The 115,343-nt window shown below is 55.9% G+C and carries 106 protein-coding genes, 1 tRNA gene and 2 pseudogenes (1 of these 109 running past the window's edge); 20 read left to right on the top strand and 89 right to left on the bottom strand.

The window, feature by feature from the left end:
* The 8 genes from eno to C7459_RS10620 form a co-directional block, all read right to left on the bottom strand.
* Window positions 1–943, bottom strand: partial view of a phosphopyruvate hydratase gene (gene eno / locus C7459_RS10655; RefSeq protein ID WP_109689062.1) — the 5' portion only. The gene continues 344 nt to the left of window position 1, outside the view; 943 of the gene's 1,287 nt are visible here — the first part of the coding sequence; its start codon is at window positions 941–943; its stop codon lies beyond the left edge, outside the window.
* A 32-nt stretch (window positions 944–975) separates the two neighbouring features.
* Window positions 976–2,514, bottom strand: coding sequence for a 2,3-bisphosphoglycerate-independent phosphoglycerate mutase (gene gpmI, locus C7459_RS10650; RefSeq protein ID WP_109689060.1), 1,539 nt, complete (start codon window positions 2,512–2,514; stop codon window positions 976–978).
* A gap of 96 nt (window positions 2,515–2,610) precedes the next feature.
* On the bottom strand, window positions 2,611–3,375 hold the full coding sequence (gene tpiA, locus C7459_RS10645; protein ID WP_109689058.1) for a triose-phosphate isomerase: 765 nt from the start codon (window positions 3,373–3,375) through the stop codon (window positions 2,611–2,613).
* A 15-nt stretch (window positions 3,376–3,390) separates the two neighbouring features.
* On the bottom strand, window positions 3,391–4,578 hold the full coding sequence (locus C7459_RS10640) for a phosphoglycerate kinase (protein ID WP_109689056.1): 1,188 nt from the start codon (window positions 4,576–4,578) through the stop codon (window positions 3,391–3,393).
* Window positions 4,579–4,760: 182 nt separating this feature from the next.
* A complete protein-coding gene (gap, locus tag C7459_RS10635; protein WP_109689054.1) occupies window positions 4,761–5,768 on the bottom strand; it encodes a type I glyceraldehyde-3-phosphate dehydrogenase in 1,008 nt (335 codons plus the stop codon).
* 24 nt (window positions 5,769–5,792) lie between these two features.
* The gene (locus tag C7459_RS10630) at window positions 5,793–6,830 is read right to left on the bottom strand and encodes a sugar-binding transcriptional regulator (RefSeq protein ID WP_245884493.1); all 1,038 of its coding nucleotides are present in this window, start codon (window positions 6,828–6,830) and stop codon (window positions 5,793–5,795) included.
* 156 nt (window positions 6,831–6,986) lie between these two features.
* Entirely contained in the window at window positions 6,987–8,354 is a 1,368-nt protein-coding gene (rpoN, locus tag C7459_RS10625; RefSeq protein WP_109689052.1) for an RNA polymerase factor sigma-54, read from the bottom strand.
* Between the two features lie 77 nt (window positions 8,355–8,431).
* A complete protein-coding gene (locus tag C7459_RS10620) occupies window positions 8,432–8,623 on the bottom strand; it encodes a YetF domain-containing protein (RefSeq protein ID WP_170119411.1) in 192 nt (63 codons plus the stop codon).
* A gap of 137 nt (window positions 8,624–8,760) precedes the next feature.
* Between C7459_RS10620 and comER the strand changes: the two genes are divergently transcribed.
* Window positions 8,761–9,606 carry a late competence protein ComER gene (gene comER / locus C7459_RS10615; RefSeq protein ID WP_109689048.1) on the top strand — a complete coding sequence of 282 codons (846 nt, stop codon included), beginning with the start codon at window positions 8,761–8,763 and terminating at the stop codon, window positions 9,604–9,606.
* 77 nt (window positions 9,607–9,683) lie between these two features.
* Here comER and C7459_RS10610 read toward each other — a convergent pair whose 3' ends face one another.
* From C7459_RS10610 to thiD, 3 genes are all read right to left on the bottom strand, one after another.
* Window positions 9,684–10,352 carry a hypothetical protein gene (locus C7459_RS10610; RefSeq protein ID WP_109689046.1) on the bottom strand — a complete coding sequence of 223 codons (669 nt, stop codon included), beginning with the start codon at window positions 10,350–10,352 and terminating at the stop codon, window positions 9,684–9,686.
* A 15-nt stretch (window positions 10,353–10,367) separates the two neighbouring features.
* The gene (locus C7459_RS10605) at window positions 10,368–10,946 is read right to left on the bottom strand and encodes a matrixin family metalloprotease (RefSeq protein ID WP_109689044.1); all 579 of its coding nucleotides are present in this window, start codon (window positions 10,944–10,946) and stop codon (window positions 10,368–10,370) included.
* Window positions 10,947–11,233: 287 nt separating this feature from the next.
* Window positions 11,234–12,046, bottom strand: coding sequence for a bifunctional hydroxymethylpyrimidine kinase/phosphomethylpyrimidine kinase (gene thiD, locus C7459_RS10600; RefSeq protein WP_109689042.1), 813 nt, complete (start codon window positions 12,044–12,046; stop codon window positions 11,234–11,236).
* A 129-nt stretch (window positions 12,047–12,175) separates the two neighbouring features.
* Between thiD and C7459_RS10595 the strand changes: the two genes are divergently transcribed.
* A tRNA-Arg gene (locus C7459_RS10595) sits at window positions 12,176–12,250 on the top strand.
* Window positions 12,251–12,548: 298 nt separating this feature from the next.
* Here C7459_RS10595 and C7459_RS10590 read toward each other — a convergent pair.
* The 4 genes from C7459_RS10590 to C7459_RS10575 form a co-directional block, all read right to left on the bottom strand.
* Entirely contained in the window at window positions 12,549–13,568 is a 1,020-nt protein-coding gene (locus C7459_RS10590) for an LLM class flavin-dependent oxidoreductase (RefSeq protein ID WP_109689040.1), read from the bottom strand.
* Between the two features lie 178 nt (window positions 13,569–13,746).
* Window positions 13,747–15,021 (bottom strand): UTP--glucose-1-phosphate uridylyltransferase, encoded by a 1,275-nt coding sequence (locus tag C7459_RS10585; RefSeq protein WP_109689038.1) that lies wholly within the window; start codon window positions 15,019–15,021, stop codon window positions 13,747–13,749.
* Window positions 15,022–15,048: 27 nt separating this feature from the next.
* Window positions 15,049–16,743, bottom strand: a complete 1,695-nt coding sequence (locus C7459_RS10580; protein WP_109689036.1) for an ATP-binding cassette domain-containing protein — start codon at window positions 16,741–16,743, stop codon at window positions 15,049–15,051.
* The gene (locus tag C7459_RS10575; protein WP_245884491.1) at window positions 16,740–17,591 is read right to left on the bottom strand and encodes an ATP-binding cassette domain-containing protein; all 852 of its coding nucleotides are present in this window, start codon (window positions 17,589–17,591) and stop codon (window positions 16,740–16,742) included. Before C7459_RS10575 ends, C7459_RS10580 begins: the two co-directional genes overlap by 4 nt.
* A gap of 96 nt (window positions 17,592–17,687) precedes the next feature.
* Here C7459_RS10575 and C7459_RS10570 point away from each other — a divergent pair, with 96 nt between their 5' ends.
* Window positions 17,688–18,281 carry a biotin transporter BioY gene (locus tag C7459_RS10570; protein WP_109689033.1) on the top strand — a complete coding sequence of 198 codons (594 nt, stop codon included), beginning with the start codon at window positions 17,688–17,690 and terminating at the stop codon, window positions 18,279–18,281.
* Window positions 18,282–18,331: 50 nt separating this feature from the next.
* Here C7459_RS10570 and leuD read toward each other — a convergent pair whose 3' ends face one another.
* The 11 genes and pseudogenes from leuD to C7459_RS10515 all read right to left on the bottom strand — a co-directional run bounded on the left by leuD (window position 18,332) and on the right by C7459_RS10515 (window position 30,460).
* Window positions 18,332–18,916: a 3-isopropylmalate dehydratase small subunit gene (gene leuD / locus C7459_RS10565; RefSeq protein WP_109689031.1), complete on the bottom strand. Its 585-nt coding sequence runs from the start codon at window positions 18,914–18,916 to the stop codon at window positions 18,332–18,334.
* On the bottom strand, window positions 18,901–20,334 hold the full coding sequence (gene leuC / locus C7459_RS10560) for a 3-isopropylmalate dehydratase large subunit (RefSeq protein WP_109689029.1): 1,434 nt from the start codon (window positions 20,332–20,334) through the stop codon (window positions 18,901–18,903). The genes leuD and leuC overlap by 16 nt, the downstream gene beginning before the upstream one ends.
* A complete protein-coding gene (gene leuB / locus C7459_RS10555; RefSeq protein WP_109689027.1) occupies window positions 20,312–21,421 on the bottom strand; it encodes a 3-isopropylmalate dehydrogenase in 1,110 nt (369 codons plus the stop codon). The genes leuC and leuB overlap by 23 nt, the downstream gene beginning before the upstream one ends.
* Window positions 21,422–21,435: 14 nt before the next feature.
* Window positions 21,436–22,575: pseudogene (locus C7459_RS10550) on the bottom strand (2-isopropylmalate synthase); the annotation flags it as partial.
* Window positions 22,576–22,606: 31 nt separating this feature from the next.
* Window positions 22,607–23,593, bottom strand: a complete 987-nt coding sequence (locus C7459_RS10545) for a ketol-acid reductoisomerase (RefSeq protein WP_109689024.1) — start codon at window positions 23,591–23,593, stop codon at window positions 22,607–22,609.
* Window positions 23,594–23,768: 175 nt separating this feature from the next.
* A pseudogene (gene ilvN / locus C7459_RS23835) lies at window positions 23,769–23,987 on the bottom strand (acetolactate synthase small subunit); the annotation flags it as partial.
* Complete coding sequence (ilvB, locus tag C7459_RS10535; protein WP_109689020.1) at window positions 23,984–25,708, bottom strand: biosynthetic-type acetolactate synthase large subunit; 1,725 nt, start codon at window positions 25,706–25,708, stop codon at window positions 23,984–23,986. The gene ilvB and the pseudogene ilvN, both read right to left, overlap by 4 nt.
* Before the next feature lies 1 nt (window position 25,709).
* Window positions 25,710–25,988 (bottom strand): hypothetical protein, encoded by a 279-nt coding sequence (locus C7459_RS10530; RefSeq protein WP_109689019.1) that lies wholly within the window; start codon window positions 25,986–25,988, stop codon window positions 25,710–25,712.
* A gap of 36 nt (window positions 25,989–26,024) precedes the next feature.
* Window positions 26,025–26,924: a branched-chain-amino-acid transaminase gene (gene ilvE, locus C7459_RS10525; RefSeq protein ID WP_109689017.1), complete on the bottom strand. Its 900-nt coding sequence runs from the start codon at window positions 26,922–26,924 to the stop codon at window positions 26,025–26,027.
* 779 nt (window positions 26,925–27,703) lie between these two features.
* Window positions 27,704–29,365 (bottom strand): dihydroxy-acid dehydratase, encoded by a 1,662-nt coding sequence (ilvD, locus tag C7459_RS10520; RefSeq protein WP_109689014.1) that lies wholly within the window; start codon window positions 29,363–29,365, stop codon window positions 27,704–27,706.
* Window positions 29,366–29,479: 114 nt separating this feature from the next.
* Window positions 29,480–30,460: an aldo/keto reductase gene (locus C7459_RS10515; protein WP_109689012.1), complete on the bottom strand. Its 981-nt coding sequence runs from the start codon at window positions 30,458–30,460 to the stop codon at window positions 29,480–29,482.
* 168 nt (window positions 30,461–30,628) lie between these two features.
* On the opposite strand from C7459_RS10515, the gene C7459_RS23990 reads away from it, so the two are divergent.
* The gene (locus C7459_RS23990) at window positions 30,629–31,291 is read left to right on the top strand and encodes a TetR/AcrR family transcriptional regulator (protein WP_109689010.1); all 663 of its coding nucleotides are present in this window, start codon (window positions 30,629–30,631) and stop codon (window positions 31,289–31,291) included.
* Between the two features lie 138 nt (window positions 31,292–31,429).
* On the opposite strand, the gene C7459_RS10505 is transcribed toward C7459_RS23990, so the two are convergent.
* Window positions 31,430–32,311 (bottom strand): aldo/keto reductase, encoded by an 882-nt coding sequence (locus tag C7459_RS10505; RefSeq protein ID WP_109689008.1) that lies wholly within the window; start codon window positions 32,309–32,311, stop codon window positions 31,430–31,432.
* A gap of 102 nt (window positions 32,312–32,413) precedes the next feature.
* On the opposite strand from C7459_RS10505, the gene C7459_RS23305 reads away from it, so the two are divergent.
* On the top strand, window positions 32,414–32,572 hold the full coding sequence (locus C7459_RS23305; protein WP_170119409.1) for a hypothetical protein: 159 nt from the start codon (window positions 32,414–32,416) through the stop codon (window positions 32,570–32,572).
* Window positions 32,573–32,620: 48 nt separating this feature from the next.
* On the opposite strand, the gene C7459_RS10500 is transcribed toward C7459_RS23305, so the two are convergent.
* From C7459_RS10500 to C7459_RS10465, 8 genes are all read right to left on the bottom strand, one after another.
* A complete protein-coding gene (locus C7459_RS10500; RefSeq protein WP_109689006.1) occupies window positions 32,621–33,481 on the bottom strand; it encodes a metallophosphoesterase in 861 nt (286 codons plus the stop codon).
* A 58-nt stretch (window positions 33,482–33,539) separates the two neighbouring features.
* A complete protein-coding gene (locus C7459_RS10495; protein WP_109689004.1) occupies window positions 33,540–35,627 on the bottom strand; it encodes a sensor domain-containing protein in 2,088 nt (695 codons plus the stop codon).
* Window positions 35,628–35,734: 107 nt separating this feature from the next.
* Window positions 35,735–36,133 (bottom strand): hypothetical protein, encoded by a 399-nt coding sequence (locus C7459_RS10490; RefSeq protein ID WP_109689001.1) that lies wholly within the window; start codon window positions 36,131–36,133, stop codon window positions 35,735–35,737.
* Between the two features lie 55 nt (window positions 36,134–36,188).
* Window positions 36,189–36,869 (bottom strand): MBL fold metallo-hydrolase, encoded by a 681-nt coding sequence (locus tag C7459_RS10485; RefSeq protein WP_109688999.1) that lies wholly within the window; start codon window positions 36,867–36,869, stop codon window positions 36,189–36,191.
* 69 nt (window positions 36,870–36,938) lie between these two features.
* On the bottom strand, window positions 36,939–37,706 hold the full coding sequence (locus C7459_RS10480) for a 4'-phosphopantetheinyl transferase family protein (protein ID WP_170119408.1): 768 nt from the start codon (window positions 37,704–37,706) through the stop codon (window positions 36,939–36,941).
* Between the two features lie 170 nt (window positions 37,707–37,876).
* On the bottom strand, window positions 37,877–38,494 hold the full coding sequence (locus C7459_RS10475) for a trimeric intracellular cation channel family protein (protein ID WP_109688995.1): 618 nt from the start codon (window positions 38,492–38,494) through the stop codon (window positions 37,877–37,879).
* A gap of 32 nt (window positions 38,495–38,526) precedes the next feature.
* Complete coding sequence (locus C7459_RS10470; RefSeq protein WP_109688993.1) at window positions 38,527–39,108, bottom strand: hypothetical protein; 582 nt, start codon at window positions 39,106–39,108, stop codon at window positions 38,527–38,529.
* Window positions 39,109–39,144: 36 nt separating this feature from the next.
* Window positions 39,145–39,699 carry a hypothetical protein gene (locus tag C7459_RS10465; protein WP_109688991.1) on the bottom strand — a complete coding sequence of 185 codons (555 nt, stop codon included), beginning with the start codon at window positions 39,697–39,699 and terminating at the stop codon, window positions 39,145–39,147.
* Window positions 39,700–39,877: 178 nt separating this feature from the next.
* Here C7459_RS10465 and C7459_RS10460 point away from each other — a divergent pair, with 178 nt between their 5' ends.
* Window positions 39,878–41,323, top strand: coding sequence for an ATP-binding protein (locus tag C7459_RS10460; protein WP_109688989.1), 1,446 nt, complete (start codon window positions 39,878–39,880; stop codon window positions 41,321–41,323).
* 297 nt (window positions 41,324–41,620) lie between these two features.
* Window positions 41,621–42,187, top strand: coding sequence for a DUF4367 domain-containing protein (locus tag C7459_RS10455; protein WP_170119407.1), 567 nt, complete (start codon window positions 41,621–41,623; stop codon window positions 42,185–42,187).
* A 139-nt stretch (window positions 42,188–42,326) separates the two neighbouring features.
* Here the strand turns inward: C7459_RS10455 and C7459_RS10450 are convergent, their stop codons facing one another.
* The 7 genes from C7459_RS10450 to C7459_RS10420 form a co-directional block, all read right to left on the bottom strand.
* Window positions 42,327–43,166: an SDR family oxidoreductase gene (locus tag C7459_RS10450; RefSeq protein ID WP_245884489.1), complete on the bottom strand. Its 840-nt coding sequence runs from the start codon at window positions 43,164–43,166 to the stop codon at window positions 42,327–42,329.
* Between the two features lies 1 nt (window position 43,167).
* The gene (gene nadE / locus C7459_RS10445) at window positions 43,168–44,001 is read right to left on the bottom strand and encodes an ammonia-dependent NAD(+) synthetase (protein WP_109688983.1); all 834 of its coding nucleotides are present in this window, start codon (window positions 43,999–44,001) and stop codon (window positions 43,168–43,170) included.
* A gap of 55 nt (window positions 44,002–44,056) precedes the next feature.
* Window positions 44,057–45,517, bottom strand: a complete 1,461-nt coding sequence (locus C7459_RS10440; RefSeq protein WP_109688981.1) for a nicotinate phosphoribosyltransferase — start codon at window positions 45,515–45,517, stop codon at window positions 44,057–44,059.
* The gene (locus C7459_RS10435; protein WP_109688979.1) at window positions 45,514–46,059 is read right to left on the bottom strand and encodes a cysteine hydrolase family protein; all 546 of its coding nucleotides are present in this window, start codon (window positions 46,057–46,059) and stop codon (window positions 45,514–45,516) included. Before C7459_RS10435 ends, C7459_RS10440 begins: the two co-directional genes overlap by 4 nt.
* A 29-nt stretch (window positions 46,060–46,088) precedes the next feature.
* Entirely contained in the window at window positions 46,089–46,862 is a 774-nt protein-coding gene (locus C7459_RS10430) for an NUDIX domain-containing protein (protein WP_109688977.1), read from the bottom strand.
* A 139-nt stretch (window positions 46,863–47,001) separates the two neighbouring features.
* Complete coding sequence (locus C7459_RS10425; protein ID WP_109688975.1) at window positions 47,002–47,682, bottom strand: uracil-DNA glycosylase; 681 nt, start codon at window positions 47,680–47,682, stop codon at window positions 47,002–47,004.
* Window positions 47,683–47,732: 50 nt separating this feature from the next.
* Window positions 47,733–49,874 carry a bifunctional diguanylate cyclase/phosphodiesterase gene (locus tag C7459_RS10420; protein ID WP_170119406.1) on the bottom strand — a complete coding sequence of 714 codons (2,142 nt, stop codon included), beginning with the start codon at window positions 49,872–49,874 and terminating at the stop codon, window positions 47,733–47,735.
* A gap of 137 nt (window positions 49,875–50,011) precedes the next feature.
* Here C7459_RS10420 and fadH point away from each other — a divergent pair, with 137 nt between their 5' ends.
* Both fadH and C7459_RS10410 read left to right on the top strand, forming a co-directional pair.
* On the top strand, window positions 50,012–50,779 hold the full coding sequence (gene fadH / locus C7459_RS10415) for a 2,4-dienoyl-CoA reductase (protein WP_109688971.1): 768 nt from the start codon (window positions 50,012–50,014) through the stop codon (window positions 50,777–50,779).
* A gap of 75 nt (window positions 50,780–50,854) precedes the next feature.
* Window positions 50,855–51,535: a hypothetical protein gene (locus tag C7459_RS10410; protein ID WP_109688969.1), complete on the top strand. Its 681-nt coding sequence runs from the start codon at window positions 50,855–50,857 to the stop codon at window positions 51,533–51,535.
* Window positions 51,536–51,580: 45 nt separating this feature from the next.
* Here the strand turns inward: C7459_RS10410 and C7459_RS10405 are convergent, their stop codons facing one another.
* The 8 genes from C7459_RS10405 to C7459_RS10370 all read right to left on the bottom strand — a co-directional run bounded on the left by C7459_RS10405 (window position 51,581) and on the right by C7459_RS10370 (window position 59,560).
* Complete coding sequence (locus C7459_RS10405; RefSeq protein WP_109688968.1) at window positions 51,581–51,838, bottom strand: HPr family phosphocarrier protein; 258 nt, start codon at window positions 51,836–51,838, stop codon at window positions 51,581–51,583.
* Between the two features lie 71 nt (window positions 51,839–51,909).
* Window positions 51,910–52,848: a DNA-binding protein WhiA gene (whiA, locus tag C7459_RS10400; protein WP_109688966.1), complete on the bottom strand. Its 939-nt coding sequence runs from the start codon at window positions 52,846–52,848 to the stop codon at window positions 51,910–51,912.
* A 30-nt stretch (window positions 52,849–52,878) separates the two neighbouring features.
* Window positions 52,879–53,865, bottom strand: a complete 987-nt coding sequence (locus C7459_RS10395; RefSeq protein ID WP_245884502.1) for a gluconeogenesis factor YvcK family protein — start codon at window positions 53,863–53,865, stop codon at window positions 52,879–52,881.
* A gap of 193 nt (window positions 53,866–54,058) precedes the next feature.
* Window positions 54,059–54,925 carry an RNase adapter RapZ gene (gene rapZ, locus C7459_RS10390; protein WP_109688962.1) on the bottom strand — a complete coding sequence of 289 codons (867 nt, stop codon included), beginning with the start codon at window positions 54,923–54,925 and terminating at the stop codon, window positions 54,059–54,061.
* A 135-nt stretch (window positions 54,926–55,060) separates the two neighbouring features.
* Complete coding sequence (locus C7459_RS10385) at window positions 55,061–57,301, bottom strand: methyl-accepting chemotaxis protein (RefSeq protein ID WP_109688960.1); 2,241 nt, start codon at window positions 57,299–57,301, stop codon at window positions 55,061–55,063.
* Window positions 57,302–57,444: 143 nt separating this feature from the next.
* A complete protein-coding gene (locus C7459_RS10380; protein WP_109688958.1) occupies window positions 57,445–57,906 on the bottom strand; it encodes an NUDIX hydrolase in 462 nt (153 codons plus the stop codon).
* Window positions 57,907–58,183: 277 nt separating this feature from the next.
* Window positions 58,184–58,816 carry an FMN-dependent NADH-azoreductase gene (locus C7459_RS10375; RefSeq protein WP_109688956.1) on the bottom strand — a complete coding sequence of 211 codons (633 nt, stop codon included), beginning with the start codon at window positions 58,814–58,816 and terminating at the stop codon, window positions 58,184–58,186.
* Window positions 58,817–58,858: 42 nt separating this feature from the next.
* On the bottom strand, window positions 58,859–59,560 hold the full coding sequence (locus C7459_RS10370; RefSeq protein ID WP_109688954.1) for a pirin family protein: 702 nt from the start codon (window positions 59,558–59,560) through the stop codon (window positions 58,859–58,861).
* 160 nt (window positions 59,561–59,720) lie between these two features.
* On the opposite strand from C7459_RS10370, the gene C7459_RS10365 reads away from it, so the two are divergent.
* Window positions 59,721–60,035: a winged helix-turn-helix transcriptional regulator gene (locus C7459_RS10365; protein WP_109688952.1), complete on the top strand. Its 315-nt coding sequence runs from the start codon at window positions 59,721–59,723 to the stop codon at window positions 60,033–60,035.
* A gap of 59 nt (window positions 60,036–60,094) precedes the next feature.
* On the opposite strand, the gene selB is transcribed toward C7459_RS10365, so the two are convergent.
* The 4 genes from selB to C7459_RS10345 all read right to left on the bottom strand — a co-directional run bounded on the left by selB (window position 60,095) and on the right by C7459_RS10345 (window position 65,802).
* Entirely contained in the window at window positions 60,095–61,993 is a 1,899-nt protein-coding gene (gene selB / locus C7459_RS10360; protein WP_170119405.1) for a selenocysteine-specific translation elongation factor, read from the bottom strand.
* Entirely contained in the window at window positions 61,990–62,931 is a 942-nt protein-coding gene (trxB, locus tag C7459_RS10355) for a thioredoxin-disulfide reductase (RefSeq protein WP_109688948.1), read from the bottom strand. Before trxB ends, selB begins: the two co-directional genes overlap by 4 nt.
* A gap of 126 nt (window positions 62,932–63,057) precedes the next feature.
* Window positions 63,058–64,770, bottom strand: a complete 1,713-nt coding sequence (locus tag C7459_RS10350) for a tetratricopeptide repeat protein (RefSeq protein WP_109688946.1) — start codon at window positions 64,768–64,770, stop codon at window positions 63,058–63,060.
* Window positions 64,771–64,818: 48 nt separating this feature from the next.
* Window positions 64,819–65,802 (bottom strand): ribose-phosphate diphosphokinase, encoded by a 984-nt coding sequence (locus tag C7459_RS10345; protein WP_109688944.1) that lies wholly within the window; start codon window positions 65,800–65,802, stop codon window positions 64,819–64,821.
* Window positions 65,803–65,924: 122 nt separating this feature from the next.
* Between C7459_RS10345 and C7459_RS10340 the strand changes: the two genes are divergently transcribed.
* Window positions 65,925–66,353: a rubrerythrin family protein gene (locus tag C7459_RS10340; RefSeq protein ID WP_109688942.1), complete on the top strand. Its 429-nt coding sequence runs from the start codon at window positions 65,925–65,927 to the stop codon at window positions 66,351–66,353.
* 83 nt (window positions 66,354–66,436) lie between these two features.
* Window positions 66,437–67,024: a DUF3501 family protein gene (locus C7459_RS10335; protein WP_170119404.1), complete on the top strand. Its 588-nt coding sequence runs from the start codon at window positions 66,437–66,439 to the stop codon at window positions 67,022–67,024.
* Window positions 67,025–67,080: 56 nt separating this feature from the next.
* Here the strand turns inward: C7459_RS10335 and C7459_RS10330 are convergent, their stop codons facing one another.
* Window positions 67,081–68,706, bottom strand: a complete 1,626-nt coding sequence (locus C7459_RS10330; protein ID WP_109688937.1) for a M20/M25/M40 family metallo-hydrolase — start codon at window positions 68,704–68,706, stop codon at window positions 67,081–67,083.
* A 242-nt stretch (window positions 68,707–68,948) separates the two neighbouring features.
* On the opposite strand from C7459_RS10330, the gene C7459_RS10325 reads away from it, so the two are divergent.
* Window positions 68,949–70,400 (top strand): hypothetical protein, encoded by a 1,452-nt coding sequence (locus C7459_RS10325; protein WP_109688935.1) that lies wholly within the window; start codon window positions 68,949–68,951, stop codon window positions 70,398–70,400.
* Window positions 70,401–70,599: 199 nt separating this feature from the next.
* On the opposite strand, the gene C7459_RS10320 is transcribed toward C7459_RS10325, so the two are convergent.
* Window positions 70,600–71,391 (bottom strand): histidinol-phosphatase HisJ family protein, encoded by a 792-nt coding sequence (locus tag C7459_RS10320; RefSeq protein ID WP_245884501.1) that lies wholly within the window; start codon window positions 71,389–71,391, stop codon window positions 70,600–70,602.
* A gap of 165 nt (window positions 71,392–71,556) precedes the next feature.
* Here C7459_RS10320 and C7459_RS10315 point away from each other — a divergent pair, with 165 nt between their 5' ends.
* Window positions 71,557–71,850, top strand: coding sequence for an SAV0927 family protein (locus C7459_RS10315; protein WP_170119403.1), 294 nt, complete (start codon window positions 71,557–71,559; stop codon window positions 71,848–71,850).
* Window positions 71,851–71,877: 27 nt separating this feature from the next.
* On the opposite strand, the gene C7459_RS10310 is transcribed toward C7459_RS10315, so the two are convergent.
* Together C7459_RS10310 and C7459_RS10305 are read right to left on the bottom strand one after the other, a co-directional pair.
* Window positions 71,878–73,092 (bottom strand): ArnT family glycosyltransferase, encoded by a 1,215-nt coding sequence (locus C7459_RS10310; protein WP_109688932.1) that lies wholly within the window; start codon window positions 73,090–73,092, stop codon window positions 71,878–71,880.
* A 260-nt stretch (window positions 73,093–73,352) separates the two neighbouring features.
* On the bottom strand, window positions 73,353–74,006 hold the full coding sequence (locus tag C7459_RS10305; RefSeq protein ID WP_109688930.1) for a FusB/FusC family EF-G-binding protein: 654 nt from the start codon (window positions 74,004–74,006) through the stop codon (window positions 73,353–73,355).
* Between the two features lie 260 nt (window positions 74,007–74,266).
* Between C7459_RS10305 and C7459_RS10300 the strand changes: the two genes are divergently transcribed.
* Window positions 74,267–75,082 carry an alpha/beta fold hydrolase gene (locus C7459_RS10300; protein WP_170119402.1) on the top strand — a complete coding sequence of 272 codons (816 nt, stop codon included), beginning with the start codon at window positions 74,267–74,269 and terminating at the stop codon, window positions 75,080–75,082.
* Between the two features lie 114 nt (window positions 75,083–75,196).
* Window positions 75,197–75,523, top strand: a complete 327-nt coding sequence (locus C7459_RS10295) for a hypothetical protein (protein ID WP_109688926.1) — start codon at window positions 75,197–75,199, stop codon at window positions 75,521–75,523.
* A 49-nt stretch (window positions 75,524–75,572) separates the two neighbouring features.
* Here C7459_RS10295 and C7459_RS23300 read toward each other — a convergent pair whose 3' ends face one another.
* Window positions 75,573–75,740 (bottom strand): hypothetical protein, encoded by a 168-nt coding sequence (locus tag C7459_RS23300; protein ID WP_170119401.1) that lies wholly within the window; start codon window positions 75,738–75,740, stop codon window positions 75,573–75,575.
* A gap of 334 nt (window positions 75,741–76,074) precedes the next feature.
* Between C7459_RS23300 and C7459_RS10290 the strand changes: the two genes are divergently transcribed.
* A complete protein-coding gene (locus C7459_RS10290; protein ID WP_170119400.1) occupies window positions 76,075–82,287 on the top strand; it encodes a DNRLRE domain-containing protein in 6,213 nt (2,070 codons plus the stop codon).
* 18 nt (window positions 82,288–82,305) lie between these two features.
* A complete protein-coding gene (locus tag C7459_RS10285; RefSeq protein WP_109688922.1) occupies window positions 82,306–82,734 on the top strand; it encodes a hypothetical protein in 429 nt (142 codons plus the stop codon).
* A gap of 44 nt (window positions 82,735–82,778) precedes the next feature.
* On the opposite strand, the gene hisIE is transcribed toward C7459_RS10285, so the two are convergent.
* Genes hisIE through hisZ form a run of 8 tightly spaced genes read right to left on the bottom strand, consistent with a single transcriptional unit; the run spans window position 82,779 to window position 89,382 of the window.
* Entirely contained in the window at window positions 82,779–83,441 is a 663-nt protein-coding gene (gene hisIE / locus C7459_RS10280; RefSeq protein WP_109688920.1) for a bifunctional phosphoribosyl-AMP cyclohydrolase/phosphoribosyl-ATP diphosphatase HisIE, read from the bottom strand.
* Window positions 83,438–84,199 carry an imidazole glycerol phosphate synthase subunit HisF gene (gene hisF / locus C7459_RS10275; protein ID WP_109688918.1) on the bottom strand — a complete coding sequence of 254 codons (762 nt, stop codon included), beginning with the start codon at window positions 84,197–84,199 and terminating at the stop codon, window positions 83,438–83,440. The genes hisIE and hisF overlap by 4 nt, the downstream gene beginning before the upstream one ends.
* A gap of 1 nt (window position 84,200) precedes the next feature.
* Complete coding sequence (gene hisA, locus C7459_RS10270) at window positions 84,201–84,983, bottom strand: 1-(5-phosphoribosyl)-5-[(5-phosphoribosylamino)methylideneamino]imidazole-4-carboxamide isomerase (RefSeq protein WP_109688916.1); 783 nt, start codon at window positions 84,981–84,983, stop codon at window positions 84,201–84,203.
* Entirely contained in the window at window positions 84,980–85,600 is a 621-nt protein-coding gene (hisH, locus tag C7459_RS10265) for an imidazole glycerol phosphate synthase subunit HisH (protein ID WP_109688914.1), read from the bottom strand. The genes hisA and hisH overlap by 4 nt, the downstream gene beginning before the upstream one ends.
* Before the next feature lie 3 nt (window positions 85,601–85,603).
* Window positions 85,604–86,194: an imidazoleglycerol-phosphate dehydratase HisB gene (gene hisB, locus C7459_RS10260; protein ID WP_109688912.1), complete on the bottom strand. Its 591-nt coding sequence runs from the start codon at window positions 86,192–86,194 to the stop codon at window positions 85,604–85,606.
* Window positions 86,195–86,199: 5 nt separating this feature from the next.
* On the bottom strand, window positions 86,200–87,477 hold the full coding sequence (hisD, locus tag C7459_RS10255; RefSeq protein WP_109689227.1) for a histidinol dehydrogenase: 1,278 nt from the start codon (window positions 87,475–87,477) through the stop codon (window positions 86,200–86,202).
* Window positions 87,477–88,127 (bottom strand): ATP phosphoribosyltransferase, encoded by a 651-nt coding sequence (hisG, locus tag C7459_RS10250; RefSeq protein ID WP_109688911.1) that lies wholly within the window; start codon window positions 88,125–88,127, stop codon window positions 87,477–87,479. The genes hisD and hisG overlap by 1 nt, the downstream gene beginning before the upstream one ends.
* A 13-nt stretch (window positions 88,128–88,140) precedes the next feature.
* Window positions 88,141–89,382: an ATP phosphoribosyltransferase regulatory subunit gene (hisZ, locus tag C7459_RS10245; protein WP_109688909.1), complete on the bottom strand. Its 1,242-nt coding sequence runs from the start codon at window positions 89,380–89,382 to the stop codon at window positions 88,141–88,143.
* 478 nt (window positions 89,383–89,860) lie between these two features.
* Between hisZ and C7459_RS10240 the strand changes: the two genes are divergently transcribed.
* The gene (locus tag C7459_RS10240) at window positions 89,861–90,565 is read left to right on the top strand and encodes a C39 family peptidase (RefSeq protein WP_109688907.1); all 705 of its coding nucleotides are present in this window, start codon (window positions 89,861–89,863) and stop codon (window positions 90,563–90,565) included.
* A gap of 43 nt (window positions 90,566–90,608) precedes the next feature.
* On the opposite strand, the gene C7459_RS10235 is transcribed toward C7459_RS10240, so the two are convergent.
* From C7459_RS10235 to C7459_RS10195, 9 genes are all read right to left on the bottom strand, one after another.
* Window positions 90,609–91,172 carry an acyltransferase gene (locus C7459_RS10235; RefSeq protein WP_109688905.1) on the bottom strand — a complete coding sequence of 188 codons (564 nt, stop codon included), beginning with the start codon at window positions 91,170–91,172 and terminating at the stop codon, window positions 90,609–90,611.
* Between the two features lie 20 nt (window positions 91,173–91,192).
* Window positions 91,193–91,834 (bottom strand): pyrophosphatase PpaX, encoded by a 642-nt coding sequence (gene ppaX / locus C7459_RS10230; RefSeq protein ID WP_109688904.1) that lies wholly within the window; start codon window positions 91,832–91,834, stop codon window positions 91,193–91,195.
* Window positions 91,835–91,847: 13 nt separating this feature from the next.
* Entirely contained in the window at window positions 91,848–92,822 is a 975-nt protein-coding gene (locus C7459_RS10225; RefSeq protein ID WP_109688902.1) for a nucleoside recognition domain-containing protein, read from the bottom strand.
* Between the two features lie 99 nt (window positions 92,823–92,921).
* On the bottom strand, window positions 92,922–94,391 hold the full coding sequence (locus C7459_RS10220; RefSeq protein WP_109688900.1) for a M23 family metallopeptidase: 1,470 nt from the start codon (window positions 94,389–94,391) through the stop codon (window positions 92,922–92,924).
* A gap of 144 nt (window positions 94,392–94,535) precedes the next feature.
* Window positions 94,536–95,495, bottom strand: coding sequence for an HPr(Ser) kinase/phosphatase (hprK, locus tag C7459_RS10215; RefSeq protein WP_109688897.1), 960 nt, complete (start codon window positions 95,493–95,495; stop codon window positions 94,536–94,538).
* Entirely contained in the window at window positions 95,476–96,408 is a 933-nt protein-coding gene (locus C7459_RS10210; protein ID WP_109688895.1) for an NAD-dependent epimerase/dehydratase family protein, read from the bottom strand. Before C7459_RS10210 ends, hprK begins: the two co-directional genes overlap by 20 nt.
* 140 nt (window positions 96,409–96,548) lie before the next feature.
* Window positions 96,549–96,887, bottom strand: coding sequence for a phage holin family protein (locus tag C7459_RS10205; RefSeq protein WP_109688893.1), 339 nt, complete (start codon window positions 96,885–96,887; stop codon window positions 96,549–96,551).
* An 87-nt stretch (window positions 96,888–96,974) separates the two neighbouring features.
* A complete protein-coding gene (locus C7459_RS10200) occupies window positions 96,975–98,192 on the bottom strand; it encodes an NAD(P)/FAD-dependent oxidoreductase (protein WP_109688891.1) in 1,218 nt (405 codons plus the stop codon).
* A gap of 147 nt (window positions 98,193–98,339) precedes the next feature.
* The gene (locus C7459_RS10195; RefSeq protein ID WP_109688889.1) at window positions 98,340–98,957 is read right to left on the bottom strand and encodes a hypothetical protein; all 618 of its coding nucleotides are present in this window, start codon (window positions 98,955–98,957) and stop codon (window positions 98,340–98,342) included.
* Window positions 98,958–99,088: 131 nt separating this feature from the next.
* Here C7459_RS10195 and C7459_RS10190 point away from each other — a divergent pair, with 131 nt between their 5' ends.
* On the top strand, window positions 99,089–99,559 hold the full coding sequence (locus C7459_RS10190; protein ID WP_109688887.1) for a hypothetical protein: 471 nt from the start codon (window positions 99,089–99,091) through the stop codon (window positions 99,557–99,559).
* Between the two features lie 67 nt (window positions 99,560–99,626).
* On the opposite strand, the gene uvrA is transcribed toward C7459_RS10190, so the two are convergent.
* From uvrA to C7459_RS24155, 13 genes are all read right to left on the bottom strand, one after another.
* Window positions 99,627–102,518, bottom strand: a complete 2,892-nt coding sequence (uvrA, locus tag C7459_RS10185; protein WP_109688885.1) for an excinuclease ABC subunit UvrA — start codon at window positions 102,516–102,518, stop codon at window positions 99,627–99,629.
* Window positions 102,519–102,795: 277 nt separating this feature from the next.
* Window positions 102,796–104,784, bottom strand: a complete 1,989-nt coding sequence (uvrB, locus tag C7459_RS10180; protein ID WP_425450723.1) for an excinuclease ABC subunit UvrB — start codon at window positions 104,782–104,784, stop codon at window positions 102,796–102,798.
* Between the two features lie 146 nt (window positions 104,785–104,930).
* A complete protein-coding gene (locus C7459_RS10175; RefSeq protein WP_109688884.1) occupies window positions 104,931–105,716 on the bottom strand; it encodes a flagellar motor protein MotB in 786 nt (261 codons plus the stop codon).
* Window positions 105,700–106,494, bottom strand: coding sequence for a flagellar motor protein (locus C7459_RS10170; RefSeq protein ID WP_109688882.1), 795 nt, complete (start codon window positions 106,492–106,494; stop codon window positions 105,700–105,702). Before C7459_RS10170 ends, C7459_RS10175 begins: the two co-directional genes overlap by 17 nt.
* Window positions 106,495–106,532: 38 nt before the next feature.
* A complete protein-coding gene (locus C7459_RS10165; RefSeq protein WP_109688880.1) occupies window positions 106,533–107,828 on the bottom strand; it encodes a PDZ domain-containing protein in 1,296 nt (431 codons plus the stop codon).
* A gap of 123 nt (window positions 107,829–107,951) precedes the next feature.
* Entirely contained in the window at window positions 107,952–109,382 is a 1,431-nt protein-coding gene (locus C7459_RS10160; protein ID WP_109688878.1) for a S41 family peptidase, read from the bottom strand.
* Between the two features lie 53 nt (window positions 109,383–109,435).
* Window positions 109,436–110,644, bottom strand: a complete 1,209-nt coding sequence (locus tag C7459_RS10155; protein ID WP_109688876.1) for a murein hydrolase activator EnvC family protein — start codon at window positions 110,642–110,644, stop codon at window positions 109,436–109,438.
* Window positions 110,645–110,678: 34 nt separating this feature from the next.
* Entirely contained in the window at window positions 110,679–111,560 is an 882-nt protein-coding gene (gene ftsX / locus C7459_RS10150; RefSeq protein WP_109688874.1) for a permease-like cell division protein FtsX, read from the bottom strand.
* The gene (gene ftsE / locus C7459_RS10145; RefSeq protein WP_109688872.1) at window positions 111,550–112,236 is read right to left on the bottom strand and encodes a cell division ATP-binding protein FtsE; all 687 of its coding nucleotides are present in this window, start codon (window positions 112,234–112,236) and stop codon (window positions 111,550–111,552) included. Before ftsE ends, ftsX begins: the two co-directional genes overlap by 11 nt.
* Before the next feature lie 204 nt (window positions 112,237–112,440).
* Entirely contained in the window at window positions 112,441–113,307 is an 867-nt protein-coding gene (locus C7459_RS10140) for a metal ABC transporter permease (RefSeq protein WP_245884484.1), read from the bottom strand.
* Window positions 113,308–114,087 carry a metal ABC transporter ATP-binding protein gene (locus tag C7459_RS10135; RefSeq protein ID WP_109688870.1) on the bottom strand — a complete coding sequence of 260 codons (780 nt, stop codon included), beginning with the start codon at window positions 114,085–114,087 and terminating at the stop codon, window positions 113,308–113,310.
* A 17-nt stretch (window positions 114,088–114,104) separates the two neighbouring features.
* A complete protein-coding gene (locus tag C7459_RS10130; protein ID WP_109688868.1) occupies window positions 114,105–115,058 on the bottom strand; it encodes a metal ABC transporter substrate-binding protein in 954 nt (317 codons plus the stop codon).
* 182 nt (window positions 115,059–115,240) lie between these two features.
* The coding region (locus C7459_RS24155) for an IS3 family transposase (protein ID WP_146200985.1) at window positions 115,241–115,343 on the bottom strand (103 nt) is incomplete at its 5' end.

Here is a 115,343-nt window from a genome sequence, read left to right as displayed (position 1 = left end):
ACAGGTCATCGCCGACGAGTTGGACTTTTTCGCCGAGGCGCTCGGTCAGCAGTTTCCAGCCATCCCAGTCGTCTTCGGAGAGACCGTCCTCGATCGAGATGATCGGGTACTTGGAGACGAGGTCTTCGTACATGGCGACCATTTCAGCGGAGGTTTTCTTGATGCCTTCGCCTTCGAGGTCGTATTGACCGTCTTTGAACATTTCGGTCGCAGCGACGTCCAGTGCGAGCATGACGTCCTCGCCCGGCTTGTAGCCTGCTTTTTCAATCGCGGAGACGATCAGTTTCAGCGCGTCTTCGTTGGATGCGAGGTTCGGGGCAAAACCGCCTTCGTCGCCCACTGCGGTGTTCAAGCCTTGCGCCTTGAGTACCGATTTCAGGGAGTGGAAAATCTCTGCGCCCATGCGCAGCGCTTCACGGAAGGACTCAGCGCCGACCGGCATGACCATGAACTCTTGGAAGTCGACGGTGTTGTCCGCATGCTGACCGCCATTGAGGATGTTCATCATCGGGACCGGCAGGGTTTTCGCGTTGAAGCCGCCGAGGTAGGTGTAGAGCGGCAGACCGAGGTGGTTTGCCGATGCGTGTGCGACAGCCATCGAGATGCCGAGGATCGCGTTCGCGCCGAATTTGGCTTTGTTGTCCGTTCCGTCGAGTTCGATCATGAACTTGTCGATGCCGACTTGGTCGAGCGAGTCCATGCCGATGATTTCCGGCGCGAGGTGTTCGTTGACGTTCTCCATCGCTTTCAGAACGCCCTTGCCATTGTAGCGAGACTTGTCGTTGTCACGAAGTTCTACGGCTTCGTAAGCACCGGTGGAAGCGCCGGACGGAACGATCGCACGGCCGATGGTGCCGTCTTCGAGTTCTACTTCTACTTCGATGGTCGGGTTGCCACGGGAATCGAGCACTTCACGAGCGCGGATGTCATAAATGATGGACATTAGAAAAACACTCCTCATATGTAGTCGTTTTTTTAGTTTTGGAGCAAGGACTTGCCGGTCATCTCGACAGGTTGCTGCACGCCGAGCAGTTGCAGGACTGTCGGGGCGAGATCGGCAAGCACGCCGCCTTCACGGAGTTCGACGCCCTGTTGGGTGATGATGAACGGAACCGGGTTGGTGGTGTGCGTGGTACACGCCTCACCCGTCGGCATGATCATCATGTCTGCATTGCCGTGGTCAGCGGTGATCAGCGCAACGCCGCCGACAGAGAGAATTTTCTCCACGATTTGGCCGAGGCATTCATCGACGACTTCCACCGCCTTGATCGTGGCTTCCAGAGAGCCGGTGTGACCGACCATGTCCGGGTTCGCGAAGTTCAGGACGATGAAGTCTAGATGTCCCTCGTCCAGTTTCGCCAGACAAGCTTCGGTGATGCCGTGGGCGCTCATCTCCGGCTGCAAGTCGTACGTCGCGACTCTTGGCGACGGGATCAGCACGCGCTCCTCCCCTTCAAATTCCGCCTCACGACCCCCAGAGAAAAAGTAGGTGACATGCGGGAATTTTTCGGTCTCCGCGATGCGCAGTTGCTTCATGTTGTTCTGGGTCAGCACTTCGCCCAACGTATTGTCAAGGTTGGTCGGTTTGTAGGCGACGAATCCGCCGACCGACTCGGAGAAGCGGGTGAGCGTAACGTAGTACAGGTCACGCGGGAACTTCGGGCCACGGTCGAAGCCACGGAAGTCTTCGTTGGTGAAGACTTGCGAGATCTGGATCGCACGGTCCGGGCGGAAGTTGAACATGATCACGCCATCGTTGTCCTTCATCAGCCCAACCGGGGTTCCATCCTCGTGCGTGATGACGGTCGGCAGGACGAATTCGTCCATGACGGAGGCATGGTAGGAGTCTTTTAGCGCTTGGATTGGATCGGTTGAGGTCGGGCCGTCACCGTAGACCATCGCACGGTAGGCTTTCTCCGTGCGCTCCCATCGCTTGTCGCGGTCCATCGCGTAGTAGCGGCCTTGGACGGTGGCGATCTGGCCGACGCTGAGTTCCTGCATTTTCGCTTGGAGGCGCTCGATGTAGGAGGTTGCCGTACCTGGGATCACGTCGCGTCCATCGAGGAAGGCGTGGACGTAGACGTTTTGGAAGTTCTGGCTGTGGCACAGTTCCAGCAGCGCGATCAAGTGGTTGATGTGCGCATGCACACCGCCGTCTGAGACGAGGCCGTAGAGGTGCAGGTTGGTGCCTTTTTCCTTGCAGTGGTTGATCGCGTTGAGGAAGGTTTCGTTTTGGAAAAAATCTCCCTCGCGGATCGATTTGGAGACGCGGGTCAGCTCTTGGTAGACGACGCGGCCGGCACCGATGTTGGTGTGACCGACTTCAGAGTTGCCCATCTGCCCTTCCGGCAGGCCGACCGCTTCGCCTGATGCTTGCAGGTGGGTGGTCGGGTAGGTGTTCCAGTAGCGGTCAAAAACAGGCTTCTTCGCCAGATACACGGCGTTGCCGGTGGTCTCCTGACGACAGCCGAAGCCGTCGAGGATGATCAGCGCGACCGGTTTAGGATGTGCCATAGAGGGTACCTCCTTTGGTAGATACACGAACTGCGTTCGCTTGCAGGTTTTTTAGTGAAAAGACCTCTTTTTAAGAGATTCTTTGACAGAGCCTCTTTACAGTGCCTCTTTTACGAGTTTTGAGAAGGAGCCTGGGTCGAGGGAAGCACCGCCGACGAGCGCCCCGTCAATGTCGGATTGGGACATCAGTTCTGCGATGTTGTCCGGTTTGACAGAGCCGCCGTATTGGATGCGGATCTGGTCTGCTGCTGCCTTGCCGTACAGGTCGGACAGGACCGTCCGGATGTGCGCGCAGACTGCATTGGCGTCCTGTGCAGTTGCGGTCATCCCGGTGCCGATCGCCCAGATCGGTTCATAGGCCACGACGCAACGGGTCACGTCCTCCACCGAAACCGCGCTGAACGCAGCCCGAACTTGCGACTCAACCAAGGTGTTGGTCACGCCTTGGTTCCGTTGATCGAGGTCTTCACCGACACAGACGATCGGCAACAGGCCGTGCTTGAGCGCTTGCTGCGTCTTCGCATTGACCGACTCGTCCGTTTCGCCAAAGTACTGACGGCGCTCGGAGTGGCCGATGATCACGTAGTTCGCCCCTGCGTCCTTCAACATGATCGCTGAGGATTCCCCCGTGTAGGCCCCCTCCTCCGCTTGGTGTACGTTTTGCGCACCCAGCTTGATACGGGAACCCTCCAATTGGTTGTGGAGCGGGTACAGCGACGTTGCAGGTGCGCAGATGACAACATCTGCAGCTTCTACACCTTGAATTTCTGCGAGCAGCCCTTCGAGATGTTCAACATAGGACAGCGCTTGGCTGACCGTCTTGAACATTTTCCAGTTGCCTGCGAGGATCGGTTTACGCATCGGGAAGTTCCTCCTCTATTTGTCCTTCAGTGCGACAACGCCCGGCAATGCTTTGCCTTCGAGGAATTCGAGGGACGCGCCGCCACCGGTGGAGACGTGAGTCATTTTTTCCGCCAATCCAGCCTTCTCAACCGCTGCGACCGAATCGCCGCCACCGACGATCGTCGTACCTTGACACTTGGCAACCGATTCCGCTACGGAATTGGTGCCTTTTGCAAAGGCTTCCATCTCGAACACGCCCATCGGGCCGTTCCAGATCACGGTGTTGGAGCGAGCGATGACCAGTCCGAAGGTTTTCATCGACTTCGGCCCGATATCGAGCGCCATCCAGCCCTCCGGCACGCCTTCCGTTTCCGCATCAACTACTTTGGTTTCCGCATCTGCCTTGAAGGCGGACGCCGCGACGAGGTCCTCTGGCAGGAAGATCATCACGCCTTCCTTCTCCGCACGGTCGAGCAGTTCCTTGGCAAGCGGTAGTTTGTCTTCCTCGACCAACGAATTGCCGAGGTTGTAACCCATCGCTTTCAGGAACGTGTTCGCCATGCCGCCACCGATGATCAGTTGGTCGACTTTGGCGAGCAGGTTTTCCAGCACGGTGATCTTGTCCGAGACTTTCGCGCCGCCGATGATCGCCGTGAACGGGCGGTTCGGGTCTTCCAGCGCGCGGCCCATGATGTCGATCTCCTTCTCCATCAGGAACCCAGCAACCGCCGGGAGGTAGTCTGCGATGCCAGCGGTAGACGCGTGTGCCCGATGCGCTGTGCCGAATGCATCATTGACAAAAACGTCGGCGAGCGACGCGAACGCTTTTGCCAGTTCCGGGTCGTTTTTCTCCTCGCCTTTGTGGAAACGGACGTTTTCCAGCAGGAGCACATCACCGTCTGCGAGCAGCGAGACGCGTTCTTGTACGGCCGGACCGATGGAATCGGCCGCTTTTTCCACGGGCTTGCCCAACAGTTCGGAGAGGCGTTTCGCGACAGGATCGAGGCTGTACTTCGCATTGACTTCACCCTTCGGACGACCGAAGTGCGAGGCGAGGATCACGCGGGCTCCGTTGTCGATCAGAAACCGAATCGTCGGCAAGGCTGCGACGATCCGGGTGTCGTCGGTGATCGTCTCGCCGTCGAGCGGCACATTGAAATCACAGCGTACCAAGACGCGCTGGCCACGCACGTCAATGTCTTTGACCGTTTGTTTGTTCATTTGGCGTACCTCCGGTATGTATGAGGATGACTTCCGATCATAGCAAATGAGGAGAATGAACCGAAATCCCATCCTCCTCATCATGCGTACTCGTTATGATTTTACCAAATGTTGCTTCCGAGGGAAACCAAATTCGGTCAATCTGTCATACTTTTTCAGTTGTACAGGCAATTATGTTATACTTACAGACCTTTTTCCTTCATGTACAGGCAGAGGTCGACGACGCGGTTCGAGTAGCCCCACTCGTTGTCATACCAGGAGACGACTTTGACCATCGTGCCATCGATAACCATCGTGGATAGCGCGTCGATCGTCGAGGAATTCGGGTTGCCGTTGTAGTCGATGGAGACCAGCGGCAGGTCGGAGTAGCCGAGGATGCCTTGGAGGTCACCGTTGGCTGCTTCTTGGAGCATTGCGTTGACTTCCTCAGCGGTGGTTGCTTTTTCGACTTCAACGTTCAGGTCGACGACGGAGACGTTCGGAGTCGGGACGCGCATCGCGAAACCGTTCAGCTTGCCTTTCAGTTCCGGCAGTACCAGCGAGACGGCCTTGGCCGCACCGGTCGAGGTCGGGATGATCGACATCGCAGCTGCACGGGAACGGCGCAGGTCTTTGTGCGGCAGGTCGAGGATCATCTGGTCGTTGGTGTACGAGTGAACCGTGGTCATCAGGCCATGCTTGATGCCCAGTTTCTCGTTGAGGATCTTCGCAAACGGTGCCAGACAGTTGGTCGTACAGGACGCGTTGGAGATGATGTGGTGGTTCGCCGGATCGTATTTGTCTTCGTTGACGCCCATGACCACGGTGAGGTCTTCGTTGGATGCCGGTGCGGAGATGATGACTTTTTTCGCGCCGCCTTCAATGTGAGCTTTGGCCTTGCCTGCATCGGTGAAGCGACCGGTAGATTCGACGACGATGTCGACTCCGAGTTGGCCCCACGGAAGTTGAGCCGGGTCTCTCTCAGCGAGCACTTGGATCGCTTTGCCGTTGACGATCAGGGTGTTGCCTTCTGCTACCACTTCGCCTTCGAAGATGCCGTGAATGGAATCGTACTGGAGCATGTGCGCGAGGGTTGCTGCGTCGGTCAGGTCGTTGACCGCCACGATTTCGACACCTTCACGGCCGAAAGCTGCGCGGAACACGTTACGGCCGATACGGCCAAATCCATTGATACCAATTTTGATCGTCATATGAAAATCTCCTCCTTGGTTCTCCTATCGATTCGGTTCTTCTCGTCTGTTTTCTAATATGGCATCTGCCACTGCCTCGTCTGTGACCAAGACGTTGATCGGACAGCCGTGGGCAACGGCAGAGATTGCTTCCGCCTTGGACTTGCCACCAGCGACGGCGACGATGCGCTCGATGTGCTTGAGGTCACTGAGCCTCAACCCCACCGTATTCATCGCGTGTACGATGTTGCCGCTACGGTCAAAATAATACCCGAACGCTTCTGCGATCGCGCCCTGTCCGGCTAGTTGATCGATTTTGGCTTCTGGCAGATTGCGCCGTCTGGCCATAGGAATAGCTTGCCCGATCCCATGAACGACCATCCGAGCACGTCGGATGCGCTGTAGCGTCTCTTGCACATGCGGCTCTGAGATGAACGACTGCAAAGCCTCGTCGCTCATCAGGTCTGGCGCGTGCAACAGCCGGTACGTCCCGCCAAGTTGTGCGGCGAGCCGGGATGCGATCGTGTTCGCTTGAAACTCCATGTTCTCGCCGATGCCACCTCGGGCTGGAGCGACTTCGATGCCGAGTTGCGTCTTGGGCATCTGCTCCGCGAGCGTGGCAACGGTGGTGCCACCGGTGACCGCGAGGATGTCTCCTGCACGCAGGATGCTGCGCACATAATCGGCGGCGGCGTGGCCGAGCGCCTTTTTCACCAAGGGGTCAAGGTCGGCGTCACCCGGTACGATACAGACTTTCTGCAGGCCGAGGAAGTCCGCCAGACGGCGTTCCTTTTTGCCGAGGCCTTCGATCTCGTGAATCACGTCGGCCAGCTCATCGAGGAGCGTCTTGCCCGCGTCGGTGAGATGCATGCCGACCGTTTCGATCGTCAGCAGGCCCTGTTCCTTGAGGAAGTCCACTTCGGCGCGCAGGATTCGTTCCGTTGTCTGAAGCTGCTGGGCCAGAGCGCGTCGTCCGATCGGTTGTGTGAGAAACAGATGATGCAGGATGCGGTAGCGCTTCTTCATCATCGTCAGAAGATCAGGCACTAGTTGTTGTTGAAGCGCCAGCAGTTCGTTTTGCAACTGGGAAGTCCTCCCTTCGTGGGTCACGCAATGTCCCGCATATGCATATTATGTCCCACTTGCTCCGAAAAAAGTGCAGACATTCCGTCTGCTCAAGTTCATCATATCCAACTCTTGGAGAGAACGCAACCCTTACATCATGAATTGGAGGTATTCTTATTCTTCATAGCGCTTGCGTTGCGAGGAGGACGGCAAGCCTTCTTCCTCTCGGTATTTGGCTACGGTGCGGCGGGCGATCTCGATGCCTTGCGCCTGTAGCAAGTCTGTAAGTTTTTGGTCGCTGAGCGGCTTTTTGGGGTCTTCCGCTTGGATCAGACGACGAATTTCCGCCTTGAGGCTTTCGGCGGAGGCACCATCGCCAGACGAGGTTTGGACACCGGAGTTGAAAAAGTATTTGAGTTCAAAAACGCCGCGCGGCGTCTGCGCGTATTTGCCGGTCGTCGCCCGCGAAATCGTCGATTCGTGCAGGCCGACCTGTTCGGCCACTTGGCGCAGGGTAAGCGGTTTCATCGCAGAAACGCCTACATCAAAAAAGCCACGTTGCATCTCCACGATCTTGCTCGTGACGTTGTAGATCGTCTGGCGGCGCTGTTCGAGCGATTTCAACAGCCAGAGCGCTCCGCTGAGTTTGCCGTTGATGTACTCGCGAGTTTCCTTGTGCGAGGGGTCGTTGGTGTTCAGCATGTTGCGGTAAAAATCGTTGATGTGCAACTTGGGATACGCCCGGTCATTGACGACAACCACATAGTCCTGCCCGACCTTCTCCACGTTCACATCGGGGATGATGTAATGCGGAATCTCCGTGGAAAACAGGCGGCCCGGTTTGGGGTCGAGGGTTTTGATCAAATCGACCATGCGCTGGACATCCGCAGGAGAGACACCCAGTGAGGAGGCGACGCGAGTGATGCGACCTTGGGCGACTTCCTCTAGATAGTGGTCGATCAGCGGGTAGATTTCGCGAGGGATCTTGACCTGTCGCGCCCGGTCGTTCTCCAGTTCCGCAAGTTGCAAGCGCAGGCATTCGCTGAGGTCTCGTGCTCCGACGCCGGTCGGTTCGAAGGTTTGGATTGTTTTCAAAACCGCTTCGGCGGCTTCGAGATGGACACGTAGCGTCATCGCGCACTCGGGCAAACTCATCGTCAGGTAACCGTTGTCATCGATGTTCCCGATCAGATAGCGCCCGATGCGCAGATCCTCTGGGGAGAGTTTTTGCAGACGCAATTGGTCTTGCAGGTGTTCGTGCAGTGACTTGCTCTGGGAGACGTTGGCGGTGGGATCGTAGTCCTCGCCTGCTGTCACGGGCGCGGTGTTACGAACACCTGACGAATCGCGTTGCATCCGCGCGAGTTCCGACCAGTCGATGCGCGGGTCGGACTCAATCACCGGGTTGACGGCGAGTTCGCCTTCTAGGAATTCCAGCAGTTCCAGCGATGAAAATTGCAACACCGTGATCGCTTGGCGCAACTCAGGCGTCATCACCAAACGCTGCGACTGTTCCTGCCACAAACCGTACCCCATCTGCATCGCTCGTGTCCCCCCTTTTTCCGAAAAAGCATCATTACCGTATAGTGTAGCAGAACGGCAGACGTTTGGCGACGCGCTTAGGCGTAGAGGACGTGGACGTCGCCGCTCGGATCGAGCAAGGCGTAGCGAACGTCGCGCAGATCGTAAATTTGCAGTTGGGAGAGCGTTTCGCGCAGCCACGGCTCGGTGACGCCCGCCTTCATCAAGTTGTCGTAGATCATCTTGCCCTGTTGGATCAGCGGGACGGGTTTCTCCAGATGTGTGCCCATGCGGCCGACCTCCTTTTTTGGATGCTCGTCTGTACAGCATGTGCTTGTGGGGAGGAAAACATTCATAGGCATAGAAACAAGGGGATGCCGCATAGTCTGTGAGAGCAAGTGAATTTTTTGTATAGGGGGAGACTGCCTTGCGGATTGGATTCATTGGAACCGGGAGTATGGGAAGCATGTTGATCCGCGCATTTGTCACATCGACGCTTTCCTCGGAAATCCAGGTAGTCGCCTGCAACCGCAGCCCGGAAAAGTTGGCACAGCTCCAGACTCGGTACCCGCACTTGCAAGTCTGCGCCACTGCGGAAGAAACCGTGTCGGCGTCTGACGTCGTCTTTTTGTGTGTAAAACCGGGCGATGCACCCGATGTGATAAACCGCGTCCTGCCGTATCTGCGTGATGACCACACGTTCATCTCGATCAACTCGGCCATTTTGTTGGAGGAGATGGAAGCGATCCTCCCCTGCCGTGTACACAAAGTGATTCCGTCGATCACACAGGTGGCGCTGGCTGGTGTTTCCTTGGTGATGCATGGATCGCGCACGACGCATCGGGAGCGGCATGATCTGGAATCGTTGTTGGGTGCGATCTCGAAGCCGACTGTGGTCGAGGAAGCGGACTTGCGGGTATGTTCCGACTTGAGTTCGTGTGGCCCGGCGTTTTTGGCGACGTTGTTGCAGGAATTTGCGATGGCGGCGGTGCGTCAGGGCGGGATTCCACGCGACTTGGCGGATACGCTGGTCAAGGACATGACGTCGGGACTCGGCAAGTTGCTGACAGAGGAAGGGTTTGAGTTTGGCGATGTCATCCGCAGGGTGGCGGTTCCGGGCGGGATCACGGCGGAGGGGATCAAAGTGCTCCAGCCGTCGATGTCGGGGATTTTTGACCAGCTGTTGGTGACGACGAGGTCGAAAGCGCACAGTCATGGGAAAAAAGTGGCGGAAGCGGCGGTGAAGGTGGAGATCTCGGAGTTTGAGGACTGATACTTACGGTCGCGGATGGAAAAAAGCGCAATGCCGCCGGGGGCGGGGTTGCGCTTTTTTGGTGGGAAATAGGAGGTCTAGATATTTCCTTGCGGTTTAGCAGGCTTCGGTAACTTTTTGTAGGCTTCTTCCTCTGTGGCAATCTCGTCAGCTAGTTGAGTGGGGTCGATCGCTTCCTTTTCATTGTGTAGTTGCTTGTCCTCTGGATGTTTTGGATCGTGGGCGAATTTGCCTTGTAGCATTCCTGTGAGGACGTAGTAGCTCTCTTGTGGGACGGCGACATCACGATGGTCTTGGCACAGAAAGAGAACGACCTCTTCTCCTGGCGTAAAGTCTGGATAGCCTTCAGAAACCCACGTCGTATTGCCGACCTTTCCTTTTTCAATGCGCACGGCGATGTCTTTCGCGTAAGGCTCACCTTTGAAGGTTTTGCCCACATGGACGACTACATCTGTTTGGATGACGTTTCGTACATCTTGACCGCGCTCCCCGTTGGGATTGCTCCACGCACTCGGGAGAAGTTCTTTTACTTTTCCGTGTATGATTACGTCCGATTCGCCTACTAGTTCCGTTTTGGATTTGGCCGCGATAACGCCTTTGACCACGATTGTATTAGGTTGGGATGTTTGAACTTCAGGTACAGGAGCAGATGTAGTTGTGATTGCTGTGTTCGAAGACATCGAGTAGTAACCAAAAACCCCTATGCAAATAGATGCACCGAAGAGGATAGCGGTGGCCTTTTTCATATATAGATGCTCCCCCTATTTGTAGAGGAACAGGATGCCGTTTTTATCATCTTGTTCAATCGTTCGCTTTTTAGTCTCGCCCATCTGACTGCTACTGTACATGGTAGCCTCTGTGTCGGTGGTATGTTCTAATCCTAGCAGATGGCCTATCTCATGGGTGATGTTACCCCCAATATCATAGTTTCCGCTCGAACCATCGTTGGCGAATGGGTATGAGACATTGATATCGAGATCCGCCTCTACAATTTTATTGGTCGTGGAATTGACCAAGGTCGAAGTGATCATCAAATAATTGGGTGTGCCACGAAATCCGCGAGTGATGTCGTTCGAATTGTTTTGCACAGGGGAATTAGTCAATGAATGTTCGAAAGAACTTTGGTAGACCAAGTTACCTGCACCTGCATTATTCCATTGAGAACAAGCCGTGCTGATTGCTTGCTTCGTTTCAGCTGAGAATCCATTATAAGCATGGACATAAGCAGGTACTGGGCTATACCCTCTGGAGTTAAGCGACCAGGCATGGGCAGCTCCAACGCCAAGCGATGTGCCCATTATGATTGTTAAAATGCCCATCCCCCATTTTTTAACTTGCATCTCGCCGCCTCCTTACTAACTTTTAATAACTAGAATTTTTATATCATAAAACAGTTAGACACTCAAGTTGAATTTTCGTATTTGCACTTAAAGAGCATATACGAAAGGTGATGGACATTTAGATGACGCAAAAAAAACCTCAACGATTCTCATGAGGTTTTTTCCTTGTGCTGTGCTTGTACATTTGTGGCCAAGTGTTCTATTGAGAAAAGACGCCAAATTCTAGAGGCATTAAAAAAGGATGTCCTCTTGAGACCTACGATGTTTCCGTGAGGTGTTCAATGGTGCTACTTGTTGCGATTGCTGTATGCCCAGTGATTTGTCGGGCCGTGACCAGTACCGAGGCCGAGGGTGTCGCGGATCGCGCAGGTGATGAATTCTTTGGCGATGGCGACGGCTTCGCGGATCGGTGTGCCTTTGGCGAGTTCGGCGGTGATTGCCGCCGAGAAGGTGCAACCGGTGCCGTGTGTATGCTTGGTTTCGTGGCGCGGGGAGACGAATTGTTCGAAGGTCTGACCATCAAAGAGGATGTCGAGTGCATCGCCACCTTCGAGGTGCCCACCTTTTACCACGACATACTTCGCGCCAAAGTTATGGATACGGCGGGCAGCTTCCTTCATATCCTGTATCGTCTTCACTTCGCGGTTGGTGAGAACTTCCGCCTCTGGGAGGTTGGGTGTGACGACGGTGGCAAGTGGAAGCAGCCATTCAATCATGGCTTGCTGAGAGTCGTTTTCGAGGAGCTTCGCCCCGCCCTTCGCGACCATGACGGGATCGACGACGAGGTTGGGGATGTTGTGTTGCTTGATTTTTCGAGCGACCGTTTCGATGATCGGGACTTGGGAAAGCATGCCGGTTTTGACGGCGTCGATGCCAAGGTCGGTGGCGACAGCGTCTATTTGTTGTTCAATGGCTTCAAGCGGCAGGTTGTAAATGCCGTGGACGCCCAGTGTATTTTGCGCCGTGATGGCGGTCAATGCGCTCATGCCATACGCACCGAGCACGGTAAAGGTTTTGAGATCGGCCTGAATCCCGGCTCCTCCGCCGGAATCACTGCCTGCTATGGTCAACGCACGAGCGATTGTTCGAGGCTCTGCCATGTTGGTTCCCCCTCTAGGTGAATTGCTAGAGTTATTGTAACAGAATCTGGGGAGTTGCAAAATGGCAAGAGTTCGTGTAGTATAGCAAGTGTTCTCGTTTGAGGGCACACACAACTGGATACAGCGCATGCACCCGTTGTCCAACGGATAGGACGCAGCCCTCCGAAGGCTGAGGTCGGGGTTCGATTCCCTGCGGGTGCGCCAAAGGTAAAAGACTTCCACACTAGGTGGAAGTCTTTTTTTACAAGCAGGTCATTAAGCATCTTGTTCCAAACTTTCCAGTGCTTGATCCCAAAGTCTTGCCTTTTCCAAATACCAAAAGGAATGCAACGCATCTACAAATTGGTCATTGGCGGTTTCACAATTTCTCGATCCCTTCAGTTCGAATTTTACATCTGTATTATTCATTATCGAAATTTTCAAATTTATGCAGTTTTAAGTTCCACTGATAAAAAAAGACCCTCGAAAACATTGAGGGTCTTTTTCTACCATTAAGGCTACTCTACTCCCGACCGCTCACCTGCGACACGATCTCATACGAATGCAACCGCTTCGCATGGTCAAAAATCTGCGCATTCACGATGATCTCATCCGCTTGCGTCTGGTCCAGAAACGCTTGCATCTTCATCCGCACCGTCTCCGGGCTTCCGATGATCGTGCTGCTTTGGCGCTCTTCCAACGCCGCTTTTTCAGCATCGGTCCATAGCCCCTCCATACTTTCCACCGGGGGGTTCAACTGACCAGGACGTCCGCGGATCAGGCCCAAGAATTGTTGTTGCATCGAGGTCGCTAACCAATGCGCTTCCTCATCGGTCTCCGCTGCGATGACATTGACCCCAACCATCGCATAGGGCGCCTCCAGAACTTCGGAAGGCTGGAAATAATGACGATAGGTCGCCAACGCCGGCAACGTGAAGTTCGGTGAGAAGTGACTTGCAAATCCAAATGGCAACCCCAACTGACCCGCCATCCGCGCACTGAAGTCACTCGATCCCAACAGCCAGATCGGGATGTTCAACCCTTCACCGGGAACGGCTCGCACCCGACGGGTATTCGGTTCCTCTGCGGGTTCCAGAAAAGCTCGCAACTCCGCCACTGATTCCGGAAAATCCTCGCCATATCGTTCCGGCCCTCGACGCAAGGCTTGGGCGGTGACCTGATCGGTGCCCGGTGCACGTCCCAGCCCGAGGTCGATCCGGCCCGGATACAGCGATTCCAAGGTGCCGAACTGTTCAGCGATGACCAACGGCGCATGGTTCGGCAACATGATGCCGCCTGAACCCACGCGGATCGTCGATGTCCCGCCCGCGATGTACCCGATGACGACAGATGTCGCTGAACTCGCGATCCCCGTCATGTTGTGATGCTCGGCAAGCCAATATCGATTGAAGCCCCATCGCTCGGCATGACGCGCCAGATCCAAACTGTTGCGCAGCGCAACGGCTGGCGTGCTGCCCACAACGATCGGAGCTAGGTCTAAGACTGAAATCGGTATGTCACGAAGACGCTTGGTTGTAGACATTGGTGTGCTCCTCCTTTGGTTCCACTCCCCTCTAGTTTGGACTTTCGAGAGGTAGAAAAATGTGAAGATCATCACAAAAAAACCAGCGAACCGTTCTCGCTGGTTTTTCGCTTGGGTAGAGCAATGCCGTCGCGTCGCGAAAAAACCCCTCTACTAGCATCCAGTAGAGGGGTTATCCTTATCGCTTCAAGCCTTCCCCTGCATAGGAGACTAGCGGGGAGATCTCCCCGGCTTCTTCCGCTGCTCGCCCTGCCTTGTGCATCCATTCACGGTGCAGGTTGAGCACCAACGCTCTGGCCGTCTCCGGGCTGTCTGCGCCGGTCGCGTTTTTCAGCGGAGCGAACTCCTCCTCGCGCTTCGCCATCACGACGCTCATGTTGTCGGCAAAGGGGAAGGTGTCAAAGAAAAACAGCTCGTACTTGTAGGCATCCACTTTCCCGTGTACGGTCTGGATGGTTTTTCTCGCCACTTGGTAAGGGAGGCTCGCCTCAGACATCTCTTCCACGAAATCGAGGCGGAAGAGGTGGATTGAGATGTTCGCATTGCGGTACATCAAGGCACCGCTCTCGTCGCGAGCGTTTTTCAGGGAATCGGGCAACTCGGTGTACTCGATGACGGCGGGACGTCCGTTTTTCAGGCCGAGCACGCCGACTTTTTCCTCCGGGTTGGTGCGCTCGATGACTTTGCTGGCTACCGGATGGTTGAAATGGCTCGCGAAGCCGACAAAGTCTGGATCGGCCGGTTTGATCAGTGCGTTGTCTACATTGTAATAGAACAGCCACTCGACACCGCGCTTTTTCAGATCGGCCAACCCACCTGCTCGACGCAAGGCAGAGAAGCAACCGCCGTTGCCGTTGGGTACCATGCAGACGGTGGATGGGGTTTTCAACAACACTTTGCCATCCAAGTCCACAGCTGGGATCACGTCCTGTTGGAAGAACGTCAACTCGCTCTCCGGGTACCCGAAAAACGCATGCTGCTCAAAAAACGCCACCGTGTCCTCGTGGTTATCCGGGCTCGTCATGATGTACCACGGGATCGTCGTGCCTGCGCGCTGGGAGAGGTTCAGCAGGCGTTCCGCTTGCAATTGGAACAGCGATTTGTGTGAAGGGAGCCCGATGTCAAAGGTGCCCTTCGGACCTTCGTGGCCCAAACGACTGCCTTGTCCACCGGCGACCACCAAGACGCCGACTTTGCCTGCGCGCAGGAGTTCCATGCCTTGCTTGTGGAAGTCCTCGCGTTGTGCGTCCGTGTACTCCTCCCAACGGTTCGCTTGCAAAGGCTCCAAGGAGAGGCTTTTTTGTTCGTTGTGCATGTTCTGGTAGATCGTGGCGAGCGCTTCGAAATCGATGCCCTCGATCTGTTTTGTCAACGCCGCTTGTTCCGTGGCGGTGAGTGTGTCGTAAAATTCCACGAGTTGCTGTTGGCCATACTTGTTCAAAACTTCCTGCATCCGTTACATCTCCTTCTCTCTCGACTCTTAGTGCCAGTATATATCAAAAACAGTGAGGGCTAGTAGCAAGAGCAACCCGAGCAACATCGTCCAGAGATCCGCGAGACGCAGTTTCAGGTGCATGCTGGACGTTCGGCGGTTGCCGAAACTGCCGTAGCCTCGCGCTTCCATCGCCATCGAGAGGTCTTCGCCAAGTTGCAAGACGGAGAGCAGGAGCGGGATGACCAGCACGGGAATGTCTCGCACGCGCAATCCGCCAAGTGCAGCGTTGGAACGTCCTCGTGCGCGAGTGATCCGGGAGAATCGCTGCAGTTCGCGCAGGATCACCGGGATGAAACGCAACATGAGCGAGACGGCGAGTGCGAAGGCTTCCACAGGTAGTCTCAGCCGCGTCAGTGGAGCGAGGGCTTGTTCGAGCGCTCGTTTCATCCGCAGTTGGCCCGTCGTGGCGGAGAGCAGGACGCCGAGGATCAGGACGAGCAGAACTTGATAGACCTGTGCAAATGTATAGGCGGCCGATTCTAGGTTGAATCCGATTCCCCCGCTGAATTGAAGTCCTGAGAGCAGAACGGAGAAGATCAGGAAGTAGAGAAAGGGCTTCGTGACGCGCAGCAGTTCCGGATACGAGGCTTGCGAGACGAGCAGGACGGCGAGTGTTAGCAACGTTCCGATGAACAAGCCAAGCCATGTGGACTGCATGAGCAGACCGATGGACAATGCGACATAAAACACCCACTTGCCACGCGGGTCGAGCCGGTAGATCAAGGGTGCGGGGGCAGGTTCGGCGGGAGGCGTAGAGTCCTGCGGATAGTTATCTGGCCCACTTTCCACAACTTCCGTTGCATTCGTAGCTTCCACAGCAGAAACTACCCTTCTGACTCCGACCTCCCCACTCACTTCGCGCTGCTCCAACTGCCCCACGATCACATCGGCCAACGCCTCCGCAGACAGCACACCCTGTGGAAGTTCGAACCCTGCCCCGCGCAAACTTGCCGCCGCTTGCAAACTCGCGGGAAGCCCAATTCCCGCTCGCACCAACATCTCCGGCCTCGCACACAGCTCCTCTGGGGTGGTCTGTGCCAGCAATCTCCCGCCGCGCAGGACCAACACCCGATCGGCGATCGGGAAAAACGCATCCAAGTCATGCGTCACAATCACCAACCCACCATCCGTCCGCCGCTCAGCCCAAGACTTGCACCATTCCACCAGACGTTCCGTGCTCTGCGGGTCAAGCCCGGCAGTCGGCTCGTCGAGAAAAAGCCAGCGCGGGTCCACCGCCAACGTCGTCCCGAGCGCCACCCGGCGCTTTTGCCCTCCACTTAGTACCAACGGCGATTGCGGCAAAATCTCCTCAGACAATCCCATCTCCACCAACGCTTGCCGTGTCCGCCGTGCCACTTCCGCACGCGGCAACCGCAACGGTTTCAGCGAATACGCAAACTCCGCCTCCACCGTCCGCGCAAACAACTGCTGCTCCGGCGATTGAAACACCACGCCGATCGAGTTCTGCAACTCCCGGTTCATCCGTTTCCCGTCCCAGAGTTGCACACCCTCGTACTCCACCTGACCCGACGTCGGGCTTTGCAACCCGGTGAGCAAGTCCAACAGCGTGGACTTTCCAGCGCCGGTCTGCCCGATCAGCAGCGTGATGCCACCGCCGATCTCACACGACACCTCCTGCAGGATGCTCTGCAACTGCACCTCACGCACTCGAATCGTCATCGCACCACAGCTCCCAACTGCGCGGGCAAAAGCGGCCGTGTCCGCAACGCGACCCCGCGCCGCTCCAACGCCCGCGCCACCTGTACGACATAAGGAGGCGCGAAACCTAACACCTCACACGGAGTCCTTTTTTCCAAAACAGAATCCTCCGCTCGACTCGCTCCAACGCTGTCACTCGCTCCCTCCACCCCGCCGTCATAGAAAAACGCCTCCGGCGTCCCGTCAAAAACCACCCGGCCCGCCTCCAGCGCCACGACACGCTCCGCATGCGCTACCTCATCCATCCACTGCGTAATCCACAGCACCGTCCGCCCGGCCCGATGCAACGCCTCGGCAACTTGCAAAAGCCGCGCTCGCGATTCTGGATCGAGCATCGACGTCGCTTCATCGAATACCAACGTCTCTGCCTCCATCGCCAAACACCCTGCAACTGCCAGCAGTTGCTTTTGCCCGCCAGAGAGCGTCGTCACTTCCGCGTCCTTTTTAGGAAGCAACCCCACCAGTCCCAACGCCGACTCGACCCGTTTCGGCATCTCCTCCGGCGGCACCGCCAAGTTTTCCAACCCAAAACAGACATCCTCCCACACCGTCTCGCCCACAATCTGTGCATCCGGGTTCTGAAACACCAACTGCACCCGACCATCCGCACGCTCCACCGTCCCCCGCGATACGGGCAACAATCCCGCCAAGACCCGGCCCAACGTGCTCTTGCCACTCCCGTTGCGCCCGACGAGCGAAACCCACTCTCCACGGGCAATCTCCAGATCCAACTCCTGCAAAACGGGATGAATCCCTTCTGCTCCCGTAAACGCGACGGAGACCTCCGCCAACCGCAAGATCGCACCCATCGCCATCCCTCCTCTTTTCACATACCTTCCAATATGGTAGAATCCGATTGTCAATCTTATATCCTATCAAGTTAACATTAGAACGGAGGAACTGCAATGAATTCAAAACTGACCGTGCGCGGCCTGGTCTTTAGCGCGTTGTTTGCGGCACTCATCGTCGTCTTTAGCAATGTGAACATCCATCTCGGCTTCACCCCAGTTCCGATCACGCTTGGCAATATGGTCGTCATGCTCGCGGGCGTCCTGCTCGGTGCAGGCTACGGATTTTTCTCGATGCTGCTCGTGATCCTCTTGACCCTGCTCGGCCTGCCGATGCTCCACGGCACAGGCGGCCTCGCCGTCCTCGCCGGCCCGACTGGCGGCTACGTGATGGTCTACCCGATCTGCGCGATGCTCGTCGGGATGGTGGCTTCCATGATCAAGGGGAACGGTCTCATCTCGGGCCTCTCGCTCGCTGTCGTCGTATTTGTCCTCGGGGCGCTGCCGTGCTACGTCGGGGGTGTCGCGTGGTTGATGCACGTCACGGGCATGACGTTGGAAAAAGCGCTCGTCGCAGGCTGCTACCCGTTCCTGCTCGGAGATGGCATCAAGGCAATCGCCACCGCCTTGATCTGCCTGCCGATCCGCCACCTCTATCCGGTGTCCCGCTTGGTCGGCACCAGCACTTCTAAAGTCGCAAACCTTCGCTAGTTGAGCCAAAAGCCCCGGATCTGCACAGGCAGATCCGGGGCTTTTTTGGACTACGCGCGCTGTCGTTCGTACTGGTCGATCGCGTCCGTATGCTGCAACGTCACGCCGATGTCATCCAGTCCAGCGAGCAGCAGGTGGCGCCGGTAAGGATCGACGGTGAAGGGAATTTCCCAGCCCGCGTCATCGCCAATCACTTGCCGTTGCAGGTCGACGGTGAGCGTCAGGGTGTGCGCAGCGCTTTTGGCAAACAGCTCGTCGACGACGGTCTCGGGCAGCGGGATCGGGAGGATGCCATTTTTGAAACAGTTATTATAGAAGATATCCGCAAAAGAGGGGGCGAGGATCGCACGGAATCCATAGTCAGCGAGCGCCCACGGCGCATGTTCGCGAGAGGACCCACAGCCGAAGTTGTGGCGGGCGAGCAGGATCGTCGCACCTGCGTTGTGCGGCTGGTTCAGTTCAAAGTCTGGATTCAGGCTTCCGTCCGGCTGGAACCTCCAGTCGTAAAAGAGAAACTGTCCAAATCCCGAACGCTCGACACGCTTCAGAAATTGCTTCGGGATGATCGCATCCGTGTCCACATTGACACGGTCAAGGGCGGCGACGCGCCCGGTGTGAGTTACGAACGGTTCCATACATATGCCTCCTCACGGCTGATGTACGCGGCGACATCGACGAAGTGTCCCGCGATGGCTGCCGCAGCAGCAGTCGCCGGAGACACGAGATGTGTACGCGCCCCACGCCCTTGACGACCTTCAAAGTTGCGATTGGATGTGGACGCGCAGCGCTCGCCTTCGGGGATCACATCCGGATTCATCGCGAGACAGGAGCTACACCCCGGTTCCCGCCACTCAAACCCGGCTGAGCGAAAGACTTCATGCAGACCTTCGGCCTCCGCTTGACGCTTGACCGCTTTCGAGCCTGGCACCACCATCGCCCGCACACTCGCCGCGACCTGTCGTCCGCGCACGATCGAGGCGGCGAGGCGGAGATCCTCGATCCGCGAGTTGGTACAAGAACCGATGAAGACATGCTGGACGGCGATCTCCGTGATCGGGGTGCCCGGTTGCAAGCCCATGTAGGCGAGGGCTTGCAATGCACCGCGGCGCTCTGTCTCGCTCTCCAAAAGTTCTGGGTCGGGGACGACGCCGTCCACGCCGACACCTTGGGCCGGATTGGTCCCCCATGTGACTTGTGGGGATAAGTCGGTGATGTCAAAAGCAAGCGTGGAGTCGTACACCGCATCAGGATCGGAGGCGAGGGCTTTCCATCGCTCGACGGCCTGCTCGAACGCCTCGCCTCGTGGTGCGTAGCGACGCCCGCGCAGGTACTCGAACGTCGTCTGGTCAGGCTCGATCAATCCAGCGCGTGCCCCCGCTTCAATCGCCATGTTGCAGACGGTCATCCGCTCCTCCATCGACATCGAACGGATGACCTCTCCTGTAAATTCAAGGACGTAGCCGGAACCGAAATCAACACCATAGCGGGCGATCACACCAAGGATGATGTCCTTCGCCGTCACGCCAGGGCGACGAACGCCGGTGAGATGGACGCGCAGCGTATGCGAGCGTTTTTGCCAGAGGCATTGGGTGGCGAGGACATGCTCGACTTCACTGGTCCCGATGCCAAACGCCAGCGCACCGAACGCACCGTGTGTGGAGGTATGGCTATCTCCGCAGACGATGGTTTTGCCAGGGAGCGTCAACCCCAACTCGGGGCCGATGACGTGGACGATCCCTTGGTCCTCCGATTGCAGGTCGGCCAGCGGAACGCCGAACTCGTTGCAGTTTTGCACCAGCGTTTGGATCTGTTTCGCCGCGATCGGGTCGAGCACGGTGAACGGATCGTCTGTCGGGACGTTGTGATCCATCGTCGCGAATGTATGCTCAGGTCGGCGCACGCTGCGGTTGTGGAGGCGCAGACCTTCAAATGCCTGCGGGGACGTTACTTCATGTACCAGATGCAAGTCGATGTAGAGCAGCGTCGGCTTGCCCGCTTCGTCCACCACGACGTGTTGCTCCCAGATCTTCTCATATAGTGACTTGCCAGCCATGCCGAACACCTCCGCGCAATTGGTCTCGTACTTCTGCTCCGATCTCTCGTGTGCCCCAGACTCGCTCTCCCGGTTGGGCGAGGTCGCCTGTGCGAACTCCTTTTTCCAAAACACAGGCGACGGCGCGCTCCACCGCATCGGCTTCCTCGGGGAGACCGAGTGACGTGCGGAGCATCATCGCGACGGAGAGGTAGGTCGCAAGTGGATTGGCTTTGTTCTGCCCGGCGATGTCAGGAGCTGAGCCGTGTACCGGTTCGTACAGCCCGAGCGTCCCCTCCGCTCCAAGTGAACCGGATGGCAACAAGCCGATCGAGCCTGAGATCATCGCCGCCTCATCGCTCAGGATGTCGCCAAAGAGGTTCTCGGTGACCAGCACATCGAACTGCCGTGGATTGCGGACGAGTTGCATCGCCGCGTTGTCGACGAGCAGATGGGTGAGTTCCACGTCTGGGTATTCTGGCGCGAGACGCTCGGCGGTCTCTCGCCAGACGCGGCTGCTCTCCAGCACGTTGGCTTTGTCCACGGAGGTCAGGTGACCGCGACGCGTGCGGGCAAGTTCAAATCCGAGGCGTAGGATGCGCTCAATCTCCGCTTCGGTATAAAAAAGCGTATCGACCACTTCCAGCCCAGTTGGACCCGTCCGCCGTTCACGCGGTGTGCCGAAGTAGAGACCGCCCGTCAACTCGCGGACGATCAGCAGGTCGACACCCTCCAGCACTTCCGGTTTCAGCGTGGACGCGTCGCGCAGGGCCGGGAAGATCTTCACCGGACGCAGATTGGCGTACAAACTCAAGGCTTTGCGCAGTCCCAACAGTCCCGTTTCCGGGCGCAGGTGTGTAGGGCCGCGATCCCACTTTGGACCCCCGACGGCTCCGAGCAGGACGGCGTCGCTTTTGCCACAGAGTTCAACCGTCTCCGCTGGCAAGGCGGTCCCCTCTTCGTCGATCGCGTGACCGCCAATTTTTCCATAGTCGTAGTGGAAGGTGTGGCCGTACAGTTCGGCCACCACATCTAGCAGGGCCAGAGCTTCTCCGACCACTTCCGGGCCGATTCCATCGCCCGGCAGTACGGCAATTCGCTTGTTCATCGCACGATGCTCCTCTCGACGACGAGGGTATGGAGGTCCGCGTCTGTGATTTCTTTTTGGTGCTCGGTCAGGGCTTTGAAGCATCTGAACAGTTCGTTGAGCTCTGCGTCCTCCAGTTGATAGCCGAGGGCGAGGCACTTTTCGCGGAAGGCGTGGCGGCCTGAATGCTTGCCGAGCACCATGACGTTGGAATCCAACCCGACCAGTTCCGGGCGGATGATCTCATAGGTGGAGGCGTGCTTGAGGACACCATCCTGATGGATGCCCGACTCGTGGGCAAAAGCGTTCGCGCCGACCACCGCTTTGTTCGGCGGGACGACCAAGCCGGTCAAGTGGCTGACCAGACGTGAGGTGGCGACCGTCTGCCGCAAGTCGAGGCGAGTACTCGCCCGCAGCACATCGGAGCGAATCTCCAACGCGACGGCGATCTCCTCCAGCGAGGCATTGCCCGCTCGTTCCCCGATCCCGTTGACCGTGCATTCCACTTGGTCCACACCCGCTTCGATAGCAGCTAGCGTGTTGGCGACGGCGAGCCCGAGGTCGTCGTGACAGTGGGCGGACAGTTTGGCGCGGTGCATGTTCGGCACGCGGTTGCGCAAGTAGCGCAACAAGTCTCCGTACTCCTGCGGAGTGGTGTAGCCGACCGTATCCGGGATGTTCACCACGGTGGCTCCGGCGTCGATCACCGCTTCCACCACTTCGACCAAAAACGCCCAGTCACTGCGCGTCGCATCCTCTGCCGACCACTCGATGTTCGAACACCAAGCAGAGGCATACTTGACCGATGCCACCGCGGTCTCGATCACTTGCTCCGGCGTCATGCGCAGCTTATGCACCATGTGGATCGGTGAGGTGGCGAGGAACAGGTGGATGCGCGGGTTTTCCGCACCTCGCAAGGCATCGCGCACCGCGTCGATGTCTTTTTGGTTCGAGCGGGCCAGAGCGGCGACTGTGCTGTGACGTATGACGTTGCCGATGCGTTGTACCGCTTGAAAATCGCCCGGCGATGAGGCGGGAAATCCCGCTTCCATCACATCGACGCCGAGCCGTTCCAGCTGGAGGGCAATCTCCAGCTTTTCCTCTCCATGCAGGTTCACGCCTGCTGACTGTTCGCCATCTCGCAATGTGGTATCAAATATTTCGATCTGCCTCATCTCGTCTCCACGCCTCCTCTCGCTCATCTGTCTACTTGGCGATCCACGTCATCATCTCGCGCAATTGTGCGCCGACTTGCTCGATCGGGTGTTGGGCCTCCTGCCGCTTGATCGCGTTGTAGGTCGGGCGTCCCGCTTGGTTTTCCAAGATCCACTTTTTCGCAAATTCGCCCTGTTGAATTTCGGTCAGGACTTTTTTCATCTCCCGCTTGGTCTCGTCGGTGACGATGCGCGAACCGGTCATGTAGTCACCGAATTCCGCCGTGTCGGAGATCGAGTAGCGCATGCGGGCGAGACCGCCCTCGTACATCAAATCAACGATCAGTTTCAACTCGTGCAAACACTCGAAGTAGGCGATCTCCGGTGAGTACCCCGCCTCGGTCAGCGTTTCAAATCCAGCCTTCACCAGCGCGGTCGCGCCTCCACAGAGCACCGCTTGCTCCCCGAACAGGTCGGTCTCCGTCTCCTCTTGGAACGATGTTTCAAAAACGCCCGCTCGCGTACAGCCGATGCCTTTGGCATACGCCAGCGCCCGTGACTTTGCGGTGCCTGTCGCGTCTTGGTAGACCGCGAGCAGTCCCGGTACACCACCGCCCTGTTCGTACACGCGGCGCACGAGGTGGCCTGGGCTTTTCGGCGCGATCATCGCGACGTCCACATCTGCTGGCGGCACGATCTGCCCGAAGTGGATGTTGAACCCATGCGAGAACAGCAGCATCTGACCTGCGCGCAGGTGCGGCGCGATCTCCTCGCGGTAGACTTGGGCTTGGCGTTCGTCCGGCATGAGAATCTGCACGACCGCTGCACGCTGGGTGGCTTCTGCCACCGATACGACTTCAAAACCGTCCGCTTCCGCTTGCTTCCACGACGGGCCCGGACGCGCCCCGATCAGCACTTGAACCCCGGAGTCGCGCAAGTTCTGCGCTTGGGCGTGTCCTTGTGATCCATAGCCCACCACCGCTACCGTTTTCCCAGCAAGTTCGTTCAGGTTTGCATCGTTCTCATAGAACAGTTTCATCTCTCATCCACTCCTCTGATTTTCTCTGATTTTCTCTGTTTATCTCTAATTTTCTCTAATTTTCTCTATTTGCTAGGTGTGCAAGTGGACCAACGCTTGGCTGCGCACCAGCGCCGTCACCCCGGTGTGGGCGATCTCCAGGGTTGGAGCAGTTCCGCAGCGCGGCAGGCGCGGACACTTTCACCACGTCGACCAGCTTGTAAAGTTGTTTGATGATCTGCTCCAGCGTCCATGCATCGGTGTCGATGGTGATCGTCATCCGCGACAACCCCGCTTCCTCAGCCGGGCCTACGGTCAAGGAGTCGATGTTAAACCCACGGCGGGTGACCAGACCCGCAACGCGCATCAGCACACCGGGTTGGTCGAGGACGAGCGCTGTCAACGTCTGCTTCATTCCTCCCACCCCCGCACCAACATGTCGACATTGCCCTTGCCCGGCGGCACCATCGGGAACACGTTCTCCCCTTCCGCGACTTGGAAATCCACGACGGCTGGCCCTGGATGTGCGAGTGCTTGCGCCATCGCTTCTTCCGCCTCCTGTGCTGTCGTCGCTCGCCAACCGCGCACGCCATACGCTTCGGCAACTTTTACAAAGTCCGGGCTGCCGATGCGCGACTCCGACAAGCGGTTTTCATAAAACATCTCCTGCCACTGCCGCACCATGCCGAGAAAGCCGTTGTTCAGCACGAAGACTTTGACTGGCAAATTGCGTTCGGAGATCGTCTGCAATTCCTGAATGTTCATCTGAAATGACGCATCCCCGGCGATGCAGACCACCGTCGCCTCCGGCTTGGCGATCTGCACGCCCATCGCCGCTGGGAATCCGAAGCCCATCGTGCCGAGCCCGCCTGAGGAGATGAACGAGCGCGGATGGCGTGCCCGGTAAAAATGCGCGGCCCACATCTGATGCTGCCCGACCTCCGTCGTGACCAGCGCCTCTCCGTTGGTCATCCGGCTGAGCAGATCGATGACATACTGCGGCTTCAGCGGGCCTTCGAGGTCTTGCGTGTAACCGAGCGGATATTCGCGGTGCCACGCGGAGACTTGCTCCACCCACGCCGACGCGTCCGGTTCGGGGCAGCGCTCCAACAGCGTGCGGAGCGCTTTTTTCACATCGGCGACCATCGGGAACTCAATCGGCAGGTTCTTGCCGATCTCGGCGGGATCGATGTCGATGTGTACCTTGCGAGAGTGTGGGGAAAAACGCTCCAACTTCCCGGTGACCCGGTCGTCGAATCGCACGCCGAGCGCGATCAGCAGATCGCAGTGGTACGTCGCCATGTTCGCCGCGTAGGTGCCATGCATCCCGAGCATCCCGAAATACAGCGGATGATCGGGGGGAAATGCGCCCAGTCCCATCAGCGTCGAAACCACAGGGATGCCAGCCGTCTCTGCCAATCGCAACGTCTCGCCTGCCGCTTCGGCGCAGATCACACCGCCTCCGATATACAGGAGCGGTCGCTTCGCTTCCGCAATTGCGCAACGGATGCGCTCAAGTTGGAGCGCGTTGGGCTCGGTGTTGGGCTGGTAGCCGCGCAGGGAGATCGGGCCGGGCTCGCGGTACTCCGCTCGCTGTGTGGAGATGTCCTTGGGCAAGTCGATCAACACAGGGCCCGGTCGTCCTGTGGACGCGATGTGGTAGGCTTCGTGCAGGATGCGCGGCAAGTCTTCCGCTCGTCGAACCTGTACGTTGTGCTTCGTGATCGGGAGCGTGATTCCGATCACGTCCGCTTCTTGAAACGCGTCCTTGCCGAGCATCCCAGTCGCCACTTGGCCGGTGAGGATCACCACGGGCACCGAGTCCAGACAGGCATCGGCGATGCCGGTGACGAGGTTGGTGGCACCGGGGCCGGAGGTCGCGATCACCGTGCCGACCTTGCCTGTCGCACGGGCGTATCCTTCGGCGGCATGAATCGCCGCCTGTTCATGACGGGTGAGGATGTGCTCGATGCCGCTCTCGTGCAAGGCATCATACAGCGGGAGAATCGCGCCGCCAGGATAGCCGAACACTGTGTCCACCCCGAGTTTTCGGAAGCACTCCACCACCATCTGCGCTCCGCTCATACTCTGCTCTACTTGACTCACTGTCTCTGGTTTTGCCGCTTGGGGCCTCATCTCAGGAATACACCTCGCAGATCTGCGCCGTCACAAACCACTCTTGCTCCTCCGCCGAAAGATCTTCCACACACACGATGCCTGCCAGTTCCTGCAGAGCGAAAGTCAGCTGGTTTACCGCTGACTCCTCCCCCTGCACCGTCACGTTCAGCTCCGACACCTCGGGCCCGACGGTCATCGTCATCCCTTGCAACGAGACACCCTGCTTTTGAATCTCCCTCGCCACCACTCCCAGCAACTCCGTCGGGTTTTCACAGCAGATATACAGCGCGTGCATCATGCTCCCTCACTCCTTCTCATGTGTTTCTCTCTGTGATTAGACAGCTTCTGGAACCAGACCGGGTACTTTCGTGCCCCGCACATGGGTGTAGGCGCGGAACTCCTCGGTCAGCCTGCGAGTCATCGCACCTGGCTCGCCGTTCCCGATGCCGCGTCCGTCGACGTCGATGACCGGGATCATCTCCGCTGCCGTGCCTGTCAGGAACACTTCATCCGCGACATAGACGTCGTGGCGGGTAAATGGCTTCTCCTCACACGGGATGCCGAGTTTCTCACACATCTCGATGACGATGTTGCGGGTGATGCCTTCCAGCGCGCCGAGGTAGGTCGGCGGTGTGACGACTTTTCCGTTTTTGACGAGAAAAATGTTGTCGCCCGAACCCTCGCACACATAGCCGTCCTGGTTGAGCATCAGGGCTTCATGCACGCCGGCCCGCGCTGCTTCGATTTTGACGAGGATGTTGTTCAGGTAGTTGAGCGATTTGATTTTCGGGTTCAGCGCGTCCGGCACGTTGCGGCGCGTCGGCACGGTGACGATCGCCAGACCGCGCTCGTAGAATTCCGCCGGGAACAGTTTCAACTGTTCCGCGATGATGATCACCGTCGCCCGCTTGCAGTTGCGCGGGTCGAGACCGAGATCGCCCACACCGCGTGAGACGACGAGGCGGATGTAGCCATCTGCCATCTGATTCACCCGCACCGTCTCGACCACCGCGTCCTCCATCTCCTGTGGCGTCATCGGGATGTCGAGCAGGATCGACTTCGCCGATTCGTAGAGCCGGACGATGTGTTCATGCAGGCAGAATACGTTGCCCCCATAACATCGAATCCCTTCGAAAATGCCATCCCCGTACAGGAACCCGTGGTCAAAAACGGACACGACCGCCTCCTGCTTCGGTACAAAATCGCCATCCAGATAGATCATCATCTCGCTCATCTCTCCATCCACTCCTCTTTATGTCTGAAAAATCAGTCAATATTGCATCAAAAAAATTCTCTTCCTCACAATCGACATGTCGTGCCGATTGCTGAGGCGAGAGAATCGCGGTACCACTCAGCTTCTCCACCTCGAAGATCGAGATGGACTCACCGAGTCCAACCCTATACAGGTCGAACTCTGATCTGATAACGGGGATGAACCGTCATCGCCTAGTCGGGGTCTCCACAAAGGGGCGACCCGGTTCAGCGACGAGCTCTGAGGGGAGATTCCAAGGGGCGGAAGGTTGTCATTGCAGCAGTGGGTAGACAACTCTCTGGACATCCGCGGTGACCTTGTACTGGTCCTAATCTACGCTGTGTCGTTGTTTGTTACACGTATTATAGGGATGCCCAATTCGGTCTGTCAACGCACCGGATTTGCATTTTTCTACGATTTCTAACATTTAAAAAGGACTTGCCCGCTTCAAAACAGCTCCATTTTTTCTGACAACTCTGAAAACCAAACGCGCGGTCGAAACCGCCAATTGCGTTGGGATTTTCCTGCTGCGAAAACAAAACGGGCGTTTGGAAGCCTTGCTACAGCAGATGATTTTCGACCCTTGCCTCTAGACGGGCCGGATTCGGCTCGCCTTGGTAAGCTGAACCAATTTTTTTGTAAGCGATTTCCTCTATTGCGCTAAAAATTGAGGTGTTTAACAGTGGACTAGATCTTTTCAAGCCAATATTTTTTACAAAAAAAAAAAACAGGTCGCGCCGAAGCGCTCCCTGTTTTCATCCTTACTCTGACAAAACGGCACCTGTGTTCGCGGATGTCACCAATTTGGCATAGCGACGCAACCACCCCGAACGCACCTTGGGCTCTGGTTCCGTCCAGAGGGAACGACGCCGTTCCAGTTCAGCCGCCTCCACCCGCACGTGGATCAGGCGTTCGTCGACATCGATCACGATCACGTCGCCCTCCTCCAGCAGCGCAATCGGCCCGCCAGCGGCCGCCTCTGGGGAGATGTGCCCGACCGAGATCCCACGGCTCGCTCCAGAAAAGCGTCCATCGGTGATCAAAGCCACGTCTGCGCCCAGACCCATCCCTGCGATCGCGGATGTCGGAGCGAGCATCTCGGGCATGCCCGGTCCGCCCTTGGGACCTTCGGAGCGGATGACGACGACGTCGCCTTTTTTGACCCGCCCGATCATGATGCCCTCCATCGCCTCCTCCTGTGACTCGAAGATCACACACGGACCTTCAAAGCGCTTGACCTCTGTCGCGCCGCTCTTGATGATCGCGCCGTCGGGTGCCAGATTGCCAGACAGCACGCGCAATCCGCCCTGCTCGCTGTGCGGGTTCTCAATCGAATGGATGACCTCTGGGTCACGGATGACCGCGTGGGCAATATTTTCCCGGAGCGTCTGCCCGGTGGCGGTGATGCGGTCGAGGTGGAGGACCCCGTCCTTTTTGCTCATCTCATGCAGGATCGCGCTGATGCCACCGGCGCGGTCGATGTCCTCCATGTGCCAACTTGAAGCGGGCGAGACTTTGCACAGATGCGGCACGCGGCGGGAGATTTCATCGATGCGCCCCATGTCATAGGCAATTCCCGCTTCGTGGGCGATCGCCAGCGTGTGCAGCACGGTATTGGTCGAACCGCCCATCGCCATGTCCAGCGCAAACGCATCGTCGATCGCATCGCGGGTGACGATGTCACGCGGTTTGATGTCGTGCTCGATCAAGTATTTCAATTTCTCCGCGACTTGATCGATCAGCACCTGCCGCTTCGGGTCGGTCGCGAGGATCGAGCCGTTGCCGGGCAGTGCGATCCCGAGCACTTCGCTCAGGCAGTTCATCGAGTTCGCCGTGAACATCCCCGAACAGGAGCCACAGGTCGGGCAGCCGTTGTCCTCGATGTCCTTCAACTCGTCTTGTGTGATCTTGCCCGCTTGGTAGGCGCCGACCCCTTCAAAAACAGAACTCAAGTCGACCACTTGTCCCTTGCTTGTGCGTCCGGCTGCCATCGGACCGCCGGATAACATGACGGTCGGGATGTTCACACGCATCGCGCCCATGATCATTCCTGGTGTGATCTTGTCACAGTTCGGGATGCAGATCATCCCGTCGAACCAGTGCGCGTTGACGACCGTCTCGACCGCATCGGCGATCAACTCGCGGCTCGGCAACGAGTAGCGCATGCCGATATGGCCCATCGCGATCCCATCGTCGACCCCGATTGTATTAAATTCAAAAGGAACCATGCCCGCCGCGCGGACAGCTTCCTTCACCAATTCGCCAAAGCGATTGAGATGGACATGTCCGGGGATGATCTCGACAAACGAATTGCAGATCGCGATAAACGGCTTGTCGAAATCTTCATCCTTGAGCCCGGTTGCCTTTAACAAACTGCGGTGTGGTGCTTTGTCGAATCCTTTTTTGATCATGTCGCTTCTCATGGTAGTCTCTCCTCCAGCTATCTGTTTTTCTATTTTTCAGAAACTTTCAGTCATGGTAACACATGTTAGAATCAAAAAACACCCCTCCAGTTGGAGAGGTGTTGATGAAACCGATTACAGATTGGTAAACTTCATCGCGAATTCGCCGTAGCGCATGCCGGCCGTTTTTTCTGCGATGGCGTTGATGCGCGCCAGCTCGTCGGCGGAGAGGTTGAGGTCGGCCGCATCTGCATTGTCCTTCAAGTTGGCACGCTTGGTCGTGCCTGGGATCGGAACCATGTCCTCACCCTGTGCGAGCACCCATGCCAGCGCGAGTTGTGACGCTTTGACCCCACGCTCCTGTGCGAGACTTTCCAGTTCGCGCACGAGGTCGAGGTTGAGTTGGAAATTCTCGCCTTGGAAGCGCGGCAACCCTTTGCGGAAGTCGTCTGGTGCGAAGTCGTCCGGGCTCTTGATCTGCCCGGTCAGGAAGCCACGGCCCAACGGGCTGTAAGGCACGAGGCCGACGCCCAATTCGCGACAGGTCGGGATCACTTCCACCTCGATATCACGGCTCCACAGCGAGTACTCCGACTGCACAGCTGCGATCGGGTGTACCGCATAGGCGCGGCGCAACGTGGCGGCTGATACTTCGGATAGACCGAGCGCACGGACCTTGCCCGCTTGCACCAGTTCTGCCATCGCGCCGACCGTTTCCTCGATCGGCACCGAAGTGTCGAGGCGATGCATGTAGTAGAGGTCGATGTGATCGACGCCGAGGCGTTGCAAGCTCCGGTCACACTCTTCCTTCAGATAGTCCGGCTTGGCGTTGATACCGATCAGACCCTCTGCTGTCCGGACAAAACCGAACTTCGTCGCCAGCACGACTTCGTTGCGGCGTTCCCGCAGCACGTTGGACAGCAGTTTTTCGTTGTGCCCGCCGCCGTATACGTTCGCCGTGTCCCAGAAATTCACGCCGATATCCAGCGCGTAGTGTAACGTGCGGATCGATTCCGCTTCATCCGCCGCCCCGTAATAATCAGGTGACATGCTCATGCAGCCGAGACCGACTGCCGAAACTTCCAAACCACTTTTGCCCAAATGCCTTTTTTTCAAGTGAACCCGCCCTCTCTAGTGCTCGTTGTCTTCTGAAGTCATCGTATCATTTGATTTGTACAATGTAAACTATTTTGGCGTAATTAGTTTAGATCGTGCTTTTTGTTTACCACAGCTCCGGCAACGGCTATACTGAGAGAAAGGTTAACAGGTGGAGGATTCCGATCGATGTCTCGATATGAAGATCTTGAAAGCAAGCGCAAACTGGTTGGCAAGTTGATCACACACGTGAAAAAGGAAGGGTTCCAACAGCTGCGCACCGACGAGATTGCGAAGATGATGGACATCTCCAAAGCCACCCTCTATAAATACTTCTCGTCCAAGGACGAGATTATCCAACACTTGGTAGACGCTTATGTTGATGTGATTGTGGATGCAGACATGAACATGCGGGCGGATGAACAGGAGGCGTTGGTTGCGCGGTTCCAGCGAGCGTTTCGGCAGACGTTGCTGATCACCACGTATGGTTCGGACGCGTTCCATCACGACCTGCGCGAAGCCTACCCAGAACTGCTGGATCGGGTAAAAAGTGCCACCCATCGGCGCAATGAGCGGCTCAGGCGGCTGTACGAGGAAGGGATGGAGACGGGCGTATTTCCAAACTTGAACGCGACGTTGCTGATCCTGCAGGACGAGTTGGTGTTCCGCAATCTGGTCTCCCCGACGTTTCTGATGGAGCACAACCTGTCCTTTCGCAACGCGCTGTTCGACTATTACGAGTTGAAAAAACACCAACTCTTCTCCCACGACGCCCGCACTGCGCTCGACGACACGGAGATGCACGAACAACTCGAATACCTTGCACAGAAAATCTCGCGCAGTATGGCGTAAACGGTACCAGTACCAGTACCAGTACCAGTACCAGTACCAGTACCAGTACCAGTACCAGTACCAGTACCCACGTAACACGTTGCCCGTTGCCTGAAAAAAGAACCCTTGCCGTATGGCGAGGGTTCTTTTTTTCCCGTATTAAATCTGCCCCACCCATTCCCAATCCTTCGCGGCGAACGCCTCGCGCACTTCGCGTACCACACCGCTTGGCAGGGAGCCTTTTTTCAAGATCTCTGCATTGCGCTTGAGGTTCTCGATCCGTGAGGTCCCCACGATGCAGGTGCTCACACCGGGGAGAAACGCCGTGAAGCGCAGAGCGAACTCATCCCACTCCAACTCGCCAGGCGAGAGTCCCATCTCTTGCAACCGCACCCAGTACTCCTCCGCATACTCTCCCACCGGGCGCTCTGCAAAACGCCACGGGGCGTTGGCCAGCGGGCGTTTGGCGATCACGCCAAGCTCGTGTTCATAGGCGAGTTTCAACCCATTGTCGATCACACGCTGGTCACAGATGTTCACCGAAAACTGCAGGCTGCCAAACGCCCCGGAGTCGATCGCGTATTGCAACGCTTCATTCTCCCCCGAATAGGCGGCGACGCGGATTTTGCCCGCTTCCTCCGCTCGAACCAGCGCTTCCACCACATCGCCCTGCTGTAAAACTTCTAGCGGGCACGAATGCAGGTGAACGATGTCGAGATAGTCGGTGTGCAACGTCTTCAACGCACGGTCGATACCGGCGGTGATCGTCGGGCCGGTCCAGTCTTCGTAGCCTTCGACGCTGTAGCCGACCTTGGTCGAGAGCACGAACTCCTGACGGCGATGTGCGAGGTGACGCCCGATCCGCTCTTCGGAGAGACCATAGCCGCGTGCCGTGTCGATCAACGTGATCCCGAGATCGAGCACCGTATGTAAGATCTGTTCTGCTTCCTGCTCGGTCATCTCCGGGCGACCGATATGTCCCGCACCATAACCCAGTGCCGAAACGGTGAGGCCCGTGTTGCCAAATCTGCGCTGTTCCATCTGTGGGATGCCTCCTTTTTCCCTATATTGTACCAGAAAAGCATATTCATTCGCTTTCGCTCATACTCATGTGGGTACCAACATCCACGAGGAGGGGGCGCGATGTTTGTGGTTCCACATATCATCTTGAAACTTTGTTGGCTCATCATCTTCGCCCGTTCAGGCTACAAGACCTATCAACTGCTCCAACCCCGACGCAAGGACTGGTTCGACATCATCTTTTACCTCGCCATCGCCATCGTAGCGCTCGGCTTCATCTAACGTGAAAAAGTCTCCTGCACCCACACGGGTTCAGGAGACTTTTTCCACTCATCGCACACTCTCCAAAGTGAGCACGGAGATGTCCGGACGGCAGAAAAACCGCACTGGCAACGTCTGGGTGCCGATGCCACGGCTGACATGCAATTGGAATCCGTTGCTGCCAATCGCAAACAAACCCTCCACATACTTTTTGCCCATCGACGGTGTGAGGATCGGTCCATAAAACGGCAGGCGAACTTGCCCGCCATGACTATGCCCCGACAACTGCAGGGCGATCGGGTACTGGGCGATCCGGTCGGCGAGATCCGGTTCATGGACGAGCAGCACGATGCAGCGATCCGGCGGAATGCCGGCAATCGCCTTTTCCACATCGGCCTTGCCCTTCAAAAAATCGTCGAGGCCCGCGATATAGAGCTCCTGCCCTTGCGCTTCGATCACAACCGAACGGTTGACCAACGCCTCAAACCCACCCTCTGTAAACGCTTGAAGCACCTGATCTCGTTGCCGAAAATCATGGTTGCCAAGGATTGCGTACTTGCCATAGCGAGCCTTGCAAGTGCCAAGCGCTCGGGCGATATCGTCCATGCGGTCATATTGATCGTCTACCAAGTCGCCGGTAAAACAGACGACATCCGGATCTAACGCATTGACGCGGTCGATCACGTCCTGTAGATCGCCGGCATCGAAAAATCCGCCCCCGACGTGTGTATCCGTAACATGCACCACGCGCAGGCCATGAAAGGCAGTTGGCAAACTCGGCAGTTGAATTCGCACGCGGCGCAACTCGATCCAGTGCCCCTCAAGCAAAGCATCGGCCCCGGCCAATCCCACTCCCGCGAGCAACGTCCAGTTGCGACCCTTGCGCAAAAACTCGCGTCGGGTCATCGGTGTCTCAATCTCTGGATGCAACTGTCGTCCCTCCTTGTTGTAAAAAAAGCGCCGGCCACACAGGCCCGGTGCTTTTTTGTTAAATTTTCAACGTCCCCGCTACGACCAACCGCTCAAACTCTCGGGCAGGCACAGGTTTGCAGTAATAGAACCCTTGGACTTTGTCACACTCAATCGTGCGCAAGAACTCTAGCTGTTCTATCGTTTCCACACCTTCTACCACCACGTCAAGGTTTAAACTGCGCGCCATCGAGCGAATCGCCGTAACGATCGAGGCATCATCGGGGTCTGTTGTGATGTCTTGGATAAACGAACGATCAATTTTGAGCGTATGGATGGGAAACTTTTTCAGATAGCTCAGCGACGAGAACCCTGTCCCAAAATCATCGATGGAGATGTGGACCCCCAGATGTTCCAACTGGGTGAGCTTCGACACCACGTAGTCAATGTTGTGCATGGCGATGCTCTCCGTGATCTCCAGATCCAAGTATTGCGGATGCAAGCCCGTCTCGCGCAGGATGTCCCGGACCTTGTCCACGAGATTGATCTGCTGGAACTGGCTGGAGGAAAGATTCACAGACACCTTGAAATATTGCGACTTTTCTACCTGCCACTGTCTCGCTTGGCGGCAGGCCTCGCGCAACACCCACTCGCTGATCTGTGCAATCAAGCCGGTCTCCTCGGCGAGCGGGATAAACTGTCCAGGGCTCACCAAGCCACGCTCGGGATGCAACCAGCGCACCAACGCCTCCACGCCAAACACGAGGCCGGTCTGGATGTTGATCTGTGGCTGGTAATAGACGACGAATTGCCGTAGGTCCAACGCTTTGCGCAGGTCATTTTCCAGCTCCATATGTGCGAAGACCTGTTCGTTTTTGCCAGCGCGGTTCCATTGGAAGTTGTTCTTGCCCTGCTCCTTGGCGATGTACATCGCGGTGTCCGCATGCTTCAAGAGCGTGTTCGCATCCACGCCATCATCCGGGTAGAGCGAGATGCCGATGCTCGATGTGATGTGGAATTCATAGCCCGCGATGAGGATCGTCTTTTGAAAAGCTTTGAGGATGCTGTTCGCCGTATCGACCGCGTGGTCAGCATTGCTCAATTTCGGCAGCAGCAACGCGAACTCATCGCCGCCCAATCGCGCAACCGTGTGTTCCGGATCGATACAGGCTTGTAAGCGAATCGCCACTTCCTGTAGGATCTGGTCCCCAATCGCGTGTCCAAGCGACTCGTTGATCACTTTGAAGCGGTCGAGATCGAGCATCATCACCGCGACCAAGTGTCGCTCCTGCTCCGCAACATCCAATGCATACTGCAAGCGGTCGAGGAACATCCGCCGGTTCGGCAAACCGGTCAGCGAGTCATAATAAGCCAGATGGTAAATCATATGCTCGTCGCGCTTGCGCTTGGTGATGTCCTTGGCGATGCCAAATACCCCGACGATGCATTCCTTGTTGATGATCGGCACATTGGTGACGGAGAGGTTGATGCGCTGGCCGGACTTGTTGATCACTGTCATTTCAAAAAACTGCGTTTCCCCCAGAAGCGCTTTTTTCAAATGATGGGTGATGCGTTCGGCGTCCTCCGCGGCAATCAGATGGAGGGTTCGCCCGTGAACGATCAGCTCATCCTCTGTGTAGCCCGTGATCTGCTCCCACGCCGCGTTGCCCCCTGTAAACTTCCCGTTTACATCAAACGAGAACACCGCGTCAACGTTGCGGTCGTACAAGGATCGATACTTCTGCTCGCTCTCTTCGAGTCTCCGCTCTTCTTCCTTGCGCTCTGTGATGTCCCGTCCAACTGTGACAAAGCCGTCGACGTTCCCCTCTTCGTCCAAAACCGGCATGCCACGCTCCTCAAGCAACTTCCAACCCTCTTTACTCTTGAAGCGAATCTCGACCTGCGCCGCTTGTTTCGATTCAAACATATCGGCAAAAACGGCCTCTACCTTCACCAGATCGTCAGGGTGGATGAACTCATAGGAGCTCTTGCCCTCGTAATACTCTGCTTCGTATCCGAGAATGCGCTTGTGTGAAGGTGACGAATACAGGATCATTCCTTGCCTGTCCAGCACGGCGATCAAGTCGTTCACATTCTCCGCGATCAAGCGAAAGCGGTCATCACTAGCCCCGAACACACCATAGCCAAATTTTCGTCCCCCGTCCATAGCGGTACCCCTTTCCCCCTAGTCCAGTCAAAAACTCTGTTACTTCAAATTCTAACACATTGGAATATGAAATGAAATTTACTTCGCATGAAAAAAAGCCCCTTTTTTTACAGGAGCTGTTCCAACGTGTATCCATAGGCCAGATGTGCGGCGAACCACCACCCAAAAGGGGCCAATTGAAAGGGTGACAACAACTCCGGAGCCACCTGTGGCGCGAGGACGAAATAAATCAGCGAAACCACGCCCCCAAAAAGCAGGCCAAACCCGGCTCCACGGAGCTGAAAGCGTCGGGTGAGCGCGGCGTACACAAACGCGAGGATCACGGCGACGACGATATGCAACAGCCATTGGACGAGCAGGTTGTTCACTTTTGATAGACCGGGTAGGTACGAGAGATCGAGCAGGATGCGATCGAGTTGATACCCGCTTGCAAAGCACGCGATCATTAAAAGCACACCGAGCAACATGCCGGTGGTGATCCCTGACCAGAATGTGCGTTTGAACATGTGAAGCACCTCCTTGGGCAGAGCATAACATAGAATCGTTATCTTTGTGAATTCATTATTTAAAGTTCAACGATCCTCTCTGGTTTTTGCGCATGCGAAACTGGACAAAATGCTCCACTTTTTCAAATTGAAAGTAGATATTGCTCGACAGCAGGACCCGCAGCGGTGCTCCCGGCTCTTTGCCGTAGGAATGGCCTGGAAACACGCGCACATGCGGCGCGACCAGACGTCGGATCTTTTGCAGGCTCTCGTACATCTGCACGGGCGAACCGCCGACCGTATCGCAGATCCCGCAGCCCTCGATGAACACCGTATCCCCTGAGAGAAGATCGTCCTCCAGCAGAAAACACGCCCCGCCCGCCGTGTGACCCGCTGTGACCAAGCACGTGATCGGCGTCTCACCGAGCCAGATCATCTCGCCGTCCCCGAACGGAAATAGATTGGCACAGGAAAAACCATAGGTGACGATCTCCTGCTTGGACATATACACCTGTGCCGCCGGGTAGATCTGCAGCAGCGCATCGACCCGGTTGACGTGATCATCATGCGAATGTGTGAGCAGGATCGTGGTCAGTTCCACCCCGAGCGCACGAATTTTGTCGAGAATCACGTCCAAGTCCCATGCAGGATCGACCACCGCGGCCTGCCGACTGGCGTTGTCCACGAGGATGTAGCTGAAATTTCGCGTAAAATTGAGCCCTACTTTGAGGGTATGCAGTTCATAGCCCCTGTTCATATATGCCCACCTCTCCTTGCTTTCCCAATAAAAAAAGAGGAGCAGCTCCTCTCATACACGATGCCTCATTCACTTGTCCATCGCGTATTCGACCTGACTCAGCACATCCCGCACTCGTTCCAAACTCAGCTCCGCACGACGCGAGTACGCCACCGTACACACATGCTCCCCAAACACCCAGCAGGCGACCACATACTGGGGAAAATGCGCGTAGGTGCCGAAAATGGCCGTGCCCTTGCGCTCCAGTTTGGCGATCTCCAAAAACGCAAAGGGAATTGCCAACCCCGTCTTCAAAACTTTCGAGAGGGCTTCCTTGGCCGACCAGAACAGCGTCAACATGACCTCCTCGGCTGCAAGCCCTGAGCGGATGAGTTCAAGTTCCGGTGCGGTCATCTGCGCCGCCAGTGCCGCTTGACGGACAGGGTTGATCCGCTCCACGTCCAGCCCCATCGGCAGCGCTTCTGGAAACACGAGCGCCGCCCCCAACTCGTCACAATGCGTGATGCTCACTTGCAGATTCTGCGCGTGGGGATGCACGACGAGCGGCTGGCGCAGTATCCCCTGATCGATCCAGACCCGTTCCAACTGCTCCTCCCGCACGTAGGCTGCCACGGCATGTTTGGCCGCATAGCGCCCTTTGAGGTAGGAGGTCCGTCGCTGCTCATACTGAAGCGCTTCATAAAACACCCGCTCGTTAGGATGCAGGAACGGAATCGTCGCGAGATACGCAGACGCCGAGCGAGCCAGACATACGCTCAGGTAGGCGCGGTGACAGCCCAGTGCCCCGCTCACTTGCAGTTCGTGTACCAAGAGTCTGGGCAGAGAATTCTCACTCATCTCCTCGATTCCCCTTTTGGCTACATGGAAATCCATCGCGGCATTACTCACTCTAGCAATCAAATTTAACTCTATTACATCTTATAGTACTCGTTGCCGACAATGTACGTCAAGAATGGCACAAAAAGGCGAGCCTCCTGTGCGGAGGCTCGCCTTTTTTTTCGAGAAGGCTAGGCGCGGAACTCATGATCCGAGAGCGCCCGCTTCGGCAGTCGCCAACGGTAGCGCAGCGACATCAGCCGGAGGATGACCACGACGAGGAACAGCACGTAGAGCTGCCAGTCCTGCCCGACGAGGTCGAAACCGATCGCAAGCCCCGCGAGAATCGCCCAGAACGCGTAGATCTCGTCCTTGAGCACCAACGGTTGCCGACCTGCCAGCACGTCGCGGATGATGCCGCCGCCAATTCCGGTCAGAACGCCGGCGATCAAGATCGCGCTCATCGGATGCTGCATGTTGTGCGCGTAAAACGCCCCTTGGATGGCGAAGGCCGCCAGTCCAATCGCGTCAAAAAAATCAATCCATCGCTTAAATCCCGCAATCCATTTGGACGGGGCAAAAAAGACGAGGGTCATCGAGACCAGTGCAACGGTGAACAGCGTGTTCTGCCCCCAGATCGCTGTGACCGGAATTCCGATCAACAGGTTGCGGATGATGCCCCCGCCAAATGCGGTGACAAATCCTAGCACATACACGCCCAAGATATCAAACTCTTCCTCTCTCGCCACAATCGCGCCCGAGATCGCAAACGCAATCGTGCCGAGGACATTAAACACTTCCCATGCCACTGTACTCTTCCACCTTTCACCCCCTCATTATGTCAGGGGCGACGGAAGCTGTCCAGAATCTTGTCGGCGAAGTCTTTTTGATTGGCCGGAACCGTCACCTGCAAGGTCGCATACCCCATGTAGGTCGCCTTGCCGTCTGCACCGGGCTTGTCTTGGAGGACCAGCACAGCTCCATAGGTTGGGAACGGTTCGGTCGGGAGCGTGTAGCGTGCGGTCAGGTGGTTGTCCGCTTGGGTCTTGTCGGTCGCGTTTTTCGGGAGCACGGCGAAGGGATCGGGCTCCACCACGCCGGTTTTCGCTTTTTCGGCGTTCATCGCACAGCCGGAGCAACCGGAGACGACGAGCGAGACTTTTTGATTCGGGTCGGCCGGGTTGATGAAGTCGATCCCAGACCAGTTGCCTTGACCGGTCTGGGTGGTCGGCCAGTCGTTGGGCACGTCGAACGCGGTGTTCATCGCGGAGTAGGGTGCCAACCGCTGGTCGGCAGGTTCATGTGCGACCGGTTGCTGCGGTTGCAGGGGGATGGTTTCGGGTTTCGGTTTAGACGTACAGCCCGTCAGTGCCAAGGTGAGGCACAAACTGAGGGCTAGCAAGGTTTTTTTCATGGTGTACACAATTTTCGGCCTCCTTTTTTTACCTTACCCATTATGTCAGGAGGAGTGGAAGGTGTCCAGCAACTTCTGGGCGAGCGCTTGCTGGTTCGGCGGCAGTGTGACCTCGAACGTTTCATATCCGGAATAGGTGCCGCCTTGTTTGAGCACGTGCAAGATCCCACGGGTCTCATAGGGCTTTGTCGCCTCGACATAACTTGCGCTCATGCCGTCGCGGGCCTTGGTTTTCTGCGTCACATCGGACGGCAAGACCGCGAATGGGTCGGGGTCCATCACGCCCTTGGCGAACTTGTCCTGATCCATCGGACAACCTGCACAGCGCGAGTTGACGTAGGAAATTTTCTGATTGGTGTCGGCGGGGTTCACGAAGTCAACACCTGACCAGTTGACACCGTCCTTTTTGGTTTCCGTCCATCCGGTCGGCATGCCTTCTGCCGTGAAGTTCGTGCCAGGTCCAGCATCTGGGTTGGGGACGGGCTTGTCCTTGAACAGGCTGGTGAAGTTGAGATCAAACGTGGTCACCACGAGGTACAGCGCCAGCGCGACCCCCAGTGCCATCAGGGTGAGGCCGATGGTTTTGGTTCTCGATTTCATCCGCAATCCCTCCTCCCTATAGATTGCGCAAAAAAGGAGACCGCTACGAGCGTCGGTCTCCTTTTTTTCACATTCTCTTGGCAAAAACCAACACCCGAAAAACGGAAAGTATATTTGAAGTTTTCCGGACGATAATGTACTATATATTTATCGGAACTCGTAGGGAGGGCTATGGCTCATGAAAAATTTAATCACGGATGAGAATGTATTGCAGGTCTTGCGAGGCCACAACAAGTGGTGGGAGACTGGGAAAATCGCTGAGGATTTTGCAAAACCAGTCAAACGCTTTGCCTATTATGAAGCCAAAGTAAGCTTTGAGCATACGACCATACGACGTCATGTCATTCTAACAGGCCCTCGTCGTGTCGGGAAATCTACAATCATGTATCAAACCATACATGATTTGTTGGAAGCCAATGTCCCGCCAAAAAACATCATGTATGTATCGTTCGACCATCCGATTTTAAAATTGTCCGAGATGGACAGAATCATCAGGATCTTCATCAATAATGTATCTTCAGACGAAGAAATTTACCTCTTCTTAGACGAAATTCAATATGCTCATGATTGGAATGGCTGGTTAAAAACCATCTATGATAACAATCCGTCTTATAAAGTGATGGCCACAGGCTCCGCAAGCCCTGTTTTAAGCGAAAAGATGCCTGAAAGCGGTGTAGGTCGATGGGTTCAGATTCGGATTCCAACACTTTCCTTCTTCGAATATCTCGAACTGAGGCAAGTTGAAACACCCATACTCCATGAGAATATCAGACCTACTGCTATGAGTGACATGACCCCTGATGAATTAGATGAACTGATGAGAAAGCTTCAACCTTTGGAAAAACATTTCCATCGTTACTTACTGATCGGCGGTTTCCCTGAAATTGCACAGACAGACGATGTTGCCTACGCACAACGAATCATTCGAGAAGATGTTGTGGACAAAGTATTGAAGAGAGACATGGTTTCCCTCTTCAATGTTCGAAACATTGATGAGTTGGAGCGAATCTTCCTCTACCTCTGTATGACAACAGGAAATATCGTGGAAGCGACAACCATCTCGAACAACATGGACATCACACGCCCGACGGTTTTAAAGTATATGAACTTTTTGGAACTAGCGAACCTCATCTATACAGGCTACCCAGTTGATATGGCTGGCAAGAAAATTTTAAAGGCTAAGCCAAAAGTCTATTTGGCTGATGCTGCGATCCGAAACGCTGTCCTCATTCAAGGAGAAGAAGTTCTACAGGATGCAGAGCAGATGGGAATGATCGTCGAGTCAGCCGTCTACAAACATGTTCTAACCTTTTACTACAACATGAACCCGAAAATTGGCTACTTCCGAGATTCGAGCTCGCAAAAGGAAATTGATATCGTCGTGACCATGCCGAGATTCAAAATCCTGATCGAAGTGAAGTATCGCGAAAACCCGAAGATTAAAGAAACGGAAGCTATTGTTGAGTGGTCCAAAAAAGAGACTCATTCGGCCTCCCTGCTAATCACGAAGAACAGTGAAGACTATGGAGTGCTTGAACATGCTCCGATCATGCGAATTCCAGCCTTCGCGTTCCTCTATCTTCTAGGACATGCAGAGAAGCACAGATTTAATAAGACATTTTAAGAAAAACGACCGCCTCTTTGCTGGGCGGTCGTTTGTGTTTTGTGGGAGAGCGAATCGCCAACAACAGCGGCTTAAGTCCTTTGCCGACGGGATCGTGCAGTCCTGTCGCTTTTTTCCCGAAGTATCGCGGGAAGTCAGGTCGATCAGCACGACATGCATGTTCAACGGATGCATCTCGCTGAGACCTGTTAAGGCGTACTTGGATGCTTTTATGAACTAGGTCTAGTAAACTGTATACCTAGACGAATTTGAAATTGTATATAGAGCCCCGAATAAGCAGTGCGAAAGGTGATGCTCATGAAAAAAACCAAGTTCGTTGCACAGTTGATGTTGATCTTCGCACTCGCGACCTCGCTGTCTGCCTGTGGCTCCAGCTCCTCTCCTGTGACCAAGAACGCCTCGTATGCGCAGGCGAAGCAACAGTGGGGTGGAGAACTTCTGTTGCCGACAAATCTATCGTCAGAGATGAAATTCGAGTCTGTCTCGTACAACGACGATTCCCATTCGTTCGAAGCAACAACCGATTCGTTTGTGCTGATCGAAATCAAAACAAATGACAAGTCCATCACCAAGCTATCACACGGTCAACTCTCCGGTGAAACGATTGATAATACGGTAGCTCGAGTGCAGAAACAATCGAAGCCAGTGCTTGGACATGCCAATGAAATCACGCAAATCGAAAAAGTGAAGATCGGTGATACAGTCGGCTATTGGTATGAAATTCAAAATGATGATGGCTTGAGCCAACTGGTCGAGTTTGTCCAAGATGGGATACAAGTGTATTTGCGAACCACACAGGACAAATCGGTCTCTAGGGATGAGCTGGTGAAGATTGCAGCTAGTTTTGCAATGACGGAGCAGTAATTAAGAGCTATTTAAACACTGGCCAAGTGCTAGTCCGCTATACGCAAAAAAGACCGCCTACGTATTGGCGGTCTTTTTTGTATACACGTAATGAAGAATTCTACGAGTCGGCTGGAGGGAGTTCCATCCCGCCCGTTCGTCACATTCGCTTGGCTACCATCTTGTCGATCAGCCGTTGCGGGAGGAAGCGAATCGCCAACAACAGCGGCTTCAACCCTTTGCCGACGGGGTAGCGCAGACCTGGGGACTTGTCCCGAAGCACGCGGGAGATCAGATCGATCACTTCGCGTGGGTCGGAGCCGTTTTCGTTCATGGCCTTGGCGAAGCGGGCCATTTTTTTCTGCATCGCGGAATAGGGCGACTGGTCATCGAGTGGCCCGGCGTTCTCCAAACTCTTCGACCAGATCGGCGTGCGGTAGGAGGCTGGTTCGATCAGCACGACATGCACCCCAAACGGACGCATCTCATGGCGCAGTGATTCGCTGAAGCCTTCTAGCGCGTGCTTGGACGAGGTGTACGGACTCATGCCTGGGAAGCCGAAGCGACCGGAGATCGAGGAGATCATCACGATCTTGCCCGTGCGGCGCTCGCGCATCGAGGGCAGCACCGCCTTGGTCATCGCGACGGCGCCAAAAAAGTTCGTCTCAAACTGCGCCCGGTACTCCTCCATCCCGATCTCCTCGATGAAGCCACCATGTGCATATCCGGCGTTGTTGATCAGCACATCGATCTGCCCAAGCCTCGCCAGCACATCGTCCACCACGCCGTGGATGCTCCGCTCGTCCGTGACGTCGAGTTGCAGCATCTCCATATCAGCCAGCGACAGACCCGCTTCACGGACGGCCTGTTTGAGCGCTTGGTTGCGGTCGAGGTCGCGCATCGTGGCGACGACGTAGTACCCTTCGCGCAGCAACGCGATGCTGGCCAGCAAGCCGAATCCACTCGATGTTCCTGTGATGAGGACAACCTTGCGCTTCACGCTAGACCTGCTTCCACCACGTATCGAATACAGTCACCGGCAGACGGCGTTTGTGTTCGGTCGCGAGGTAGCGTTTCTCGATGATGGCACGTGCGTTGTCCGCGACCTGCTTGCCTTCGAGGTAGTCGTCAATCTGGTCATAGGTCACGCCAAGCGCGTCTTCGTCTGGCAGGCCGGGACGGTTTTCTTCGAGATCGGCCGTCGGTTTTTTCAGGTACAGGTGTTCCGGACATCCCAGCTCCTTCAGCAACGCCCGACCTTGGCGCTTGTTCAGGCCAAAAATCGGCGTGATGTCCGCCGCTCCATCTCCATGCTTCGTGAAAAAGCCGGAGATCGCTTCCGCTCCGTGGTCGGTGCCGATCACGAGGCAACGGTGGTGCGCCGCGACGTCATACTGTGCCTTCATCCGCTCGCGAGCTTTGATGTTGCCTTTGAGGAAGTCGCTCAGCGTCTCACCGGTCGCTTGTTCAAACGACTCGCGCGAGGCATCAACCGCCGGTTTGATGTTGACCGTCACGACGCGGTCAGGCTCGATGAATTGAATCGCGTCTTGGGCATCCTGTTCATCGGCTTGTACCCCATACGGGAGGCGCATCGCGATGAAAACGTACTGCTGCTCGCCGTGTTCGGCGTTCAGTTCGTTCACCGCGAGTTGGGCGAGCTTGCCGGTTAACGTAGAATCTTGCCCGCCGGACAAGCCGAGCACGTAGCCGCGCACGCCGGTCTGTTGCACATATTGTTTGAGCAGTTCAACACGCTTGCGAATCTCCGCCTGGGGGTCGATTGCGGGTTGGACGCCCAGCGTCTCGATCACCTGCTCCTGCAGTTTGGACATCATCAGTTCACTCCTTGTCGACTACTTGGTCATATCTACCAATATAAGGGCTACGCTAGTTTTTGTCATCCGTTGCTTGGTGGTGTTCGTGGATCAGACGCATCTTCATGTCCCAAACTTCTTGGCTGAGATCGACCGGGTACAGTTCCGGGTTCAGCAAGCGCAGATATTCCGGCCAAAAGAGCTGTTTCTGCTCCTCATGGTAGTCGCGAATCTGCCCGAGGGTCGGGAGTTCATAGAGCAGTTCTCCGTTGACAAAAATCGGCTGGAGCAGATCCTGCGCCTCGTAATCGGTGACGAACTTGTGGATGTAGGTGTGTACCGGATCGAACAGTTTGATACGATCTCCGTTGCGGACGTCTGTCTCCGTCGTCAGCGCGATGTAATCGGCCTCTGCCTTGCCCGTTGCGCGGTTGATGATGCGGTAGACCGTTTTGAAGCCTGGGGTAGTGATCTTCTCCGGGTTGCCTGAGATCTTGATCGTCGGGATGTACGCGCCGCCTTGTTCCCGCGCCACGAGTTTGTAGACGCCACCCAGCGACGGTTGGTCGGAGGCGGTGATCAGTTGCGTGCCGACACCCCACGTGTCGATGCGCGCCCCTTCGGACTTGAGATGCAAGATCGTGTGTTCATCAAGATCGTTGCTCGCGACGATCTTCACATAGGGCAGGCCCGCTTCGTCGAGCATCTGGCGCGCTTGCTTGGAGAGATAGGCGAGGTCGCCAGAGTCGAGGCGGATGCCGCCCATGCGCTTGCCTTGGGACTCCATGTGCTTGGCAACCTTGATCGCGTTCGGAACGCCCGATTTCAGCGTGTCGTAGGTATCGACGAGCAGGGTGACGGTGTTCGGCAGCGCTTCGGCAAATCGCTCGAACGATTCCAGTTCGCTGTCATGGTCCTGCACCCAGGAGTGCGCATGCGTGCCTTTGGCGGGAATGTCGAACAGCATGCCGGCACGGACGTTGGAGGTGGCGTGGAATCCTGCGATGTACGCCGAACGCGCACCCCAGACCGCAGCGTCCGCTTCCTGTGCGCGACGGGTGCCGAATTCGAGCAGGATGTCATCCGGTGCCACTTGTTTGATCCGTGCGGCCTTGGTGGCGATCAAGGTCTGGTAGTTCATGAAGTTGAGCACGGCGGTCTCGATCAGTTGCGCTTCAAAAATCCGCGCTTCCACGCGAATCAACGGCTCGTTGGGGAACACGATCGTGCCTTCCTTCACACAGTACAGGTCGCCGGTGAAGCGAAACTCGCGCAGGGCATCGAGGAATTTCGGATCGTAGTTCTCCTCCTGCTCAGCGAGGTAGGCGAGCGTCTCTTCGGAAAAGCGGAGGCTGCTCAGGTAGTCGACGATACGTTGGAGACCGGCGAATACGGCAAAGCCGTTTTTGAACGGACGCTTGCGGAAAAACGCTTCAAATACCGCTCGGTTGTTCTCCGTGCCGTGGAACCAGTGCGCATACATCATGTTGATCTGGTATTTGTCGGTGTGCAGGGCAAGGTCGTGGACGTTCATCGGGAAGCCCCCTCGATCTGGGCACCAAGCGATCCGGCGAAATGGCCGAGTGCCCAGTCATGGCCTGCTGGGTTGAAGCTGGCGACGGCATCGGCGTGGACGACGATCTGGAACCCTTTGTTGTAGGCATCGACAGCCGTATGCAGGACGCAGATGTCGGTGCACACACCGACCAGATGAATTTCGGAGATGCCGCGCTCGCGCAGTCTGATCTCCAAGTCGGTTCCGGCAAACGAACTGTAGCGCGTCTTGTCCATCCAGACGACGCTCCCCTTGTTGGCTTGGTAGACTTCATCGAGTTTGCCGTACAGGTCGCGTCCGCTGGTGTGGCGGATGTTGTGCGGGGGGAACAGTTTGGTCTCGGGGTGGTACGGGTCGTTTTCATCGTGGACGTCAACCGCCATCACCACATAGTCTCCATTGGTGACAAACTCCTGTGTGAGCGCGGCGATGCGCTCCTCGATGTCGAGCCCTGGCTGCCCGACCGGCAGGCGGCCCACTACAAAATCATAGGTATAGTCAATCACGATCAATGCTTTCATTCCGGTTCCCTCCCTAATGGGTTTCTCATCTATTGGTAGATCGATACGATCGGTTCGTAGTCGGTGAAGCGATAGAGCTGCGCGTGGCGTTGCGAGTTGCGGTTGGTGGTCTTTTTGACACCTTGATCATCGCGGGCTTCCTCGATCAAGCCTTGGCGGGTCTTCGTCGCGGTGACTTTGCGTTTGAAGTTCGGATCTTCAAAGTCAGGGCAGACTGTCTGGATCACTTGATAGAGTTCGACGATCGTGAACTCCTCGGGGAGAAATTCACGGGCAATGGTGGTGGTGAGCATTTTGTGCTGGACACGTGCGCGTGCATCGCGGAGGATCTCGTGGTGGTCGAAGGCCAGATGAAGTGTGTTCAGCGCTTCGTCCACAGAGAACAATTTCACATCGGCGGCATCGTCAGCAGCGCGGCGGTTGGCGAGGATGGATTCCTGTACGAGAGCGAAGTAAGCATGCGAGATGATCCACCCGCGTGGGTCGCGGTTGGGGGTGCTGTAGACATTGAAGTATTCGAGATAGGGCGACTCGACGCTGGTCTCCTCTTGCAGTTCGCGGCGGGCCGATTCGTAGAGCGACTCGGTCGGCATCGAGAAGCCGCCGGGCAGCGCCCACTTGCCTTCATCGGGCCACGCTTTGCGCTGTATCAACAACACTTGTAGTTCTCGGCGGGGCAGGGATTTTTTGTGTATCTGGGCCTCCACCGTTGCGATGGTGAATATCACGATGTCACAGGGTGCTCCGTCAGGTGTCCGGTACTTTTTTGCTGTATAGTTTGCGGCGTTCTCTGGAGTTCCCATGCAAGCACCTCGGAGTCTTGATATTGTCATTTTGATGATATCATTATAACCATTTTGATATGAAATGTAAAATATATTTTTGTAACGTAAAAAGACGACCGCAAGGTCGCCTTTTTCTCGATGGGTATGATCTCTACTGCTACTGTTCGCCCAACAACCCCTGACAGGTCTCAAACACGCGATACCACATCTCGCGAGTCAGCACACCTGTGCGGGTGTTTTGTTGGCTCGGGTGGTAGGAGACGAGAAGTTTCGGATGCTCGGGGCCAAAGTCATAATGGGCACCGTGGGCAAAAGTCAAACCTTTGACGGGGATGCCTTGCTCCTTGAGCAGGGTGAGGTATTGTTTGAAGGCGAGCTGCCCGAGGGCGAGCACGACTTTTTTGCGGGACAGCAGTTGCAGTTCGTGGACGAGGTGCGGGCGACAGGTCTGGATCTCTTCGGCGCTCGGCTTGTTGTCTGGCGGGACACAGCGCACGATGTTGTTGATGTACGCCCCCGTCAACGTCAAACCGTCCGCAAGGTTCTCCGACGTCGGCTGGTTGGCAAACCCATAGCGGTGCAACGCGTCATACAACCACACCCCGGACTCGTCGCCTGTGAACACCCGTCCCGTTCGATTCGCTCCATGCGCACCCGGTGCCAAGCCGATGATGATCAGTTCCGCCTCGGGATCGCCGAAGCCGGGCACCGGTCTGCCCCAGTACTTGAAGTCGCGGTATTGTTTCTTGCGCTTCGCTGCGACATCCTCACACCACGCGATCAGCCGTGGGCAGGACGTACAAGCGGTGATGTCTGCACTCAACTTCTCTAGTGTCAACGCCGTATTCCTCCGTTATCAACAGATTCGTCTAGTATTTTATACATTCATTATACTAGAAACGAACTGTTGAAAGTTTGGAATTTCGCTTCCAACTCGTGCGGAGGAATCGGGCGGCAGAACAGATAGCCTTGCACTTCATCACACCCGGCCCGTTTCAACATCTCGACTTGTTCCTGCCGCTCCACCCCTTCGGCGATCACTTGCAATTGCAGGCTGTGTGCGAGCTGGATGACGGCGTTGACGATTTTTTCCCCATCGCGGTCTGGGATGTCATGGATGAACTCGCGGGCGATCTTCAGCTTGTCCACTGGGAAACTGCGCAGGTAGCTCAGCGAGGAGTACCCGGTGCCGAAGTCGTCGATCGAGAGCTGTACCCCGATCTCCTTCAACCGCTCCAACGTCTCGCGCGCCTCCTCGGGCGCTTGCATCACCATGCTCTCCGTCAATTCCAGTTCCAGAAACGCTGGCTCCACTCCCGTCTCCGCCAACGCGTGCAGGATGTCCTTCACGATGTCTTTTTGCTGGAATTGGCGGGTGGAGAGGTTCACGGCGATTTTTAACGCGTGGTGTCCGCGCTCATGCCACACCTTCAACTGCCGGCACGCCTCGCGCAACACCCAATCGCCCAGCGGAATGATCAACCCCGTCTCCTCTGCCAGCGGGATGAACTTCGCTGGAGACAGCATGCCCAACACGGGATGTTCCCACCGCACCAACGCTTCTGCTCCCACGATGTTCCCCGTCTGCAAGTCGACTTTCGGCTGGTAATGCAACAGGAATTCACCGCGCTCCAACGCCCCGCGCAAGTTCCGCTCCATCGTCCACTGCTCGGAGACGATGGCATTGAGCTCGTTGGCGTAGATCTGGTAGCGGTTGCCCCGCTCCTTGGCGCGGTACATCGCCGTATCGGCGTGCTGAATCAAACTATCTACATCATGACCGTGGAGCGGATACAGCGCCACCCCGATCGAGGTCGTCAGGAATAGCTCATGACCCTCGATGTGAAACGGATTTTGCAACGCCTGCAAAATCGCTTCCGCCACTTCAGTCACTTCGCTCTCCGCCCGCACACAGGGCAACAACACGACGAACTCATCGCCGCCCAAGCGTGCCACGGTATGCTCCTCCTGTACACACGTGCGCAATCGCGAGGCCACTTCGATCAAAAGCAGATCCCCAATCGAATGTCCCAGCGAGTCGTTGACGATTTTGAAACGGTCGAGGTCCAGAAACATCACGGCAAACTGCTCGTCTGACGCTCCGCAAACTTCGATCGTCTCCTGCAACCGCGCCTTGATCAACGCCCGATTCGGCAGTCCGGTCAACGCGTCATGGTAGGCTTGGTGCTTGATCAACGCTTCGTTTTTCTCAATTTCGCGGCGATGTCGCTCTACAATCCGCGCCACCGAGGACAGGAACGTCACCGTGTAAAACGAATACAACGTCAGCATAAAAACGGACACCAGCAACATCGTAGACACTCGCGCCACGGTGAGGTTGTGCTGCAACATGCTCACATTAAAATCAACGCCAAATACCGCTTCCTGCCGCCCATCTGGCCCATAGACCGGTACGAACGCCGAGATCGATTCGCCCCAAAAATCGGTGTTCGGCTCTGCTTGGAACACCTGCTTGCCCCGAAACGAGGCGTCTAGCTCTTGCACAACTTCCGAGTATATCGTGCCGATCGGCACGCGCGCTTCTCGCGCATTGTCGATTTTGCCATCGTGATTGTAATCGGTCTCCGGTGCGACGAGAAACACCTTTTTCCCATCTGGCGTCTGGCGCATCGTGTACATCGAGGAAATCTGCGGATTCAATACCATCCAGTTCTTCATCATCTCGATCAGTCTCAGATAGTGTGGGTCATTCGGTGAGGTCGAGAAGGAGAGCTGCCCATGTCCAAGTTCCTTTAACTCATAGGCCATCGTCGGCGCAATTCCCGCCAACATCTCTTGGGTATGCGCCCGTTCGCTGTTGCAAGCGCGAATCATCAGCAGATACCCCAGCACCACGGTCACCGCCGTAGCCGTGAACATCAGCCGTGGACCCATGCCCAATATCGAAAGTGGCAGCCCTCGTCGCCGCAAGTAGTTTTGCATCAAGAAGCGAATGCAGAGATAGGCGACAAACACCACTCCGACAAACAACGCGTAGACACCATTCGATTGTAAAAAGTAAAGAATCATCTCTGCCATCCCACCTCGAATTAAATCACACTAATCTCGTATATTCTTCCATTATAAACAGGGAAGGGAGGAAAAAGGAAGCAAGGAGACGAATTTTGACTGTAGAGTCTAATTTATTCAAGGGGGTTTCTTCCTATATGAAAGATAAAGTCGTAATCGTAACCGGTGGCAGTTCTGGCATGGGCAAAGCGATGGCCAAAAAATTCGCCGCAGAGGGCGCATTTGTCACCATCACAGGCCGCAATCTGGAGAACTTGGAAGCAGCGAAGCAAGAGATTGAGACCTTTGACGGGCAAGTGCTCTGCGTCCAGATGGACGTCCGCGACCCGGAACTCGTCCAACAGATGGTCGACAAAACCAAAGCGACATTTGGCAAGATCGACCACCTCGTCAACAACGCAGCTGGCAACTTCGTCGCTCCGGCAGAAAAACTGTCGCTCAACGCGTGGAACTCGGTTATCAACATCGTCCTGAACGGCACTTGGTACTGTACCCAAGCGGTCGGCAAGGAATGGATCGAGAATGGCCAAAAGGGTTCGATCATCAACATCCTCGCCACGTATGCGTGGACGGCAGGTGCAGGTGTGATCCACTCGGCAAGCGCCAAAGCTGGCGTAATGGCGATGACCCGCACGCTCGCGGTTGAATGGGGCACCCAGTATGGCATCCGCGTCAACGCGATTGCACCGGGTCCGATTGAGAACACGGGGGGCATGGACAAACTGGTCATGTCGGAGAAGCACTACAACGCGATGATGCGGAGCATCCCGCTGCGCCGTCTGGGTCGCCCGGATGAGATTGCCGACCTCGCGTACTTCCTGTTCTCCGACTCCGCCGCCTACATCAATGGCGACGTGATCACGATGGACGGCGGGCAGTGGCTGAACAACCAGATGTTCCTGTAGGCAGATTCACCACCTGTTCACCTCGTGCATACGGTAGTTGTAGCCCAACGAGTTGAACAGGAGGTGAGCAGCCAATTGAGCACCATTGGACTGCTTGAAGGCTGGGCGGAAGGTCGACCCGTGCGTTATGTGGCAGCAGGCCCTACCCCGCTGACCCTGTCCGGTATGTACGTCCTGATCCGAGGTTACGATCCCAAAGGCGGGCCGCTCTTGCTCGCCCGTCATAAACAGATCCTCGACTCTGTGCCGGGCATGCCCGGCAACAGTGCCCTGCGCGTCGTACACTTCGTGGAGGCCCCGACTGAACTGCCGCCCGATTCGATCAAGAGCGTGCAGGATGTGATGCGGCGCGGTCTCCGGTTGCGCACCCCAGGGATGATCGTGAATGCACCGGTCGTACCGCTCGACATCAAGAGCCCGGTATACCCCATCGTGCCTGCGTGGCATGAGGGACAGATGATTGGTTATCTCGACATCGGCCCGATGCCGATTCGCGCCGGCAACGTCTACCAAGCGATTCGCGGCATCGACAGAACGACTGGGAAAATCGTCCCCGTGCCGGGCGCGAAGTTGATCTTCGACATGCTCCCGAGCCATCCGATGTACAGCCCGATCTGGCGCTTGCACTATGTCCGGGTGCCGGAGGAGGTCGACGTTGACAAACTACGCAACGTTCCGCATATTCTCGAACACAAGTTGGCAGTACGGCCGACGACCACGTTCCTCAACCTGCCGATCCCCGATGTCGGGGTCTAACAAAAAGAAACCACGTTCCTGGTTACAGGAACGTGGTTTTTTTGATTACTGTTCGGTTTCGATCAATTCTGCGAGACGTACTACCGCTTGATCGGCGTCATTGCCTTCCGCGCGGATGATGATCTGCGCGCCATTGCTGATGGCCAACGACATGATGCCCATGATGCTTTTCGCGTTGACCGCCTTGCCTTCCTTCTCTACGAATACATCGCTTGCGTATTTGTTGGCCTCTTGGACAAACAAAGCTGCCGGACGCGCATGCAGTCCGGAACGCAAGCCTACCGTTACCTTCTTCTCTGCCACCGCTAAGGTCCCTCCTCAACGTCACTTACGGCTAGTATACCATAAGAGGAAAAATTTATGACGAAAAATGTTTAAACACTTTTGCCTTCCTTCACACGCTCCGCCATCTCATCGAGTTTTCGCAACCGATGGTTAACACCAGACTTGGAAACTTTGGCTGGCAGCATCTCCCCGAGTTCCTTCAGATTGATGTCAGGGAACTGCACGCGCAGCTCCGCGACCTCCCGAAGTTTCTGCGGCAAGTTCTCCAGACCGACCACCCGCTGCAAGAGCTTGATGTTCTCGATCTGGCGAACAGAGGCTTCAATCGTTTTGTTCAAGTTCGCCGTCTCACAGTTGACGAGGCGGTTGACTTGGTTGCGCATGCCCTTGACGATCCGCACATCCTCGAAGCGCAGCAAGGCTTGGTGCGCCCCGATGATGTTCAGAAACTCGATGATCTTCTCCACTTCCTTGAGGTAGACGACGAAGGTGTTTTTGCGATCGATCAGTTTGGCGTTCAGGTCGTAGCTGTTCACGTGGTCAAGCAACGCCTGGCTGTGGTCGAGATCGGTGGAGGAGATCTCCAAGTGATAGGAGGAGCCTTCCGGGTCGTTGACCGAACCGCCTGCCATGAACGCACCGCGCAGATAGGAACGCTTGCAACATGCTTTTTTGATCAAGGCCGGGTTGATGCCCACGACAAATGTCAGGTTGGCATTGGCGATGCAGAGCTCTTGGAGAATCTCTGGCGCGTTGTACGGAACGCGCATCATGTAGATGTTGTTTTTCTTGAGGCGCATTTTTTTACGAACGAGCAATTCCGCATGCACACCGAACAAGTCCTTCAGCAACGTGTACATCCTTCGTGCGATGGCGGCGTTTTCGGTGGTGACGTCTAGCGAGAAACGCTTGTTGGCGATGACGACCGCGCCGTTCATGCGGATCATCGCCGCCAACTCCGCCCGCTTGCAGCAGGGCTTGAGATCGAGCATGGTCAGTTCTTTTTTGGTGCGAGCGGCGAATGACAGGGTCGTTCACCTCCTGTTCCGTTCACGTATCTATTTGCGTAGTTTGTTCGGGTCGCGACCGATCAATGCAACGATCTGCTCCGAGATGCGGCGAGCATCGTGGCGCGCATAGATCGAGTAATGTAAAAAATTGCGTGCGATGACGTTCAGGCCCATGTTTTGCAAATTCCACAGATCGGCGACGACCGGAGCGGCTTGCTTCTCCCGGTATTGCTCGACGACATCGGGGGGAATCGGGGCGGAGTTGACGAGGATGTAGTCGAACAACTCGCGACCGACATGGTCGTAGATCGCCTTGACGTGCTCAGAGGCGGTGTAATGATCGGTCTCTCCGGCTTGCGTCATCACGTTGCAGACGTAAATTTTCTTGGCGCTGGCCTGCGCAATCGCCTCAGTCAAGCCCGTGACGAGCAAGTTCGGCATGATGCTCGTATACAGCGAGCCCGGTCCGACCACGATCGCATCCGCCTCGCGAATCGCTTCGAGCGACTCTGGCAAGGGATCGAGGTTGTTCGGATGGACTTCGACGCGCTCAATTTTCTTGCCGACCAGCGGGATCTGCGACTCGCCTTCGACAAATGAACCGTCTGCGAAAAAGGCGCGCAGGATGACCGCTTCCCGCACGGCCGGCAGGACGCGTCCGTTGACAGCGAGCACTTGTGAGGACTGCTTGATCGCCGTCTCGAAATCACCCGCAACATCGGTCATCGCGGCGATGAACAGGTTGCCGAAGCTATGCCCGGCGAGACCGTTGCCACCCTTGCCTTTGAAGCGGTACTGCCAGAGCTTCTCCATAAAGGGTTCCGTGTCGGAGAGCGCGACGAGGCAAGCGCGGATGTCACCCGGCGGCGGGATGTCGAAGTCGGAGCGCAAGCGCCCAGACGACCCTCCGTCATCGGCGACGGTGACAACCGCCGTGATGTCGATATCAAATTCCTTCAACCCGCGCAACAGCGTGGACAACCCCGTGCCACCGCCGACGACGACGACACGCGGCTTGCGCTTCTCCAGCAACATCTGGTTGCGCGTGATCTGTTCATCGCGCCACCACCCAAAAGCGAGGAGGCCGGAGCCAAGCAACAGGCAGACGAGACCGATGACCGACGATTGGCCGGGCACGCTTTGGATTCCGATGCCGGCCGCGATCAGACCTAGTCCAAACGAGCAGACGGTCCACGCGAGGAGCAACCAGTAGCGCACCATCGTCGGATCAACTCTTTTCCGAATCGCGGTGTACGACAGTCGTCCATTCGCGATCTTTGATGTGCTCATGCAGGTACTCCGCGAGGGCGACGGAACGATGCTTGCCACCGGTACAGCCGATGCCGATCACCAGTTGCGCCTTGCCTTCCTTGCGATACTGCGGCAGGAGGAAGTCGATCATATCGGTCAACTTGTTGGCAAAGGCATTGGTGATCGGCCACTTCATCACGTAGTCGTACACGTCTTGGTCCTTGCCCGTCATCGGGCGCAGGTGGTCGACGTAGTGCGGGTTCGGCAGGAAGCGCACATCGAAAATCATGTCCGCCTCAATCGGAACGCCGTGCTTGAAGCCAAACGACATGATGTCGACCTTCATCTGCTGGTGGTCGATCTGGGCAAAGCGGTCGAGAATCTGTTGGCGCAATGCGCTTGCTTTGAGGTTCGTGGTGTTGATGATCAGGTCGGCCTTGCCGCGAATCTCGTCCAGTATGCGCCGTTCCTCCGCGATGCCGTCGACCACGCGTCCGTCCTTCGCCAGCGGATGGCGGCGGCGCGTTTCCTTGTAGCGGCGGATGATCGTGGAGTCATCCGCTTCGAGGAACACCGTCTGGTAGTTGACATTGCTTTTCTGTTCCAACTCACGCAACGCATCGAACACCTGACTGAAAAAGTCCCCGCCGCGCGCGTCACAGACGAGCCCGACCTTGGTGACTTTGCCAGCCGATTGCACGATCAAGTCGCCAAATTTCGGAATCAAAGCAGGCGGCAGGTTGTCAACGCAGAAAAACCCGATGTCCTCAAGGGCTTGCATCATCACCGATTTGCCCGCGCCGGACAGACCTGTGATAATCACTAAATTGATCTCCGTTTGCATGGTGTTCACCCCGCATTCACTCTAAATCCATACCACCTAGTGTACCAGAACAATCCAAGGAAAGGAAGAAACGCCTCCTACAGAAAAAAGAGACGGACACGCAGGGTGTCCGTCTCTTTTACAGGCGAATTTCGGTTACTTGGTGGAGTCTTCCGGGTCGGATTCCTCGGAGTTGGATGCCTCTACGTCAGATTCCTCTGAGTTAGATTCCTCTACGTCGGATTGCTCTGAGCTGGGAGCCTCTACATCAGATTCATCTGAATGAGTTTCCCCTGAGTCGAAGTCCCCTGAGTCAGCGTCCTCCGAACCAGTCTCGTCCTGAATTTCCATGAGGTCCTCTGGCGTATCCTCCTCGCTCGCCGATGCAGCTTGTGCATTCACTTCGGCGCGCAGTTCTGCATACGCTTCTCCGAGATCGAAGTCCTCAGATTCCTCGACGGTCTCGACCGTTTCGATCAGGAGAATTTCCAAGTCAGCCAGCGCGACGGCGCTGGCGATCAACAATTCCTCTGGAACGTCCGAGTCTGTTGATTCATCCGTCTCCTCTACATTGTCGAGGCCAAATGAATTGTTGCCATAGAGCGCTTCTTCGACCTTGAAGCGACGTACCGATTGATCCAACTGATCGGCGAGACCGGAGAGGATGACAGCCGATGAGGAGATCTCTTGCATGCCAGCCAACTGCTGTTGAGTAGCGGCGGAGACTTCCTCGACACTTGCCGCTGCTTCCTCAGTGATCGACGCGACATCCTCGATGTTCTCCAGCACCTTCTGTGTCGAACCCCCGATCGTCTCGGTTGTCCGCGCCACAGTTTGCACTTGGATCACCATCTCCTCGATCGACGCGAGGATCACTTCGAAACTGCGGTTGCTCTCATTCATCGCCCGCACGCCATCACCGACGCGCTTGTTCGATCCTGCCAACGCAATCTTCATCTGATCCATGCCCTTTTGTGAAGCACCTACGATCTTGCGCACCTCACCGGCTGCCTTCGAAGACTGGTCAGCCAGCATCTTGACCTCCCCGGCGACCACTGCAAATCCGCGACCATGTTCCCCCGCCCGCGCCGCTTCAATCGCAGCGTTCAGCGCCAGCAGGTTGGTCTGTGAAGCGATTTCCGTGATCACGTTGACGATCTCGATGATCCGACCCAACTGGGTGTTCAGCCCTTCGAACGCTTCCACCGTCTCGGTGTTCGCATCGCGGATGCCATCGATCTGCTCAGAGGTGGACTCCAGCACTTCGCGTCCAATCAAGGCGACTTGCGAAGTTTCCTCTGCCATCATGACGATCATGTCCATCGTCGTGGTGATTTCAGTGACCGCATCGGACAGTTCGTGCATCAGGTTCGCGCTGTCTTGGGAACGCTCGACTTGGCGCGAAGTGCCCTCTGCGACTTCCTGAACGGTGATTGCGACCGATTGCCCGGCACGGTTCGATTCCTCTGCGGAGATCGCCATGCGCGAAGCGGCGGTTGCCACTTGGTACGAGGCTTCTCCGACTTGGCCGATGATCACGCGCAGGTTGGCGATAACCGCCGATGTCGAGCGTGCCAGTTGGCCCAGTTCGTCGTGTGCGCGAATGTTCGGATCGACCCGCAGGTCGCCCTCTGCCAACACTTCGTTAACTTCGACCAATCGAGCGATGCGTTTCAGGAAGTAGCGATTGGTCGCCAGTCCCAGCGCACCTGCCGCCAACGCGATCAACACGATTGCGACAGCCGTCATCACCCAGGAACTGATGTAGGTCGAATGCAGCACCGATTTGGAGTCTTCGATGACCAGCACGTTTTTCTTGTTGATGTCATCAAGCGTCGACGTCAGTTTTTTGTAACTCGCCGAGAGGTTGCCCTCCCAGAGTTGAAAAGCGACGACTTGGCTTTTCACCGCTTCTTCGACGACTTTGTTTTGTGCGTCGGAGTAGGCGAGCCAGTTTTTCTTGAGTTCAGCAACTTGCTTCTGGTCGGCATCGTCGGTTGCGAGTTTCTCATACTCTTCGAGATTGTTTTTCATCGTAAGGTTGAGTTTCTCCAAGTTGCCGAGCAAGACTTTGCGTCCATCGTTGGTATCAGTCCTGATGTAATTGACGATGAGGCGATCATACTGCGACACTTGTACCTTCATGTCTTCAGCCATTCGCATGGCTGTCAGATTCACGGTCAGAGCTTTCTCCATATCGCTGTTTAAACGGGACAGTTGAAAGATTGACGTCGCCCCAACCAAGAGAATTCCACAAAACGTAACAAAGATAATCAGTCCGAGCTTCTGGCTGAGACGCATCTTAAATCGGTTATCAATCGCCTCATACGTGCGGTCCAAAACCGACAAGATGCCCGTTTTCTTCAGGGCAGCACGGAAGTACTTCTTCGTAGTCATAGACAGACTCCACCCCCCTCAGCAACTAAGAAATGATGCAAACTCCCACCAATTCTCTGTGGGACCCGAAATATCCTGCTAAATCTCTTCGTAAAATTTTACATAATTCTAAACAAATTCAATTAACAGACGAGATCTCCAACTTAAGCTTCTGCGTCCGGTCGCCACTCCAACAATTCGTACTCGGGCGTGTAGCGGAAGGTTCCCGTGACGAGACGCTCAGTCGCCAAAATCTGGGGCAAAAACAACTTGTCCCCCGCCGCCATCGGACGCTCCATCCACTCCGCGAGCGGGACCCATTCCAAGATCCCCTCCTCGCATTCGGTGACCAGTTCGCCTTGAAACGCGCTTGCTTGGAACGTGAACAACATCCAGTGGTTGACCACAACGCCAGCGTCCTCCACGAGGATCGTGAACACGCCGCGCAATTGCGGGTTGGTCAGCTCCAACCCCGTCTCTTCGTTGATCTCGCGCACGACCGCTTGCTGGAGCGACTCCCCGGTTTCGACTTTGCCGCCTGGAACGACCCACCAACCACGCCGGGGTTTTTGCAACATCAAAACCTGCTTCTTATGTTCTATTACGCAATGGACAACAAGTTGCATCTTTTATCACCTTTTTTCAGGATAACATCGCCACTCGACAAAAAAAAGAGGCGAGGTTCTTCTTCTTATAAGAAGAGTATCCTCGCCACAGATCACGTTCTATACATATAAAGGGGGGTCAATGTGATATCTACACTATAGCGCAGGAATATTTCACAAACATTACACAAAAGTTAACAAAGGATGACATTCGTTCACAGTTCGATTTTTCGCCATACTTCCATAAAAAAAAGACCGGCGCATGCGTGTGGCCGGTCTTTTTTTCACGAAGTGAGGATTAGAAGGATTTCGCGAGTTTCTTCGCTTCTTCGATCGCGTTGGCTTTGATCGTGTCCGCTTGGTCCGGTTGTGCCGCTTGGCCTTCTACGAACAGGGATTGCAGGTTGAAGCCGAGGAACTTGGAGATGGTTTCCAGGTAACGGTTGCCAAAGTCCCACTCACGCATCGGGCCGGAGGAGTACACGCCGCCAGAAGCTTGGATGTGGACTGCTTTTTTGTCCTGCAACAAGCCGACCGGGCCTTGTTCGGTGTATTTGAAGGACTTGCCTGCAACGCAGAAGGAGTCCACATACGCTTTGAAAACAGGAGGGAACGAGAAGTTCCAGAACGGGGTGACAAATACATACTTGTCAGCGCCAACAAACTCGTCAGCCAGTTCGTTCAGGCGGGAAACTTTCGCTTGCTCGCCTGCGGAGAGGGTGCCAAAGTCAGCGCCGGAACGGAGCTTGCCCCAGCCGCCCATGACTTCTTCGTCGATGGTCGGGATGTTCAGTTTGTAGAGGTCGAGGTGGACAACCTCATCAGACGGGTTTGCTTCTTTGTATGCGTTGACGAACTCTGCGCCTACCGTTTGGCCGAAGGAATGTTCGACCGGGTTCGGGTTTGCTGTGATGTACAGTACTTTTGCCATGTTGTTGTTCATCCTTTCAAGTTGGGGGTTGTATGTGCTGGTTTAGACGAGGTCGATGAGCATGAATTCGGCCCCGTCGGGACTGCTTAGGGTGAGCGATTCTTCATCCGAGATGCGCGCTGCATCGCCTTCGTGCATCTGCTCGCCATTGAGATCGAGCGTGCCGCGAATGACAAACGCATAGAACAAGCGATTGGAATTCTCCGCTGTATGTGTGAGCGTCTGACCTTGCTCCAAGTTGGAGAGGTAGATCGTCACATCTTGGTTCATCTGCAACGTATCTGCCACCCCACGGCCTGAGACGACCGGTAGTAGCGTGTTGCGTTGCTGCTCCTTGGAAAACTGGCGTTGCTCCCACGAAGGTGTATGGCCTTGCTTGTCAGGTAGGAACCAGAGTTGCAGGAAATGCACGGGCTCGGTTTTCGAGTGGTTGTACTCCGAATGAGAGAGACCCGTCCCCGCCGTGATGCGCTGCACTTCGCCAGCATGGATCACCCCGATGTTGCCGAGACTGTCCTGATGTTCAAGCGTGCCGTCGATCACATAGGTCACGATCTCCATATCCTGATGCGGGTGCCGACCGAAGCCTTGGCCCGCTTGCACCGTGTCATCATTGAAGACGCGCAAGACACCGAAGCGGGTATTTTGTGGATCGTAATACTCAGCAAACGAAAAACTAAAGCGACTGGTCAACCAGCCATGTTCGGCTGTATAGCGTTCCCCAGCTTGGATTACGTTGATCATCTGGTTTCACCCCTCATCTAGGGTATCCTCGTGTGCTAGAATTCACACACCGTTAGTGACTAACTAAAAGTAAGTCACGAACTTTATGTCAGTATCATAGGGTAAACCCCTACCTTTTGTCAAGGGTGATGTGGTAAAATAACAGCAGGAGATGATGAGCATGGCACATGATCACACGCTGTGTCCACGGTTTGAGAATGCGTTCAACCTACTCGGCAAGCGCTGGAACGGCTTGATCATTCGGGTGCTGATGAACGGGCCGCAGAGGTTCAAGGAAATCTCCGATCTCATCCCTGGGATGAGCGATCGCATGCTCGCCGAACGTTTCAAAGAACTGGAGGCGGCCGGCATCCTCATCCGTCGGGTCTACCCGGAAACGCCAGTCCGCATCGAATACGAACTGACAGAGAAGGGCCACGCGCTCGAACCGATCATGGACGCTGTCCAAACCTGGGCCGAGAAATGGGTCGAATAGCATTTTGCATAAGGAAGTTGAAAAAGGAGGCATCCCCGAGTTGGGGATGCCTCCTTTTTTTAGACCAGCACGCGCTTGTCTTCCACTCGCTTGCTGAACTTGATCGCATCGAGGTATTCCAAGATCAGCACCGCGAACTTGCGCGATGTGCCCACCCAGTCGCGGAAATCAGCGACAGAATACGCCCCCGTCTGTGCAAATTTCTCGCGCAGGGTACGTTTCGCGAGTTCGAGGAACTCGCTGTGCAGATAGACACCCGCGTCGAGTTCCACGAGCGTGCCGCGTTCTTTGAGATAGTGCAAGAGGCCGTGGAGAGTCTTGTCCAGCGCGTGGGTCTGGGTGCGAACGTCCTCGGTCGACGGCGGTTGGAACTGGCCCGCCTGATACAATGCCGTGATCTGCTGCACCAATTCCTTGTCCCGCCGTGTGAACGGAACCTCATACCCGCGAATTCCTACCTTGTCGCGCACGATCTCGAAGCGCTCCTGACCGACTCCAGTCGCCAACAGCGCATCGAATAGCTTGGGCTTGAGCTTTTTGCTGAGTTGGGACACGACATGGGCTTTCGGTACGGTCAGCTGGTACTTCTCCTTGGCGAAGTGCGCCCGCACTTTTTCTTCCACTTCATCCAGCACGCGCCCGAGCCACTCCGCCGCCACATAGCCGCCGTTGATCTCCACCACGTTCCCGTGCTCCTGCAAGGTTGCCAGCCACTGCGCGACGACGTCCTCCGTCAGCTTGACCTCTGTCGCGATCTGCGCACGTCCAAGCCCCGGTTCCTCCAGCAATGCGTGCAGAATCAACTGTTCAGGCCCGCCCTGTTCGCGCTGCAACAGCTCGTCCAACACGTAGTCGCGGCGTCGGCGGTGCGCTCGCGTCGGAGCTGGGTCGATCACCGTGCCCCCGCCAATCGTCAGCATCGGCGAATAGGTACGCACGATGAATCGATCCTGTGGCGCACAGACCACCTGACTCTCCAACTGGATCTGCACCAGCCCGTCCTCCCCCGGCAGCAGTTCATCACGCTCCAAGATCGAAACCCGCCCGAGCACTTCACTTGCCCCGATGTAAAAACGAATCCGTGCGGAATTCGTCAAGGTCCGTGGACTGTCAGCCAGCAGATGCAGGCGCACATCGAGCAATTTCGTCGGCTCATACACATCAGGCTTGGCAATGACCATCCCGCGCTCGAGGTCGGCCCGTTCCACCCCGGCCAGATTGAGCGCCGCTCGCTGACCTGCCTGCGCGTGATCCACCGTCTGCCCATGAACCTGAATCGTGCGCACGCGTGCCGAGCTGCCTGCTGGCAACAGTTCGACAACATCACCCGTCGCCACCGTTCCGGAAAAAACGGTCCCTGTGGCGACCGTGCCAAACCCTGGCACCGAAAACACCCGGTCGACCGGCACCCGCAACGGGGCGGTCACTTCACGCGGTTTCACCGTGGTTGCCAGTTCTCCGATCAACGCCCGCAACGCCTCAATCCCAGCGCCGGTATGTGCAGACACGGGCACGATCGTGGCCTCTGCGAGAAACGTCCCCGTCAAACCTTCGCGGACTTCCTCTGTCACCATCTCCAACCACTCCTCTTCCACGGTGTCGGTTTTGGTGAGCACGATGATTCCCTTTTGGACGTGGAGCATTTCCAAAATGTGCAGATGCTCCACGGTCTGCGGCATGATGCCTTCATTGGCATCGATCACCAAGAGGATCAAGTCGATCCCACCCGCTCCGGCGAGCATGTTGCGGATGAAGCGCTCATGTCCTGGAACGTCAATCACCCCGAGGCGTTTGCCGTCGGGGAGAGTGAAGGGGGCAAACCCGATGTCGATCGTGATGCCCCGCTCTTGTTCTTCCTTGTGAATGTCGGTGTCAATCCCGGTCAGCGCTTTGACCAACGACGTTTTGCCGTGGTCGATGTGCCCAGCTGTGCCGAGGATGATAAAAGGCTCCGTCACTCTTGATCCTCCGTCCACAATTCCACATAGTGACCCGCGTAGAAGGCTGCAATCGCGCCATCTCCGGTCGCCGTGACCACTTGGCGCAACACGGTGTCGCGCACGTCGCCCGCTGCAAACACACCGGGGATCTTGGTTTGCATCTTGGCATTGGTCGGGATGTAGCCTGCCTCATCGAGAATCGGCAGCCCGGCGAGGAAGTCGGTGTTCGGCTTCATGCCCACGTAGATGAACGCGCCGTCACACGGGTATTCAGAAGTCTCGCCCGTTTTCGTGTTTTTCAGAAGCACTTTCTCCACTTTGTTCTCGCCCGCGATCGTTTCGACGACCGTGTCCCAGATGAAGGAGACTTTTTCGTTGGCGAACGCGCGATCCTGCAGGATCTTTTGCGCGCGCAGTTGGTCGCGACGGTGAATGATCGTGACTTTCGAGGCGTGGCGGGTCAGGTAGATGCCCTCCTCGACGGCGGAGTCCCCGCCGCCGATGACGACCAGTTCCTTGCCGCGGAAAAACGCGCCATCACAGGTTGCGCAGTAGGACACGCCACGACCGCGCAGTTCGTCCTCGCCCGGTGTGCCGAGTTTCTTCGGCTCTGCACCCGGCGTGAGGATGATCGTCTTGGTGAGATACTCGCCACGCGAGGTGATCACCTTTTTGATCTTGCCTTCGAGGTTCTCGATCTTCTCCACCTCTGCGGTGATCATCTCGCAACCGAAATCGCCCGCCTGCTTGTGCATGATCATCGACAGGGTGGGCCCGTCGATCGATTCCACGCCGGGGAAGTTCTCGATCAAGTGCGTCGTGGAGGCTTGGCCCCCCGGCATGCCGCGCTCGATCATCGCGACCTTGAGGTTGGCACGGCCTGCATACAAACCTGCGGTCATCCCGGCCGGACCGCCGCCGACGATCAGGACATCGTACAATTGTTGTTCACTCATTTTCTAAGTACCTCCTATAAAAGAAACGAAAAGTTCTCGTTCTCGTAGTATGCGAAAAAGGGCAGAGAGTTCATCCTCTCTGCCCTTAAGTATATCTTCATTGATATTGAAGTGATGTGATGATAGCTACAATTCCTCACGTTCGGTGAGCATGCGGGAGATCTTCGACACAGAGCCCGAATTCACACCATAGCGAGCGGCGACTTCGGACTGGGTGACTTTTACCCCCATCCGGCGCAACACGGTGTACTCCAGAGCGGCCGACCACGCCATCGTCTTGCCGATGCGCGGCGGTGCGCAGAACGTGCGATGCAAGTACTGCGTCCAGAGTTCTCGCGCTTGCAGGCAGGACTCGTCACCATAGGCGGCGCTCAGCTGCGAGACAGCTCCGTCCAACACTTCTTGCCACTCGGGACGGAGTGTGAGCAGATCATCCTGCGGCATCGATTGCACGCGCCACAAGTGTTCCTCCTGCTCCAAATGCACATGGAACGGACCCTCCGCTCCCATATGGCGCAAGACGTACAGCGCATGGCGCTTCAATTGGTCGCTCTCATACGGGTCCTTCACAAACTCGCGCAGGGCGTGCTCGACTTCCTTGTCAGCGATCAGCGCAAAGGCTTGGATCACTTGGCGCTTGGTCTCCCCGTCCCCGTGCCGCAAAGCCCAGAACAGCGAGGAGCGCACCATCGGGTCGGTGTGCCAAGCGCCCAGTTTGCCGCTCTGCAACTGCACCTTCATCTGCTTGAATTGCTCTTGGAACGGGATGTGGTACTGGTAGGAGATCGGTTGGATCAACCGCCCGATCCGGATGGCATCGTGGACGCGCGCGACGAAAAAGTCCGCGACTTTCGACTCAGGGTCGAGCGCCTTGACTTCCTCCCAGATCCGTTCGGCTTTTTCATAGAAGCCGAGGTTGGCCGCCGCTGCTGCCACACAGTGCAACAGCTGCGCGTCCTGACGGTCGCTCCAGCGCAACAGTTGGCGGAACAGGCGGTAGGCGGCGGTGTGTTCCCCGAGGATGCCCATCGTCGTCGCCAGTTTGTAGGTATGGTCAAAGTACAGCGGGTAGAGCTTGCGCAGGCACTCGAGGATCTCCTGCATCTGTTCTTGCTTGCCGAGATGCTGGTAGAACACGGCGAGGTTGCACAGCGCATGCACATTGCTTGCATCGCGCTCCAACACCGCCAGTGCGGCCTCGATGGCTTTGTCGAGCTCACCTAAGTAGTAGTACGCCAGCGACAAGTTGTTGCGCGGCGCGGTGGAGTCTGGATGCTCAGCAATGGCTTGCTCCAGATATTCCACAGCTTCCATAAACTTGCCTTCCTCCAAGAGCTGGCGGGCGTTGTCATGATCGCGCTGTTCGCGATCCTCGCGTTCGCGGCGTTCATGGAGGACTTTGCCTCCACCGAATTCCTGCACGAGGATCTGGAGCATCTCGTCGGCATCTGACGCAAACTCGCCCTCCGGCTCTGCGTCGAGATAGCGTGCGGCAAACTCCTCGGCGAGATCGTAACTGCCGAGGTTGGCGTAGTTGTTCGCCATATAGAAATAACATTCGACCATGTCCGGGTCGATGTCGCCTAGAATTTTTTGCAAGATCTCATTGGACTGCTCAAACTCGCCCAACTCCGAGAGAATGCCCGCGAGGTTGCAGTGGTTTACCGGATTGCCCGGCTCCAGTTCCGATGCCTTGCGAAAGTTCTTGAGTGCGTTCTTGAGATCGTGTCGATCCAAGTAGTGCACAGCCCGTTCAAAGTAAAACGCGGCGTCCACCTGAAACGGGATCACGTTGTTGCTGCGTCCGCTAATCTGTCTCTGGCTCTTCGGTTGGTCCACGCGCGGTCACCTCCTTGGGTCTGAGTATACCATAAGGGGAGGGGGGTGTCATGATTCGCCAGCTTCCGACCCTTGATAGCTGGATTCGCCAAAAAGCATCGACATCGAACGATTGTTGTGGATGCGGTGAATCGCTTCGGCAAACAGCGGGGCGCTCGACAGCACCGTGAGCTTCGGCAGCCGCAAGTTCTGAATCGGGAACGTGTCGGTGACGATCACTTCGCGAATCGCCGGATGCTGGAGTCGCTCATGTGCGGGATCGGAAAAAATAGCATGCGTCGCGCCAAGCAACACTTCAGGGCGAGCCCCGTGCTCCACGAGGCTTTCAATGACCTTGATGATCGTGCCGCCGGTGTCGATCATGTCTTCTATAATAATCGGTACCTTGCCCTCAACCTCCCCGATCACATGCGTAATCTCCGCTTCGTTGTGCTTGGGACGGCGCTTGTTCATCAAGGCGACAGGCAGGTCGAGATAGGTGGCCAGCCTTTCGGCTGTTTTGGCGCGCCCGGCATCTGGGGAGATGATGATCGCGTTGCTGAGGTCTTTGGTGCGCAGATAATCGGCGATCAGATCGAGAGCGGTCATGTGATCGACCGGAATGTTGAAAAAGCCCTGAATGGCGGCGGCATGCAAGTCCATCGTGATGATCCGCTCCGCCCCGACGGTGGTGAGCACATCGGCGACCATCTTGGCCGTGATCGGTTCGCGTGGCGAATCTTGCTTTTCCTGTCGTGCATAACCATAGTACGGCAGGATGACATTAATCATGCCGGCCGAGGAGCGCTTGAGTGCGTCGATCATGACCATCAATTCGACGAAGTGTTCATTGACCGGGTGGCAGAAGGATTGAATGACATAGACGTCCGCCCCGCGCACGCTTTCCTTGATGTTGACATGCACCTCTCCGCTTTTAAAGCGCGAGATCATCGCATCGCCGAGCGTGAGCCCGAGCAGGTGGCAAACTTCCTCCGCCAGTTGCGGGTTGGACGAGCCGGAAAAAATCTTCACATCGTCACCTGGTCGCTTCATAATGGCACGTTCATCCCCTTTATTTGTCGAAATGTGAGTTGTCTTACATACTGAATTGGCAATGTTGAGTTAGTCTAAGTTTAGATTCATTACACACGTTCACAATAAGGAGGCCACAACACATGGCAAACGTCAAAGGTACCAAAACGGCTGAGAACCTCAAGTTCGCATTTGCAGGTGAATCGCAAGCAAATCGTCGCTACCTGTACTTCGCAGACCAAGCGGACACCGAGGGTCAAGAGGAAGTAGCAGCACTGTTCCGCAACATCGCCAACGGCGAAACCAAGCATGCCTTCGGTCACTTCGATGCGCTGCGCAAAAACGGTGAAGGCGACCCGGTCACCGGTCTGCCGGTCAACAACGCGAAGGAAATGCTGGCTTCTGCAATCGCAGGTGAAACCTACGAGTACACCGAGATGTACCCGGGCTTCGCAGCAACCGCTCGTGAAGAAGGTTTGGAAGAGATCGGTGAATGGATGGAAGTGATGGCGAAGGCGGAACGCATCCACGCACAACGCTTCCAAAAACTGCTGGACTCCCTCGAAGTGTAAGACACAGTTCGGGTAAAAACGACTGTCCTGTACATCATACGTACAGGACGGTCAATTCATATCGCAACGGAGGTGGATTTTTCATGGCAACCACAATCACCCGCCAAGACCTAGTCGCGCTCCCGACGTACCGCCAAGGCCGCGACGAGTATCTACAGAAAATGATCCAGTACAAAAAGTCGCGTCGGATGAAGCTTGGCACCGACATTTCGATCCTGTTTGAAAACCGTCAGACCGTGTTGTTCCAGATTCAAGAGTTGACACACAACGAAGACCTGAGCGATCCGAAGGAACTCGACGAGTACATCGACATCTACTCCGGCATGCTTCCGGGAGACGACGAGTTGTCGGCAACGCTGTTCATCGAGATCGACAACCAAGAGCGCCTGTCACAGAGGCTGACCGAGCTCAAGGGCATCGAGCATCACTTGTTCCTGCAAGTCGGTGACGAGAAGCTGCAGGCGGTATTTGAGGAGGAGCACGATGATCGCGACTTCACGACTGCTGTGCACTACCTGAAATTCCCGCTGACCAGCACGGCGAAGGCGTACCTCACGAATGGCTCCTACGAGCACGAGAACGTCCGCGTGATCCTCGATCACCCGAATCTCTCCCTCGAAGCTCCGCTCGGCGCTGACCACATCGCGTCGCTGGCGAAGGACCTCGCGTAACGATAATCGCCCACGATGAACAGTCCACTCCGACGGGAAGTGGACTTTTTTCATGTTCACTCCTGCAACAGCAGATGCACCGTCTGACGCAACAGCGCGGGCAACGTCTCGAACGCAAACTCCGTTTCCAGACGCTCCGTCCATTTGTGTGCGTCGCGTCCGATCGGCCCGAGGTTCAACACGGGCACATCCAGCGCCTGCAACTCTGGCAACGGCAGCGTATACCCACGCTCCCAGAGCGGCATGTTGGCGACGAGGCCGGCGAGCGACTCCATCGGGTATTGCAACCCGACATAGCTCAGGTCGGAGATGCCTGCAAAGTAATTGATCGTCTCGAACTCCACACCGTATTCCCGTTGCGCGAAGCTGAGCAACTCCGGCAACACGCGTTGGATGCGCGGATGCTCGCTCGCGTTGACCGCTGGGTAGAACGGCGGTGCAAAAAACAGCACGATCATCGGGCCTGCTGATCGACACAGCTCCGCGATGGCGTCGACCAGCTCGATCGTCGCCGTCCTGTCATCAGTGCGTTGCTCGCGCCCGAACACGCGGGCCTGCACCGCTTCCACCCGTTCGCGCCCATGCAGTCGAACGGCTTGCTCGATCAACTCGGCAAACGTCAGCACCTGCACCGTAAACGCGTGCGCCTCCGTTCCGGTCACTTCTGCATACGCACGTGAGCGGGCCGCATGTTGGGCTGCGATTTTTTCTGCCGCCCGCTCCGCCGTTTGCCGCAGGGTCTGCACGAGCTCATCCAAAGGCTGGTTGAGCACGAACAAGTTGTACAGCGCGACACCGCGATGGGAGACTTGGACATTGTATTCCGTCTTCAGATCTTTCTGTACCAGCGCTGTCGGAGGCGGCGTCACTTCGTTGCCGTAGCGCTGGCAGAACTCGGTGGCTAACTCCATCTCGCAGGTGACGAACGACGTCATCAGGTTCGCGTTGAGCCCGGACAGCGGCTCGCCCACGTGCGTCTCCTTGCCCACGCAGAAGAACCCCGGCAGAATTTTGCCGATCGATCCTGTGTACACAAACTTGCGGTCGTCACCTGGCTCTGTGTTGAACATCGGCTCTGAATTCAGCACGACTTGGTAGTCCAGCCCATACGTCTCCGCCAATTCCAGCAGTTTGGGGACGGCCGCCCGCATCCCCACCGAGTTCACTTCCTCGTCTGGCACCGTCAGCAACAGCAAGTTCCCCTCAAATTCACCGTGGCAAGCGCGTTCGATGAGCGCCATGTGCATCGTCAGTCCGCATTTCATATCCATCGAACCGCGTCCGAACAGCCACTCTCCGTTCGCCATGTCCAGTTGCACGGGCGCGGGCAAGGAGTCTTTTTGTGCGTAGAACTGCTTCGTCAGCGCTTCTGCTGCAAACGCCTGTCCCTTCCACTCCCCGAAATCCTGTACGTCCACCACGTCGAAGTGACTGACCAGCACGACCGTTTTGCGCGTCTCCGGCGCTTTTTTCACCAAGGCAGTTACAAAAAAACGCCCATCCCCGGTCGGGTGTAGCGTTGTCTGGTCTGGGTGCGCTTGAAAATAGGGCAGTTCCTGTAACTTCTCCACGACCGTTTTCGCCAGCTCCACTTCGGCTGGTGACCCGGTCACGCTGGGAATGGCGATCAACTCTCCGAGCAATTGTCGCATCCCCTCGCTAGACGTCCACTTCTCCGTCATCTGCACACCCCTTCTCATTTCAGAAAATACGATAATCTAATGATAGAGCAAAACCAATCCTGCAATCAACACTTATGAAAGCGAAATCGCTCGATCCTGCGCGAGTGTTGCGAGGAGCCGTCAACGTGCCACCTTGAGGTCCAGCTAAGTACCGCGAACAGGCTCCATTTCAGTTGGGCTTTTTTACTACACATGCCCCCCTCCATTCGAGCCACAATAGAGCACAGGGGGGTGAGCTAACTATGACATTAGCAGGGTTTATCATTGCTGTGGTCGTCATCGGTGTGCTCTTTTATGCGTGGTACTACTTCGTGCATCGCAATGGGGTGTACAACGCAGCAGCTGGCAACCAGTCCAACGCAACCATGCGTGGTACGAACCGTCAGCGTCCGACCAACTCGCAAGCAGCTTTTGGTTCTGAGGTAGGTACGATGGGGGATCTCGATGCCCAATACGGCCAGCAACAAGGCCAACAGGGCCAACTGGGTCAGCAACGCATCCCGGCTCCGATCCGTGCTCGTCAGCAAGATGGTACGCTGCACAACACCAGCTACGAGATCGGCTCCATCGGTGAGAACGCGCAACCGCAACAACAAGGTGGTCAGCAGTCGCAAAATCAGCAACAACAGCAAGGCGGAATGCAAGCTCAAAGTCAGCAACAACCGCAATACCAGCAACAGGCTCAGAACGCGCAACAACAGGGTCAGCAGAACCAAGATGGTCCGCTCGAAAAATTGGGCGAAAAAATCGACCAGTTCGGCATGGGTCTCATGAGCGCGCTGTTCGACGAAAACAACCAGCAGCAAGGTCAACAAGGCCAGCAGGCCCAACAGAACCAGCAACCCCAGAACCAAGCGCAAATGTCCGCACAACAGCAACAAGCCTTCTCCACGGAAGTTGGTACGATGGGCGATCAAGCTTCCCAATCGAGTTTCGTGCAACAAGTTTCGCTGTTGCATGCCAAAGCCCAACGCGCGTACAACGCAGAAGTAGGCTCGATCGGCAACAGTTCCTCGCAAGGCCAGCAACAACAAACGCAGCAAAAACAGCAACAACAAGGCCAGCAAAACAGCCAGACTTTCGCGAACTCCACCGTACAACAACAGTCTCGAGCCAATGCAGAGCAAGCCTTCTCCACGGAAGCAGGCTCCATCGGCAACGGCAATCAACAGCAACAAAACCAACAGCAGGGCCAACAAGGCCAGCAAAACCAGCAAAACCAGCAAAGTTCTCAGGACCAGAACTTCGCCAACAGTTCCATTCAGCAACAGATGCGCCAAGACGCTCAGCAAGCGTTTAACACGGAAGCCGGTTCCATCGGAGATTCCCAGCAACAGCAACAACAAAATCAACAAGGCTCCGCATCACAGAATCAAAGCTTCGCATCCAGCTCTGTCCAAAAACAGAAGCGCCAAGATGCGCAGCAGTGTTTCAACGCCGAAGTCGGCTCCATCGGTGAGCAGAGCAACAAGCAAGGCAAAAAGTCCAAGAAAAACAAAGGCCCTGTACACCCGAAAGCCGGTGCTGCTGCCATGCAGAAGTACACCGTGGAAGCTGGACAGATCGGCGAGCTCAACCTGATCGACGGTCAAGGCAACACCCTGCTCCCGAACACGATCCCGGGCACCAACGGCATGGGCTACTTCCCACAGCAAGCCATGACACAGTCCGACAAGCAACAAAAGCAAGAGTAACACCTCGCACACACGCTTCAAAAACAAGAGTAACACCTCGCACACGCCACAGAAATACGGCAACAAAAAACACCCCTGCCTTCACTGGCAGGGGTGTCACCTTTTTCCCAACGCGATCACAAGGCCAGCGAAATACTCCCGACCCTGCACAACGATGTGCATGCGAATCGCGAATCGAATGTCTTAGTCGATTCGTTTTTTACAACTCGATCTCATAGCGCTTGCGTCCTGTAAACCCGTGCACATGCGTGAATCCGACCTGTTTCAACAACGCGTACACCGTCGCAAAGCCCTCCGCCACAAATCCCGGCTGATGCGCATCAGACCCGACCGTCAGCGGCACTCCGTGCGACTTCATCATCTCCAGCACCCGCACGCTTGGAAACTGCTCCGCACACGGATAGCGCAGGCCCGACGCATTGACTTCCACGCACACACCCGCATCCCGCGCTGCCACCACCGTCTGCTCCAGCAGATCCTCCACGCTGCGCTCCGGCTTCCGACCAAAGCGCTTGATCACATCCAGATGCCCGATGATGTCGAACAACCGACTCGCTGCGGCCAACTGCACTTGGCGGTAGTACTCGACATACGTCTCATACACATCCCGCCCCTCCCAACGCTCCAATTCCGCGCTGTTCGTGTGGTCCCAGTCCCCCAAGAAATGCACCGACCCGATCACATAGTCGAACGGATACTTCGCCAACAAGTCCCGCACCGTCTCCCCATAGCCTTCCACCCAATCGGCTTCCAGCCCGACCTTCACGTCGATCTGCCCCCGATACTTCCGTTGCAAGGCCAACGCTTCCTCCACATACCCGGGCATTTCCTCCATCCGCATCGCCGAGCCCTCGATATGCGGCACATGCAGCAATGGCTGGTGATCGCTCAAGCCAATCTCCTTCAAGCCTTTTGCCATCGCAGCTTCAATATACTCTTCTAACGCACCGACCGCGTGACCACAGCGCTCATGATGCGTGTGATAATCCACAAACAACAACCCAATCATCCTCCTCTTCATCACGGTACTTAACGAAAGTATACCACAAAAAATAGACAGAAAATTTACGATTGGACGTACATAAAACAGGTTCACTTTCCGTATTGTATGGTAAATGCCGACCGAGATCAATTCTGCGAAGAGAGGTGGATGATCATGCCGCATCGTGTCTATAACGAGAGTTACGAAGAGAGCCGTTCCCGTTTTGTCACCCTGGTCACCGATCATTGTCAGTACGATTTGGTGATCAACTACACCTCCCATTTCTATGGGAAGGCGTTGATCCTGCACTTGCAGACGAAGAGATTCGGCATTTTCGACATCATGGAAGTCTGCGACCTGTCCCTGCTGGTGGAAAAGCTAGGAGTCGTGAACTTGGAGGATGCGCAGATTGTCAGCGACTACCTCGAAGATGTCATGCCGACCGTGTACAAGACGCACGAAATCTAACGCGTCTCTGGAAAAAAGACCGTGTCGTCAAGGGACGACACGGTCTTTTTGCTCCTCCAGCGGTTGTTCGCCGCGCTGCGGAGTTGCGAGATACACGATCACGACGGCCGCCAAGACCATGAGCAACGGCATCATCACGAAACCGTAGCGGGTCAGGGGGAGGAACATCAACTGCAACGCGGTCGGAATCAAAACAAACAGCAGCAGCGGGCGGATCTTGACGTTTTTCACGTAGAGCAGGAGTGACGAGAAGCCGAGGTACACGCCCCACTGATGCAGATGTTGCCACATATCGAAGTACCTACCGTGCGGCACGACCCAGAGGTCGTTGAACAGCACGCGCAGTTTCCCCACGGTGAACCACATGATCCATGTCGATGGATGGGTGGCCAAGCCTTCGCGGATGCGTTGCCAGCCGAGCGCTTGCTGGTCGACGCCTTGGAGGTTTTTGAACAACCGCTCCCCTTCCGTAAAGTACGGGTCGGTTCCGGCGAGGAACGGGTTGCCCGTCTGTGTCGCCAGCGCGACGAAGTGCCCGAGCGAGATCGTGTTGCGAATCCACCACGGCAACATCACGATCACAAATGGCGCGAGATGCCAGATCGTCAGCTTGATCGGACCCTGCACGCGGCGTACCAACAACCAATAGATCAGCGGCATGATCGCCAGCGGTGCAACAGCTGGACGCACCAGCACGGTCAGCCCCAGCACAAACCCTGCCGCAGCGGTCCACTTCCGAGATTCACGATCCATCCCCACGAGGAACAGATACACATACCCCGTAAACAAGAAAATATACAGCGTCTCAGTCAGAATCAACGCCGACGCCCAGATTGCAGTCGGATACAGCGCATAAGCAAGTCCTGCTAGATAGCCCGCATACGAGTTGCACACGCGACGACCGATCAAGTACAGACCGAACACCGTCAGCGTGGAGAGCATGATCTGCGCGCCATAGACCCAGATCAGCGGATCGTGCGAGGAACCATCGAACCAACGAAAGAAAAAAGCCAGAAACGTCGGATAGCCCGGCGTGACATACGCATCAGGTCCTCCGCCCCAGAAGCTATAGATCCCGGTGGCGACCCACCGCTTGACCATCGCCACGTAATTCGCGGCATCCCCGGACAGTGCTGGCTGTACGAATGCCTTCATATAATACAAGCGCACAGCGAAGGCCAGCGCCAAAATAGCAGCCACAATACCCGTCTCCGCACGTGTGACGGAGGCTTTTTTCCACATGGGATCGAACTCCTTCCAAACCTACCTACTACCGTTTTGGTCAGACTTCTCCTCTGGTATTCCAAACTATTCCAGTTTAAGCAACGATAAAAAAAGAATGAGACTGTGAACAGTCTCATTCTCATCTACTTCTCCATCACCCAGAGTTGGCTAGGGGGCAGGTCCACATTGTCGTCAGCCCTTGAGGAGCCTACCTGTCCACCCGATCGCCGTCAGCATCAGCGCCACTCATGCTGTACTCCATCGAATCCATCTACTCCCTACTTCACGCGCAACAAAAAGTGCTCCAATTCCTCCGTCGACGTGATGCCCTGGTTGCAAGCGGGGCTGTTTAGACAGATGTGATTGCCGACCACCGTGTATCCGTCGACGATCTGGCGGTTTTTGATCTGCTTGGTCACCAGCGCGACCCCGTCCCCGCCGTAGCCACGGTTGCACCACGTACACATCGCAGAGACTTTTTTCGCCCCCGTCACATACTGGCACTCGACGCCGATCCACTTGCCGTGCAGCGGATAGACAATATACAGCGCATGTGTCGCGATGTCACGCCACCCAAGGTACGTGATCTTGGAAAAATCGAGGTTCGCTAGATCAGGCAACACGAGTTTTTTGACCTTCGGGAACAGCTTGCGAATCTCGGCCGCCGTAATCGCCGGAAACGGGATGATGTACGGTTGGAGACGCTCCATGTAGAGTTTCAGCTCGTCCTTGTCCCGCACGTTGGCCGCGTCATCGATCAGCGCTCGTTGCTCCGGCGTCAGGCCCGGCAACAGATCATACAGGCTTTGTATGACGTTCTCCCGCGACGCGTCCACCACTCGATAATCTCCGGCAAAATAAAACGCACCGATCAGCAGATTGATCTTGGAGCGAATATAGTTCACTTGGTACGGATGCAAAAAAGCTTCCATGTCATACTCCCCCTGTTTCGGTATTCAATTTTCACTTAGAAACAGTAGGTGCGTATGACCATAGGTTTAGACCCCCCGAGCTTCCTGAAAAAAGGAAATTTTTATTAGTATAGTCAAGTTTGAAGCATTGGTCAATTTCTTCCAGCTTTTTTTGCTGAACGGAGCTATTGATTGCCCTTGTCACCAATTGTTCATTCGAAATTGTGGCATAAATGTTAGATAATAGAAGTGGTTGATAAATGGAATGAGGAGGCATGACGATGACGTCGAAAACATACAGCGGTGCATACGAAAAAGGGTTGCTGTCTGGCAGTGGTATCTATTATGAAAGAATGGGACTCGGCACCCCGATCGTCCTACTTCATGGCTTGAACCTCGACACCCGCATGTGGGATGGGATCTTTGAAGAGTTGGCGCAAGAGTTTCAAGTGATTCGCATGGACATCCCGATGTTCGGCCTATCCCCCGCCAAAACGCAGGAGTTTGCCCTCTATGAAGACATCCGCACGATGCTCGATGAATTGGAAATCGAACAGGCGTACTTCGTAGGGCACTCAATGGGTGGCATGGTCGCGCTGGAGTTTGTCTGTGCGCACCCGGAGCGGGTGTTGGGTGTGGTCTCCGCATACGGCGGGCTGATGGGTCACCCCCATTCCGAGCAGATTCAGCATGCGAGCCAACGAATTCAGGAGCTCAAGCAGGCGGGTGAGCTGGAGGAGTTGCTCGCCTATGACATCACCACGTTGCTGGATGGCCCGACGGCAGAGCCTGGTCGTGTGCAAGGGGATGTTCGCGAGCGAGTGAAGGCGATGCGTGTACATGCGCTCTCCCTGCCCGCTGGCAACTTCCCGAAATTGCTCGACCCACCGCCGATCGCGCGTCTGGAGGAGATTCAGGCTCCACTGCTTTCGATCTACGGCGACCTCGACTGGCCGGACTTTGCCGAGGTCAGCCAAGTGCTGGTGGACCGGATGCCACATGCCCAGCGGGTGCTGATGGAGGGAACCGCTCATATGGGACCGATGGAGAAGCCGGCGGAATTTGTGCGGCTAGTGAAGGGGTTTGTACAGCAATAGAGAAAAGACCCAACGCCCGCGGGGGTCGGTTTTTTGGCGAGAACGTGAGGAAGTAGGGCTAGAGAGGGACAACGCTGGAACACTACCTGTAGAAGTTCACAGGAGGTGTACGTCGTGGAATGCATGCAGAGACTCACGGATTGTGAGATTCTGGAGTTTAGCGGGACCTTGTTGGTTACAGATGCGTATTCGATTGGGTTCAGTGCTCCGCTGTTTTTTGGCAGGAGCTTGGATTCCTTGGAAGCTTTGCGTGAGGAGCATCTCCCTGCACTCCTGCACAGACGGATTACCGATGTTCAGGTAGAGGCCGAGCGCCAGATGATCCTGACAGTGGAGGATGCAGGCTTACTGGTGCTCTCGTTACAGCCAGAGGAACAGGACGGCTCGGAGGCTGCCGTCGTGCATTTCAACTCCGGGGAGATCATCCTGATTGCGGATTGAGTGTTGGGCATGAGACCCATTTCGATCAGCTCGTATTCTCCGTGTATCGTCAGTAAAAAGACACCGTGCCCATCTCCAACGATGGGCACGGTGTTTTTTTACGTCTGCTTGTTCTGGTCAGCAACTCGTCGAGGATCGCGTAGCGGTGTGGCGTGCGGGACGCATCGTCACTGCCGTTGAAGGCACCAAGTGGCTGGCGTTTTTTTTTTATCCACATACAGGTTCCTTTCCCAACAGCCATTCCTGCCCGTTCTTGATATGTCACGAAATGTTCGCAAACTCCTTGTTTTTCTCTTCCTCCTTTCCCACCACTTGCTTCTGGTCTTGAAACAGGCTCCCACACTACAATGAGTCGTGGAAAAAATCAGATAAAGCAAGGAGAATACTACTTGTCTCATTCTAAAAAGAAGAAAACTGGGTCCCTCCTTCTCGCCATACTCCTCCTCACATCGCTCATCCCAATCACTCCTGCTTGGGCAGAAAGCCCTTCAACTCCCAACCAGACGCCCGCTTCCCAACCACTTGCTGTGAACAGCTCCAGCAAGTCTGACTTGGAACAATTCCGTACCCTCAACTCAAAACGTATTCAAAACGCGGATGGTTCCTTCACGGAACAGATCTATCTGGAACCCATCCACTACGAAGACCCTGCGACCGGCAAACTGCTGCCGATCGACTCCACGTTGCAACTCGAATCGGACGGCCGTCTGCACAACAAGGCCAATTCCTTCGACGTCTCGCTCCCTGTCACAGCCCACGGCGGTCCTGTCAGTTTGAAAACCAAGGATGCCGTACTGTCATTTGAACCTGTCTTCACCGACGATATACAAGGGGTGAACAAAGACAACAAACAAGACTTCAAAAACGCCGCCAAAGACATCGACCTCTCCTACGCAGCGACCTTCACAGGCGTCAAAGAATCGATCATTCTGAAAAAACCGACCTCCCAGACCACCTTCTCGTTCCGCATGGACCTCAATACTCTACAGTACAAGATTCAAGACGACGGGTCGGTTGCTTTCACCAAAGGCACTTCCAAGAAACCGAGTTTTACATTCGACCCGCCGATTTTGATCGACGCCAAAGGCGACACCTCGACCAAGGCTGCCTATCAATTCCGTCAAGACAGCACAGGCCATACATTCGTTGATCTCGTCGTGGACCCAGTCTGGTTACAAGATCCAGAACGCAGCTATCCAATCATCGTCGACCCAAGCGTTGGCACCGATGACTCGTACTTGGCGAACTCTATGATCGCCTCAAAGTATCCTACCGGGATCGATGAGAATAACGTTCGGTTCTCCCAATATTCCTCCCTCCTGATCGGGAACAGCGTCAACAAAGGGATTACCCGGTCGCTTTTGAAATTCCGGTTGCCAGCGTTGCCGGCTGGTTCCGTCATTTCTGACGCCTCTCTATACGTGATCAACTCGGGGTACCAGATGGACGTAACACAAACGCCTACGGTAGATGCACACCGGATCAATACGTTTTGGGATTCGTATAATGTCGCTTGGAACACACAACCAGCGATTGGCGGTATCGACGGAAGCTATACCGTAACCAACCAGTACGTACCCGAGTTGTGGAAGATCCCGCTCAAAAGCCTGGTCAGCGATTGGTATCTCGGGATCCAAAATAACTATGGGGTAGAATTGCTTTACAAAAATGAAAACGATGTCGTCCGTGCCATCACTGGTTTGGCCGACGCCTCTGCTTCGCATTCTTATTTAAGTGTGACCTACAACATCGATGGATTGGGATCTCAGGAGTACTGGTCGATGGACGGTCAAGTCAACATGGGCAACATGAACATGGTCGACTCCATCACCGATATTTCCTATCCCGGTCGTGGTGTAGACCTGTCCCTCTCTCGCACTTATAACAGCCGCGCCAAAGGAGTCGGTGTCTTCGGCTACAACTGGGTTTCTCCCTTGGACATGCGGCTCTATGCCTTGCAAGATGGCATCGCTCGTCTGAACGGAAGCAACGGGACGATCTACTACTTCCCCAAAGATGCAACAGGCAACTACGTCTCGCCAACCGGCCTGCATTGGAAACTGAACGTGACCAGTTCCTCCGCCAACCTGACGATGGTAGACAAGACCGTCTACAGCTTCATCCCTGACCCAGCTCGGGCCGGTCAGTACGTGATCTCCGCAATCTCCGACGCAACGGGTAACACCGTCACGTTTGGATACGATCCGAATCATCACATCTCCACGATCAAAGACGGTGCCTCGCATACGATCAACCTGCATTACAACGGAAACGGATTGATTGACCAAGCCACCGACCCGGCTGGACGGATCTGGTCTTATGGCTACCTTGGGTCTCTAGATTTGTTTAAGGTCACGCTGCCATCAGCCACAAATGGAACACTTGATACGCTGGAGTACGCCTACGATTCTTGGCATTATCTTGTCTCTGAAACTTCGGCTAACAAACGCAGAACGTACTACATGTACTCCGCAGACGCCAACGATGACAGCAGCCGTCGAATGACGGGCATCAGCCCGATCAACATGTTGGTGAACGGCAACTTTGAAGTCTCCTCGGGCGGTAACAATCTGCCGGACCATTTCTATTTTTACGATGGGCTCAACAACGGGAAAGTAACGTCTCTCGGCGGGCATGTCTACAACAACAATGCATTTGGAGTAGACTTCCCTGCAGCGGGCTACTCTACGTACCTGTCCGACCCGTTTGCGATTGATGCCACTACGGCGAAGTACACACTGAGCGGTTTCATGAAAGCAACATCCGCTTCTCAGACGACCATCTTGTCACTCTATCCGTATGATAACAACTTCCAATTGCTCCCCGAGACACAACGAATAGCGATTACGGGAAGCACGGATTGGCAGCAAAAGCAAATTTCATTCGCTCCCTCTGCACTCCCTGCGGGCACAGCGTACGTTCGAGTACGACTGGCGGCTAGTAACAGTGGAGGTTCCGGGAGCAGTTATTGGGATGGCGTTCAGCTGGAGGAGAAACTGAGTACGCTTGAGACAGACAACGCGACACGGTTCTCCTCAGGCAAGCAGTACACATTCTACCCACCCGGTATGCAAACCGCCAGCTACGATGGGGAAGGTCGCAAGCATCTCTACAAATACAATGAGAACCAAAACCTCTATTATTCACAAGTAGATCCGAACAGCTTGTCTCTCACGACGACTTATGATTGGACGTCAAACAAAGTCACCTCGTATTCCGATCCCAAAAACAACGTCTACACCAAGAAGTACGACGACAACACCGGGAACTTGCTCTACACCAAGAACCCGGAAGGAAAATACGAATACTTCGACTATACCAGCAACTCAGACTTGAAATCCCACACGTTGCTCAGTGGGGCTGTGGTGAAATCCACATTCGATACCAAGAGTAACAACCTGACCTCCCACGACGCCTACGGAACAAGTACGGCGCAAAAACATGACCTGTATGGCAACCTCACCAGTTTCAGCAACTCGATCGGGATGGCTGACAATTTGGTGGTCAACAGCAGTTTTGAGCAAGGAACGACTGGTTTGAAGTTTTATGATGGTAACAACGGAACGTGGCAGGTCACTTCCGACTCGACCGCTCAAAGCGGAAAGCAAGACCTCCAAATCGGGTTTCAATCGGTTAGCTCTCCGAGTTATTCAATTGTGACTTCTGATACATCTCTCCCGATCGATCCCAACTCCGCCTATGTACTCTCCGGGTATGTAAAAACGACAGCGACCACTGGAGATCAACGGGGTATCTTGTCCCTGCTGCCCTCTAACGGAGCAGCCCAGTTGAATGAGATCGGGCGCTTGGAGTTGGCCGACACCTCCGGCTGGCAGCGTCTACGAAAACTGATCTTGCCAACCGACTTCCCGCAGGGCACCAGTTCTGTGCGTATCAAGTTTGGTGCATCCCTCAACTCAGGTACGGGGACGACTTCTTTTGACACGATTCAGTTACAAAAATACTCGGTCGATACCGCCTATAATCTGTTGGACAACAGCAGTTTCGAGCGCGGTGCGAGCAGCTTCCCAGATTACTGGACTCCAGCGGAATCGGCCACCAACGCATGGGTGACCACCGATGCGTATGCAGAAAACCGTTCCGTCTCCATCTCTAATGCTGCGGCGATCACAGCAGTTCGAGCGGTGAATTACCAACCGTACATGCCCGATTCTTCGTACACACTGACTGCCTTTGTCAAAACTCAAGGACTGTCCGCAAACGTAGGCCGGGTTCGAATCGGGGAGTATGATGCGAGCAAAACACAGATCGGCTACCTCGATTCCGAGGTCCTCGGCGGTACGACAGACTGGACGATGCTGTCTGTCCAGCTCGACGCAAAAAAAGCGGTGCCGAACACCGCCTTTCTGCGCCCGATTCTGGTGACCGACGCCGCACAAGGAACGATCTTCTTCGACAATGTGCGACTCACGAACGGCACTCCCGGATTCACCACGTATTCCTATACAAACGGAATTGACACCAGCAACACCCGTCAGTACAGCGAAGTGGACCCGTTGGGAAACACAGCGTCCTATGAGTATGACAATTTGGGTCATGTGACATCGACACAAGACCCGATGCAAAATGTCACGACGAAGTTCTACGATCCACAGTCCGGTCGATTGTCTTGGGAAACGCCTGCGAGCAAGGACGTTCGACACGATTATTCATACGACCGTGACGGTAATCTGATCGTAATGACTGAACAAGACCCCACTCAAACAACGCTCTATAACAAAACCTCAATCAGTTACAACAAGTTAGGTCAAAAAACAGCCGTGACCGATTACTTGGGACGCACAACACAGTACTTCTACACCCCGAGTGGCAACTTGGAGAACATCACGGAACCGACCGGCCTGTACACACCCGGTGCGGCTCTCGTCACCAATCATTACGTCACGATGGCTTACGATCCCGCGAATCGAAAAAGCAGCGTGACCTATAGTGACAACACCGCCCAGTATCAATTCCAGTATGACAAGAACAGCAACCTCACCAAGGTTGAAGATACGACCAGTGGCGTCGTTGGCTCTGCTGAGTATAACAGCATGAACCGACTCTCGAAATGGTATGACAACAGTACACACAGCATTGGCTACACCTACAACGAGTTTGGCTCGGTGATCGGTCGTTCACTGACTGCCAATCAAACTACGTACCAAGAATCTGCAAAGTACAACATGATGAATCAACTGATGACGCTGACCGACCTCAACCAAAAGGAAAATCGTTTCCTGTACACGGAGAATACCCTTCTATCCACCGTTACGTACGGAAATGACTTTACAACATCTTTTGAGTACGACGTCAACGGACATGCAGTTACGTTGCAGAACAAGAACAATCTTCATGTTTTACAGTCGTCGTTTGCGTACACGTATGATAAAAACGGGCGTGTCTCTACGAAAACCACCAATGTCGGGAAGACGACGTACACCTACACGGCAAACGGCCAACTCCTGACGGAAAAGTCGCCATCGGGCGAAACGACTACGTATAGCTATCAGATTGATGCGGTCAACAATCCCTATGGTCAACTCTCGAAAAAGCAAATCACCAAAACGGATGGAACTGTCCAGACAACCACTTACTTGTATGACAAAGGAAACCAGTTAGTCAAAGTCAACAGTCAAGACTACACCTATGACAATGCAGGGAACCTGCTATCCAATGGCCTGTTTCAATTTAAATGGGACTCCGGTGGTCGAATGATAGAGGTTGACTCAGGTGGCAAACCTGTGGCAACGTTCAAGTATGACCACGAAAACCGCCGCGTGCAGCAGCAGGTTTACGATTCGGCTCACGTAGACGGCGTCATCACCAACTTCCTGTATGATGGTTTCAGCAGCCATGTCTTGGCGGAAACGAATGTTTCCGGTGTCGTTACCAAATCCTACACGTGGGGACCGTCGGGTCTTATGGGTATTACGACCCTAGATGCGACCGGGAAAATTCTAAAGTCGTATACCGTCATGAAAAATGCCCACGGCGATATCGAAGAACTTTGGGACAACGCCGACCTCACCAAGCCAGCGGTCAAGTACCAATACGATGTTTGGGGAAAACTGATCAGTCCGACGACACCCGATACCATCAACCCGTATCGATATGCGGATGCAAGATACGATTCCTTCGACAACCTGTACTACCTCATGGCAAGGTACTACGATCCTACTGTGGGGCGTTTCCTGAGCAAGGACTCGATCTCAACGGTTCCGGACTATGAATACGCGGGCTACGATCCTGTAAACTTTGTAGATCCGACTGGCAATAAATTTGAATCAGATGAGCCTGCCGTCCAACTGCCGGGACCAAGTAGTGGTGGGGACCCGTCAGGAGCATGGGAGTACGTTTTACGAATCATGGGTCTGACTTCCGAAGAAATTGCAGGTGGTTCTGCAGCTTTCTATGGCTCTGTAGGAGGACCCCCACTTAACGCCTGGAAAGTGGGTGACCCAATCAATGCTCCGACAAAAGCGGGGAATTATCCGTCTTGGAGCACTGCAAAATCAAGGTACTGGAAGAATGAAGCCAAGTTCTCGCCCGAGGAGTATTTAGCAAGTGACCTTACTAGAATGCAAAAAGGAAGGGCTCCGTTACACGAAGAAGTTGGGGTTCCTAAAGAACTGCACCATATTAATGGACGTACTGGCGCCGATCCACATAACCAAGCGAATATAGATGCTTTATGGCCTTGGGATCATGCTATTGTGGATCCCTACAGATTTTATAACGGTCCCCTGCCTACACAACCCTAAAAAGAAGAGGTGTGTGCCTTGATTAACATCGGTACAGAGAGAATCTACAACAAGCATTTTGAAGGTCGTGACGATGTGATCAAATGGGATGTTCAGCCCATCACAAATTCACAACTCGTACAGATAAACTTCCTCAGTACCAACTCTCCCAATAAACAAGGGATCTTCCTGCGTACCGACAAAGGCATTGAAGCCAATGGGCAACTTCACCCCGGGATCTATCTCTGGGAAGATACCGCGCCACGTGAAGTCATCATCAAATGTTTCACAGAGAATGGCTGGCTAAGTATCTACAACATTCATCACAATGGCAGAAATCAATACTCACAAGGGTACTCTGCCGGTATGCTGTTGCAAGAGGAAGGCGATACCCTCGTGTACCATTGTAACGACGTTGGGCTGGAAACCAACTTTGACAAGCTCGTATTCTCCGTGAAACGCCTGTAAGAAAAAACACCGTGCCCATCTCTCGCGATGGGCACGGTGTCTTTTTACGTCTGCTTGTTCTGAATGTCCTTCTTCGAGTGGCGGGCTTCGAGGAGCTTCAACACCTCGTCGAACGACAGCTTCTGCTCCTGCAACAGCACGAACAGGTGGTAGATCACATCGCCAACTTCGGCGGTGAGTTCCTCGCGGTCGCCCTTCATGGCGGCGATCACGACTTCGGTGGATTCCTCGCCGACTTTTTTCAGGATCTTCTCCAGACCTTTTTCAAACAGGTACGTGGTGTACGCACCCTCCGGTCGCTCTGCATCTCGCTGTGCAATCGTGGTCAGCAACTCGTCGAGGATCGCATAGCGGTGTGGCGTGCGGGATGCTTCATCGCCGTGCGCTTTTTCAAAAAAGCAGCTGTACGCGCCCGTGTGGCACGCAGCTCCTGCTTGGTTGACTTCCGCCAGCAAAGTGTCGCGGTCGCAGTCGTAAGAGAGGCGCACAACCTGCTGGAAGTGACCCGAAGTGGCCCCCTTGTTCCAAAACTCCTGACGGGAGCGCGACCAGAACCAAGTGGTGCCGGTCTCCAGCGTTTTCACAACCGATTCGGCATTCATGTACGCGAGCATCAGCACTTCACGGCTCTGCACATCCTGCACGATGCAAGGCAACAGGCCGTTGTCATCGAATTTCAGCGTTTCAATCCAGCTCGTGTCGCTCATCGGATGCTCACCCCGCGTTCCTTTAAGTACTTTTTCACTTCGGTGACGGTCGTCTCCTTGAAGTGGAAAATCGACGCGGCAAGTCCGGCGTCTGCCTTGCCGGTGGTGAACACGTCATAGAAGTGCGACTTCTCCCCAGCCCCACCCGATGCGATCACCGGGATGCGCACCGATTCGGAGACACGGCGGGTGAAATCGAGGTCGAAGCCGTTTTTCTGCCCGTCTTGGTCAAACGAAGTCAGCAAGATCTCGCCTGCGCCGCGATCCTCGCACTCGCGCGCCCACTTGAGTGCGGATAGGCCCGTCGAGACTTTGCCAGCGTTGATCATCACTTCCCAGTCTTGCATCTCCACGTTCCACTTGCCGTCGATCGCCACGACGATGCACTGGGAACCGTAGCGCTTCGCACCATCGGTGATCAGTTGCGGGTTCTTGACGGCGGCGGTGTTCATCGAGACTTTGTCCGCACCAGCGAGAAGCAGTTCGCGGATGTCCTCGACTTCCTTGATGCCACCGCCGACGGTGAACGGGATGAACACTTGGTCGGCGGTGCGGCGCACGATGTCGAGCATGGTGGCACGGCCTTCATTGGTCGCTGTGATGTCGAGGAGCACAAGTTCATCTGCCCCCTGCTCCTCGTACACTTTTGCTAACTCGACCGGATCGCCTGCGTCTCGTTCGTTGGTGAGGAACGAGACGTTTTTCACGACCCGCCCGTTTTTGATGTCGAAGCAAGGGATGATTCGTTTCGTTAGCACGTTACGCTCTCCCTTCGGTCGATCCCGTTGTAGTGGAAGTCACGCCAATCGCTCCATTGACTTCGCGAATCGCATCCACCAACTCGATGTTTCCGTTGTAGATCGCTTTGCCGATGATCGAGCCGATGACCCCGCGACCTCTGTACGTCGCCAGCTCCAGCAGATCGTTCGTGTCCTTGATCCCACCTGAAGCGATCACGCCGAGGCCAGTTTTCTCGGCCATCTCGACAATCGCCGGAATGTTTGGCCCGGTCAACGTGCCGTCGCGGGAGATGTCTGTAAAAATGACGCGGGTCGCCCCTGCGCCCTTCAACTCACGCCCGAGGTCGATCGCCGTGATCGTGGAGGTCTCCAGCCAGCCGTTCACCGCCACCATCCCGTCCTTCGCATCGATCCCAATCGCGATCTTTTCCCCATATTCCTGCAGCGCCGCCCGCACAAACTCCGGCTCATTCACCGCCGCCGTGCCGAGGATCGCGCGTTGTACCCCGAGTGAAAACAGCGCTTCCAACGTCTCGCCATTGCGAATCCCACCGCCAACTTGCACCGGCAGTCCCGTCGCTTTGACAATCGCCTCGATCACCGGGCGGTTCTGCTGCGAACCTTCCTTCGCCCCGTCGAGGTCGACGACGTGCAGGAATTTCGCGCCCGCTTCCTTGAACCGCACTGCGACCGACGCCGGATCGTTGTCATACACGGTCATCTGGTCGTAGTCGCCTTTATAGAGTCGGACAGCCTGTCCGTTTCGCAAATCAATCGCTGGATACAGCAAAAACTCACTCATGCCCGCACTCCTTCCCGTACCATGCCCACAAAGTTGCGCAACAACGTCAACCCCACACGGCTCGACTTCTCCGGGTGGAATTGGATGCCAAATACATGATCTCGTCCTACGATGCCCGGCACTTCGCCATAATAGTCGGTCGTCGCCAACAACACGTCGCGATCCACCGGCTCCACGACCAGCGAATGCACCCAATACACGTAGTCTCCGTTCTGCACACCATCGAGCAGGGCAGACTCACGCGTCAAGGTCAGATCATTCCACCCGATGTGCGGGATCTTGAAGTCGCCCTGAAAGCGGCGCACATGGCCCTCGATCAGATTCAGACCTTCGTTGAACCCATGCTCGTCGCTCGATGTGAACAGCAGTTGCATGCCCAGGCAGATGCCGAGGAAGGGTTTCCCTGCTGCCACAACATCCTGAATCGCGGAAATCATCCCCTGTTGGCGCAGGTTCTCCATCGCGTCACCAAATGCACCGACACCCGGCAGGATCACACCCGCTGCTTGGCGCACAACATCGGGATCGCTGGTGACGACGAGATCGGCGCCGAGGGACTCCAGCGCTTTTTCCACAGAACGCAGGTTGCCCATGCCATAGTCGATGATCGCGATCATGGCTTAGAGGACCCCCTTGGTGGAGAGCACGCCGCGCACGTTCGGGTCTTGGAAAACCGCTTCGGAGAGCGCGCCGCCAAATGCTTTGAAAATCCCTTCAATCATATGGTGCGAGTTTGTGCCGTACTGGAGGTTCACGTGTAGCGTCACACCCGCGTTCCCCACGAACGCACGGAAAAACTCCTCGACCAGATCGGTGTTAAATGTGCCGACGTACTCTCGCGGAAACTCTGCGTTGAACACGAGGAAGGCCCGACCGGAGATGTCGAGGGTCACTTGTGCAAGTGCCTCATCCATCGGAGTGAAGCGGTTGCCGTAGCGCTTGATCCCGGCCTTGTCCCCGATCGCTTGCTTGAACGCCTGACCCAAGCAGATGCCGATGTCCTCAACCGTATGGTGATCGTCGATGTCGATATCCCCATTCGCGTGGATATTCAGGTCAAATCCGCCGTGCTTGGCGAACAAGTCGAGCATATGTCGCAGGAACGGTACCGGGATGTTCAAGTCCCGATTGCCAGTTCCGTCGAGGTTCAAGGTCAGTTCAATCTGCGTCTCAGTGGTGTCGCGCTTGATCGTTGCGATGCGTGCCGTCATAACTGTCAGCGGCCTCCTTCTTTTTCTAAGCGAATCCGAATCGCGTTGGCGTGGGCCGACAGCCCTTCTGCCTCCGCGAGGGTGATGATCTTATCCCCGTTGTTGAGGAGCGCTTGCTTGCCATAGTGGATCACGGAGGACTTTTTCACAAAGTCATCCACGTTCAAGGGCGAGGAAAAACGCGCCGTGCCGCTTGTTGGCAAGACGTGATTCGGCCCTGCAAAATAGTCCCCGACCGGCTCCGACGAGTACCGTCCGACAAAAATCGCCCCAGCGTTCTCAATCCGCCCGAGGTAGGACAGCGCATCCTCGATCATCAGTTCCAAATGCTCAGGCGCCAGTCGGTTGGAGAGCGCGATCGCTTCGTCGAGGTCCTGTGTGACCACGATGGCGCCGTAGTTGCGCAACGACTCCTCCGCAATCTCGCGGCGAGGGAGTTTTTCCAACTGTTCGGCGAGCGACTTCGCGACTTGGACCGCCATGTCAGCAGACGGGGTGACACAGATCGCGGCTGCCATCGGGTCATGCTCCGCTTGGGACAGCATGTCGGCCGCCACATAGTCTGGATCTGCATGGTCGTCCGCGATCACGAGGATTTCCGACGGGCCTGCGATCATGTCGATCGCCACTTGTCCAAAAACAGCCTGCTTCGCGAGCGCCACGTAGATGTTGCCAGGGCCGACAATTTTGTCGACAGCACCGATCGTCTCCGTGCCATACGCCAGCGCCCCGACCGCCTGAGCGCCGCCGATCCGATAGGCTTCAGTGATGCCCAGTTCCTTGATCGCGACGAGGACGCCCGGGTTGAGCATTCCCTCCCGATCCGGCGGCGTGACCAGCACGATCTCGGGAACGCCTGCCACTTGTGCAGGAATCACATTCATCAGCACCGAGGACGGGTACGCCGCACGACCGCCGGGCACATAGACCCCCACGCGCTTCAGTGGGCGGATGATCTGCCCTAGCACAGAACCTTCCTCGTCGGGAAGCATCCACGACGGGCGTTTCTGCGCTTCGTGGTAGCGACGGATGTTCTGGATCGCCGCACGCAATGCGGTGACGAACTCCTCTGAGACTTGATTGTAGGCGTCCGCGAACTGCTGCTCGGGGATGCGCAAGTCCTCCAGTTCCACTCCGTCAAAACGCGCGGTATACGCGCGCACCGCTGCGTCGCCATCCGCCTGCACACGGGTCAAAATCTCCTTCACCGCCGTGCGTTCGGTTTCGTAGACGTCACTGTCCTCCCGCTTCAACGAAAAATCTGCCGCTTGTACCACCTGAATCATCGCGCTGCCTCCTCTGTTTCCACGACACCGCGCACACGGCGCACGAAATCATCGATGACGGCGCTCTTCAAGCGGAAACTGCTGCGGTTTGCGACTAAGCGTGTGGAGATATCCATGATGTCCTCTTGTACGATGAGGCCGTTTTCCTTCAGCGTGCGCCCGGTTTCGACCACGTCGACGATCCGCTCCGCCAATCCGATCAACGGTGCCAACTCGACCGACCCATTTAGAAAAATCACTTCCACCTGCTGCCCTCGGCCACGGAAGTACTCCGTTGCGATGCGCGGGTACTTAGATGCGACCCGCGGCATCGTAAAATGGGCCGGGGTCTCCGGGAGACCGGCAACCGACATTTTACATCTGCCAATCCCGAGATCGAGCAGTTCGTAGAGGTCGCGGCCTTCCTCGACCAGTACGTCCTTGCCGACGATGCCGAGGTCTGCAACCCCGTATTCCACATAAGTCGGCACATCGACCGGTTTGGCGAGGATGAAATCGATCTCGCCACCCGGTGTGTTAAGTATCAATTTGCGCGACGAATCGATGTCTTCGGGCACCGGGATGCCCGCCTCGCGCAAGATCGTTAAGGTAGCTTCCATGATGCGCCCTTTGGAGAGCGCGACGGTCAATGCAGCTTGTGTGGTCATCTATTTATGCCCCCTAGAGCGAGAAGGAATGACTGAAATCGGTGTACATCGCTTGAACCAGCCGTTCCACCGTCAACAACTTGCCGTTTTTGAACACGATCGGCGTGAAATAGCCAGCGCGCTCCTCAACAGCCGCCGCTTCCGAATCTTCTACACGCTGTGAGGTCACGATGAATTGCTTCGAACGCAAGTAGGAAGCGAATCCGATCACCGGGTAGCGGTCACGCTCTTCATACAGCACCAAAAAATGCTCCTTGGTGATGCCTGGCGTCGCTTTTTCCAAAACTTCTAACACGCGCTCCACACCGATCATGAAACCGGTCGCCGGTGCCGGACGACCAAATTTGCCGAGCAGTTCGTCGTAGCGACCCCCTGAGCAGACCGGGAAGCCGACATTCGGAGCGTAGCCTTCAAACACAGCTCCCGAGTAATAATCTTGCCCGAGCAACAGCCCGAGGTCGAGTTGCAGATACCGATCGACGTTGTGCAGGACGAGCACATTCCAGATCGATTCGAGGTTGTCGAGCGCCGCCAAGGCATCGGTGTGGTGCGTCAATTCACGCGCTTGGTTCAAGATCTCAACACCGCCGCGCAGACGCGGGACGGTGAGCAGGACGGTGCGCGCTGCATCATCGGCAATTTCCCCGTGTACGGTGCGCTCGTAGGACACAAAGTCTTTTTCCGCCAGTGCGACGGAGAGACGTGCGCGCACGTTTTCATCCGCAACATGCTCTGCGAACAGACCTTGCAAGTAGGTGACTTGCCCGATCGCGATGGAGAACCCCGTGACGCCTGCTCCGGTCAGCGCCGTGCAAGCCAGCGCGATCACTTCGGCATCTGCATCGGGACTGGCATCGCCGATCAATTCCACGCCTGATTGCGTAAATTCCGCATCCCGTCCCGCGTTGTGCTCCTGTTGGCGGAAGATCGCCGCGTTGTAGGACAGACGGATCGGCAGCGGGTGTTCCTTCAATAGAGAGGACACTACGCGTGCGATCGGTGCCGTCATGTCGGGGCGCAGAACGACGGTCTTGCCGGAACGCTCGATGAACTTGAACATCTGGTCTTCGTCCTCACGGTACGCACCGTTCAGAAACGTATCCGCATATTCGAACGTCGGGGTCAGGATCTCCTCGAAGCCCCAACGGGTAAAGACTTTGGCAATTTGCTTTTCCACTTCACGCTTGCGGGTTGCCAGCGGCGGCAAGACATCGCGCACTCCGCGCGGTTTTTCAAACAAGATCGGTTTCGTCATTTCGTTTTCCGCTCCCTGGACGCTTTAGTCTGCTAATACACTAAAGGATTTCTATTGCTATCCTATCATTGAGCGTACCCCACTGTCAACGAAAAGAAAACAGCCACGACCGCTGTGGGCCGTGACTGTTTTCCGTAAGTTAGGAACACGAAGTACTGCATCTGTACGTCCCCTTTGTCCTTGTGTCTTCGACTTCGCGAAGACAGCCCCCCGGCAGACAAAAGTACAGTACAGTTAATAAAAATCTCCACCATAAGTAGCATTGCTTATCTTTGGTGTTGTTGTATTAATTTCTGCGTAGCTTTTCATTCTCCTTCTTTTATTATGGATATATTGCGTTAATTTTACAGATTTTTAATAATTGGAACTGAGAGTCTTTATTAGGTAACAACCAATACCTGTCACGCCTATCTCCCACCCCCCTGCCACATACTAAGGCACAGCACGAGAGGACATACGTATAGGCAGGTGAGCACAGATGCTAGCTGGTTGGAAAGCGTGGTTGCGGGTAGGCGGATGTCTCGTGGGGGCATTGAGTTGGCCCATGGTGGAACTGGCTTCGGCCTCTTCGTTGCACCAGACACAGGCGGCCTACGAGATCCAAGGCGTGCCCACGTTGGCACAACGACCTGAGTTGCCGACTGGTTGTGAGGCGACCGCGCTCACGATGCTGTTGCAATATGAAGGTGTGCAGGTGAACAAAACCACGGTCGCCAAAAAGTTACCCCAGCTTGCCGTGCCGCGCAATCTAGGGGGTCGGATGATCGGGGGAGATCCGAATTCAGGCTTTGTCGGCAATCCATTCTCGCGAGATGGGTATGGTGTGTTCCACATCCCGATCCGCCATGTGCTCGAGGAGTATCTGCCCGGACGCGGACTTGATCTGAGCGGAGGCAGTTTTGATGAGGTGTTGCAGGCGTTGGCCGATGACCGACCGGTGCTGGCGTGGGTCACGATCGACCTTGCCGATGTGCGCAGCGGGAGCGATTGGCGGACCCCCAGCGGTGGACATGTGCAGTGGAGGATTCCGGAACACTGTGTGTTGTTGACCGGGTATCGGGAGCGGTCTGTGACGTTTCACGACCCGAACAGTGGGCGGGTTGTCCACTATCCCTTGGAACGCTTCCGTCAGATTTGGCAGGCGATGGGACGCCAAGCGGTGACGGTACAGCCGTTGGATTAGGAACGGAAAAAAACTCCCTCTCGCACACGCGAAAGGGAGTTTTTTAATGTACAATCCCCGCCTCTTCATCATCCAGCACCACGGCGGGCTCGCCCGTTTCGGTGCGGACGGTAGATGCGTCCACCACTTTCTGGCGGATCACGCGGATCGGGTTGCCGCCCACGAATGCTCCCGGCGGGACATCGCGGTTGACCAGCGATCCGGCCGCCACGACTGCGCCGTCGCCGATCCTGATCCCTGGCAACAACGTCGAGTTCGCACCGATCATCACGTTGTCCCCGATCTCGACTTTCCCGAGTCGGTACTCATCGATCAAGTACTCGTGCGCGAGGATCGTCGTGTTGTACCCGATGATCGTGTTCCGGCCAATCGAGATCAATTCTGGGAACATCACGTCCATCATCACCATCAACGCCACCGCCGATTGTTCCCCGACTTCCATGCGCAGGAACGTGCGGTAGAGCCAGTTTTTGACGCCTAGAAACGGCGTGTAGCGCGACAGTTGAATCACAGCGAAGTTTTTGGCGACCTTCCAGAAGCTGACCGTCTTGTACAGTTGCCACAGAGCATTCGCACCCTCTATCGGGTAGCGTTCCGTGTTCCGCATGGATTTCCCTCTTTTCTGGATCAGGTCCCGAGGATGATCTTCCGAAGTTCCAGCATGTCCGATACCAAGTAGTCCGGGTGATGCGGGCGCAGTCCTGCCTCCCCGCGCAAACTCCACTTCACGCCTGCCGTCGCCACACCCGCCGCTTGACCAGCGCCGATGTCGAAGGGGCTGTCCCCGATCATGATCGTCGATGCTGGGTCGGCCCCGAGCAAGGCCATCGCTTTCAACACCGGCTCAGGGTGTGGCTTGTGATGTTCACACTCGTCTACGGTGACCACCGCGTCGAGGTACGGCGACAGGCCGCACAACGCCAGCCCCTTCTCCGTGGTCAGGCGAACCTTGCTCGTCACAATCGCTTGCTTGCATCCGGCCTCATGCAACTCGCGCAACACCTCCACCACATGGGGGAACGCGGTTACCAGCGCATCATGCTGCTCCAAATTGTAACGGCGGTACGTCGCCACCAACTCCTCCGAGCGACCGGGAGCAAACAACTCCATCTGTTGGAACAACGGTGCGCCCATCTGCGGCAGGATGTGCTCTCGCGTATACGCTCCCGGCGTATGCAGATCGAGCGTGTGTTCAAACGATCGGATGATCAGTTCATTCGTGTCGAGCAACGTCCCATCTAAGTCGTACAGTACATATTGATACTTCATAAAAAAAGCCTCCTTATGCGCCCGTTGTCGCATCGGCGTCTGGGTCCACGCCTCCGACACCCGGTCTGATCCCGGTTCCTACCCGTTCCCGCCAGACGCGTGCCAACACCGCGGTCAGCACCAAGGCGGCGATGATTCGAATGCCGAGCAGGTACCAGCCGTTCACGTGCAGCGGGATAAAAATCAACGTATCCTCAACCACCGCGTGGCAGAGAATCAAGAAGATCATCAGCAGATACAACTGCCGCTTGGGCAGCGGTTTTTCCCGCGTCGCTTCGATGATCACACCCGCTCCGTACGCCAGTCCGAAAAAGATCCCGGCCAGCATCGGAATCGCTGCCTTTTTATCCAAGCCGCACAGCGCGAGCAAGGGATTCATGCCTGTGGCGATCTTGTCGAGCACACGCAATTCCTTGAGCACTTGGATGACCAGCATCAGCGGGATCACGATCAGCGCCAATTGGTACACGCCTTTCCAGATCGTGAACAACACTTCCTGAACCGTCGTCCACACCGACACATCCCACAGGTATTGCAGGTGCCCATACGTGCCGATCACGTCACCTGGCGTGTTGCCAAGCGCCAGATGCACACCCCAGCCTCCGAGGAAGCCCACTGCAGCGCGGATCGACACGACCAGCGGTGCGTTCAATCCGATCCGCTTGGCCACCGCCGTCTCGACGAAGATGTTGTGGCAGAACGACAACATCACCGACAGAATCAACGCTTCCGGCGCACCCAGCTGTAGCGAGAACATCGCCCCGATCGCCGCATACAAGTTCAAAAACCACCCCAGCGCCATCACGATCGCCGCTTCCCCTGGCAAACCGAACCAGCCCATGATCGGGGTGAACAGCCAGAGAATCCACTCCAGCACGGGTGTATGTTTAAGCAACGTGAGCGCGAAGGTGATCGGTACGATGATTTTGCTGAGCGTCCATGTCGTCCGCAGACCCGAATAGAATCCACGAATCAAGATGTCCTTCATATCCGTTCGCACCCCTTTAGCAATTCGAAGATTTCGACACCCATTATAACACAAAGAGGCTCGTGACTTCCGTCACGAACCTCCCACTTGCGCAGATTCTTACATGTAGGGAGCTGGATTCACTTGTACACCGTTGACGCGCACTTCATAGTGCAAGTGCGAACCGGTGGACTGGCCCGTGGAGCCGACGCCGCCGATGCGTTGGCCTTTTTGGACCGCTTGTCCAACCGAGACGTTCATCGAGGACAGATGACCGTAGATCGACACAATGCCGTTGCTGTGCGAGATCCGGATGCAGTTGCCATAGCCGTCACCATAGTCACCCGCTTGGATGACCGTACCGTTGTTCGAAGCATAGACCGGCGTCCCGGTGGATGCTGCGATGTCGATGGCGTTGTGAGCTTTGCCACCACGGTTCTCACCGTACTGCGAGGAGATGTAACCTCCGCCGATCGGATAGGCCCACGAACCGCTGACCGCTGCAGCGGCACCACCGGAGTAGGAGGAGTAGGTTTGCTTGCGCGTGCCCTTCGAGATGATCTCCTTGACCGGTTCGGAGACCACTTGCTCAGACAGCACATCCTCTTGTTGCTTCACCCCGTTGCGACGGGTGACTTTGAGGACTTGGTTTTTCTTGCCTTCCTTGCCTTCTTGGATGATCTTCTCCGTGCCGACATCGAGCGAGTTGTCATCCTTGTATTCGACTTCGTAGTTGGTGGTGATCTCGCGAGTCTCCTCGCTGACGGATTCCACACTGATCAACGGTTCCACAGCGACGAGGTTGATCCGTTGGCCTTCGGAGAGTTCGTCGATGTCACCGATCTCCGGGTTGGCTTGGGTCAGTTCATCGACGCTGATCTCGTTTTTGGTCGCGATGTCCCACAGCGAGTCGCCGCGCGAGACCACGTAGGTTTTGCGCTCGTTCTTGCTCTGTGAAACCAGCGAAAGTGCGGTCTCAAACGAAACGAGGAGCTGCTTGTCTCCACGCATCGGAACAAAATCAACCTGTTCGGAGGTGCGAACGGTTGCATTGGAATCTGCCTTCACATACTTGCTTTCGAGCGTTTTGATCAGTTTCTCAGCGGTTTCCTGATCCTTGACATGGACGATGTCTTGGCCGTTCACGCGCACGATCACCATGTCGACCATCGTCTTGGTCGATTCGGAGATCGCATTCGCCACGGTCCATTCATTGGTGGACTTGACCGTCTGGTGTACAGGAAGGAATTTCACGTTTGATTTAAGTAGCGCGCCATAGGACACCATCTGGTCTTCGAGCAGTGCTTTGTCACGAACGACGCCGGAGTATTCACCATCTATGTAGACTCGGTAAACGGGGGTTGCGGCTGCGATTTTGTCTTGTACTGTATATACGCCAACCGAAGTTAGCGCGCAAACTGCGAGGGCAGCGATCGTATTACGAAAATGGAACGTTTTGCGAATCTCCGACTTGGCTGCGCGTACAAACGCGCTGGCTTGTTGTTGTACCCATTGTTTCTTGCTACTTGCTGGGCTGGCAGTTCCGATCTGACGACGTCCGTCATAGAGCATTTCTGTCAGCTTACCCATGATACCCCTCCCTAAAAGCGAACCCCGATGCTGATGATAAATCAGTATGGTTCTGTTTTTTATAGTGTTTCGACGTATGTATTTCGACAAGATATGCCATGTTCCTTCTTAGGACACAAAATAGACATACAAAAAAAGAGGCCCCTAGTACTTGGGGCCTCCACTTTCTTGTTGCATCGTCAACGTCATCTTCTCCGTCAATTCCTTGGCGGCGTTGTATCCCATCCGTTTTAGACGATAATTCATCGCCGCCACTTCGAGGATCACGGCCAGATTTCGACCTGGACGCACCGGCAAATTCAGGAACGGAACTTCGACATCGAGGATCGTGGTCGTCTCTTCGTCGAGTCCGAGGCGGTCGTAGGCGGTCTTGTCATCCCACATCTGCAACTGGATCACCATCTCGATGTCCTTGCGCATGCGGATCGCTCCGGCGCCAAACAGCGTCATCACGTTCAGCACGCCCAAGCCCCGGATCTCAATCAACTGGCGCAACAGTTCCGGCGACGTGCCTTCCAAGATGTTCTCCGCAACACGACGAATCTCGACTGCATCGTCGGCGACCAGACGATGACCGCGCTTGACCAACTCCAGCGCTGTCTCAGACTTCCCGATGCCGCTCGACCCTTGGATCAGGATGCCGATCCCGTACACGTCGACGAGCACCCCGTGTACCAACGTCTCCATCGCCAACTTGCGGTCGAAGTAGGCTTGCAAGCGACCGGTCAGCTTGGTGGTCGATTGCGGCGAGAGCAGAATCGGCAACCGATGACGGTTCGCCGCTTCCAACAGGCAGTTCGGCACTTCGATGCCGCGCGCCACGATCAGACAGGGCGTCTGCTCATACGCGCAGAGCAACTCCGCTCGCTCCCGTTGCAACGCTTCGGGCAACGCGGCGAAAAACGTGATCTCGGTGCGGCCTACCACCTGCACGCGCTCCTCCGGGTGGTAGGTGAAAAAACCGGCCATCGCCAAGCCTGGCCGATTGATGTCGCTGACTGCGATCAAGCGCGAACTGTCAGCCGTCTCAGGGTTGACCAGTTCCAGCTCAAATTCCTTGCTCAGCTCTAGCGTGGTGATCGATTTATGAACGATCTGCTCCATAGAAGGTACGCCCCCATGCGATGGTCGCTTGTAGTCCTTCCGTCAACGTCGTTTGCGGACGCCACGGCAGGCTTTCCAGGATCTTACCATTGGCCAGCACGCTTCTGTAGATGTCTGCGGTACGGGCTGGGCCGTGTACCGGTTCTAGGTTGTAGCCGATCTGTTCGGACAGCAGGGCAAAGACTTCGTTGACCGAAACCTCTGTCTGCGTGCCCAAGTTGTAGATGCCATTGATGTCCGACTCCAAGGCCATCACGTTCGCACGCGCTACATCTCCCACATAGATATAGTCGCGGGTTGCCCCGCCATCGCCGTCGATCGTGCAGCTCTTGCCTCTAAGCATGCGCTCTGTGAAAATCGAGATGACACTGCCCTCACCCGACTGGCCTTGACGCGGACCGTAGATGTTCGCGTAACGCAAGACCACATACGATGTGCCAAACAGTTCGTGGAACAGTTGGAAGTACTCTTCGATGATTTTCTTGCTGAGTCCGTAGAACGACAACGGACGCTGCGGGTGCTTTTCATCGATCGGAACGTACTCCGGCATGCCAAACGAAGCAGCCGACCCGGCAAAGATGATTTTCTTCAACCCAAGGTCGCGCATCGCCTGCAAGAGGTTGATCGTGCCGAGCAAGTTGACATCCGCGTCGTACAACGGGTCCTTGATCGACGGCGGAACGGTCGATTGCGCAGCTTGGTGGATAATCCCTTCGATGCCTTCCTCACGGAGAACCTCCGCGATTCCCGGAGTGGTGATATCCATCTCCAAAAACTTTGCAGCCGGGTTGAGGTTGTTTCTCGTTCCCGTTGCAAGGTTGTCCATGACGACGACCTGATGCCCGACACGCAGACATTCATCGACGATGTGCGAACCGACAAAACCAGCCCCACCGGTTACAAGTACTTTCATTGGTTCTCCCCCTAAAATGCCGCCTAACTCATCTAGGATCATCATACCGTGTTTTTTGTCGAAACACCACAAGAAAACAAAAAGGATGGGCATCGCCCCCATCCTTCGGGTGTTCCGTTTCGTTCGGTTGTCGTTCGGTTTTAGTCTTGCTTCACAGCGCCCAAGATCGCGCTGACGATCGACAGCACGATCGAACCAAAAAACGCGCTGGCGAACGTTTCCACATGAAAGCCCGCGACAAAACTCGAAGTGACCAGCAACATCGCCGCGTTGATCACCAACGCGAAAATTCCAAATGTGATCAAGGTGATCGGCAACGCCAACACCTGCAAAATCGGACGGATGACCGCATTGACCAAGCCCAGCACCAACGCCGCGACAAATGCCGCCCCCACCGTGTCGATCGAAATTTTCGGGAACAGCCACGCCACGATCAACAGCGACACAGCTGAGATGATCCAATTCCAGATAAGTCTCATGAGTCCCACTCCTCTCGCCTTCGCGTCTTGCCTACTCTACAGGTATACGAGCGCTCGGCGTACAAGTTGCGGGTGTTGTGCAATTTTTTATTGCAGGCGACCCAGTGCAAACATCGCAGCGTCCGCATGGGGCCGACCGAGGATCAAGTCGCACAGGATCTGCCCGGCGATCGTGCTGTAGACGGTGCCGTTGCCGCCGTAGCCCAGCGCATAGTAGCAGTTCGGATGGTGATGATGTTCCCCGATGAACGGCAGCCCGTCCTTCGTCCCGCCAAATGCGGAGGCCCAGCTGTGCGCGATCTTGACGCCGGATAGTTGCGGGAACAGCGAGTACAGCTCCGCGAGGAGCTGGTTCGCTTTTTCGGACAGCAGGTTGTCGCGCTTGGGGCCTTGGATCGCCGTCTCGTCCAACCCGCCGACGAGGACGCGGTTGTCGGCGGTTGTGCGCAGGTAGAGATAGGGTCGCGCCGTCTCCCAGATCAAGCAGCGATTGTGCCAACTGGAGAAATCGGCAACCGGTTCGGTGGCGATCGCATAGGTGGAAGCGATCACAGCACCTGGGGTGGTCTGCCGATCTTGCGTTTCATACCCGGTGGCAAAAACCGCTTTGCGAGCGGTGATCAAACTGCCGGTGTTGGTGCGAAAGTGCAACCGCCCGTTGTCATTCTCGTGAAAGACGGCGCTCACTTCGGTCTGCTCGTAGACCCGCATGCCTTTTCGAGCGCTGTCGTCAACGAGCGAGACGGCGAGGCGGTAGGGGTTGATCTGGCCATCGGCAGGCGAGTACAGCCCGCAGTCTTTGCGAAAGGGGAAGCGTTCGCGGATGTCCTGTTCGGTGAGAAACTGCACGGGGAAGCCGTGTTTTTGTTGCAACGCGAACTCCGCTTGAAGTTTTTTCACGTGCGCTGGTGTACTCGCGTAGTACAAACTCTCGCGGCGCTCGAAATCGGTCGGGATGTCGAGCGTCCTCGTGATCTCCTCGATCTGCGAGATCGCGGCGAGGCAGAGTTTGTAAAAGCGCACTGCAACTTCCTCCGTGAACGACTCCGCGAGTTGGTACATCGGCGAGTCGTTGGCGTATTGAAGCAGTGCGGTGTTGCCGCTGGTGCTCCCTCCGCCGATCTTGCGCTTCTCGACCATCACGACATCGACGCCTGCGCGGGTCAGATAATACGAACTCAACGCCCCGGCTTCTCCTCCTCCGAGGATCAGCACATCGCACTCCACGTCTTGCTCCAAACTCGGGTAGGTGGGCGGGTTCGGGAATTGGGTTTGCCAATACAGGTCTCCGGTGTTCAAATTCATACAAGTCCGCGCTCCCTTTCTGCCTAGACGTTACTACCGTCTAGTCTGGGAGCGAATGGCGGCTTTTATGCTTGCCTAGAAACTCAAACTCTAGGCATAAAAACGCGGCGCTTCCTCATAGATTGAAAGAGGAAGCGCCGCGTGGCGTTAGTGTTCCGTCCGGTCGGTCGATCCGCCTATCGAAGCGCGGTCGATCAGCCGTGCATAGCGTTCTGTAAATTCCTGCACGGTTGGACCGTCTATTGCGGCATAATCATCCGCCGATTCGAGCGCCTTCAACATCAGGTTGACGAGGCGTAGAACCGATTCAGTGTCATCTTCGAGGATGAGCGTGGTGTCGTCGTTGCGCATGATTTTCATCTGTACGTGCGTCTGGCCTGTCTCCGATTGTGAGACCACGTGACCGAACTTGTGCCATCCGTGCGGATAATGGGTGCGACGGCGGAAGGCCTTGAGCACTGGGCCGTAGCGGGCGGTCAGGTAGCGGAGAAAATGGAGAGTGTCGTCGCCGAGTTCTGCAGCAGTCCCGAGTTCTTCGAGGTCGTCGAAGGTCTCCAGACAGCGCATGCATGCGACGATGGCGCTGGCGATTTCACGACCGGCGAGGATGGCGACGCTCTGCTCAATTTCTAGAGCTTCCATCGTCGAGCGGGTCAGTGACTCGCGGATCACCTCTTCGATCTGCTGTTTGAGTTCCGGTTGTTCGGACAAGCGTTCCTGCAGGAGAGTTACGCCGTCTTGAACATAGCGCACAAAATGTTCCATCGAAAGACTCCTTACCCGTTCTTATCCCCTATTCCACAGGGACCTATCTGCATCCTACCAATGCCACAGGGGAAACGCAACCCCCATTTAATTTGTAGCCTGTACTTTTTGGAAAGAGAGGTGCGTTAGCTATGGGAGATCGAGGATGGTGGTTGCTCGGTTTTTTGCTCCTGTCCTGTGCGGTAAGCGCTGTTCTGGTGTTGTTGGCCGCGACAGGACGGGATTTGCGGAAGTATGGCGGGCGGCAACGCTTTTATGAAGACTTGTATCGATTTACAGTGATGATCTTGACCGGGCTGGCGATGTACCTGTTGGGAAGTACGCCTGGGGTTTGGCAGGCCGTGCCCCTGCCCGAGAGCGTGGTACTGTTCGCCATGACTGCACTGCCGACGTGGGTGCTGTGCGCGGTGAGCAAGCGCTGGTATCTCGGCTGGTGTGCGGCGGCGGTGATGCAGGGCTTTGTCGTCCAAGCCCTGATTCAGATGGGCGGCGTGCATGGCGATGTGAGCGCGCTCTGGTGGCCGCAAGTGGTCTGCGACCTCGGAGGCGTCGTGCTGTATGCCATGCAATCGGGTAAGCAACAAGTGAAAGTACACGGGTGATGGTGGGAGAAAAGCGGGTTTCTCCACGTGGGGGAAGCCCGCTTTTTTCACGTATATGAGGGTAGGGTTACGCGATGGGCGTAGGAATGTCGATGTCACACGTTGCGGCCCGTTGGTCGGCGGTGCGCTGCTTGTCGCGTTCAAGGATCGGGCCGAGGAATTTGCCGGTGTAGGAATTGGAAATTTTCGCAATGTCCTCCGGCGTGCCTGCTCCGACCAGCGTACCGCCCTTGTCCCCGCCCTCTGGGCCGAGGTCGACGAGGTAGTCGGCCGTCTTGATCACGTCCAAGTTGTGCTCGATGACGATGACCGTCTCCCCCGCATCGACCAAGCGCTGCAACACGCAGAGCAGTCGGTCGATGTCGGCGGTGTGCAGACCTGTCGTCGGTTCGTCGAGGATGTACACGGTGCGTCCGGTGCTGCGCTTGTGCAGTTCGGAGGCGAGCTTGACGCGCTGCGCCTCCCCACCGGACAGCGTGGTTGCCGGTTGGCCGAGTCGCACATAGCCGAGGCCGACGTCAAACAAGGTCTGCATCTTGCGCGAGATGCGCGGGACGTTTTTGAAGAACTCAACCGCGTCCTCGACCGTCATGTCCAGCACTTCGGCGATGCTCTTGCCCTTGTATTTAACTTCCAGCGTTTCGCGGTTGTAGCGCTTGCCTTTGCAGATCTCGCAGGGCACATAGACGTCCGGCAGGAAGTGCATTTCAATTTTGATGATCCCGTCGCCTTTGCATGCTTCACAGCGGCCGCCCTTCACATTGAAGGAGAAGCGGCCTTTTTTGTATCCGCGCATCTTGGCTTCGTTGGTGGTGGCATAGACATCGCGGATGTCGTCGAACACGCCCGTATAGGTCGCCGGGTTCGAGCGCGGTGTGCGACCGATCGGCGATTGGTCGATGTCGATGATCTTGTCGAGTTGTTCCATCCCTTGAATTTCCTTGTGCAGACCGGGCTTGGACTTCGCGCCGTTGAGGTGCATCGAGAGCGACTTTTTCAGAATTTCATTGATCAGCGTCGATTTGCCGGAGCCGGAAACGCCAGTGACCGCCGTGAACAGGCCGAGCGGCAACTTTACGGAGATGTTTTTGAGGTTGTTCTCCTTGGCCCCGACGATCTTGAGCCACTTGTCGGAAGGTTTGCGGCGTTCCAGCGGGACGGGGATGAACTTGCGCCCGGAGAGGTACGCGCCGGTCATCGAGTTCGGATCGGCCATCACTTCCTCCGGCGTGCCTTGCGAGATGATCGTCCCGCCGTGTACACCTGCTCCTGGCCCGATGTCGATGATGTGGTCACAGGCGAGCATCGTGTCCTCGTCATGTTCGACGACGATCAGGGTGTTGCCGAGGTTGCGCATGTGCAACAGCGTGTGAATCAACCGTTCGTTGTCGCGCTGGTGCAACCCGATCGACGGCTCGTCGAGGATGTACAGAACGCCCATCAGCGAGGAACCGATCTGGGTGGCGAGGCGAATGCGTTGCGCCTCGCCGCCCGACAGCGTGCCCGCAGCCCGCGAGAGGTTCAGGTAATCGAGTCCGACGTCTGCGAGGAAGCCGAGCCGAGACTCGATCTCCTTCAAGATCATGCGGGCGATCGTCAGTTCCTTTTCGCTGAGATGCAGGCCGTTGAAGTATTCCAGCGCATCGTTGACCGAGAGCCCCGTCACGTCGGAGATGTTGCGCTCACCGACGGTGACGGCGAGGCTTTCCGGCTTCAAGCGCTTGCCTTTGCAGGCCGGGCAAGGCTTGGCGGACATGTAGGCTTCAATAAATTCGCGGACGTAGTCGGATGCCGTTTCCCGATAGCGGCGTTCGAGGTTCGGGATGACGCCCTCGAATTCGGTTTCGGCCGTTTTTTTCTGCCCGAAGTCGTTTTCGAAGGTGAAGCGGACTTTCTCGCCCTTGGAGCCTTGGAGAATTTTCTTCATCTGGTCAGCCGGGATGTCGCGCACCGGGATGTCCATCGGAATCTCGAAGTGCTTGGCGACCGCTTCCAACATCTGTGGGTAGTAGTTGGAGGCGCGGCCTTGCCACGGTTCGATGGCATCCTCGTTCAGCGACTTGCCCCAGTCCGGGATGACGAGATCCGGGTCGATCTCCATGTTGGTACCCAGACCTGCACAGGTTTCACACGCGCCAAATGGCGAGTTGAACGAGAACATGCGCGGTGCGAGTTCTTCTACAGAGAAGCCACACTCTGGGCAGGAGAGATTCGAGGAGAACAGCATCTCCTCTCCGTCGACGATTCCGACGATGACCGTGCCCTCGGCAAGTTTCAACGCGGTTTCCAAGGAGTCCGCGAGGCGAGTGGCCACATCGGATTTGACGACGATGCGGTCTACCACGACTTCGATGGTGTGTTTTTTATTTTTCTCCAGCTTGATCTCATCGGTGACTTCACGGAGCGCACCGTCGACACGCAGGCGAACAAACCCCTGCTTGGCGATGTCCTCGATCACTTTGGTGTGCTCGCCCTTGCGCCCGCGAATGATCGGGGCGTAGATCTGCAAGCGGGTGCGTTCCTCAAGTTCCATGATCCGGTCGACCATCTGCTCGACCGTCTGCGAGGTGATCTCGATGTTCGGGTGGTTCGGGCAATGCGGACGACCGACGCGTGCGAACAGCAGGCGCAGGTAGTCGTAGATCTCAGTGACGGTTCCCACGGTAGAGCGCGGGTTGCGCGACGTGGTTTTCTGGTCGATGGAGATCGCCGGGGAGAGACCATCGATCGAATCGACGTCCGGCTTGTCCATCTGGCCGAGGAATTGACGGGCGTAAGCGGACAGCGATTCCACATAGCGGCGCTGACCCTCCGCGTAGATTGTATCGAAGGCGAGCGACGATTTGCCAGACCCTGAGAGGCCGGTGAGCACGACAAATTTGTCGCGCGGAATCGTCACGTCGATGTTCTTGAGGTTGTGGGCGCGTGCGCCCTTGACGACGATATTGTCCAGTGCCATAACTTGCTCCTTTTCCCGTAGATACGAACAGGCATTCTCTTAGTTTCTATTGTTACCTAGTTTTTGCAAAAAAGCAACGTAGTAGACTCCATTAAATTGGAATGAAAAAAACGACCGCAATTCCGGTCGTTTTTTACTACGGAATCGGCCAGAGCGGGGCCGATCAAACCTTTTTCATGGCTCGATCTCTCCAAATTCAGCACAGCAAAAGTCTGACCTTAAAGCACGCTGAAAAAAGGCACGGCCCACCCTGTGGTCCGTGCCCTTTATAACGGAGTTACAAAGCTTTCAATTCCAAAATGACGTCGCGCAACTCGGCCGCACGTTCGAACTGCAACGATTTGGCAGCTTCGCGCATCTCTTGCTCCAGGCGGATGATCAGTTGCTCGCGGTCTTTTTTGGACATCTTGTCGACGCCCTTTTCCACGATGAACGATTCGGTCGGGTCGGCCGACTTGGTGGCTTCGATGACATCGCGAATTTTTTTGTTGATCGTCGTCGGTGTGATGCCATGCAGTTCGTTGAACTCCATCTGAATCTTGCGGCGGCGCTCCGTCTCGCGGATCGCGACCTCCATCGAGCGCGTCATCTTGTCCGCGTACATGATGACCTGCCCACCGGAATTCCGGGCCGCCCGACCGATCGTCTGGATCAGCGACCGCTCCGCACGCAGGAAGCCTTCCTTGTCCGCATCGAGGATCGCTACCAACGACACTTCTGGCAAGTCCAGCCCTTCGCGCAGCAAGTTGATCCCGATCAACACGTCGAACACGCCGAGGCGCAAGTCGCGCAGGATCATCATCCGCTCGATCGTCTTGATATCAGAATGCAGATAGCGCACTTTCATGCCGAGTTCCTTGAGGTAATCGGTGAGGTCCTCCGACATTTTTTTGGTCAGCGTGGTGACCAGCACCCGCTCGTCCTGAGCAACCCGCTTGTTGATCTCACCGACCAGATCGTCGATCTGCCCCTTGATCGGGCGGACGGTGATCACCGGGTCGAGCAAGCCCGTCGGACGGATGATCTGCTCGACCACCTGCGTGCTATGCTCCTGCTCGTAGTTGCCCGGTGTTGCCGAGACGTAGATGACTTGGTTGAGCTTGCCCTCAAACTCCGTAAACTTCATCGGGCGGTTGTCCTTGGCAGACGGCAGACGGAACCCGTGGTCGACCAGCATGTTTTTACGCGCTTGGTCGCCGTTGAACATGCCGCCGATCTGCGGAACGGTCACGTGCGACTCGTCGAGGATCAGCAGGAAGTCCTCCGGGAAAAAGTCGAACAGCGTGCTCGGCACACTGCCCGGCGGTCGGCCTTCCATATGGCGCGAGTAGTTCTCGATGCCCGAACAAAATCCAATCTCCTGCATCATCTCAATGTCATAGTTCGTGCGCTGCTCCAGACGCTGCGCTTCCAGCAGTTTGCCTGCCTCGCGCAACTCCGCCAGACGCACCTCCAACTCCGTGCGAATCTCCGTGATCGCACGCGTCAGATTGTCCCCAGTCGTCACAAAGTGGGAGGCCGGATAGATCGCAACATGGTTGCGCGTCCCTACGATCTCCCCCGTCACCGTGTTCACCTCGGTGATCCGATCGATCTCATCACCAAAAAACTCCACGCGAATCGCCTGCTCCGAGCGCGACACGGGGAAGATCTCGACCACGTCACCACGCACGCGGAACGTCCCGCGTGTGAAGTTGATATCGTTGCGCTCATACTGCATGTCGACGAGCTTGCGCAACACTTCGTCACGGCTTTTCTCCATGCCGGTGCGCAGCGAGAGGACGAACTTGTAGTACTCGCTTGGCGAACCCAAGCCGTAGATCGAGGACACCGAAGCGACGACGATGACGTCCTTGCGCTCCAACAGCGACATCGTCGCGCTGTGGCGCAGTTTGTCGATCTCGTCGTTGATTTTGGCGTCCTTCTCAATAAAGGTATCGGAGGACGGGATATACGCCTCCGGTTGGTAGTAGTCATAGTAGGAAACGAAGTACTCGACGGCATTCTCCGGGAAAAACTCCTTGAACTCCGCGTGCAATTGCGCAGCCAGCGTCTTGTTGTGCGCCATGATCAGGGTCGGCTTGTTCACTTTCGAGATCACGTTCGCCATCGTGAACGTTTTCCCCGTACCGGTCGCCCCGAGCAAGGTCTGGTGCTTGTCACCGCGCGCGAGGCCCTCCATCAGTTGTTGGATCGCCTTCGGTTGGTCGCCTTTTGGTTCGTAATCGGATACCAGTTTGAATGCAATGTCTTCATGTTCCATCATGCTCCGCTCACCTCCACTAGTCACTATTTATTATACACGAAGAGCGAACGTCAGTACGCATCAATTGCTGTCAAAAACGAGAAAAAAAAGGCGAGACGAGTGTCTCACCTTTTCACGTATGCGAATTGGACGGGTTGGGTCGTTGCTCACGGCGCCAACGGCGAGATCGGCTCCATCGGGAATTGGCGCTTGATGATCAAGTTGACCCGACGGTTCTCAGAGCGGTGTACGTCCGAATCGTTGGGCGACAGCGGCACCGTGTCCGCATAGCCAACCGCATGCAGGCGTTCATGCGCCACCTCTGCACCTTCGAAGAAATGCAGGACGTTGATGGCGCGTTGCGCCGACAACTCCCAGTTCGACGGGAACTTCCCGCTGGTGATCGGCACGTTGTCGGTGTGTCCTTCGACCGCGATCTCGTTGGGCAGAACCTTCAAGAACGGCGAGAGACCGCCGAGGATTTTCTGCGCGTCCGGCTTCAGTTCCGCCTTGCCGGAATCGAACAGCGCCGCGTCCGACAGCGTAATCTGTATGCCCTTGGCATTTTCCAACACATTGACCATCCCGGCGAGGTTGTTCTGTTGGACGTACTTCTCGACTTGTTTTTTCAAGTCATCCAACTGCTTCTGCTCGGCGGCTTGCTGGGCCGTGCTTTTTTGTTGCTGCGGATCTGTGGGTTTCTGGTTCGTCTCCGGGCGCTTCGAGACGATGCCAGAGGTGCCCATGTTGGACATCTGAATCTCATTGCTGGCCTTCAAAGCTTTGTTGAGAGATACCGAGAGCGAATCGAATTTCGACTGGTCGACCGACGACATCGCGTACATGATGACGAAAAAGATCATCAAGAGCGTGATCAAGTCGGAATAGGTGATCAACCAGCGCTCATGGTTCTCATGACCGCCGCCGTGCCCCTTCTTACGCCGACTCGACATTCGCTTCCCCCACCTCTGCCTTCGGATCGCGCAGCTTCGGAGCGAGGAACGCCTTTAGCTTTTGTCCGAGGATATTTGGGTTCTCGCCGGCTTGAATCGAGAGGATGCCCTCGATCATCAGCTCGCGGATTAGAACTTCTTGCTTGGTGCGGTTTTTCAACTTGGTGGCGATCGGCAGGTACGCGACGTTCGCGGAAGCTACCCCGTAAAGCGTTGCGATAAACGCAGTCGCAATCTGCGGCCCGAGCGTGTTGACGTCCGAGAGGTTGCCGAGCACGTGGACGAGACCCATAACGGTCCCGATGATCCCCATCGTCGGAGCAAAACCACCCGCTTGATCGAACGGTTGCACGCCTTTTTCGTGACGAGATTCGATAAACATCAACTCGGTCTCCAACATGCTGCGCACCAAGTCAGGGTCGACACCGTCGACGACAAGCCGGATGCCGTTTTTGAAGAATTCGTCGTCGTAGGTTTCGATCTTCTCTTCGAGCGCCAGAATCCCTTCGCGACGAGCGGTCGTCGCCAAGCCGACCAGTTCGGTGATGGTTTCCATCGGGTCTTTGGGCTTGTAGGTGAACGCGATTTTCAGGATCTTCGGAATTTCCTTCAGTTGCTCCATCGGTGTTCCGACTGCAACCGCTCCAAACGTCCCCCCGAATACGATCAATGCGGCGGTGATGGAGAACAGCGAAGAGATATGGCCGCCCTCCTCAACGAAGCCACCAATCAGCGCCCCCACCCCGAGGAGTAGGCCAATAAGTGTGGTAATATCCATGACGAGTCCTCCATCTACTAAAATCTAAACTGCGTCTACTAGTGATAGTTCGTAGGAGCTTTTTGTCGAGATCCCGTCATCCGGTTCCAAAGCCACGCCCAAGGCGAGACCGTTCCAAGCCGCACAAACTGCCGTGCGTTGTCATCGGGCACGAGGATGACCCCCAACATGTGGTGGTCGCCTGTGTAGATCGCCGTGTTGGAAAAACGGACTTCGCCCTCGGGCGTCAACAGTTCGAGTTTCGCGTAGGCCGGGTTCTGGTTGAGGGCAAAGTGCAAATCGTAAGGCGTATTCACAGGTGTTCCGTTGACTTTGAGGATTGTCTCCCCGGACAGGAGGCCCATCTCCTGCGCCGGGCTGTTCGGCAAAATGGAGAGGATCTTCAAACCCTGCAAGGGCTTCACGTAAATTGGATGCCCGCTCTGTTCCTCGCGCATCTCCCACAGGATCAGCAATTCATGCACGATCGGGCAAAATAGTGCCGCGACCCATGCCAGCGGTGCCCAGTACGAACTCCCGACGGCGAGCCCTAGCAACACGAGGCTGTAGGCGGCTAGATACCTAGCCGTCTGTTTGGCTGTCCGTTGCGGCGTCTTGGTCAAAGCGGCACCTGAGTAGCCGAGAATCGCGGGCACCGGGATGATCTGAAGACCTGCGCCCAGACCCAAGCCCGTCAGCGACATCAGCGGCCACCACGAGGGTGTATCGAGGGAGTTAGGCACCCCGGTCACCACAAACGCCGCCATCGGAATCACCCAGAACTTCTGCAGGACGAACCCGCCAACCAATCGTCCACGCTTGCCAGGGACGAACACGGGCAACGGTGCGTGCGCCCCATTGAGGCGCACCAGAATGGCTTCGATCAAGTGGAGGATCGCCACCAACGCCATCAGATCGGGCACATGCAAGTGCCGCAAATCGTCATAGATGCCGAGTACCCATGTCGGACCTGTCATCAGCGTCGGCAGTGCGTTCAACACGAGACTTGCGAAGCTGAGCAAACCGCCCGCATAAGCGAAGCAGGTGTAGCGGACGTTGACGACCGCCAACGCCAGCGCCACAATCCAGACGTAGGTCATGTCGACAGGCGACAACACGACGCCGAGCGCGGTCATCAACAGCGTAGCGAGCAGACCGCCCCCCACCCCGTACAGGATGGAACGGAGCACTTGATCGGTCAACGACGAGGCCCGCACGCCAAACATCCGACGCTCCATGCCGTTCTGTCGCCCGTATTGCACCACGACGAGCAGCAGGGCCACATAGAAAAGTGGATGCGCCAAGACTTGGGCCAGCCCGCTGAGGATCTCCATCAAGAAAGACAGCTCGGTCATTCGCACGACTCCCTACCTTCATATTCAAATGGGCTGTACAACTCATAAATAAAAAAAGTACCCGTAGAACCTCTACAGGTTCCACCGGGTACTTACTTCGACACATTCCGCCCGCACTCCTTCCTATGGCAACATTTTACGGAGTACTTGCTTCGCTTTGTCAAGCTGTGTGTCATTACTTTGAATTTTCTTCTGCAGCAATTCGATCATCTTGGTCGTCGTCTTGCCTTTGATCACGCCATCCGATTCGAAGTTCTCGACCTTCTGGAAGGCGACGACCGCTTGCTTGGTCTGGTCATCAAAAAACCCGTCCTTGCGGCCCGGTTGGTAGCCAAGTGCTTCCAACATGACCTGCGCCGTCTTCACTTCATTCGAGAACGTGTCTGGCTTGAGCTCTTTGTCCGGATCGAGGTACGGCAGATCCGCATACTCAGGCAGCTTGACGGCGTAGTCCGGCTCGATGCCTTTTTTGTGAATCCAGTTGCCGTTCGGGGTCAGCCACTTCGCCATCGTGTACTTGATGTTCGACCCGTCGTCGTAGGACTTCGTGGTTTGCACCGTTCCTTTGCCGAAGGTTTTCTCCCCGACCAGCGGGTAGCCGCCGGATTCCTTGAGCGCACCGGCGAGAATTTCCGCAGCCGACGCAGAACCGCCATCCACCAGCACGACGACCGGGTAGTCGGCCTTGCCGTGTTTGGATTTGTAGACTTCCTTTTGCCCGTCGCGCGTTTCCACTTGCAAGATCAGCTTTTGATCAGGGATCAGCTCATTGGCGATCTTCACGCAGACATCGAGCAGACCGCCTGGGTTTTGCCGCATGTCGAGCACGAGGCCCTTCATACCTTGCGCCTTGAGGCTTTTCAGCGCTTTGTCGAACTCGTCGCCGGTCGTCTCTGCAAACTTGCTCATCGTGATGCGGCCCATCCCGTCCTCCAACATCTCGGCTTTCACCGTCTCGACGGGAATCGTGTCGCGCACGACCGTGATGTTCAAGTTCCCCGTCTCGCCGGGACGCTCGATCACCAACTCCGCCTTGGAGCCTTTTTTGCCGCGGATGTACGTGACCGCTTCCGTGACCTTCATCCCGGTCAGACTCTTGCCGTCGACGGAGAGGATGCGGTCGTTCGGTTTGACCCCTGCCTTTTCAGCGGGAGCCCCCTTGATCGGCACATCGACGACGATCTTGCCATCCTCTTCCTTGATCTCCGCTCCGATGCCTTCAAAGGAGGAGGAGATGTTCTCATGGAAGTCCTCCGCCTCTGTCGGGCTCATGTACGTGGAGTACGGATCATCGAGCGATTTAACCATCCCATCGATGGCACCGTTGAGCAGTGTGTCATCCTTGACGTCTTGGTAGTAACTTTGGCGCAGCGTGTTGTAGGTGTCGAGCAGTTTGTTGAACTGCTCGTCCTTGGTGACTGCGTTTGGAACTGACGAGTTGCTGTCGCTCTGTGCCAGATGACCCGTCGCATTGAGGCTGACGACCGTCGCCCCACTGCTTACGATCAGAGCTAGAATCAACCCGAGAATCAGGTATCGTCCCTTGATGAACATCTTCTTGCTTGCACCACCTTTGTCCAAATCTGCTTTAGTATATGACACGTAGGCTACAGATATTTGCGCGGATTGACAACGTTGCCATTTTCATAGACTCCGAAGTGCAAGTGCGGGCCCGTCGAGCGCCCGGTCGAACCTTCCTTGCCGATCGAGGCTCCCTGTTTGACTTCCTGACCGACCGAGACGAGGATACCCCCGTTCATCAAATGTCCGTACAGCGACCAGAGGTTGCCCCCGTGGTCGATGATGATGCAATTCCCAAACCCATTGACCCAGCCTGCGGTGATGACTTTGCCGGATTGGGCCGCGACGACCGTCGTGCCTTGCGGACCCGCGATGTCCATCCCATTGTGACCCATGCGCTGCCCGGTGAACGGGTCGATCCGGTCGCCAAATTCATCGGAGATCGTGTACACACCTGGAAGTGGCCAGGTGAACGGGCCGGAGAACTGTTCGGACGGCTTGGTGGTATTCTGTTGTTTCGTTTCATTCGAGATCTGCTGGTTGATCGCAAAAATCGACTTGACCGCTTCGTCCTGAATCTGTTGCGCCTCGGCTTCGATGCGCTCCTGTTCAGACTTGCTGGTTTCCAGTTGCTTGTTCAGAGCGACCTTCTGTGCCTTCATCGAGTCGAGTTCCGACTTCTGCTCGACCTGTTGCGTTTTCAAGGCGGTCAAGGTGTTGCGATCGTCTTCGAGTTGCTTTTTTTTGGCTTCGATGTCGTCGCGGTCGGTCTTGTTCTTTTTGAGGATCGAAGTGTCCTGCTGGAAGATGATCGAGAGCGTGTCGAAACGTTCCAGAAAGTCGGAGAACGACGTAGCGCTGAGCAACACGTCGAGGTACTGAACTTCGCCTTGCTCGTACATCATGCGCAGGCGTTGCTTCAATAGAATATCGCGTTCCTTGACGCGCTGCTCGGCAACGACGAGTTCGGCTTGCGACTTGTCGATCTGCAAGTTTTTGGTGTAGATCGAGTTCTGCAACTTGGAGATCTCGCTTTCCTTCACATCGATATCGGCGGCGAGCTTGTTGATGTCGGTAGCGTTGACGTTGATCTGCTTTTGGAACTGGTCTTTTTTCTGTTTGGCTTCCTGTTCGCGTTGCTTGGCTGCATCGAGTTGCTCCTGTTGTTGTTGCTGTTGCTTTTTGAGGTCATCGATGTCGGCGAAGACCGCCGAAGGAAATACCAGTGCCAACGCAGCGGCTGTGGAGAGGCCGAAAATCAACGTCTTGGACAAGCGCGACTTGCGAGCGTGCATTTAAACTATCCCCTTCCCCTAATCTGAGAGATACCTAAATTCGCAAGAACCGAGAGATGGACATGACGGAGCCGATCATCCCGATCAGCGCCCCGATGGAAATCAAGATCGTCGACACCGAGTACACGAGATCGACAGCTGCAAAGTTGAAATACATGAAGCTCGGGTAGACCGAGAGCAGGTAGGAGTAGCCGAAGCTGAGCAATGCGATCGGCAAGACGGCACCGAGTGCCCCGATCAGCAGGCCTTCGATGAGGAACGGCCAGCGGATAAACCAGTTGGTGGCCCCGACGAGCTTCATGATCTCGATTTCCTTGCGGCGGGCGAAGATCGTGACTTTGATCGTGTTCGAGATCAGGAACAGCGCCGTGAAGCACAACCCGACGACAAATACTGCGCCCGAGTTTCGGACGAGGGAGATGCCTTTGAACAGCTTTTCGACCGTGTCCTTGCCGTAGTTGACTTTGTCGACGAGTGGCAAGGTTTGGACTTTTGCAGCGACGGAGCCGATCAATTGCGGGTCCTTCGCTTTGAGAATGAACTTGTCGGGCAGCGGGTTTTCCTTGTCCAAGCCTTCGAGGAGCGAGGCGTTTTCCTGCAGCTTGTCCTTGAGTTGGTCAAGGCCCGATTCCTTGGAAACATACGTAACGGAGGCGAGCTCCGGCAGACTTTTGAGTTGGCGTTCCAGTTCGAGCACATCGGCGCGCGCGGCACCTTCCTTGACGTATACATTCATCTCAACTTGGGATTCAAGTTGCTTGGAGAATTGCTGAACGTTGTAGGCGAGCAGCAAAAACACGCCGAGCAGCAGCAACGTCACCGTGACGGCGGAGATTGACGCAAACGTCATCCATCCGTTGCGGCTGAGATTGCGCAGCCCCTCGCGGCCATGACGGCCGATCGTTCTAATTTTCATAGCCGTAGACCCCCCGTTTCTGGTCGCGGACGATCTGCCCACCCTCGACAGCGAGGACGCGGCGTTTCAAGGTGTTGACGATTTCCTTGTTGTGTGTGGCCATGACGATCGTCGTGCCCCGGTTGTTGATCTCCTCGAACAGGCGCATGATGTCCCACGAGGTTTCCGGGTCGAGGTTGCCTGTCGGTTCATCGGCGATGATGACCGATGGATTGTTGATCAGGGCGCGGGCGATGGAGACGCGCTGTTGTTGTCCACCAGACAGATGGGCCGGAAGGTCTTTGGCTTTATCCGTCAGGCCGACGAGTTCGAGCACTTCATTGACGCGCTGGCGGATTTTTTTGGGAGATGCTTCAATGACTTCGAGTGCAAACGCGACATTTTCCTGAACGGTCATGTTCGGCAGCAGTTTGAAGTCTTGGAATACCACGCCGATTTGGCGGCGGAGCAGAGGGATTTTGCGTTCCTTGAGACGTTCGATGTTAAATCCGTTGACAAAGATGGAGCCTTTGGACGGACGTTCCTCACGGTACATGAGTTTGATAAACGTCGATTTGCCAGCGCCGCTGGGACCGACCACATAGACGAACTCACCTTTGTCGATGCGGACAGAGACTCCCTGCAAAGCAACGGCTCCGTTGGGGTAGGTCTTCCACACGTCGTGCATTTCGATCATCGTTCACACCACTTTCTACTGTCTGATTTTGTCGGCACAGCCGCACAGACGATGTCGAAACTCGCCACCTTACGATATTCGACGTATCCTTGTCATTTCCTGTAGCAAATTGCTGGATGGAGGATTTTTTCCAGAAGAAATGTGTCGCGAACGTGAAAAAACCCCGCCGTGAGGGGCGGGGTTTTCGATCTCGTGCAAATGATTTTAGCGTTCTTCCACAGTCTTCCCATTGACCACTTTCGCGTTGGACTCCATGCGCGAAGCTCCCAAACTGAAAACCCGCTTCACCACCAGCACGACAACCAACACCGCCAGCAGCAACAGCACGATCGTTCCGCCCGGTGGGATGTCCAGTTGGTACGAAGCGGTCAGACCGCCTAACACACAGGCGAGACCTGTAACCACGGCCACCCACACGGTCATCGTGAAACCTCTGGATACCCGCAGTGAAATCGCCGCTGGCAACACCATCAGCGAGGAAACCAACAACACGCCGACGATCGGCATCGAGACGGCGACCACCAGACCCGCCAGCAGGGAGAACGCCAGCGACAACGCCCGGGCCGGAACTCCGCTGACCTGTGCGGTTTCTTCATCAAAAGTCAGCACGTACATCGGTCGCCAGAAAAACCAAAAGAACAGCGCACACAACGCCACAACGCCTGCCATCACCAGCAGATCGGTCGTGCTGACCGCGATGATCGAGCCGAACAGATACGAGGTGAATCCGCGGCTCGCTCCCTTGTTAAAACTCATCAGCACCACCGCCGACGCCAGACCCCCCGACATCAGGATCGCAATCGACAGCTCGCTATACGCCCGAAACGATCTCCGCAACGTATCGACAAAAACCGCTCCGATCAACGCCGCGATCATCGCGGTCACCATCGGATACGTCCCGATCAACGACCCCACCGCAACACCCGCCAGCGAGACATGCGAAAGCGTATCCGCCATCAACGACTGTCGACGCAGGACGAGGTACACGCCGATGACCGGGGCGATGCCGGCGATCATGATCCCGGCGAGGAAGGCATTTTGCAAAAATTCATACTGCAACATCTCCCACATCTACAGCACCCCTTCTCTCGCAACCAGCGCGGCGTCTCGCTCTTCGTCGTCGTAGCAGCAGTAGAGTGGCAATGTCGCCGTGCGGGCACGCAAATCCATGCGCTCCTGGAATTGCTGCGGAGAACCGTCAAATCGGATGCGCTTGTCGAGCACGAGCAGGCGCGTCAGTCGTGGCAACGTCTCTTCCAGATCATGAGTGACCATCAGCACCGTCCGCCCGTGGTGTTGCACTTGGTGCTGAAGCAGATCGTAAAACGTCGTCCGCGCTTCCACATCCATCCCGGTCGTCGGCTCATCGAGCACCAACAGATCCGGCTCTAACACCAGCGCGCGCGCTAAGCAGACGCGCTGTTTTTGCCCACCTGATAGCTCGCCGATCTTGCGCTTGCGATGTTCCCACATGCCGACTTGCTTCAATACTTTCTCCACCCGATCCACTTCCTTGGACGGAAGCAAGCCAAACCAACGCTTGCGGGTGTACAGTCCAGAGCGCACCAACTCACTGACGGTGCTCGGGAAACCGGCGTTGAACGACGCGATGTTTTGCGGCACGTAGCCGACGACGAGCGGCTTGCCCTGTGGTCCAGTGGAACTGAACTCGACCTGACCTTGCTGTGGGGACAACAGCCCCAGCAGCAATTTGAGCGTCGTCGTCTTCGCCGAGCCGTTCGGGCCGGTCAGACCAATAAATTCCGAAGCCCCCACTTGCAAATTCATCTGTTCCAGCACCGGCGCCTGACCGTATCCGAACACCACATCGCGAAGCTCCGCCAATTGCACGACTGCCAACTCCTTTTTTACAGCGCTGCTTGTAGCGCTTCGAGGTTTTTCTTTTGCACCCCAATATAGTCAAGTCCTTGCGACTTTTCTTGCTCCGTCAAACCTTCCAGCGGGTTCAAAACCGCCGTCTGTGCGCCGACTTCACGCGCGACCGTCTCTGCCACTTTCGGCGAGGCCAGCGTTTCAAAGAAAATCGTCTTGACCTGATGCCCCTTGGCAAATGCGACGATGTCCTTCATCTCCCCTGCACTCGGCTCCTGCTCCGGCGAGAGACCCGCGATCGCCACTTGCGTTAGACCATAGCGTTTCGCCAGATAGCCAAACGCGGTGTGCGCCGTGACGAATTCCTTTTTCGCTGCCTTGCTAGTGCCCGCTTGGAAATGCGCGTCGAGCTCTGCGAGTTTTGCGGTGAACGCATCGGCGTTTTTCTTGTATTCGGCTGCATGGGTTGCGTCCTTCGCCATCAGTGCATCGGCGATCGTGTTGACTTCCTGCTGCGCCAACACGGGATCAAGCCAGACGTGCGGGTCGTGGTTCTCAGCCTGTGCGCTCCCTTCGTCTTGCTTGCCATCGTGGTTGTCGTCCTTGTTTTCCAGCAACGGAATGCCTTTCGACGCTTCCACAACTTGCAACTTGCCCGTGTCGACCGAACCGAGCACGTTGGTCACCCACGATTCAAATCCAGCCCCATTGTAGACAAAAACGTCCGCGTCCTGTACCTTCGCGACGTCCTTTGGAGTCGGTTCCCAATCGTGCGGTTCTGTGCCAGCCGGAACCATCACCGTGACATCGACGAACTCGCCCCCTACTTGCTTGGCGAATTCGTACATCGGGTAGAACGTGGTGACAATTTTTACTTTATGTGTTCCTGTGCTTGTATCAGTCGCAACATCACCCTTCGATGAGCACCCTGTCGCAAGCAAACTTGTGGTTATCAATCCAGTCAATGCTAGTTTCCACCATTTTTTCAATCCCCAAACCTCCTATCGTAAACGGAATCATTACGAAGCCGAATCCTTTTGCACAGATAACTATACTCCAGTGGGAGTCTTTTGTAAAACGGAAATATTACGATCCGCAAAAAAAAGCACCCCGCCAGCTGATCTGACCCCTGTCAAGTGGACAGAAAAGAAAGCCTAAAAATCAATAGGCGCTAAGCGACCATAGTCCGGTATCGTACCGGGCTATGGTTTTTTAGTCTGCTTTGGAATCGTTTATGGTTATAGAACTTCACGTAGCGTTTTACTGCTACTTCG

Source organism: Tumebacillus permanentifrigoris, assembly GCF_003148565.1.
GTDB classification, from domain to species: domain Bacteria; phylum Bacillota; class Bacilli; order Tumebacillales; family Tumebacillaceae; genus Tumebacillus; species Tumebacillus permanentifrigoris.
This window is presented reverse-complemented; position numbering and strand designations above follow the sequence as displayed.

What these genes read in the sequence shown, in the direction of transcription:
- gpmI (WP_109689060.1), bottom strand. Translation starts at nt 2,514, where the DNA reads ATGGCACATCCTAAACCGGTCGCGCTGATCATCCTCGACGGCTTCGGC.
- tpiA (WP_109689058.1), bottom strand. Translation starts at nt 3,375, where the DNA reads ATGCGTAAACCGATCCTCGCAGGCAACTGGAAAATGTTCAAGACGGTC.
- C7459_RS10640 (WP_109689056.1), bottom strand. Translation starts at nt 4,578, where the DNA reads ATGAACAAACAAACGGTCAAAGACATTGACGTGCGTGGCCAGCGCGTC.
- gap (WP_109689054.1), bottom strand. Translation starts at nt 5,768, where the DNA reads ATGACGATCAAAATTGGTATCAATGGATTTGGCCGTATCGGCCGTAAC.
- rpoN (WP_109689052.1), bottom strand. Translation starts at nt 8,354, where the DNA reads ATGCAGATGGGGTACGGTTTGTGGCAGGAACAGTCGCAGCGTTTGGTG.
- C7459_RS10620 (WP_170119411.1), bottom strand. Translation starts at nt 8,623, where the DNA reads ATGGGCACACATCTGGAGAAACCCGTCCCGCTGATCCAACAGGGCAAG.
- C7459_RS10610 (WP_109689046.1), bottom strand. Translation starts at nt 10,352, where the DNA reads ATGAAAAAGGCCACCGCTATCCTCTTCGGTGCATCTATTTGCATAGGG.
- C7459_RS10605 (WP_109689044.1), bottom strand. Translation starts at nt 10,946, where the DNA reads ATGCAAGTTAAAAAATGGGGGATGGGCATTTTAACAATCATAATGGGC.
- thiD (WP_109689042.1), bottom strand. Translation starts at nt 12,046, where the DNA reads ATGGCAGAGCCTCGAACAATCGCTCGTGCGTTGACCATAGCAGGCAGT.
- C7459_RS10590 (WP_109689040.1), bottom strand. Translation starts at nt 13,568, where the DNA reads ATGTCTACAACCAAGCGTCTTCGTGACATACCGATTTCAGTCTTAGAC.
- C7459_RS10585 (WP_109689038.1), bottom strand. Translation starts at nt 15,021, where the DNA reads ATGCAGGAAGTTTTGAACAAGTATGGCCAACAGCAACTCGTGGAATTT.
- C7459_RS10580 (WP_109689036.1), bottom strand. Translation starts at nt 16,743, where the DNA reads ATGACGATTCGAGTGCGTGAGGTGCAGTTGCAGAGCATCCTGCAGGAG.
- C7459_RS10575 (WP_245884491.1), bottom strand. Translation starts at nt 17,591, where the DNA reads ATGGGTGCGATCTTGCGGTTGGCGGAGGTCTCCGTCGCGTTTACGGGA.
- C7459_RS10570 (WP_109689033.1), top strand. Translation starts at nt 17,688, where the DNA reads ATGAATTCAAAACTGACCGTGCGCGGCCTGGTCTTTAGCGCGTTGTTT.
- leuD (WP_109689031.1), bottom strand. Translation starts at nt 18,916, where the DNA reads ATGGAACCGTTCGTAACTCACACCGGGCGCGTCGCCGCCCTTGACCGT.
- leuC (WP_109689029.1), bottom strand. Translation starts at nt 20,334, where the DNA reads ATGGCTGGCAAGTCACTATATGAGAAGATCTGGGAGCAACACGTCGTG.
- leuB (WP_109689027.1), bottom strand. Translation starts at nt 21,421, where the DNA reads ATGAACAAGCGAATTGCCGTACTGCCGGGCGATGGAATCGGCCCGGAA.
- C7459_RS10545 (WP_109689024.1), bottom strand. Translation starts at nt 23,593, where the DNA reads ATGAAACTGTTCTATGAGAACGATGCAAACCTGAACGAACTTGCTGGG.
- ilvB (WP_109689020.1), bottom strand. Translation starts at nt 25,708, where the DNA reads ATGAGGCCCCAAGCGGCAAAACCAGAGACAGTGAGTCAAGTAGAGCAG.
- C7459_RS10530 (WP_109689019.1), bottom strand. Translation starts at nt 25,988, where the DNA reads ATGATGCACGCGCTGTATATCTGCTGTGAAAACCCGACGGAGTTGCTG.
- ilvE (WP_109689017.1), bottom strand. Translation starts at nt 26,924, where the DNA reads ATGAGCGAGATGATGATCTATCTGGATGGCGATTTTGTACCGAAGCAG.
- ilvD (WP_109689014.1), bottom strand. Translation starts at nt 29,365, where the DNA reads ATGAGAAGCGACATGATCAAAAAAGGATTCGACAAAGCACCACACCGC.
- C7459_RS23990 (WP_109689010.1), top strand. Translation starts at nt 30,629, where the DNA reads ATGTCTCGATATGAAGATCTTGAAAGCAAGCGCAAACTGGTTGGCAAG.
- C7459_RS10505 (WP_109689008.1), bottom strand. Translation starts at nt 32,311, where the DNA reads ATGGAACAGCGCAGATTTGGCAACACGGGCCTCACCGTTTCGGCACTG.
- C7459_RS23305 (WP_170119409.1), top strand. Translation starts at nt 32,414, where the DNA reads ATGTTTGTGGTTCCACATATCATCTTGAAACTTTGTTGGCTCATCATC.
- C7459_RS10495 (WP_109689004.1), bottom strand. Translation starts at nt 35,627, where the DNA reads ATGGACGGGGGACGAAAATTTGGCTATGGTGTGTTCGGGGCTAGTGAT.
- C7459_RS10490 (WP_109689001.1), bottom strand. Translation starts at nt 36,133, where the DNA reads ATGTTCAAACGCACATTCTGGTCAGGGATCACCACCGGCATGTTGCTC.
- C7459_RS10485 (WP_109688999.1), bottom strand. Translation starts at nt 36,869, where the DNA reads ATGAACAGGGGCTATGAACTGCATACCCTCAAAGTAGGGCTCAATTTT.
- C7459_RS10480 (WP_170119408.1), bottom strand. Translation starts at nt 37,706, where the DNA reads ATGAGTGAGAATTCTCTGCCCAGACTCTTGGTACACGAACTGCAAGTG.
- C7459_RS10465 (WP_109688991.1), bottom strand. Translation starts at nt 39,699, where the DNA reads ATGAAATCGAGAACCAAAACCATCGGCCTCACCCTGATGGCACTGGGG.
- C7459_RS10460 (WP_109688989.1), top strand. Translation starts at nt 39,878, where the DNA reads ATGAAAAATTTAATCACGGATGAGAATGTATTGCAGGTCTTGCGAGGC.
- C7459_RS10455 (WP_170119407.1), top strand. Translation starts at nt 41,621, where the DNA reads ATGAAAAAAACCAAGTTCGTTGCACAGTTGATGTTGATCTTCGCACTC.
- nadE (WP_109688983.1), bottom strand. Translation starts at nt 44,001, where the DNA reads ATGTCCAAACTGCAGGAGCAGGTGATCGAGACGCTGGGCGTCCAACCC.
- C7459_RS10440 (WP_109688981.1), bottom strand. Translation starts at nt 45,517, where the DNA reads ATGAACGTCCACGACCTTGCCCTGCACACCGACAAATACCAGATCAAC.
- C7459_RS10435 (WP_109688979.1), bottom strand. Translation starts at nt 46,059, where the DNA reads ATGAAAGCATTGATCGTGATTGACTATACCTATGATTTTGTAGTGGGC.
- C7459_RS10430 (WP_109688977.1), bottom strand. Translation starts at nt 46,862, where the DNA reads ATGGGAACTCCAGAGAACGCCGCAAACTATACAGCAAAAAAGTACCGG.
- C7459_RS10420 (WP_170119406.1), bottom strand. Translation starts at nt 49,874, where the DNA reads ATGATTCTTTACTTTTTACAATCGAATGGTGTCTACGCGTTGTTTGTC.
- fadH (WP_109688971.1), top strand. Translation starts at nt 50,012, where the DNA reads ATGAAAGATAAAGTCGTAATCGTAACCGGTGGCAGTTCTGGCATGGGC.
- C7459_RS10395 (WP_245884502.1), bottom strand. Translation starts at nt 53,865, where the DNA reads ATGTTGCTGGAGAAGCGCAAGCCGCGTGTCGTCGTCGTCGGCGGTGGC.
- rapZ (WP_109688962.1), bottom strand. Translation starts at nt 54,925, where the DNA reads ATGCAAACGGAGATCAATTTAGTGATTATCACAGGTCTGTCCGGCGCG.
- C7459_RS10385 (WP_109688960.1), bottom strand. Translation starts at nt 57,301, where the DNA reads ATGACTACGAAGAAGTACTTCCGTGCTGCCCTGAAGAAAACGGGCATC.
- C7459_RS10380 (WP_109688958.1), bottom strand. Translation starts at nt 57,906, where the DNA reads ATGCAACTTGTTGTCCATTGCGTAATAGAACATAAGAAGCAGGTTTTG.
- C7459_RS10375 (WP_109688956.1), bottom strand. Translation starts at nt 58,816, where the DNA reads ATGGCAAAAGTACTGTACATCACAGCAAACCCGAACCCGGTCGAACAT.
- C7459_RS10370 (WP_109688954.1), bottom strand. Translation starts at nt 59,560, where the DNA reads ATGATCAACGTAATCCAAGCTGGGGAACGCTATACAGCCGAACATGGC.
- C7459_RS10365 (WP_109688952.1), top strand. Translation starts at nt 59,721, where the DNA reads ATGGCACATGATCACACGCTGTGTCCACGGTTTGAGAATGCGTTCAAC.
- trxB (WP_109688948.1), bottom strand. Translation starts at nt 62,931, where the DNA reads ATGAGTGAACAACAATTGTACGATGTCCTGATCGTCGGCGGCGGTCCG.
- C7459_RS10345 (WP_109688944.1), bottom strand. Translation starts at nt 65,802, where the DNA reads ATGAAGCGACCAGGTGACGATGTGAAGATTTTTTCCGGCTCGTCCAAC.
- C7459_RS10340 (WP_109688942.1), top strand. Translation starts at nt 65,925, where the DNA reads ATGGCAAACGTCAAAGGTACCAAAACGGCTGAGAACCTCAAGTTCGCA.
- C7459_RS10335 (WP_170119404.1), top strand. Translation starts at nt 66,437, where the DNA reads ATGGCAACCACAATCACCCGCCAAGACCTAGTCGCGCTCCCGACGTAC.
- C7459_RS10330 (WP_109688937.1), bottom strand. Translation starts at nt 68,706, where the DNA reads ATGACGGAGAAGTGGACGTCTAGCGAGGGGATGCGACAATTGCTCGGA.
- C7459_RS10325 (WP_109688935.1), top strand. Translation starts at nt 68,949, where the DNA reads ATGACATTAGCAGGGTTTATCATTGCTGTGGTCGTCATCGGTGTGCTC.
- C7459_RS10315 (WP_170119403.1), top strand. Translation starts at nt 71,557, where the DNA reads ATGCCGCATCGTGTCTATAACGAGAGTTACGAAGAGAGCCGTTCCCGT.
- C7459_RS10310 (WP_109688932.1), bottom strand. Translation starts at nt 73,092, where the DNA reads ATGTGGAAAAAAGCCTCCGTCACACGTGCGGAGACGGGTATTGTGGCT.
- C7459_RS10305 (WP_109688930.1), bottom strand. Translation starts at nt 74,006, where the DNA reads ATGGAAGCTTTTTTGCATCCGTACCAAGTGAACTATATTCGCTCCAAG.
- C7459_RS10300 (WP_170119402.1), top strand. Translation starts at nt 74,267, where the DNA reads ATGACGTCGAAAACATACAGCGGTGCATACGAAAAAGGGTTGCTGTCT.
- C7459_RS23300 (WP_170119401.1), bottom strand. Translation starts at nt 75,740, where the DNA reads ATGTGGATAAAAAAAAAACGCCAGCCACTTGGTGCCTTCAACGGCAGT.
- hisIE (WP_109688920.1), bottom strand. Translation starts at nt 83,441, where the DNA reads ATGAGCGACACGAGCTGGATTGAAACGCTGAAATTCGATGACAACGGC.
- hisA (WP_109688916.1), bottom strand. Translation starts at nt 84,983, where the DNA reads ATGAGTGAGTTTTTGCTGTATCCAGCGATTGATTTGCGAAACGGACAG.
- hisH (WP_109688914.1), bottom strand. Translation starts at nt 85,600, where the DNA reads ATGATCGCGATCATCGACTATGGCATGGGCAACCTGCGTTCTGTGGAA.
- hisB (WP_109688912.1), bottom strand. Translation starts at nt 86,194, where the DNA reads ATGACGGCACGCATCGCAACGATCAAGCGCGACACCACTGAGACGCAG.
- hisG (WP_109688911.1), bottom strand. Translation starts at nt 88,127, where the DNA reads ATGACCACACAAGCTGCATTGACCGTCGCGCTCTCCAAAGGGCGCATC.
- hisZ (WP_109688909.1), bottom strand. Translation starts at nt 89,382, where the DNA reads ATGACGAAACCGATCTTGTTTGAAAAACCGCGCGGAGTGCGCGATGTC.
- C7459_RS10240 (WP_109688907.1), top strand. Translation starts at nt 89,861, where the DNA reads ATGCTAGCTGGTTGGAAAGCGTGGTTGCGGGTAGGCGGATGTCTCGTG.
- C7459_RS10235 (WP_109688905.1), bottom strand. Translation starts at nt 91,172, where the DNA reads ATGCGGAACACGGAACGCTACCCGATAGAGGGTGCGAATGCTCTGTGG.
- ppaX (WP_109688904.1), bottom strand. Translation starts at nt 91,834, where the DNA reads ATGAAGTATCAATATGTACTGTACGACTTAGATGGGACGTTGCTCGAC.
- C7459_RS10225 (WP_109688902.1), bottom strand. Translation starts at nt 92,822, where the DNA reads ATGAAGGACATCTTGATTCGTGGATTCTATTCGGGTCTGCGGACGACA.
- C7459_RS10220 (WP_109688900.1), bottom strand. Translation starts at nt 94,391, where the DNA reads ATGGGTAAGCTGACAGAAATGCTCTATGACGGACGTCGTCAGATCGGA.
- hprK (WP_109688897.1), bottom strand. Translation starts at nt 95,495, where the DNA reads ATGGAGCAGATCGTTCATAAATCGATCACCACGCTAGAGCTGAGCAAG.
- C7459_RS10210 (WP_109688895.1), bottom strand. Translation starts at nt 96,408, where the DNA reads ATGAAAGTACTTGTAACCGGTGGGGCTGGTTTTGTCGGTTCGCACATC.
- C7459_RS10205 (WP_109688893.1), bottom strand. Translation starts at nt 96,887, where the DNA reads ATGAGACTTATCTGGAATTGGATCATCTCAGCTGTGTCGCTGTTGATC.
- C7459_RS10200 (WP_109688891.1), bottom strand. Translation starts at nt 98,192, where the DNA reads ATGAATTTGAACACCGGAGACCTGTATTGGCAAACCCAATTCCCGAAC.
- C7459_RS10195 (WP_109688889.1), bottom strand. Translation starts at nt 98,957, where the DNA reads ATGGAACATTTTGTGCGCTATGTTCAAGACGGCGTAACTCTCCTGCAG.
- C7459_RS10190 (WP_109688887.1), top strand. Translation starts at nt 99,089, where the DNA reads ATGGGAGATCGAGGATGGTGGTTGCTCGGTTTTTTGCTCCTGTCCTGT.
- uvrA (WP_109688885.1), bottom strand. Translation starts at nt 102,518, where the DNA reads ATGGCACTGGACAATATCGTCGTCAAGGGCGCACGCGCCCACAACCTC.
- uvrB (WP_425450723.1), bottom strand. Translation starts at nt 104,784, where the DNA reads ATGATGGAACATGAAGACATTGCATTCAAACTGGTATCCGATTACGAA.
- C7459_RS10175 (WP_109688884.1), bottom strand. Translation starts at nt 105,716, where the DNA reads ATGTCGAGTCGGCGTAAGAAGGGGCACGGCGGCGGTCATGAGAACCAT.
- C7459_RS10170 (WP_109688882.1), bottom strand. Translation starts at nt 106,494, where the DNA reads ATGGATATTACCACACTTATTGGCCTACTCCTCGGGGTGGGGGCGCTG.
- C7459_RS10165 (WP_109688880.1), bottom strand. Translation starts at nt 107,828, where the DNA reads ATGACCGAGCTGTCTTTCTTGATGGAGATCCTCAGCGGGCTGGCCCAA.
- C7459_RS10160 (WP_109688878.1), bottom strand. Translation starts at nt 109,382, where the DNA reads ATGTTCATCAAGGGACGATACCTGATTCTCGGGTTGATTCTAGCTCTG.
- C7459_RS10155 (WP_109688876.1), bottom strand. Translation starts at nt 110,644, where the DNA reads ATGCACGCTCGCAAGTCGCGCTTGTCCAAGACGTTGATTTTCGGCCTC.
- ftsX (WP_109688874.1), bottom strand. Translation starts at nt 111,560, where the DNA reads ATGAAAATTAGAACGATCGGCCGTCATGGCCGCGAGGGGCTGCGCAAT.
- ftsE (WP_109688872.1), bottom strand. Translation starts at nt 112,236, where the DNA reads ATGATCGAAATGCACGACGTGTGGAAGACCTACCCCAACGGAGCCGTT.
- C7459_RS10140 (WP_245884484.1), bottom strand. Translation starts at nt 113,307, where the DNA reads ATGTGGGAGATGTTGCAGTATGAATTTTTGCAAAATGCCTTCCTCGCC.